Source organism: Negativicoccus succinicivorans (assembly GCF_018372215.1).
Lineage (GTDB): Bacteria > Bacillota > Negativicutes > Veillonellales > Negativicoccaceae > Negativicoccus.
In genome coordinates, this window is record NZ_JAHAJN010000003.1 from 1 (window position 1) to 115,343 (window position 115,343).

At 54.1% G+C, this 115,343-nt stretch carries 99 protein-coding genes, 3 tRNA genes, 1 pseudogene and 2 other annotated features (1 of these 105 running past the window's edge); of the genes and pseudogenes, 14 read left to right on the top strand and 89 right to left on the bottom strand.

Annotated features, from left to right (window positions below):
* The 30 genes from rlmD to infC form a co-directional block, all read right to left on the bottom strand.
* On the bottom strand, positions 1-1,440 hold a 1,440-nt coding region (gene rlmD, locus KIB08_RS02310), incomplete at its 3' end, for a 23S rRNA (uracil(1939)-C(5))-methyltransferase RlmD (RefSeq protein WP_303989077.1).
* Between the two features lie 15 nt (positions 1,441-1,455).
* A complete protein-coding gene (locus tag KIB08_RS02315) occupies positions 1,456-2,418 on the bottom strand; it encodes an ATP-dependent 6-phosphofructokinase (protein ID WP_303989080.1) in 963 nt (320 codons plus the stop codon).
* Positions 2,327-3,022, bottom strand: coding sequence for a shikimate kinase (locus KIB08_RS02320; protein WP_303989082.1), 696 nt, complete (start codon positions 3,020-3,022; stop codon positions 2,327-2,329). The genes KIB08_RS02315 and KIB08_RS02320 overlap by 92 nt, the downstream gene beginning before the upstream one ends.
* Before the next feature lie 191 nt (positions 3,023-3,213).
* Positions 3,214-4,662, bottom strand: a complete 1,449-nt coding sequence (potE, locus tag KIB08_RS02325) for a putrescine-ornithine antiporter (protein WP_303989085.1) — start codon at positions 4,660-4,662, stop codon at positions 3,214-3,216.
* A 97-nt stretch (positions 4,663-4,759) separates the two neighbouring features.
* On the bottom strand, positions 4,760-6,952 hold the full coding sequence (locus KIB08_RS02330) for an ornithine decarboxylase (protein WP_303989088.1): 2,193 nt from the start codon (positions 6,950-6,952) through the stop codon (positions 4,760-4,762).
* 164 nt (positions 6,953-7,116) lie between these two features.
* Positions 7,117-7,245: a hypothetical protein gene (locus KIB08_RS02335; RefSeq protein WP_303989090.1), complete on the bottom strand. Its 129-nt coding sequence runs from the start codon at positions 7,243-7,245 to the stop codon at positions 7,117-7,119.
* A 364-nt stretch (positions 7,246-7,609) separates the two neighbouring features.
* Positions 7,610-9,169 (bottom strand): lysine--tRNA ligase, encoded by a 1,560-nt coding sequence (lysS, locus tag KIB08_RS02340; protein WP_303989093.1) that lies wholly within the window; start codon positions 9,167-9,169, stop codon positions 7,610-7,612.
* A 246-nt stretch (positions 9,170-9,415) separates the two neighbouring features.
* The gene (locus KIB08_RS02345) at positions 9,416-10,336 is read right to left on the bottom strand and encodes a LysR family transcriptional regulator (RefSeq protein WP_303989096.1); all 921 of its coding nucleotides are present in this window, start codon (positions 10,334-10,336) and stop codon (positions 9,416-9,418) included.
* A 122-nt stretch (positions 10,337-10,458) separates the two neighbouring features.
* Positions 10,459-11,796, bottom strand: a complete 1,338-nt coding sequence (gene potE, locus KIB08_RS02350; protein WP_303989099.1) for a putrescine-ornithine antiporter — start codon at positions 11,794-11,796, stop codon at positions 10,459-10,461.
* Between the two features lie 40 nt (positions 11,797-11,836).
* Positions 11,837-14,071, bottom strand: a complete 2,235-nt coding sequence (gene speC, locus KIB08_RS02355) for an ornithine decarboxylase (protein WP_303989102.1) — start codon at positions 14,069-14,071, stop codon at positions 11,837-11,839.
* 313 nt (positions 14,072-14,384) lie between these two features.
* A complete protein-coding gene (gene greA, locus KIB08_RS02360) occupies positions 14,385-14,870 on the bottom strand; it encodes a transcription elongation factor GreA (RefSeq protein WP_303989104.1) in 486 nt (161 codons plus the stop codon).
* Between the two features lie 103 nt (positions 14,871-14,973).
* Positions 14,974-15,963 (bottom strand): tRNA dihydrouridine synthase DusB, encoded by a 990-nt coding sequence (gene dusB / locus KIB08_RS02365; protein WP_303989106.1) that lies wholly within the window; start codon positions 15,961-15,963, stop codon positions 14,974-14,976.
* Complete coding sequence (locus KIB08_RS02370; RefSeq protein WP_303989110.1) at positions 15,947-16,711, bottom strand: type III pantothenate kinase; 765 nt, start codon at positions 16,709-16,711, stop codon at positions 15,947-15,949. The genes dusB and KIB08_RS02370 overlap by 17 nt, the downstream gene beginning before the upstream one ends.
* Positions 16,712-16,722: 11 nt before the next feature.
* Entirely contained in the window at positions 16,723-17,706 is a 984-nt protein-coding gene (locus KIB08_RS02375; protein WP_303989113.1) for a biotin--[acetyl-CoA-carboxylase] ligase, read from the bottom strand.
* 137 nt (positions 17,707-17,843) lie between these two features.
* The gene (ftsH, locus tag KIB08_RS02380) at positions 17,844-19,841 is read right to left on the bottom strand and encodes an ATP-dependent zinc metalloprotease FtsH (RefSeq protein ID WP_303989117.1); all 1,998 of its coding nucleotides are present in this window, start codon (positions 19,839-19,841) and stop codon (positions 17,844-17,846) included.
* A 76-nt stretch (positions 19,842-19,917) separates the two neighbouring features.
* Entirely contained in the window at positions 19,918-20,457 is a 540-nt protein-coding gene (hpt, locus tag KIB08_RS02385; RefSeq protein WP_303989119.1) for a hypoxanthine phosphoribosyltransferase, read from the bottom strand.
* Entirely contained in the window at positions 20,423-21,814 is a 1,392-nt protein-coding gene (gene tilS / locus KIB08_RS02390; protein ID WP_303989121.1) for a tRNA lysidine(34) synthetase TilS, read from the bottom strand. The genes hpt and tilS overlap by 35 nt, the downstream gene beginning before the upstream one ends.
* Positions 21,811-22,704, bottom strand: coding sequence for a Ppx/GppA phosphatase family protein (locus KIB08_RS02395; protein ID WP_303989124.1), 894 nt, complete (start codon positions 22,702-22,704; stop codon positions 21,811-21,813). Before KIB08_RS02395 ends, tilS begins: the two co-directional genes overlap by 4 nt.
* A 52-nt stretch (positions 22,705-22,756) precedes the next feature.
* Complete coding sequence (locus KIB08_RS02400) at positions 22,757-23,224, bottom strand: S1 domain-containing RNA-binding protein (protein ID WP_303989127.1); 468 nt, start codon at positions 23,222-23,224, stop codon at positions 22,757-22,759.
* A gap of 76 nt (positions 23,225-23,300) precedes the next feature.
* The gene (locus tag KIB08_RS02405) at positions 23,301-23,696 is read right to left on the bottom strand and encodes a septum formation initiator family protein (protein WP_368487379.1); all 396 of its coding nucleotides are present in this window, start codon (positions 23,694-23,696) and stop codon (positions 23,301-23,303) included.
* A 53-nt stretch (positions 23,697-23,749) separates the two neighbouring features.
* Positions 23,750-24,121: a 50S ribosomal protein L7/L12 gene (gene rplL / locus KIB08_RS02410; RefSeq protein WP_303989130.1), complete on the bottom strand. Its 372-nt coding sequence runs from the start codon at positions 24,119-24,121 to the stop codon at positions 23,750-23,752.
* 29 nt (positions 24,122-24,150) lie between these two features.
* A complete protein-coding gene (rplJ, locus tag KIB08_RS02415; protein ID WP_303989132.1) occupies positions 24,151-24,681 on the bottom strand; it encodes a 50S ribosomal protein L10 in 531 nt (176 codons plus the stop codon).
* Between the two features lie 180 nt (positions 24,682-24,861).
* The gene (gene rplA / locus KIB08_RS02420) at positions 24,862-25,569 is read right to left on the bottom strand and encodes a 50S ribosomal protein L1 (RefSeq protein ID WP_303989135.1); all 708 of its coding nucleotides are present in this window, start codon (positions 25,567-25,569) and stop codon (positions 24,862-24,864) included.
* A gap of 31 nt (positions 25,570-25,600) precedes the next feature.
* Positions 25,601-26,026 carry a 50S ribosomal protein L11 gene (gene rplK / locus KIB08_RS02425; protein WP_303989138.1) on the bottom strand — a complete coding sequence of 142 codons (426 nt, stop codon included), beginning with the start codon at positions 26,024-26,026 and terminating at the stop codon, positions 25,601-25,603.
* A 71-nt stretch (positions 26,027-26,097) separates the two neighbouring features.
* Positions 26,098-26,649, bottom strand: a complete 552-nt coding sequence (nusG, locus tag KIB08_RS02430) for a transcription termination/antitermination protein NusG (protein ID WP_303989140.1) — start codon at positions 26,647-26,649, stop codon at positions 26,098-26,100.
* A gap of 9 nt (positions 26,650-26,658) precedes the next feature.
* Entirely contained in the window at positions 26,659-26,886 is a 228-nt protein-coding gene (gene secE / locus KIB08_RS02435) for a preprotein translocase subunit SecE (protein WP_075939455.1), read from the bottom strand.
* Between the two features lie 36 nt (positions 26,887-26,922).
* Positions 26,923-27,072 carry a 50S ribosomal protein L33 gene (rpmG, locus tag KIB08_RS02440; RefSeq protein WP_024048583.1) on the bottom strand — a complete coding sequence of 50 codons (150 nt, stop codon included), beginning with the start codon at positions 27,070-27,072 and terminating at the stop codon, positions 26,923-26,925.
* A gap of 240 nt (positions 27,073-27,312) precedes the next feature.
* On the bottom strand, positions 27,313-27,663 hold the full coding sequence (gene rplT / locus KIB08_RS02445; protein WP_303989149.1) for a 50S ribosomal protein L20: 351 nt from the start codon (positions 27,661-27,663) through the stop codon (positions 27,313-27,315).
* A gap of 18 nt (positions 27,664-27,681) precedes the next feature.
* Positions 27,682-27,879 (bottom strand): 50S ribosomal protein L35, encoded by a 198-nt coding sequence (gene rpmI, locus KIB08_RS02450; protein WP_303989152.1) that lies wholly within the window; start codon positions 27,877-27,879, stop codon positions 27,682-27,684.
* An 11-nt stretch (positions 27,880-27,890) separates the two neighbouring features.
* Positions 27,891-28,391, bottom strand: coding sequence for a translation initiation factor IF-3 (gene infC, locus KIB08_RS02455; RefSeq protein ID WP_075939452.1), 501 nt, complete (start codon positions 28,389-28,391; stop codon positions 27,891-27,893).
* Positions 28,392-28,777: 386 nt separating this feature from the next.
* On the opposite strand from infC, the gene KIB08_RS02460 reads away from it, so the two are divergent.
* Entirely contained in the window at positions 28,778-29,974 is a 1,197-nt protein-coding gene (locus tag KIB08_RS02460; protein WP_303989156.1) for a nucleotidyltransferase family protein, read from the top strand.
* Positions 29,971-31,089, top strand: coding sequence for an SLC13 family permease (locus KIB08_RS02465; RefSeq protein WP_303989159.1), 1,119 nt, complete (start codon positions 29,971-29,973; stop codon positions 31,087-31,089). The genes KIB08_RS02460 and KIB08_RS02465 overlap by 4 nt, the downstream gene beginning before the upstream one ends.
* A 44-nt stretch (positions 31,090-31,133) precedes the next feature.
* On the opposite strand, the gene pyrR is transcribed toward KIB08_RS02465, so the two are convergent.
* From pyrR to KIB08_RS02495, 6 genes are all read right to left on the bottom strand, one after another.
* Positions 31,134-31,667 (bottom strand): bifunctional pyr operon transcriptional regulator/uracil phosphoribosyltransferase PyrR, encoded by a 534-nt coding sequence (gene pyrR, locus KIB08_RS02470; RefSeq protein ID WP_303989162.1) that lies wholly within the window; start codon positions 31,665-31,667, stop codon positions 31,134-31,136.
* Positions 31,667-32,575 carry an RluA family pseudouridine synthase gene (locus KIB08_RS02475; protein WP_303989425.1) on the bottom strand — a complete coding sequence of 303 codons (909 nt, stop codon included), beginning with the start codon at positions 32,573-32,575 and terminating at the stop codon, positions 31,667-31,669. Before KIB08_RS02475 ends, pyrR begins: the two co-directional genes overlap by 1 nt.
* Positions 32,575-33,009, bottom strand: coding sequence for a signal peptidase II (gene lspA, locus KIB08_RS02480; RefSeq protein ID WP_303989164.1), 435 nt, complete (start codon positions 33,007-33,009; stop codon positions 32,575-32,577). The genes KIB08_RS02475 and lspA overlap by 1 nt, the downstream gene beginning before the upstream one ends.
* A 124-nt stretch (positions 33,010-33,133) precedes the next feature.
* Positions 33,134-34,111, bottom strand: a complete 978-nt coding sequence (locus tag KIB08_RS02485) for a 3D domain-containing protein (RefSeq protein ID WP_303989167.1) — start codon at positions 34,109-34,111, stop codon at positions 33,134-33,136.
* Between the two features lie 387 nt (positions 34,112-34,498).
* A complete protein-coding gene (ppk1, locus tag KIB08_RS02490) occupies positions 34,499-36,649 on the bottom strand; it encodes a polyphosphate kinase 1 (protein WP_303989170.1) in 2,151 nt (716 codons plus the stop codon).
* Positions 36,646-38,199, bottom strand: a complete 1,554-nt coding sequence (locus KIB08_RS02495; RefSeq protein WP_303989173.1) for a Ppx/GppA phosphatase family protein — start codon at positions 38,197-38,199, stop codon at positions 36,646-36,648. The genes ppk1 and KIB08_RS02495 overlap by 4 nt, the downstream gene beginning before the upstream one ends.
* 176 nt (positions 38,200-38,375) lie before the next feature.
* On the opposite strand from KIB08_RS02495, the gene KIB08_RS02500 reads away from it, so the two are divergent.
* Positions 38,376-39,971, top strand: coding sequence for a Ppx/GppA phosphatase family protein (locus tag KIB08_RS02500; RefSeq protein WP_303989176.1), 1,596 nt, complete (start codon positions 38,376-38,378; stop codon positions 39,969-39,971).
* A 42-nt stretch (positions 39,972-40,013) separates the two neighbouring features.
* On the opposite strand, the gene KIB08_RS02505 is transcribed toward KIB08_RS02500, so the two are convergent.
* The 5 genes from KIB08_RS02505 to KIB08_RS02525 all read right to left on the bottom strand — a co-directional run bounded on the left by KIB08_RS02505 (position 40,014) and on the right by KIB08_RS02525 (position 51,375).
* The gene (locus KIB08_RS02505) at positions 40,014-40,781 is read right to left on the bottom strand and encodes an SDR family oxidoreductase (protein ID WP_303989179.1); all 768 of its coding nucleotides are present in this window, start codon (positions 40,779-40,781) and stop codon (positions 40,014-40,016) included.
* A gap of 504 nt (positions 40,782-41,285) precedes the next feature.
* Positions 41,286-41,516: a hypothetical protein gene (locus tag KIB08_RS02510; protein WP_303989182.1), complete on the bottom strand. Its 231-nt coding sequence runs from the start codon at positions 41,514-41,516 to the stop codon at positions 41,286-41,288.
* Between the two features lie 403 nt (positions 41,517-41,919).
* Positions 41,920-46,011: a DNA-directed RNA polymerase subunit beta' gene (rpoC, locus tag KIB08_RS02515; RefSeq protein ID WP_303989185.1), complete on the bottom strand. Its 4,092-nt coding sequence runs from the start codon at positions 46,009-46,011 to the stop codon at positions 41,920-41,922.
* Positions 46,012-46,028: 17 nt separating this feature from the next.
* Positions 46,029-50,003, bottom strand: a complete 3,975-nt coding sequence (gene rpoB, locus KIB08_RS02520) for a DNA-directed RNA polymerase subunit beta (protein WP_303989188.1) — start codon at positions 50,001-50,003, stop codon at positions 46,029-46,031.
* 367 nt (positions 50,004-50,370) lie between these two features.
* Entirely contained in the window at positions 50,371-51,375 is a 1,005-nt protein-coding gene (locus KIB08_RS02525) for a metal ABC transporter solute-binding protein, Zn/Mn family (RefSeq protein ID WP_303989191.1), read from the bottom strand.
* A gap of 319 nt (positions 51,376-51,694) precedes the next feature.
* Here KIB08_RS02525 and KIB08_RS02530 point away from each other — a divergent pair, with 319 nt between their 5' ends.
* Positions 51,695-52,522: a MetQ/NlpA family ABC transporter substrate-binding protein gene (locus KIB08_RS02530; RefSeq protein ID WP_303989194.1), complete on the top strand. Its 828-nt coding sequence runs from the start codon at positions 51,695-51,697 to the stop codon at positions 52,520-52,522.
* A 36-nt stretch (positions 52,523-52,558) separates the two neighbouring features.
* Here KIB08_RS02530 and KIB08_RS02535 read toward each other — a convergent pair whose 3' ends face one another.
* From KIB08_RS02535 to KIB08_RS02565, 7 genes are all read right to left on the bottom strand, one after another.
* Complete coding sequence (locus tag KIB08_RS02535) at positions 52,559-53,146, bottom strand: GNAT family N-acetyltransferase (protein ID WP_303989196.1); 588 nt, start codon at positions 53,144-53,146, stop codon at positions 52,559-52,561.
* Positions 53,146-53,544: a DUF3310 domain-containing protein gene (locus tag KIB08_RS02540; RefSeq protein ID WP_303989199.1), complete on the bottom strand. Its 399-nt coding sequence runs from the start codon at positions 53,542-53,544 to the stop codon at positions 53,146-53,148. The genes KIB08_RS02535 and KIB08_RS02540 overlap by 1 nt, the downstream gene beginning before the upstream one ends.
* Before the next feature lie 139 nt (positions 53,545-53,683).
* Positions 53,684-54,196 (bottom strand): flavodoxin family protein, encoded by a 513-nt coding sequence (locus tag KIB08_RS02545; protein WP_303989201.1) that lies wholly within the window; start codon positions 54,194-54,196, stop codon positions 53,684-53,686.
* Positions 54,197-54,281: 85 nt separating this feature from the next.
* Positions 54,282-55,709 carry a radical SAM protein gene (locus KIB08_RS02550; protein ID WP_303989204.1) on the bottom strand — a complete coding sequence of 476 codons (1,428 nt, stop codon included), beginning with the start codon at positions 55,707-55,709 and terminating at the stop codon, positions 54,282-54,284.
* On the bottom strand, positions 55,709-56,674 hold the full coding sequence (locus KIB08_RS02555; RefSeq protein WP_303989206.1) for an ABC transporter substrate-binding protein: 966 nt from the start codon (positions 56,672-56,674) through the stop codon (positions 55,709-55,711). Before KIB08_RS02555 ends, KIB08_RS02550 begins: the two co-directional genes overlap by 1 nt.
* A 106-nt stretch (positions 56,675-56,780) precedes the next feature.
* The gene (locus tag KIB08_RS02560; protein WP_303989209.1) at positions 56,781-58,853 is read right to left on the bottom strand and encodes a TonB-dependent receptor plug domain-containing protein; all 2,073 of its coding nucleotides are present in this window, start codon (positions 58,851-58,853) and stop codon (positions 56,781-56,783) included.
* A gap of 729 nt (positions 58,854-59,582) precedes the next feature.
* Positions 59,583-59,658, bottom strand: a tRNA-Thr gene (locus KIB08_RS02565).
* 341 nt (positions 59,659-59,999) lie between these two features.
* Here KIB08_RS02565 and KIB08_RS02570 point away from each other — a divergent pair.
* The 4 genes from KIB08_RS02570 to KIB08_RS02585 all read left to right on the top strand — a co-directional run bounded on the left by KIB08_RS02570 (position 60,000) and on the right by KIB08_RS02585 (position 64,249).
* Entirely contained in the window at positions 60,000-60,962 is a 963-nt protein-coding gene (locus KIB08_RS02570; protein WP_159823123.1) for a TAXI family TRAP transporter solute-binding subunit, read from the top strand.
* Positions 60,963-61,505 (top strand): DUF1850 domain-containing protein, encoded by a 543-nt coding sequence (locus tag KIB08_RS02575; RefSeq protein WP_159823124.1) that lies wholly within the window; start codon positions 60,963-60,965, stop codon positions 61,503-61,505.
* Positions 61,489-63,438 carry a TRAP transporter permease gene (locus KIB08_RS02580; RefSeq protein ID WP_303989217.1) on the top strand — a complete coding sequence of 650 codons (1,950 nt, stop codon included), beginning with the start codon at positions 61,489-61,491 and terminating at the stop codon, positions 63,436-63,438. Before KIB08_RS02575 ends, KIB08_RS02580 begins: the two co-directional genes overlap by 17 nt.
* A gap of 229 nt (positions 63,439-63,667) precedes the next feature.
* Positions 63,668-64,249, top strand: a complete 582-nt coding sequence (locus tag KIB08_RS02585; protein ID WP_303989220.1) for an RNA polymerase sigma factor — start codon at positions 63,668-63,670, stop codon at positions 64,247-64,249.
* A gap of 23 nt (positions 64,250-64,272) precedes the next feature.
* On the opposite strand, the gene KIB08_RS02590 is transcribed toward KIB08_RS02585, so the two are convergent.
* Entirely contained in the window at positions 64,273-65,214 is a 942-nt protein-coding gene (locus KIB08_RS02590; RefSeq protein ID WP_303989223.1) for an SDR family NAD(P)-dependent oxidoreductase, read from the bottom strand.
* Between the two features lie 170 nt (positions 65,215-65,384).
* Here KIB08_RS02590 and KIB08_RS02595 point away from each other — a divergent pair, with 170 nt between their 5' ends.
* A complete protein-coding gene (locus KIB08_RS02595; RefSeq protein WP_303989226.1) occupies positions 65,385-65,960 on the top strand; it encodes a hypothetical protein in 576 nt (191 codons plus the stop codon).
* 31 nt (positions 65,961-65,991) lie between these two features.
* Here the strand turns inward: KIB08_RS02595 and argH are convergent, their stop codons facing one another.
* On the bottom strand, positions 65,992-67,416 hold the full coding sequence (gene argH, locus KIB08_RS02600) for an argininosuccinate lyase (protein ID WP_303989228.1): 1,425 nt from the start codon (positions 67,414-67,416) through the stop codon (positions 65,992-65,994).
* A complete protein-coding gene (locus KIB08_RS02605; RefSeq protein WP_034440872.1) occupies positions 67,413-68,651 on the bottom strand; it encodes an argininosuccinate synthase in 1,239 nt (412 codons plus the stop codon). Before KIB08_RS02605 ends, argH begins: the two co-directional genes overlap by 4 nt.
* Before the next feature lie 153 nt (positions 68,652-68,804).
* Here KIB08_RS02605 and KIB08_RS02610 point away from each other — a divergent pair, with 153 nt between their 5' ends.
* The gene (locus KIB08_RS02610; protein ID WP_303989231.1) at positions 68,805-69,584 is read left to right on the top strand and encodes a transglycosylase domain-containing protein; all 780 of its coding nucleotides are present in this window, start codon (positions 68,805-68,807) and stop codon (positions 69,582-69,584) included.
* Between the two features lie 78 nt (positions 69,585-69,662).
* Here KIB08_RS02610 and KIB08_RS02615 read toward each other — a convergent pair whose 3' ends face one another.
* The 3 genes from KIB08_RS02615 to KIB08_RS02625 are packed head-to-tail and all read right to left on the bottom strand — an operon-like array spanning position 69,663 to position 75,289.
* Entirely contained in the window at positions 69,663-72,674 is a 3,012-nt protein-coding gene (locus KIB08_RS02615) for an AAA family ATPase (protein WP_303989233.1), read from the bottom strand.
* Positions 72,631-73,911: a metallophosphoesterase family protein gene (locus KIB08_RS02620; RefSeq protein WP_303989235.1), complete on the bottom strand. Its 1,281-nt coding sequence runs from the start codon at positions 73,909-73,911 to the stop codon at positions 72,631-72,633. Before KIB08_RS02620 ends, KIB08_RS02615 begins: the two co-directional genes overlap by 44 nt.
* A gap of 1 nt (position 73,912) precedes the next feature.
* Positions 73,913-75,289 (bottom strand): PLP-dependent aminotransferase family protein, encoded by a 1,377-nt coding sequence (locus tag KIB08_RS02625; protein ID WP_303989239.1) that lies wholly within the window; start codon positions 75,287-75,289, stop codon positions 73,913-73,915.
* A gap of 181 nt (positions 75,290-75,470) precedes the next feature.
* Between KIB08_RS02625 and bioB the strand changes: the two genes are divergently transcribed.
* Positions 75,471-76,490 carry a biotin synthase BioB gene (gene bioB, locus KIB08_RS02630; protein ID WP_303989427.1) on the top strand — a complete coding sequence of 340 codons (1,020 nt, stop codon included), beginning with the start codon at positions 75,471-75,473 and terminating at the stop codon, positions 76,488-76,490.
* A gap of 67 nt (positions 76,491-76,557) precedes the next feature.
* On the opposite strand, the gene KIB08_RS02635 is transcribed toward bioB, so the two are convergent.
* The 12 genes from KIB08_RS02635 to KIB08_RS02690 all read right to left on the bottom strand — a co-directional run bounded on the left by KIB08_RS02635 (position 76,558) and on the right by KIB08_RS02690 (position 89,081).
* Positions 76,558-77,661, bottom strand: a complete 1,104-nt coding sequence (locus tag KIB08_RS02635; protein ID WP_303989242.1) for a YkvI family membrane protein — start codon at positions 77,659-77,661, stop codon at positions 76,558-76,560.
* 8 nt (positions 77,662-77,669) lie between these two features.
* Positions 77,670-79,007: an aspartate aminotransferase family protein gene (locus tag KIB08_RS02640; protein ID WP_303989243.1), complete on the bottom strand. Its 1,338-nt coding sequence runs from the start codon at positions 79,005-79,007 to the stop codon at positions 77,670-77,672.
* Positions 79,008-79,083: 76 nt separating this feature from the next.
* Positions 79,084-79,279, bottom strand: a binding site (T-box leader).
* A gap of 38 nt (positions 79,280-79,317) precedes the next feature.
* Positions 79,318-79,514, bottom strand: a binding site (T-box leader).
* A 72-nt stretch (positions 79,515-79,586) separates the two neighbouring features.
* Positions 79,587-81,500 carry an ABC-F family ATP-binding cassette domain-containing protein gene (locus KIB08_RS02645; protein ID WP_303989246.1) on the bottom strand — a complete coding sequence of 638 codons (1,914 nt, stop codon included), beginning with the start codon at positions 81,498-81,500 and terminating at the stop codon, positions 79,587-79,589.
* Positions 81,501-81,528: 28 nt separating this feature from the next.
* Entirely contained in the window at positions 81,529-82,416 is an 888-nt protein-coding gene (locus tag KIB08_RS02650) for a type II secretion system protein GspD (RefSeq protein ID WP_303989249.1), read from the bottom strand.
* Positions 82,413-82,757, bottom strand: coding sequence for a hypothetical protein (locus KIB08_RS02655; protein ID WP_303989253.1), 345 nt, complete (start codon positions 82,755-82,757; stop codon positions 82,413-82,415). Before KIB08_RS02655 ends, KIB08_RS02650 begins: the two co-directional genes overlap by 4 nt.
* Positions 82,754-83,287 (bottom strand): hypothetical protein, encoded by a 534-nt coding sequence (locus tag KIB08_RS02660; RefSeq protein ID WP_303989255.1) that lies wholly within the window; start codon positions 83,285-83,287, stop codon positions 82,754-82,756. The genes KIB08_RS02655 and KIB08_RS02660 overlap by 4 nt, the downstream gene beginning before the upstream one ends.
* Positions 83,287-84,741 (bottom strand): hypothetical protein, encoded by a 1,455-nt coding sequence (locus KIB08_RS02665; protein WP_303989257.1) that lies wholly within the window; start codon positions 84,739-84,741, stop codon positions 83,287-83,289. Before KIB08_RS02665 ends, KIB08_RS02660 begins: the two co-directional genes overlap by 1 nt.
* 8 nt (positions 84,742-84,749) lie before the next feature.
* The gene (locus KIB08_RS02670; protein ID WP_303989260.1) at positions 84,750-86,234 is read right to left on the bottom strand and encodes a hypothetical protein; all 1,485 of its coding nucleotides are present in this window, start codon (positions 86,232-86,234) and stop codon (positions 84,750-84,752) included.
* Between the two features lie 100 nt (positions 86,235-86,334).
* Complete coding sequence (locus tag KIB08_RS02675) at positions 86,335-86,775, bottom strand: hypothetical protein (RefSeq protein WP_303989429.1); 441 nt, start codon at positions 86,773-86,775, stop codon at positions 86,335-86,337.
* A gap of 75 nt (positions 86,776-86,850) precedes the next feature.
* Positions 86,851-88,266: a thioether cross-link-forming SCIFF peptide maturase gene (gene scfB / locus KIB08_RS02680; RefSeq protein WP_303989262.1), complete on the bottom strand. Its 1,416-nt coding sequence runs from the start codon at positions 88,264-88,266 to the stop codon at positions 86,851-86,853.
* Positions 88,267-88,320: 54 nt separating this feature from the next.
* Positions 88,321-88,470, bottom strand: a complete 150-nt coding sequence (gene scfA / locus KIB08_RS02685; RefSeq protein WP_024048344.1) for a six-cysteine ranthipeptide SCIFF — start codon at positions 88,468-88,470, stop codon at positions 88,321-88,323.
* Positions 88,471-88,598: 128 nt separating this feature from the next.
* Complete coding sequence (locus KIB08_RS02690) at positions 88,599-89,081, bottom strand: hypothetical protein (RefSeq protein ID WP_303989266.1); 483 nt, start codon at positions 89,079-89,081, stop codon at positions 88,599-88,601.
* Between the two features lie 147 nt (positions 89,082-89,228).
* Between KIB08_RS02690 and KIB08_RS02695 the strand changes: the two genes are divergently transcribed.
* Together KIB08_RS02695 and KIB08_RS02700 are read left to right on the top strand one after the other, a co-directional pair.
* Positions 89,229-89,305 (top strand) — tRNA-Pro (locus KIB08_RS02695).
* Positions 89,306-89,308: 3 nt separating this feature from the next.
* Positions 89,309-89,382 (top strand) — tRNA-Gly (locus KIB08_RS02700).
* A 329-nt stretch (positions 89,383-89,711) separates the two neighbouring features.
* Here the strand turns inward: KIB08_RS02700 and KIB08_RS02705 are convergent.
* The 8 genes and pseudogenes from KIB08_RS02705 to KIB08_RS02740 all read right to left on the bottom strand — a co-directional run bounded on the left by KIB08_RS02705 (position 89,712) and on the right by KIB08_RS02740 (position 95,883).
* Positions 89,712-90,908, bottom strand: a complete 1,197-nt coding sequence (locus KIB08_RS02705; RefSeq protein ID WP_303989268.1) for an NAD(P)-dependent malic enzyme — start codon at positions 90,906-90,908, stop codon at positions 89,712-89,714.
* 17 nt (positions 90,909-90,925) lie between these two features.
* Positions 90,926-91,711, bottom strand: coding sequence for an adenosylmethionine decarboxylase (gene speD, locus KIB08_RS02710; RefSeq protein ID WP_303989270.1), 786 nt, complete (start codon positions 91,709-91,711; stop codon positions 90,926-90,928).
* Between the two features lie 20 nt (positions 91,712-91,731).
* On the bottom strand, positions 91,732-92,355 hold the full coding sequence (locus tag KIB08_RS02715; protein WP_303989432.1) for an XTP/dITP diphosphatase: 624 nt from the start codon (positions 92,353-92,355) through the stop codon (positions 91,732-91,734).
* 54 nt (positions 92,356-92,409) lie between these two features.
* Positions 92,410-93,063, bottom strand: a pseudogene (rph, locus tag KIB08_RS02720) (ribonuclease PH); the annotation flags it as partial.
* On the bottom strand, positions 93,053-93,997 hold the full coding sequence (murB, locus tag KIB08_RS02725; RefSeq protein WP_303989273.1) for a UDP-N-acetylmuramate dehydrogenase: 945 nt from the start codon (positions 93,995-93,997) through the stop codon (positions 93,053-93,055). The gene murB and the pseudogene rph, both read right to left, overlap by 11 nt.
* Positions 93,994-94,365: a YlbF family regulator gene (locus tag KIB08_RS02730; protein ID WP_303989276.1), complete on the bottom strand. Its 372-nt coding sequence runs from the start codon at positions 94,363-94,365 to the stop codon at positions 93,994-93,996. Before KIB08_RS02730 ends, murB begins: the two co-directional genes overlap by 4 nt.
* Positions 94,352-94,858, bottom strand: a complete 507-nt coding sequence (gene trmL / locus KIB08_RS02735; protein ID WP_303989279.1) for a tRNA (uridine(34)/cytosine(34)/5-carboxymethylaminomethyluridine(34)-2'-O)-methyltransferase TrmL — start codon at positions 94,856-94,858, stop codon at positions 94,352-94,354. Before trmL ends, KIB08_RS02730 begins: the two co-directional genes overlap by 14 nt.
* Positions 94,859-94,932: 74 nt before the next feature.
* A complete protein-coding gene (locus KIB08_RS02740; protein WP_303989282.1) occupies positions 94,933-95,883 on the bottom strand; it encodes a YihY/virulence factor BrkB family protein in 951 nt (316 codons plus the stop codon).
* Positions 95,884-96,060: 177 nt separating this feature from the next.
* On the opposite strand from KIB08_RS02740, the gene KIB08_RS02745 reads away from it, so the two are divergent.
* Complete coding sequence (locus KIB08_RS02745; RefSeq protein WP_303989285.1) at positions 96,061-96,696, top strand: DUF4405 domain-containing protein; 636 nt, start codon at positions 96,061-96,063, stop codon at positions 96,694-96,696.
* A gap of 32 nt (positions 96,697-96,728) precedes the next feature.
* On the opposite strand, the gene typA is transcribed toward KIB08_RS02745, so the two are convergent.
* The 15 genes from typA to KIB08_RS02820 form a co-directional block, all read right to left on the bottom strand.
* The gene (gene typA / locus KIB08_RS02750) at positions 96,729-98,543 is read right to left on the bottom strand and encodes a translational GTPase TypA (protein ID WP_303989288.1); all 1,815 of its coding nucleotides are present in this window, start codon (positions 98,541-98,543) and stop codon (positions 96,729-96,731) included.
* 117 nt (positions 98,544-98,660) lie between these two features.
* Positions 98,661-99,317: a deoxyribose-phosphate aldolase gene (gene deoC, locus KIB08_RS02755; RefSeq protein WP_303989291.1), complete on the bottom strand. Its 657-nt coding sequence runs from the start codon at positions 99,315-99,317 to the stop codon at positions 98,661-98,663.
* The gene (locus KIB08_RS02760) at positions 99,314-100,240 is read right to left on the bottom strand and encodes a lysophospholipid acyltransferase family protein (protein ID WP_303989295.1); all 927 of its coding nucleotides are present in this window, start codon (positions 100,238-100,240) and stop codon (positions 99,314-99,316) included. Before KIB08_RS02760 ends, deoC begins: the two co-directional genes overlap by 4 nt.
* Before the next feature lie 41 nt (positions 100,241-100,281).
* Positions 100,282-101,304: a UDP-3-O-(3-hydroxymyristoyl)glucosamine N-acyltransferase gene (lpxD, locus tag KIB08_RS02765; protein ID WP_303989298.1), complete on the bottom strand. Its 1,023-nt coding sequence runs from the start codon at positions 101,302-101,304 to the stop codon at positions 100,282-100,284.
* Positions 101,304-101,795, bottom strand: a complete 492-nt coding sequence (locus KIB08_RS02770) for an OmpH family outer membrane protein (RefSeq protein ID WP_303989301.1) — start codon at positions 101,793-101,795, stop codon at positions 101,304-101,306. The genes lpxD and KIB08_RS02770 overlap by 1 nt, the downstream gene beginning before the upstream one ends.
* The gene (locus KIB08_RS02775) at positions 101,785-102,744 is read right to left on the bottom strand and encodes a hypothetical protein (protein ID WP_303989304.1); all 960 of its coding nucleotides are present in this window, start codon (positions 102,742-102,744) and stop codon (positions 101,785-101,787) included. The genes KIB08_RS02770 and KIB08_RS02775 overlap by 11 nt, the downstream gene beginning before the upstream one ends.
* Before the next feature lie 3 nt (positions 102,745-102,747).
* Complete coding sequence (locus KIB08_RS02780; protein WP_303989307.1) at positions 102,748-103,269, bottom strand: OmpH family outer membrane protein; 522 nt, start codon at positions 103,267-103,269, stop codon at positions 102,748-102,750.
* 23 nt (positions 103,270-103,292) lie between these two features.
* Positions 103,293-104,561, bottom strand: coding sequence for a hypothetical protein (locus KIB08_RS02785; protein WP_303989310.1), 1,269 nt, complete (start codon positions 104,559-104,561; stop codon positions 103,293-103,295).
* Positions 104,562-104,621: 60 nt separating this feature from the next.
* Positions 104,622-106,838, bottom strand: a complete 2,217-nt coding sequence (locus tag KIB08_RS02790) for a BamA/OMP85 family outer membrane protein (protein WP_303989313.1) — start codon at positions 106,836-106,838, stop codon at positions 104,622-104,624.
* 68 nt (positions 106,839-106,906) lie between these two features.
* A complete protein-coding gene (locus KIB08_RS02795; protein ID WP_303989316.1) occupies positions 106,907-107,428 on the bottom strand; it encodes a hypothetical protein in 522 nt (173 codons plus the stop codon).
* A 146-nt stretch (positions 107,429-107,574) separates the two neighbouring features.
* Positions 107,575-108,207 carry a sigma-70 family RNA polymerase sigma factor gene (locus KIB08_RS02800; protein ID WP_303989319.1) on the bottom strand — a complete coding sequence of 211 codons (633 nt, stop codon included), beginning with the start codon at positions 108,205-108,207 and terminating at the stop codon, positions 107,575-107,577.
* A 9-nt stretch (positions 108,208-108,216) separates the two neighbouring features.
* The gene (locus KIB08_RS02805; protein WP_303989321.1) at positions 108,217-112,479 is read right to left on the bottom strand and encodes a translocation/assembly module TamB domain-containing protein; all 4,263 of its coding nucleotides are present in this window, start codon (positions 112,477-112,479) and stop codon (positions 108,217-108,219) included.
* A gap of 43 nt (positions 112,480-112,522) precedes the next feature.
* On the bottom strand, positions 112,523-114,175 hold the full coding sequence (locus KIB08_RS02810) for a TolC family protein (RefSeq protein ID WP_303989324.1): 1,653 nt from the start codon (positions 114,173-114,175) through the stop codon (positions 112,523-112,525).
* Positions 114,176-114,203: 28 nt separating this feature from the next.
* Complete coding sequence (locus tag KIB08_RS02815) at positions 114,204-115,316, bottom strand: MlaD family protein (RefSeq protein ID WP_303989327.1); 1,113 nt, start codon at positions 115,314-115,316, stop codon at positions 114,204-114,206.
* Positions 115,313-115,343 carry the 3' portion of an ABC transporter ATP-binding protein gene (locus KIB08_RS02820; protein WP_303989330.1) on the bottom strand. It continues 722 nt past the right edge of the window, so the window shows 31 of its 753 coding nt (coding positions 723-753); its start codon lies beyond the right edge, outside the window; it ends in the stop codon at positions 115,313-115,315. Before KIB08_RS02820 ends, KIB08_RS02815 begins: the two co-directional genes overlap by 4 nt.

A 115,343-nucleotide genomic window follows, 5' to 3' on the forward strand; every position in this document is an offset into this window, starting at 1 on the left:
TGCGTCTTTTGAAAAGTCAATTTCAGATAATTCATCTTCCCCTATTTCTATATCTAAATGATGTTCTGTATTTAGTTTGGACAACAGAGCTACCGTCTCGATGTGCGTGGTGTGCGGGAACATGTCGACGGGTTGCACATAGGTGACGGCATAGCCGCGGGCGGCGAGGTACGCCGCGTCACGCGCCAAGGTGGCGGGGTTGCAGGAGACGTAGACGATGCGGCTCGGTTGCCAGTCGGCGACGGTCGCGAGCACTTTTTCATCGCAACCGGCACGCGCCGGATCCATGACGATGACCTCGGGTGTGACGCCCTGCGCGGCGAGTTGGGGTAAAATTTCCGCGGTATCGCCGGCGATGAATGACGCGTTTTCCAAACCGTTTAAGCGGGCGTTGTTGCGGGCGTCTTTGACGGCGGGCGCGAATTTTTCTACGCCGATGACGCGCTTCGCCCGGCGCGCGAGAAAGAGCGAGATGGTGCCGGTGCCGCAGTAGGCGTCGATGACGGTTTCTTGCCCGGTCAGCTGCGCCGCTTGCAAGGCGGTTTCATAGAGTACTCGCGTCTGTACGGGGTTCACTTGAAAGAAGGAGCCCGGCGACAAGGCGAAGCGCAAATCGCCGATGATCGCGGCGAGCACTTCATGCCCCCACAAGTGTTTCATGGTTTTGCCTAAAATGACGTTGGTGCGTTCTTTTTGAATATTTTGGTAAAGCGATACGAGTTCGGGCACTTCTTCGCGCAAGCGTTCGATCCAACGTTCCTTGTCCGGCAATTCGCGCGTGGCGGTGACGAGGATCGCCATTACTTTGCCGCCCTCGCCGGTGCGGCCGACGACATGCCGCAGTACGCCGGTGCCGGTGCGTTCGTCATAGGGTTCGGTCGAAAGTTCCGCGCGGATTTTGCGCACGGCGGCGAGCAGGCGATTGGTCGCGGGGTCCTGCAAGAGGCAAGTGGTCATATCGACAATGTCGTGGCTTTGGCGTTCATAAAAGCCGATCGCGGGGCGACCGTCGCGCAAGCCGACGGGGACTTGAATTTTATTCCGATAATGGAAGGGATCCGCCATGCCGATGACGGGTTCAACGACGACATCGATGTCGCCGATATGGGTCAATAAATGCGCGACACGAGCGCGTTTCCAACGCAGCTGCGCGGCATAGTTCCACGTGACCAGCGGATAGATCCCGACTTCGGGATAGTAGCCTTCCGGCGGCGTGACGCGATCGGGTGACGCGGTGATGATTTCGCGTAAATCGCCGACGGCGTATTTCTTTTTCAGTGTGAGGATAGTCGCCCGCACGGTTTCGCCGGGCAAAGCGCCGGCAACGAATACGGTAAATCCTTCATAACGACCGACGCCCTCGCCGTGACTGCCCAGATCGTGAATGGTGATCGGGTAGTCGCGACCGAGCGCGACGGGAACAGCGTTTATTTTTTTCATATTCTCTCGATTCTTTTACATACTCAATTCATGAACAAGTTGGTACAGTTCCATGTCCAGCTCACGTTTAGTTTGTGATAATTCCGCATAGGGAACGGCCACCATTTTTTGCGCGCGACTGGCGATCATATGCGCGCTATCGTTTCCTTCCAAGGCGGTGACGGCCGCCGCGCCCAAACGGCCGGCCAAGATGCTGTCATGCGCGCTCGGCGCGCCGCCACGCTGGATATATCCGAGCACGGTGACGGACGGTTCAAAGGCGGTGCGCTCGCTGATGGCTTGCGCCACATCCGCGCCTTTGGCCGCGCCTTCGGCGACAATGACGATGCCGTCATGCTTGCCGTTGTAGCGGCAGGTTTGCAAACGCTCCACAAGGGCGTCCATGCTGACGGGAAGTTCCGGCACGAGTACCGCTTCCGCGCCGCACGCGGCCGCCGCAGTCAATGCCAAATGGCCGCGGGAACGTCCCATGACCTCGATGACGGCAATCCGTTCATGCGAAAAAGCGGTGTCGCGAATGGCGTTCACCGCATGCACGATCGTATTGACGGCGGTATCAAAACCGATGGTGTCTTCCGTTCCCGCCATGTCGTTATCAATGGTCGCGGGTATGGTCACGGTCGGCAAGCCCTGCGCCGATAATGACGCGGCGCCCTGTAACGAGCCGTCGCCGCCGATCACGATCAGGCCGTCGACGTTGATGCGTTCCAAAAAATCAAGCGCCTGTTTTTGGCAGATCGGTTCTTTAAATTCGGGACTGCGCGCGGTGCGCAGCATCGTGCCGCCGCGGTGAATGATGCCGCCGACGGAACGACGAAATAACGGCAGGTAATCTTCTTCCAACAGCCCCGCATAGCCGCGCCGAATGCCGACGACGTTCCAATCTCTATAAATCGCCGCCCGCACGACCGCTCGAAGCGCGGCGTTCATGCCGGGCGCGTCGCCGCCACTGGTCAGAACGGCTACTTTTCTTACCATAACTATACCCCTTTCGTCGCGTTTTATGTCGCTCTTTGCCGCGTCGCGTCAGGAAACGAAACGGCGCCCGATGCAGGTAGCGACGGATCGCATACGCCAAGCGCGTCGGTGTCCGATACGTGGTATTCACCGAGCAGTCGGCGCGTTCGTGCCAACCGTACCAGGCGCGATTCAAGTCGGCGACGCAACCGGCCAAATTATCGTAATCAATGGTCGGGCGTTTGCCCTGCTTGCGAGCTACGCGCTCAATGATGCGAAATGTTTTCGCGTACAACAAAACAACTACGCCATATTCGCGCAGACGTTCAAACATGCCCTCTTCCAACACGAAGTTGCCGCCGACCGCGATGATCGCATGATGGTAGCGGCGCACGCGCTCAATGACCTCGGCTTCCGCCTGTCGCAACGCGTCCGCGCCGAGTGTCGCGCCGAGTTCCGCCAGCGACATGCCGCGTTCACGCTCCAAAAAGCGATCCGTGTCGATGAACTGCCAGCCCAACTCCCGCGCCAGCATCCGCCCGACATGGCTTTTCCCCGTGCCCATAGAGCCGATCAAAACGATATTGCGTTTTTTGATGAGACGGTTTTGACGTTCTTCTCGCATGATCTCCCTCTTTGTTTTTATTATAACAAATTCTCAGATAAAACAATGCGGAAGAGATCGGGAGCGAGCTCGGCTTTTCAAACGGTCGGGAATCCATACTGTCGATAATTTTTTTATTTTGCGACGCCGGAAAAACAAAAGTTTTACACAATAAAAAAGAAGCCGCTCGCGCGACTTCTTTTCTTTATTCATTATTTAGTTTCGCTTTTCATCGCCGGATCATATTCATGCGATACATGCGCTTCGCTATCCAATTTGGCTTGGTGCGCCGCGTAGAGTTTCTGCGCGTCCTCATCGACACGGCCCGTGCGTTTATCTTCTTCACGGTTCCAGTAAATGGAATCCATCAGGTCGAAACGTTCCGAAACGAAACCGTAGAGCGTCCAACCGAAGAAGGTAACGAGCGAACCGTAAGTCATCGAGTCGAAGCCCGAAGAATACAGCGCATAGAAGCTGTACAACGAACCAAGGAGCGCGATGAAGGTGGTCGTTCCGCTGTAATGACCCGCCGCTTTCTGAATAACGACCAGAGCCGCCATCGAGAGCAGGTACGGGATGATGTTCGTAACAACCGCCAAGTTAACCAGCGTTTCAAACTGTTCATACAGCGCGTCGCTGATCGTCATTAACGACAGGAGCGACTGAATGACGGTGATCGTGATCATGCCGACGATCGGTGCGCCATAGGAAGTAACTTTGCTGAACAGTTTCGGGAAGTAGCCTTCGTCCGACGAGGTTTTGAATACCTGAGCGATCGTGAACTGCCAACCCAAGAGCGAACCGAAACAAGACATTACCATGAGACCCATGACGATTTTACCTACTGTCGGGGTGAACATCGTCGCGAATGCCAAGCCGAACGGCGCCGAAGACATCGCAAGTTCCGCGTTCGGAACGATACCGGCCATAACGTTGGTGGACAAGATGTAAATGATAGCTGCGCCCAACGTACCGCCTAAGCAAGCGATTGGCACGTTCTTTTCCGGGTTTTCAACGGCTTCGGAGTTGGCGCTTGCCGATTCCATGCCGAGGAAGGCCCACAATGTCATCGCGATCGACTGTGTTAAACCATCAAAGAATTGCACGTTGTGCGGGTTCCAAGCTTCCGTATAGGTCGACGGGTTGAACCAGAACCAACCGAGAACGGAAATGCCGAGTACCGGGATAATAACGCCCCAAACGGTAACCGAAGAAACTCGCCCGGTGTATTTCGCACCGCCGAAGTTCATGACTGTCGCCAACCAAAGTGTTGCGATCGTCCACATGCCAACGGCTACGGAAGACAACTGCACTTCCATAAATTCCTGCGCGTAACCAACGGCCGAAATCGCAATCGCGATGTTGGCAATCAAGAGCGATACACCGTAAGTGTAGTTCGCCATAAAGGAACCGGCTTTGCCGAACGTATATTCAGCGTAGCCGCCCATACCGCCGCCACGGCGGGTGTACATACCACATTTAGCAAACGCATACGCCAAGCACATCGAACCGACCGCTGTCACGACCCAGCTCAAAATGGACATGGTGCCTACTTGCGCAAGCTTGGTCGGTAACATAATAATACCGGACCCCATCATGTTGACAGCTGTCAAAATTGTCAGCTGGACAACGCTCATCTTATTTTGTGAGCCATCTGCCATTATAAAAACACTCTCCTCAATACCCGCCTTCCATTACGGTGTGCCGAGTCCGCCCGGCACACCGTGTCTGAAAGCAGGTGTTACAAATACAATCGAATTACGCTTTCGCGAATTCTTCTTCGTATTCTTTCTTCAATACATAACCGTAAGCACGTTTCTTACCGTCTTCGGTTTCCAGGTATACGCCCTGGATTTCCGGCGCGAAGCCCGGCAACTGGTTGATGCCTTCGTTCAGCGCGAGGAAGTATTTCTGCGCGGTAGCGCTCCAGCGTTCACCCGGAACGACCGTCAGAACTCCCGGCGGGTACGGCAACGCACCTTCAAGGGCGATGCGGCCTTCGATTTCGTCAACCGGTACCAATTCACCATGGTTGCGAACGAATTCGAGGTTCGCTTTATACGGCGTATTGACATATTCCGGGAAGTAGTCTTTCAGGAACAAACGTTTCTGCAGTTCTTTCACGTTACGTTCTTTGTAGAAGTCCTGCATTTCCTGGCAGAGACGACGAATCGTGTAACCTTTGTATTTGTCGATATTGTTGTAGTAGATGGTCGGCAATACATCCTGCATCGGCGCATCTTCTTCGATCAAGCGTTCGAAGCGAGCGATTTGCGCTACGAGGTTCTGCATTTTGGTCTGCGTTTCCGCCGGCGTCAAGAGGAACAGAATCGAGTTCAAGTCGCATTTTTCCGGAATGATGTTGTTTTCACGGAGGTAGTTCGCGAGAATGTTGGCATGAATACCGAAGTCTTCATAGGTGCCGTCTTCCGCGTTAATACCCGGCGTGGTCAACTGCAGTTTCATCGGATCGACGAAGTACTGGCCTTTGCCGTAACCGTCGAAGGAGTGCCAACGTTCCCCCGGAACGAAACGGAAGTAGTCCAGGTTGTTCGCCATGTCTTCGGTGTCGCCGTCTTCCCACGGTTTGCCGTTGACTGTCGGCGGAACGAACGGTTTGATCATTTTGCAGCTGCGTAAAATCGCTTTACGGGTTTCGATACCGAGTTTAACGGCTTCGACCCAAAGACGTTTGCCTGCTTCGCCGTCAGCCATTTTCGCGTTGACGTCCAAGGACGCGAACATCGGATAGAACGGCGAGGTCGAGGCGTGCATCATGAACGCGTTGTTCAAGCGTTTATGCGGGCAGTAACGATCCTGACCTTTGATATGGCTGTCTTTTTTGTGGATCTGCGAGGTCTGCGAGAAGCCGGCCTGTTGTTTGTGGACAGATTGGGTTACGAAGATACCCGGATCATCCGGACCGAGTTCCAAGAGCATCGGACTGCAGTCGCGCATCATCGGAATGAACTGTTCATAACCTACCCAAGCGGAGTCAAAGAGAATGTAGTCGCAGAGGTGACCGATCTTTTCAATGACCTGTTTCGCGTTGTAGATCGTGCCGTCATAGGTACCGAGCTGGATCACCGCCAGACGGAACGGGCGTTTTTCTTTCGCTTTTTTCGGGTCCATTTCGGCAGCGAGTTCGCGGAGTTTCTTTTCATCGAAGCAGCCTTCCAGAATACCGCCGATGAAACCGAACGGGTTACGAGCGGTTTCCAGGTATACCGGAGTCGCGCCGGCCTGAACCAAAGCGCCGTGGTTAATCGATTTGTGGTTGTTGCGGTCATAGAGAACCAAGTCGCCGGGGGCGAGCAAAGCGTTCAATACGACTTTATTGGAGGACGACGTACCGTTCAAAACGAAGTACGTTTTGTCCGCATTGTAGACCTGCGCTGCGTGCTGCTGCGCATCCAAAGCCGGACCTTCATGAATCAAGAGGTCGCCCAACTTAACGTCGGCGTTGCAAAGGTCGGCGCGGAATACGTTTTCGCCAAAGAAATCAAAGAAAGCACGGCCTGCGGGCATTTTACGGTAGAACATACCACCCTGATGGCCCGGGCAGTCAAACTGCGATTTGCCGGCTGCCACATAGTCAGCCAACGAACGGAAGAAAGGCGGTAATACGTCTTCTTCGTACGCCGCTGCAGCCTGTTCAACCTGGCGGCTGTAGTAACCGCGTTTGGTGTCCGTGTTCGCCGCGTCGATGACATGGTCAATTTGGCCCATGTATTGTAAGTCGAGCGCTTTTCCTTCCGTCAATACGGCGATCACCGGAATATTGAATCCCGTTTCTTTCACTTTGTCGAGGTAGTCCATTTCCTGATCCGTAATAACGGCTACCGCAACATCAGTGAAGTCCGTATTGTCGAGACAAACTTTTTCCCGGCCGATCGCCAAGTCAAAGTATTGTTCTGCGAGCGGACTGTAACCCACTTTCAGATGCTTCATTATTAAGACCTCCCAGTCTTCTTACTTAGACAATAAATGTCATAGCCACAAAAAAACGGCATTAGCACAACGATGATGTACATCAGCCTGCCGAACCGGTTTCCCCGCTCGGCGATTTGCATTCACCCGGCAGATCGTCGAGCGATTCTGTCCCGGCTCATTATTCAATTCTGACCACCTAAGGTGCATAAAAAAACATCGTTACGTGCCACACGGGTGTTTGCGGCTTTCACCCGTTGTTCAACATCATTATATTCCTCCGATTCAAAGGCTGTCAATTTCATAATATTCATAGATTTTCACCCAAAACAGATCGGTCAGATTTATTTTGGTTTTAAATGAAATGTTTATTGATAATTTTTAAATTTTGCAAACAACCTCAACAATTATTTTATAATCTTCAAAACACCTCTTATACAAGGTTCGGCGGGTATTTTTCAGCGGATGTATTAAAAATCACAAAAAAACATTTTTAATATATCTATATGTTTTTATAATTTTATTTTTACATTCCCGATCTTTCCATTATGCATTTTATGCATAATAAATCTTATATTTTTATTAATTTATGATTAACTTATATATTTTTACTATACATAATTTGTTTCTGCGCTAAAAAAGAGACCCCGCAGGGTCTCTTTTTTGGTTATATCGCTTTTATTTTTCTTCGTTTTCCGCTGCTTCGTCCGCTTTGTCACCGTGTCCGGCGCGTCCCTCTTCCGGACGCATCAGCGGGAACAGAATGACATCGCGAATGGATGCGGCATCCGTCAGGAACATAATCATGCGATCAATCCCGATACCCAAACCGCCAGTCGGCGGTAAGCCATATTCCAATGCGGTGACGAAGTCTTCGTCCATCTGATGGGCTTCGTCATCGCCCATTTCGAATTCACGCATTTGCTGCTCAAAGCGTCCGCGCTGATCGATCGGGTCATTCAATTCGGAGTAACCGTTGGCGAGTTCGCGACCGAAGATAAAAGCTTCAAAGCGGTCGGTAATCGACGGGTTTTCTTTATTTTGTTTCGCGAGCGGCGAGATTTCCAGCGGGTGACCGAAAATAAAGGTCGGCTGAATCAGTTTTTCTTCCGCCACTTCTTCAAAGCACGCGTTCAGGATCTTGCCGATGCCGTCATGTTCCGTGTATTCCGCACCGAGGCGATCCGCGATCGCGCGCGCTTCTTCAATTGTTTCTACCTGGTCGAAGTCTTCACCCGAGAATTTCTTGACCGCTTCCGGCATGGTCATGCGGTTCCACGGCGGGGTGAGATCGATTTCCGTCCCCTGATAGTTAATTTTCATCGTACCGAGTACCTTCTGCGCGCAGTAGGAAACGATTTGTTCCGTCTGGTAGATGGCGTCTTCAAAGTTGCCGTACGCCTGGTACGTTTCCAGCATCGTGAATTCCGGGTTGTGACGGTTGTCGATACCTTCGTTGCGGAAGTTGCGGTTGATTTCAAAGACGCGTTCGAAACCGCCGACAACCAATCTCTTCAGGTACAATTCCGGCGAGATCCGCATGTACACATCCATGTTATGCGCGTTGTGGTGCGTGATGAACGGACGCGCGGCGGCGCCGCCGTAGATCGTCTGCATCATCGGCGTTTCGACTTCCATGAAACCGTGATCGGTGAGCCATTCGCGAATACAATTGATAATCTGCGAACGCTTTTTGAAAGTGTCACGCACTTGCGGGTTCATGATCAGGTCGACATAACGTTGACGGTAACGGATTTCCGGATCCTTCAAGCCCTGCCATTTGTTCGGCAACGGGCGCAGACCTTTGGAAAGCAAGGTCAGTTTTTCCACGCGCACGGTGATTTCACCCTTGTGCGTTTTGAAGACCTTGCCATTAATTCCGACGATATCACCGATATCCAGCAATTGAAACAGTTGGTATTCGAGCTCGGATACTTCATCCTGGCGTAAGTAGACTTGAATGTCGCCCGTGAAGTCGCGCAGATTCAGGAACGCCGTTTTGCCGTGATCGCGGAGCGCCATGATACGACCGGCAATCGCGACTTCCTGTTCTTCCAGTTCCGCAAATTCGTCAATGATCTGCTGATTATGATGCGTCCAGTCAAATTTCTGACCAAACGGCGTCACTCCTAAATCGTAAATCTTTTGCAGCTTTTCACGGCGGATCTGCATCTGCTCCGATTCGCCTTCGCGCAGTTGTTCTAGTTCGGAACCATGTTCGTGTTGTGCGTTATCCATGTTATTCTCTCCCTTTAAGTCGACATAGCCGTTATGAATTTTCTTTGTATGTGCAGAAAAGTATTTTACCGACGAAACGTCGGTTTGGCATCTGTCGCCTTACGCGGCAGGATCACACGGCGTGCCGGCGCTAATGGCTGCACGCAATGTAAGTATACCGCGCCGAATTGCCCTTCCATACCGGACCCCCCAATGGTTGCCAATTTAATTTATTAACAAGAATTATAGCAAACCGTTTTTCGAGTGTCAACCCTCCGCAGACATCTCGGAACGTGGGAAATCAGGTTGGTAGTCCTTCCTCGCCTTGAGATAATCAAGAAATTGACGCATGACTTTCGGGTTCTCCGACCCTTTTTGCGTATAGACGTAATGCTCCGCTCGCAGGTACTTGCTACGCAACGGAACCGCCGTAACGTAGGGCGCCAGCCACGGCGACACGTCGCCCGCGATGACCGCGATCCGATGGCAACGCAAGGCCACATCGACCACCGTCGCCGTCGATGTGCAGCGTATCCCAACGGGAATTTCGACATGTTCTTCACGACAGCCGCGGAAAAATCCGTCTTCCAATTCCGTCGCCAAGCAAATCGGATCCTTGGTCAACGACGCCATCCGCACGTGTTGTTTATCTTTCAGTAGCGGATGATCCTTTTCCCCGATCGCGTAAATCGGTCTCGTAAAAGCACCTTCCAATGTATACATAAACGCCTGCGACGCGGCGAACGGTGTCATGATGCAATGAATTTCACCGCGTTCCAAGTGCTCGGCGAGCGTAGCGAGATCGTTGACCATGATGCGCCAACGACGATCCGGGTGTTGTTCCACAAAGTCGGTGACATACTCCCCCACGGCCATGGAAAGATCCGGCACCGTGCCGATCGCGACCGTTTCCAATTCATTGAAAGCGACCATTTTCAGGTCGGTCCGCAGTACATCCGTCGCATTCAAAATATGGCGCATCCGCCGATATAAAAGTTCACCGGCGGCCGTCAACTCCAAGTGACGACTGCCCTGTCTCGTTTTAATCAGTTGAACGCCGTAATACGACTCCAGTCTTTTAATTTGCGCTGACAAGGCCGGCTGCGCGATATTCAAACGTCGCGCGGCTTCACTTACGGTATAGGATTCCGCCACAATAACAAAGTTGCGATAAAAATCCAGATTCATCGTAATCCCCCAATGCAAGAACAAGGTGGAGGTATCCTCCACCTGTTCGAATAGCTTGTTATCTCACGATGTAATTGTATCGAAATTGCTGGTTTTAAACAAGACAACCGCTAGATGATGAATTACACTTGAGTTGCCGTCATTTTTTCTTTCGTTTGACCAACTTCGAATCGCTTGGCGACAAAGCCATAAAATGTCCAGCCTAAGAAGGTGACCAGACCGCCGTAAGCCAGAGCGAATTCGCCGCAGGCATACAGGGCGTAGAAGCTGTACGCGGTAGCAATGAGGTTAACCACGTACGTGGTCATCTGTTTTTGTTTCGACACGCCCGCTTTATGCAAAATAACCGGCAAGGCGGCCATCGAAAGCACATACGGAACGAGATTGGTGACGACCGCGAGATCGACGATCGCGCTGAACTGTTCCATCAGACTCGGGGAAATCGTCGTAAACGCGATGACGGTTTCGATAATCGTCATGATGATCATGCCCGCGACCGGCGCATTGGCGCGCGTGACTTTCGAGAAAACATGCGGGAAGTAGCCGACGTCCGCCGACGACTTCAATACCTGCGCGGTCGTGAACTGCCAGCCCAAAAGCGAACCGATGCAGGCGAGCGACATCAGACCCATGACGATCTTGCCGACGATCGGACTGAACATATGCGCAAAGACAAAACCGAACGGTGCGTTGGAAGCAGCCAACTGATCAACCGGCACTATCCCCGCCATCACATTGGTCGAGGCAATGTAGACGATCGCTGCTCCCAGCGTGCCGCCCAACACCGCAATCGGTACGTTCTTTTCCGGATTTTCCACCGCGTCGCTGTTGGCGCATGCGGATTCCAAACCCAAGAACGACCAGAGGGTTAGCGTAATCGACTCGCTGACTCCTTCCATAAAAGGCAGTCCGTGCGGGTTCCATGAGTTGATATAGAGCGTCGGGTCAAACCAGAACCAGCCGATCAGACTGATGCCGACGACCGGAATAATTACGCCCCAAACGGTAACGGAACCGATTTTGCCGGTAATGCCGGCGCCACCGAAATTCAGTACTGCCGTCACCCAAAGCGTCGCGATCGCTGCAATCCCAACGCCCAAGGCAGACAGTTTCATATCCATAAATTCCGTGCCGTAGCCGACCGCGGAAATCGCAATCGCGACGTTGGCGATAATCAATGAAAACGAATACGTATAGTTGCAAATAAAATTGCCGGCCTTGCCGAACGCGTTGTCAGCGTAGCCGCCCATGCCGCCCTGTTCTCTGCTGAACATGCTACATTGGGCAAAACAGTAAGCCAAACACATCGACCCTACCGCCGTCACCAGCCAGGAGAGGATCGACATCGTACCAACGGACGCCAGCTTGGCGGGCAACATGATGATGCCGGAGCCCATCATGTTAACCGCCGTAATAATAGTCAGCTGAACGACGCCCATTTTTTTTGTTTCTTGTGACATAGTGATCGCATCCTTTTAGATATCACCGCCACTCGGGCGATTATTTTTTTGTCTTTTTCGCGGCCGTTTTACTATCCGCGTTTTGAATGACGCTTTCGTCTTTCAAAACATACGCTACCGCGCGTGTTTTACCGTCGATTTCAGCGAAGTGCACGCCCTGAATTTCACCGGCAAATCCCGGTAACAGATTGATCGTATCTTCCAAGGCACGGAAATATTCGATGACGGTATCGCCCCAGCGTTCGCCCGGATCAATCGTGATGATTCCCGGCGGGTACGGCAACGCGCCTTCCAAAGCTACGCGGCCTTTGATCTTATCGAGGGTCACTTTTTCCCAGTTGCCCGCGACGAATTCATAGTTCGCGTCTTTCGCGCTCATCGCGACTTCCGGCAGGTATTCTTTGCGGAACAAACGTTTCTGCAGAATGTTGACGCGGCGCGATTTGTAGAACTCGTGCATTTCCTGGCAGAGTTGTCGAATGGTGTAGCCTTTGTAACGGGCTTCGTTTTGTTTATAAATCTTCGGCAATACCTGCGAAAGCGGCAGATCTTCGTCCAGACAGGTTTCAAACCGCACGAGGAGTGAAATCAGGTTCTGCATCTTCGTATAGGTTTCCGCCGGCGTAAGCAGGAAGAGAATCGAGTTCAAATCGCTCTTTTCCGGTGTCATGCCGTGTTCGCGCAGGTAGTTCGAAAGCAATCCCGCCGGAATACCGAAGTCTTCATATTCCCACGTTTTTTTATTGATGCCCGGCGTATAGAGGAGCAACTTGCACGGATCAATGACGTACTGATTTTCACCGTACGCTTCAAAGCCGTGCCAGCTGTCTTTCGGGTTCATGCGGAAGAAGCGGACGTCATTGGCGATGGTATCGGTGTCGTAATCTTTCCACGCTTTGCCGTCAATTGTTTCCGGAATGAACGGCTTGAAATAGTGACAGTTTTTGATGATTTCTTTGCGGATATCAATGCCGAGTTTAACGGTATCGGCCCACAATTTGCGGCCCGCTTTGCCTTCGTGGATCTTCGCGTTGACGTCCAGCGAGGCGAAAATCGCGTAGAACGGCGAGGTCGACGCGTGCAACATAAATGCGTTGTTGAAGCAGTCGTCGTTGCAGTACCGCGGCTGATCTTTAATGTGACTGTCTTTTTTATGAATTTGGGAGGCCTGCGAGAAGCCGGCGAGCTGTTTATGTACCGACTGCGTGACCAGGACGCCCGGATCATCCGGTCCGAGTTCCAAAAGCAGCGGGCTGCAGTCGCGCAACATCGGAATAAATTGTTCATAACCGACCCAAGCGGAGTCGAAAAGAATGTAGTCGCACAGGTGACCGATGCGGTCGATGACCTGACGCGCGTTATAAATCGTGCCGTCATAGGTGCCGAGCTGGATCAACGCCAAACGGAACGGGCGTTTCGCCTTGGCTTTTTCCGGATCGACTTTGGCGATTTCCGCGCGCAGATAGTCTTCTTCAAAGCAATGTTCATCCACGCCGCCGATAAAGCCGAACGGGTTGCGTCCGGTTTCCAAATAAACCGGTTTCGCGCCGACCTGTACCAACGCGCCGTGGTGCACGGATTTGTGGTTGTTACGGTCGAACAATACGACATCGCCCGGATGCAAGAGCGCGTTGATGACGACTTTATTGGCCGTCGACGTGCCGTTCATGACGAAGTAAGTCGTGTCGGCGTTAAATACTTTCGCCGCGTGTTTTTCCGCTTCCGCCGGCGCCCCTTCGTGAATCAGAAGATCGCCCATGCGTACGTCGGACGAGCTCATATCGGAGCGAAACATATTTTCACCGAACCAGTCGTAAAGGGCACGTCCGGCCGGATGTTTACGGAAGAACTGACCGCCATGGTGCCCCGGCGTCGCCAGCGTCATGTTACCGCTTCCCACATATTCGGTCATTTCACGGAAGAACGGGGGTAAAACTTCTTTTTCATAATCTTTGGCCGCCTGTTCGATCTGACGTCCGAACAGGTCGCGATCAAATTCGTTGACGTCCATAACGTGAACGCCGGCCGCCAGGAGATCCAGCGGAATTTGAGTGTCCCGACGCGTACAGATGACGAACATCGGAATATTCAACGCCGAATCGATGAATTGTTGCAGACAATTCGTTTCATCCTCGGTGACGATCACGACCGCCGCCGAAGTTAAATCCACCTCGAAATTTTCGATGACATCTTCTAAAAAAAGAACTTCACGATCGGAAAGCAAGTCAAAGCATTCGTATGCTGCTTTGCTACAGATGACGTTTAATAGTGCCATAAGACAATCCTCCTGTTCATTTTTTACCATGGCATCGACTGCGCGCTTAATCGATACCTATTGTCCTCACTGTCAGTATAGGCGGGTCGGCGCGTTTTGAATAATACAGCAAATCTATAAGTCAACCCTTCACTTATAAAAAAAGAAGCCCCGAGCGCGAGGCCGCGGGGTTTCTTTATAAGCAAACTTTTTCGCAATTTTCAGTTTTTGTTAACTTTTGTTTGCTTCCAATTATACTTTATCTTTATTATAAAGATAGTATAAATTATATTTTTTCGCTTTTATCTTCTTTGGGCGGCTCTTACGGAAAGCGTTACGCTTTCTTTTTGCCGGCGGTATTCACGACTTTAACGATCTCGTATTCGAGTACCTGCTCCGGCGCCTGCACCGTTACTTTATCTTTGGCTTTCTTACCGATCAGCGCTTTGCCGACGGGGGATTCGTTGGAAATTTTATCTTCAAACGGATCCGCTTCCGCGGAGCCTACGATCGTGTATTCCAGCGTTTCTCCGTTTTGGTCTTTGATCGTGACGACCGAGCCGAGCGATACTTTCTTGCCTTTCGGGTTGGCGATAATCACCGCGTTGCGGATGCGTTCTTCCAGTTCGGCGATCCGACCTTCGACAAACGCCTGCTGATTTTTGGCGTCTTCATATTCCGAGTTTTCACTTAAATCCCCGAGAGCGATGGCTTCCTTCAGTCGTTCCGCCACTTCCAAACGGGTTTTTGATTTTAATTGAGCGAGCTCCTCTTTCATTTCTTCCAAGAAAGCAGCGCTGACTTCCGTTGCCTGCGTCATATCTTCCAAAACTCCTCACTTATATAAATAAATACCATTAAGAAAAACAATATTATTTGAATTATACCACAGTACACCGACTGAGTCCACGCACATTTATGCGCTACAGCGCGGCAAAGGAAAGCGCTTTCGCCAGGAGTTCATCCCAGCGCGCGAGCGTTTCCGCCTGCATCAATTCCCGTCGTAAAGAGGCGGAGTTGCGCAAGCCGCGCAAGTAGCCGATCGCATGCGTGCGCATTTGCCGAACGGCGACCGCTTCTCCTTTTTCTTCGGCGAGCATATGCAAGTGCCGACGACACATGGTCAGGCGTTCCGTTGCCGTCGGCGGCGCGACGACTGCACCGGTCGCCAGATAGGTCGTGACTTCATGAAAAACAAACGGGTTGCCCATGGCGGCGCGACCGATAGCGACGCCGGCCGCATTGGTTTCCGCAAGCAGACGGGCCGCGCTCGGCCCGTCGACCACATCGCCGTTTCCCCAGACGGGAATTTCGACGGCGGCGACGACTTCGGCGATCGCCTGCCAGTCCGCTTGGCCGCTGTAGCCCTGTTCGCGCGTGCGCCCGTGCACGGTGAGTGCGGCGGCGCCGGCGGCGGCCAGCGCGCGCGCCACCGTCACGGCGTTGCGGGAATCATCATCCCAGCCAAGACGAATTTTCGCCGTGACCGGCACGTCCACAGCGTCCGCCATCGCGGCGATGCAGGCGGCCGCTTGCGGCACGGCACGCAGGAGCGCCGAACCGTCGCCGTTTTTGACGACTTTCGCGACGGGACAGCCCATGTTGAGGTCAATGATATCCGCGCCCGCTTGCGCGACGATTTGCGCCGCTTGCGCCAATTCGTCCGGAACGTGTCCGAAGAGCTGCACCGCGACCGGATGCTCATCTTCCGCCAGCGCCAACATGCGCAGTGTTTTTTCATTATGATATAAAAGTCCTTTGGCGCTGATCATTTCCGTACAAACGAAACCGACGCCCTGCGCCGTCGCAAGTCGTCGGTACGTCTGATCGCAAACGCCCGCCATCGGCGCGAGCGCCACGCAGTTGCGCAACGTCACGCCGCCGATAGCGGGGGTGTTATTTGTTGCGTTCATATAAGAGTAAAAGCCCTTCCAAAGTCAACATCGGCGCGACATAGTCGATCGTCTGCGATTCGCCCGCGATCAACGCCGCCCAACCGCCGGTGGCTACGACCGCCGCACCATCGCCCAGTTCCTGCTTCATGCGATTGACGATGCCGTCCACCTGACCGACATAACCGTAGAAAACGCCGGCCTGCATGCTGGCAATCGTATTTTTGCAGATGACACTTTCCGTTTTCTTGAGTTCGATACGCGGCAACTTCGCGGCGCGCTGGAACAGCGCTTCCATCGAAATGCCGACGCCGGGAGCAATCGCGCCGCCCAAGTAATCGCCTTTTTCCGAAATGGCGCAATAGGTCGTCGCCGTACCGAAATCGATGAGCACCAACGGTCCGCCGAAGCGTTCGTACGCCGCGACCGCGTTGACGATACGGTCGGCGCCAACTTCCCGCGGATTTTCATATTTAATATTCATGCCGGTTTTCGTGCCCGGACCGACAAATGTCGCCTGCACGTTAAAATAGCGCTGCGCCATCCGTTCCAATGTCGGATTGACCGGCGGCACAACGGACGATACCATGATCGCTTTCACATCCGTCATTTTGACCTTGTTGTAATGGAATAAGTTACCGATTAATACGCCGTATTCATCGGTCGTCCGAAAACGATCCGTAGAAATCCGCCACGAATCCTTGAGCTCGTGGCCTTCAAATACGCCGAGTACGATATTCGTATTGCCGACGTCCATGACAAGTAGCATAGGTTTCTCCTTTACTGTGCCGCTTCATCTTTGTAGCGAATCGAAACTTCGCCCGCCAGTACGCGTTCAACGCCGTGATCCGTTTCCACCAAGAGGCAGCCGTCGGAATCGATATCGATCGCTTTACCGCTGTAGGTGTAACCCGGTGTGATGACATTGATATCCCGACCGAGCGTCACCGAATATTTGCGCCATTCGTCAAGAATATTAGCGAAGCCGTTCGTTTCCACTTCCGCATACAGGGTTTCAAGCTCCATCAAAATCAAATTAAGCAATTCTTTACGCGGAATACGTACGCCTTCCAGCAAAAACGAAGTCGCTTTATCCCGCAGGTCTTCCGGTAAATCGACACGGGCGACATCGGTATTGATGCCCATCCCCATGACGATGTAATTGATCTCTTCCATCGTCGCGTCCATTTCCGTCAGGATGCCGACGATTTTGCGACGTTTCACCAGCAAATCATTCGGCCATTTGATACCCGCTTCGGTAAGACCCGCCTGATGGAACGCGCGCACCAGCGCGACGGCGGCCAGCAACGTGCACTTCGACGCTTCGAGCGGCGAAAAATGCGGCCGCAAAATCAGCGAGAACCAAATCCCTTTGGCATAGGGGGAAAACCACGCGCGCTGCAGACGACCACGACCGCCGGTCTGCTCTTCGGCGACCACAATCGTTCCTTCCGGCGCGCCGCGCCGCGCTTCTTCCTTGGCGATAGCGTTCGTGGAGGGCGCGGTCTCGCGATAAATAATATGGCGGCCGAACGATTCGGTGGAAAGAACGCTGTTGATTTCAAGTTCCGTCAGAAGGTTGGGCGCATGCAACAGCCGGTACCCTTTGCGCGTGCTCGACTCGAACACGTAACCGCGTTCTTTAAGGACCTTGATATGTTTCCAAATGGCGGTTCGTGAAACTTTCAGATCATCGGAAATTCGTTGCCCCGAAACGTACTCGCCGTGAGCGTTTCGAAAGTAATCCAAAATCTTATTGCGCATGCTTTGCCACTCCTTTTTTACGTGATGAATGTATTCTTATTATAAAAACAGGTTTACAATTTGTCAAGTTATCCTCGCGCTTCCGTTAACATACAAAAAAACGACCGCATCCCGCGATGCAGTCGTTTTTTGTATGTTCAATTCTCGCGATGCCAACGATCTTTCGGCGGCACATCACCGCTCGGTGAAGGCGGGGTTTCCGGTCCCGGCTTCGGAGCGACCGGCGGCGCCGGCGGCGGTTGCCGCCACGGCTGTTCGGCCGTCGGATCCGGAAGCGGCGGCGCTTCGACCGCGGTTCCGTCATCGAAATCTTCCGCCTGCGGTGCTCCCGGCGGCGGCGTAATCGATTTGTATTTGAAAAGGTTGGCGACCTGCTTGGAGTCGATTGTTTCGACTTCTAAAAGCGCCTGCGCCATCGCTTCCAATACGTCTCTGTTTTCGAGCAGCAGCTTTTTGGTTTCCGCGTAGGCTTCTTCCGCGTATTTACGCATTTCCTCGTCAATCGCGGTGGCGATATCTTCACCGTAGTTGCGTTCGGAGCCGAGTTGCTTGCCAAGGAAAATCTGTTCCTGATGTTCCCCGAACGTGATCGGTCCCAAGCGTGGGCTCATGCCCCAACGCATAATCATATTGCGCAAAATCTGAGTGACGCGTTCCAAATCGTTGGACGCGCCGGAGGAGATATCATTGAACGTGATTTCCTCCGCCACGCGGCCGCCCATCAAGACGCGAATTTCAGATAAGAGTTGCGATTTGGTAATGTACGCGCGCTCTTCCTGCGGTAGCGTCATGGTATAGCCGCCTGCTTGCCCGCGCGGCACGATGGTTACTTTGTGAACCTTATCCGCGTCCGGCATCAGCTCGGCGATAATCGCGTGCCCCGATTCGTGGTAGGCCGTGATTTTGCGTTCCCGTTCGCTCACGACGTGGCTACGACGTTCCGGACCGTAGGCGACTTTTTCACTCGCTTCTTCGAGTTCCGCCATGCCGATTGTTTTCTTGTTTTGCCGCGCCGCCAACAGCGCCGCTTCGTTCAAGAGGTTGGCCAGATCCGCGCCGGTAAAGCCCGGCGTTTTCTTGGCGATAATTTTAAGGTCGATATCGCCTTCCAAAGGTTTATTTTTCGCGTGAACTTTCAGAATCGCTTCCCGTCCGCGCAAATCCGGACGGCTGACTACGACCTGACGGTCAAAACGGCCCGGACGCAAAAGCGCCGGATCCAAAATATCCGGTCGGTTCGTCGCCGCGAGCGTAATGATGCCTTCGTTCGCGCCGAAACCGTCCATCTCGACCAAGAGCTGGTTCAGCGTTTGTTCGCGTTCGTCATGACCGCCGCCGAGGCCGGAGCCGCGCTGGCGACCAACCGCGTCGATTTCATCGATGAAGACGATACAGGGCGCGTTCTTCTTCGCTTGAACAAACAAATCACGGACACGTGACGCGCCGACGCCGACAAACATTTCGACGAAGTCCGAACCGCTGATACTGAAAAACGGCACATTCGCTTCGCCGGCTACGGCTTTCGCCAAAAGCGTTTTACCGGTACCGGGCGGGCCGAAGAGCAAAATGCCTTTCGGAATTTTCGCGCCGATCGCGTTATATTTACCCGGGTGTTTCAGAAAATCAACGACTTCCGTCAATTCCTGTTTGGCTTCTTCTTCGCCGGCGACATCGGCAAAAGTGACATGTACTTTGCCTTCTTCATGCATTTTCGCGCGCGACTTGCCGAAGTTCATCACGCGACCGCCGCCGCCCTGCGTTTGGTTCATGATAAAGAACCAGACGCCGATCAAAAGCAAAATCGGCAACAGCGAAGTCAACATGCCCAACCACCAGGACGGTTGTTCCGGCGGCTTGGCCTGAATGGTCACGTTGTTGGCGCGTAAAATCGGCAACAACTGCGCATCATTATCCGGCGCGTAGGTGGTAAATTCCGTGCCGTTTTTAAGCTTACCGCTAATGGAATTATTCGTCAGTGTGACATATTCCACATTTTTCTGCTCGACTTGCGTCAAGAAATTCGAATACGTAAGATCCGATTTCTTTTCCTGCGGCTCCACGAAGTTCGTAAACATCGACACCGCAATAATAATCAGCAGAACGTACAAGCTGACGTTTTTAATAAATCGATTCAAATGACTTCCCCTTTCCCATGGGTCAATTCCCAACAGAATGTCATTTCATTTTATCATGATGAGAATTTTTTTACAATTATGATTCGTAGTACTCCGGTTTGAGAACACCCACGAACGGAAGGTTGCGATAATTTTCCGCGAAATCCAAGCCGTAGCCGACGACGAATTCATTCGGCACGTCAAAACCGATGTACCGTACGTCGACCTGTTTTTCACGGCGCGACGGCTTGTTCAAAAGAGTAACGAATTCGACGGAGTTGGCGCCGCGCACTTGCAAAATCTCATTCAGATAGTACAACGTCGTGCCCGAGTCGATCATATCCTCCACCACCAGCACGTCGCGGCCGTTAATATCCGTGCTCAAGTCTTTACGGATCTGAATATGCCCCTGCGACTGCGTGCTGTTGCTGTAACTCGAAACCACCATAAAATCGATTTGCACGTCCAAATCGATTTGGCGCATCAAATCGGCCATAAATACCGCGGAACCTTTCAAAATGCCGACTAAAAGCAATTTTTTGCCGCGGTAGTCGTTGGTAATCTCCCGTCCCAATACGGCGACACGGTCGCGAATTTCTTCTTCAGTCACCAGTATTTTGGCGATATTCGGATGCATTATTTGTCCTCCTCTGCACATCAATCGCCAGCCGTTCCGGCCGGTCATTGACCGTTGCAACACCTGAAAAATCATGTAATGTAAAATAATCAAAGGCCGCGTATACGTGCCTGTCGTCGGCGAGCAGCACGACGCTGTCACGACAACGGCGCGGCACTTTACTATCAATAAAATAATCGCTCAATTTTTTCGTGCCGAAAGGAAACGGAATCCGATCGCCCGCGCGGCGGTAACGCAATGTCAAAGGACCGGTCAAAACGCGCGCCGGAATGACCCATGGCGCCGTTTCACCTTCCGCAAGCGCGCGGATCCGCACCCGCAAGTCCCCGAGCGCCAGCGGATCGTCCGCCGTCCGCGTCATCGCTGCTGTTTCCGCAACGACCGCCGCTTGCGGCGACAGCAGCGCATCGGTCGCAGTCAACACCGCCGTCAGACCGTATAAGTTCTGTTCGGTGCCGGTTTCTCCCGTCGCGAACCAAGCGACAAGGCGTTCGGTATGCGCGAACGAAAGCGTTGTACCGCTTTCTTCTCGCCACAACTTGCGAACGACGCGCCGTTGCAATGCGTTCGGCAAGTCGTTGAACGCGCCGCGGGAAACAACAATAGTTTCCGCTTCACGCCGCGTGATTTGAGTGAGAACATCGACAATGACATTATCCAAATACTCGTCATCCGCGGCGGCCGTCGTCGCGAGCTGTACCAAATGTTCGCGAATGCGCGGATTATATTGCGCAAGATGTGGCAGCACTTCATGACGCAATGCGTTTCGCAAATAGGTCGTATCCGTATTCGTCTCATCCATACAGGGCGTGTACGGAAAATGCGTCAAATAGGTTTCGATTTCCGCCCGCGTGACGCCGAGAAACGGACGCACGATATGGCCGTTTCTCGCCCGCATGCCGCCAAGCCCCGTCAGGCCCGTGCCGCGCAATACATGATGAAGCACGGTTTCCGCCTGATCATCGGCATGATGCGCCACGGCAAGCAAGGTATATTCCTCTTGCTCGCGCAACTGTTCAAGCGATCGGTAACGCAATGCCCGCGCCGCGGTTTCGACCGATTCGCCGGTCGTTTGCACCGCCCGCGGCACATCGGCGTCCAACCGGTAGAAGGGCAATTTCAAGTCTTGCGCCAAGGCGCGCACGAATTTGACTTCCGCATCCGCCGCCGCGCGTAAATGGTGATGCACATACGCGAGTCCCGCGGTGATGTGAAACTCTTCTTGCGCCGCCGCCAGGTAGAGCGCGAGGGCCAGCGAATCCGGTCCGCCGCTGCAACCGATCAAGATGGCGTCGCCCGGAGCAAACAGCGCCTCCCCCCACACGAAAGCATTGACTTTTGCGACAAAATCCGTCACAAGAGATAAGCCTCCCGATAGATTCCTTCGAGTAAATCCCGATCGCTTACGGTAATTTCCGGCAGCGCAAAATATTCCAGTAAACTTTCCGCGATGACCGCGCCCGCTACGATAATATCCGCCCGCTCGCGCGCCAACCCGGGCAGCTTCGTGCGCTCTTCATACGACATGCCCGTCAGACGCTCACGCAGCGCGTGCAGATCCTCATACGCGAGCACGTAGCCCTGCACTTTTTCGGCGTCATACGGTTCGAGTTCCAACAGCATCGAGACAATACTCGTCATCGTGCCGCCGACGCCGATCCAGCTTTTCACGCCTTGCACTTCGGTTGTTTCTTCTTTCAATACAGCAAAGCAATGTTTTTTCAATTCGGCGATACCGCGCGGCGTCATCATGTCAAAATCGCGTGTACCGCGCACCGCTCCCAGGGGCATGCTCACCGCCGCGCCGAGATCACCGCCGAAACCGACGCCGATTTCCGTGCTGCCGCCGCCGATATCGACGACCGCCGTCACCAGACTGTTTGTCTTGACCGCGCCGAGATAGCCGTAACGCGCTTCGTCGACGCCGCTGATAATACGTACCGGCGCCCCGATGAGCTGAGCCACTTGCCGCGCAAACACTTCGCCGTCGCTCGCCTCACGCAGCGCATTCGTACCGACAACCGTCCATCGTTCGGCGCCCGCTTCGCGCGCTTCGTCAACGAGTTCCCGAATACCTGCCAAGGTGCGATTTTTCGCCGCCTCATTGAGAGGGCTGCCCGCCGCCAAGCCGTCGCCGAGCCGCGTCGCCCGAATATCTTTCCGCAATGTGGTCGTCTGATCTTCCACTGTTTCCGCGACCAGTAAACGTACCGAATTCGTGCCGATATCCAGTACCGCCTGTTTCATAGTTGCCTCCTATAAAAAAAGCACCCTTTGCAGGATGCCCGGTTATTAACCGTTAATCGGACCGTCGCGCGCCGCGTCCGCCGCGTTTGGATTCGGTGTTACGCTTCAAATCACTCAGGCGTTCATCGCTGTCTTTCAGGAACCGGCTGAGTTTATCTTCAAACGAGCTCGGTCCTTGGGAACGACGGTTGCCGCCGCGTCTCGCCGCGGGCGGTCGCCGATCGGCATAGGGCGCATTCCCCGCGTCATTGCGGCGCGGTGCCCGCCCGCTCGTCGTCTGCGGTCGCGGCTGAGCCCGCTTCATCGAAAGAGCGATTTTGCCGTTGGCGTCCATCGAAACGACTTTGACTGTGACTTTCTGATCTACCGTTAAATACTCGTTGATGTCGCTGACGTACTCATGCGCCACCTCTGAAATATGCACCAATCCTACCTTTTTGTCCGGCAGTTCGACAAATGCCCCGAACTTCGCCAAGCCCGTGACAACTCCTTCAACTATGCTTCCGACTGTTACGCTCATGCGTTGATAATATCCTCCTTATATAACAACTGAATAAGTATCTTTATTATACGAAATAATCCGTTTGCATGCAATGTTAGCGGATATAGGGGACTTCGTTGGGTTTTACCAAACCGAGTTGCTCCCGCGCTTCCTTCTCCACCGCCTTCGGATCGTTATATTTCGCTTTTTCCGCCTCCAGCTCACGCTGTTCGGTCTCCAACTGCTGCTGTTGTTGTTCGACGCGAATCATTTCCTGATGCAATTCGCAGTATTTCAAACCCCTTTCGACAAGAAATCCGACAACGAGGAGGATGAGGATACCGAAGACTATATATTTTATATTTTTCCACCATGGTGACGACTTGCGATGCCTCACCGGCGGTTGGTTTGAAAGCGGCGCTTGGGCGGGATGTATCCGCGGCGGTCTCTGCGGGTTATATTTGGTCATTGCGATTCCCTTTCTGTACGCGTTCATTGTACCATACTCCATCGTATTTAGCGCAATAAAAAACGTCCCCGCAGGGACGTTTTTTAGCAGGTCGATTATTTCAGTTCGACTTTTGCGCCGGCTTCTTCGAGCTTCGCTTTCAAAGCTTCCGCATCTTCTTTGGAAACGCCTTCTTTGACGTTGCCCGGAGCACCGTCAACGAGAGCTTTCGCTTCTTTCAGGCCCAAGCCGGTCGCTTCGCGAACGACTTTAATAACTTTCAGTTTGGACGCGCCGACTTCAGCGAGTACAACGTCAAATTCGGATTTTTCTTCCGCTACCGCGCCGGCTGCTGCCGGGCCCGCTGCCGCTACCGCTACCGGAGCCGCTGCCGAAACACCGAATTTTTCTTCCATAGCTTTTACGAGATCGGCGAGTTCGAGAACCGACATCTCTTCAATGGCTTGCATAAGTTCTTCTTTAGTCATTATAATTCCTCCTTAAATGAATCCGCTAATTAAGCGCTTTCTTTTTGTTTGCGAATCGCCTCGAGTACATACACGAGGTTGGTAATGTTGCCCTGCAGGCAACGTACAAAGCCGGTAATCGGCGCCTGCATGCTGCCGACCACTTTGGCCAAGAGCACTTCACGGCTCGGCAAGTCAGCCAGATGCTGCACTTCGTCGACACCGATGACCGCGCCTTCGAGCAGACCCGCTTTTACGGTGATCGCTTCGCTCTTTGTTTCGTCGATAAATTCTTTGAGTGCTTTCGCCGGCGCAACCGCGTCGGATTCCGAGATCGCAATCGCGTTCGGACCGGTCAATTGATCGGCGAATTCTCCCAAGCCCAGGTCGTTGGCCGCAATCGCGGTCAAGGTATTTTTAATAACCTGATAGTGAACGCCGTGTTCCAAGAATTTGCGACGTAATTGGGTGGCGGTCGCTACGTTCAAGCCGACATATTCGACCAAAACGGCGCCTTTCGCGTTTTCCAATTTCCCGCGCATTTCATCAATGACTTGCTTTTTTTGCGGTGTTCCTGCCAATGGTGACACCTCCTTTTGTGAAAGATTTTTTATATTTAGCACGTTAGCTAAGAAAAAACGACCCCGCTTGTGACGAGGTCGCGCACCGAAACTTCGCGGTTTCGGTACTCAGCCTCGGGTGGCGGACAACGTCCATTATATATACAACCACCGGTCTTAAGCTAAGTGTAAATAGTAAGATCAGTCTTCCTTCGGTGCATCCACTTTGGTCGGATCCAAAGTCACACCCGGTCCCATGGTCGAGCTCAAAGTGACGGATTTCATATACTGTCCTTTGATCGACGCCGGACGCGCTTTCGCGATACGATCGAAGATCGCGCGAATGTTGTCACGCAATTGGTCTTCGCTGAAAGACGCTTTGCCGACCGACAGCTGGATGTTGCCCGCTTTATCGGTGCGGTATTCGACTTTACCCGCTTTGACTTCCCGGACCGCTTTGGTAACGTCCATGGTGACAGTGCCGACTTTCGGGTTCGGCATGAGGCCTTTCGGACCCAATACTTTACCCAAACGGCCGACGAAGGCCATCATGTCCGGGGTAGCGACAACAACATCAAAGTCGAGCCAGCCGCCCTGGATTTTGGCAACGAGTTCTTCGCCGCCTACAAAGTCCGCGCCGGCATCTTCCGCTTCCTGCACTTTGGCACCTTTCGCAAACACGAGAACGCGTTTCGTTTTACCGGTACCATGCGGCAATACCATTGCGCCGCGGATCTGCTGATCCGCATATTTCGGATCGACATTCAAATTGAATGCGAGTTCGATTGTTTCATCAAATTTAGCCGTTGCCGTTTGTTTTATCAACGACACCGCTTCGTCCAACCCGTACTGCGTATTGCGGTCGACGAGAGCGGAGGCCTGTTTACTGCGTTTTGTCAGTTTAGCCATGTTTCCTCCTAATAAGGTTCGTAAGAACCGCTTACTCTTCTACCGTAATACCCATGCTGCGGGCTGTGCCTTCGACCATCATCATCGCCGCTTCCACGTCGTTGGCGTTGAGGTCGGGCATTTTCATTTCCGCGATTTCGCGAACTTGCTGTTTCGTTACTTTGCCGACTTTGTTTTTATTCGGCTCACCGGACGCTTTTTCCAAACCGGCTGCTTTTTTCAATAAAACAGCGGCCGGCGGCGTTTTGGTGATGAACGTGAACGAACGGTCTTCGTATACGGTAATTTCTACCGGAATAATCAGACCTTGCTGTTTGGCGGTACGGGCGTTAAATTCCTGTACGAACGCCATAATGTTCACACCTGCCTGACCGAGGGCCGGACCTACCGGCGGTGCCGGAGTAGCCTTACCTGCTTCGACCTGCAGTTTGACGAATTTCGATACTTTCTTTGCCATGTCTTACACCTCCTTATTGCGTAAGATGTGGTGCCAACGAGCCAAAGCTCTCCCACCCGCGCTTGCGCGCGTCATTTAGAGTGTATATCAGGCGCGGCCTCAAATTGGGTCGCATCCAACTCTACCGGGGTAGCGCCGCCGAACATGTTCAGCAGCACGCGGATCCGGCCTTTGTCCGGAAGCACTTCCGTGACGTTCGCCATCTGATCCGTAAAAGCGCCCTGGGTAATGCGAATTTTATCGCCGACCTTGACGGTCAACTTCGCTACCGGCGCCGCTTGCTCTTCCTGACCGTGTAAAACGCGGGCGACTTCTTCGTCGCTCAGCGGAATCGGCTTGGTCGCCGTGCCGACAAAACCCGTGACTCCGGGCGTGTTGCGCACGACATACCAGCTGCGGTCATTGACTTCCATTTCCACCAGCACATAGCCCGGAAAGACTTTGCGCTGGACAATTTTTTTATTGCCGTCCTTGATATCGACTTCTTCCTGCATCGGTACCAGGATCTGACGAATCGTATCCGTCATGCCCAAGGATTGAACTTTTAATTCCAAGTTCGTTTTGACCTTGTTTTCATATCCGGAATAGGTATGAATCACATACCACTTGATGTCGGACGCCATACTGCCTCCTTACATCGCTCCGGCAAGAACACCGGCGAACAATTTATAGAATCCCGTGAAGACGAAATCGACTGCCATGATCAGCAGGCTAATGAAGGCAACCGTGATCAAAACCACAATCGTGTAACGCACCAATTCATTCTTCGTCGGCCATACCACTTTTTTCATTTCCTGTCGTACGCCGCGGAAAAAGGACGTTACGCCTTGCTGCTGTACTTGTGTGTTTTGTCTTGCCATCGTTTCCTCCGCTCCTCGAGAGTTGCTTGCGAAACCTTATTTGGTTTCGCGATGCAACGTTTGTTTTTTACAGAATTTGCAATACTTGTTGAGTTCCAGACGTTCCGTCGTGTGTTTTTTGTTTTTATTCGTCTGGTAGTTGCGTTGCTTGCATTCGGTGCAAGCCAGTGTTACCGCGTCGCGCATTGTGACACCTCACTTACTTCAACTGACTGCGACGGTTCGCGTCGAGTGATAATTATCGGATTTTACCGTCAATACATGCTTATATACTTTACCACATTTCATATACCATGTCAAACGGTGATGCCCCCGTTGCAAGCTGCCACGACGGCCTTTCGCAAGGGGATCAAACCACGCTTTTTCAGCGGGCGCATGAGCGCCGCAACGGAAAAATCGAAAGCCCTCCGAGCGAGGGCTTTTTGCTTACGCGTTTTTGGCAAGCTCGGTCAGCTTGGTGAACGCGGCCGGATCTTGAATGGCCATGTCGGAAAGCATCTTGCGGTTGATCGTGACACCCGCTTTGTTCAAGCCGGCGATCAAAGTGTTGTAATTCATGCCGTTCAGGCGGGCCGCCGCATTAATACGGGCGATCCAGAGACGACGGAATTCGCGTTTTTTCTGGCGACGGTCGCGGCGCGCATACGCCAGCGAGTGCATAACCGATTCGTTCGCTTTTTTGAACTGGCGATTGCGAGCACCACGATAGCCTTTCGCTAATTTTAAAATTTTTTTATGACGACGGCGTGCAGTCACGCCTTTTTTTACTCGTGCCATGAATGATTTCCTCCTGTCTTAGCCGTTCGGCAACATACGTTCCACGCGTTTTTGATCCGCTTTGCTGATCGTTGCGGCTTTACGCAACTGACGCAGGCGTTTCGGCGTCTTCTTCTCTAAGATATGACTTTTGTATGCTTTCGAACGTTTGAATTGGCCGGTACCCGTTTTCTTGAAACGTTTAGCGGCGGAGCGTTTGGTTTTAATTTTCGGCATAATAAGCCTCCTTATTTACTTTTCGGTACTAACATCATCGTCATGTTGCGGCCTTCGAGTTTCGGACCGCGTTCCTGATCGGCCAACTCTTTGAGTTCATCGGCGAACCGGACTAAGAGTTGTTCACCCAATTCCGGGTGACTGAGTTCACGGCCGCGGAACATGATCGTGACTTTGACCTTGCTTTCGTCTTCTAAGAAACGAATCGCGTTTTTCATCTTGACATAGAAGTCGTGGTCCTCGATATTCGGACGCAGCTTGACTTCCTTTAACGTGATGACTTTTTGCTTCTTGCGTGCTTCTTTTTCGCGTTTCTGCTGTTCGTAACGGTACTTGCCGTAATTCATCAGACGGCAAACCGGCGGACGGCCTTGCGGCGCGACCTCGACCAAATCCAAGCCGTGCTCTTCGGCGATCGCCAAGGCCTCGCGCTGCGACATGACTCCCAGCTGTTCGTTATCCTCGCTGACTAGCCGTACTTCGCGGGCACGAATTTGTTCGTTGATACGCAATTCTTTGCTAATGGGGTTTCACCTCCTGAAAATGCATTGGAAACCTAATCAAGCAAAATAAAAAACGGACGGCAAGATGCCATCCGTCCTGTTCCATCTGCGGAAACCCTAGTAACTTCGCGTCGTGTAGGGTGAGAAGCGGATGACTTCTACTTGATCATTACTGACTAATGATACCAAACAAAAAAGATTCTGTCAACCCCCCTTTGGGGAAGAGCGTATCTTTTTCAGTTCGTTCAGTATAGAAAATTCTCCGCAACTTGTCAAGCATTCGCCGCCGTCGTATACTGACCGCAAGGAAACGCGCCGCCCTAAAGGCGCGCGATCGTTTCATCCGTCCGAAAAAAACGCCGGACCGTTGTTATTTTTTACATGAAGGAGTTCGCATGTCATCCGCTACCGAAGTCGTAGGCATTATCGCCGAATACAACCCGCTGCATCAGGGCCATGTCGCCCAAATCAATGCCGTGCGTAAAGCATTCGGCGAGGCGCCGCTCGTGATCGCGCTCACGGGCTCATTCGTACAGCGCGGCGAGCCCGCCGTAGCCGATCCGTGGACACGAGCGCATTGGGCGCTGCGCGCCGGCGCGGACTTGGTGGTGGAACTGCCCGCGGTATTCGCGCTGCGCAGCGCGGAACATTTCGCGGCGGGCGGCGTGCGAATGCTGCACGCTCTCGGCGTGACAACCTTGGTGTGCGGCGCGGAAAATCCCGACCTCACGGCCTTGAAAAAACTGGCCGGCGGTCCGAATCCGACCGCGTTACAGACGGCATTAGCGCGGGGATTAAGTTATCCCGCCGCCATGGAAGCCGCGTTCGCCGCCACCGATCCTGACATCGCGCCGCTTTTACGCACACCGAATAACATTTTAGCCGCCGGCTACCTGCGCGCCATCGAGCGCTATGCGCCGTCGCTCCGTTTACTGCCCTTACTGCGCGAACGCTCGGACAATGCGGCGGGTATCGCGGGGATTTCCGGAAGCGCCGTGCGCGCGCAATTACGCGAGGGTCTTGTGCCACGCGATATGCTGCCCGCGTATACCTATGACGATCTTACGGAAGCCTTGCGAGCGGGCGTACTCCCGCAGCCCGAACGGTATGAACTGCTCTCGCTGCACGCGCTTCGTCTGCTGACGCCCGCGACGCTCGCCAACCTGGGGGAATTTTCCGAAGGTTTGGAAGATCGCTGGTACGCGGCGCGCGGCGCGGCGACGCTTGCGGAGTTTTGGGCCGATGTCAAAACCAAACGCTATCCGCAGACGCGGCTTTCCCGTTTGCTGGTACAGGTACTGCTCGGCATGCGTCGACAGGATTTAAACGATGCCGCAAAAACCGGTCCGGCTTGGATCTATCCGCTCGCTTTTACCGCGCGCGGAGCGGCCTTGTTGCGAAACGTCACGCTACCCGTTCTCGACCGCTACGGCAAAATGCGCAAAACGTTGCCGCCGCAAGTCGTCAACCGGCTCGCGTATGATGAGCGCGCCACCGATTTGGCGGCGCTTTGCTGCGCCAACCCGGAATACCGCGCGGGCGGCGCGCGCTTTTATCGCCGCCCCGTGACGATGAATGAGGAGGCGCAATGAAACAATTATGGACCACTTTTACGCACGACAAAATGCTCATCATCGCATCCGTCATCGCATTTCTGACGATGCTGATCGTGCCGCCCGACAGAACCTACCTCTCGTACTTTAACGGCCGCACGCTGGTATCCATCTGGCTCTTGATAATGATCATCGCCGGTTTGCGCCGCAACCATTTTTTTCGTTGGCTCGCCCGTCGTCTGCTGCAGATCGGCGACAAGGCGCATCACGTGGTGCTCGCGCTGCTGTTTTTCGCTTTCGCCATGGCGACCTTCGTCACGAATGATGTCGCGATCTTCATCACTTTACCGCTCGCAATGCATACCTTGCGCGGCGCGGGATTGATGCAATACGGCGCGTTCGTCGCGGTGCTGGTCGGTCTCGCCGCCAACCGCGGCAGCATGCTGACGCCGATCGGCAATCCGCAAAATATGTTTTTATTTTCCGCGACCCAACTGACCGCACTGGAAATTCTCAAAACAACCGGCCCGTTCGCGCTGATCGCCGCGTTTCTCATGTACCGACGCGTCAGCACGCGTTTGCCGCATACTCCGATCGTCACTCAGGAATTCAAACCGTTGTCGGCGCAATCCAAACGCAACATCGCGCTCTATCTCGGCGCGTTGCTCGTCGCCCTGCTCGCGATCGGCAATGTGTTGCCTCTGTATCCTACGGCGGGCGTGCTCTTTATTTTGACCTATCTCATCTACCCTCACACGCATCGCCACGTGGATTACGGTCTGCTGCTCACGCTGTGCGCGTTTTTTGTCATCGCCGGCAACGCCGTCCGCATGGATTGGCTCGCCGCCTATATTGTGCCGCTGCTGACGCGCTTGCCGTTTACCACCGCGCTCGTCTTGAGTCAATTCATCAGCGATGTGCCGACCGCGATTTTACTCGAACCGTTCGGCGCGCCGCCGCGCTCTCTTTTGCTCGGCGTGAATCTCGGCGCGTGGGGAAGCCCTGTCGCCAGTCTCGCGAGCCTCATCGTTTTCCGCCTCTACAAACGGGAAAAAGAAACGTATCCGCCCGCGTTTTGGCCGAATTTCATCCGTTGCAACGCGCGCTTTTTCTTCCCGGGACTGCTGCTCGCGCTGTTGCTCGGCTATCGTTAAGTCGCTGTTCGCGCCACAAAAAAGAACCGTCCCCGGTTCTTTTTTTATTCCGTTTTTTCGCGCAACCAGACGCGATCATTGCCGTCGATCTCCAACAATTCGACCGCTACGTCCTCGCGCTCGGCGGTCGGCACATTTTTACCGACATAATCCGCTCGAATGGGCAGTTCCCGATGACCGCGATCCACCAACACCGCCAGCTGAATGGCGCGCGGACGTCCCATCGCCATGATGGCGTTCAGCGCACTGCGCACCGTTCGCCCCGTATAAAGCACGTCGTCCACCAGCAGCACGAGTTTGCCGTTCACATCGATCGGCGGCAAGCTGCTTTGCGCCGGCGCGGCTTTTTCATCATCGCGAAAGGCTGTCACGTCCAACGCGTAGACCGCGACCTTCACCCCTTCGATGGCTTCCACTTGACGCGCCAGACGTTCGGCGAGCGGCTCCCCGCGCGTTTCGATACCGATAAACACGGCGTCTTCCAAGCCGCGGTTGCGTTCCAAGCATTCATGTCCGATGCGCCGCACGACGCGCCGTATCGTTTCGGCATCGAGCAGTAAAGTTTTATTTTTCCACATTACGCTTCCTCCCGGGCCTTCGTCAGGCACGCGGCAAAATCGTCCGGCCACGGCGCGGTCACGGTGATCCGTTCGCCGTCCGCCGGTCGGTCAAATGAAAGTTCGGCGGCGTGCAACGCCTGTCCTTCGATCGGAAATCGATCGCGTTTGCGTCCGTAGAGCGGATCCTGCACGATCGGATACCCGATATAGGATAAATGCACGCGAATCTGATGCGTCCTTCCCGTTTCGAGCGCCAAACGCAGCAGCGCGTAATGCGGCATGCGTTCGACTACCGTAAAATGCGTCGTCGCGTCGCGTCCGTCAGGCAGCACCGCCTGACGCAACCGGTCGCGCGCGTCCCGTCCGAGCGCCAATTTGATAATGCCGCGCTCGTTCGAGGGATTGCCGTGCACCAGCGCATAGTAAATCCGTCCCGCCGAGTGCGCGCGGATTTGCGCCTGCAGGCTGTCGCGGCCGCGCGGCGTTTTCGCCGCCACCAACAGTCCGGACGTATCCCGATCCAAACGATGCACGATGCCCGGTCGGATCGGATCGCTCATTTCCGCCAGATGCCCATTGGTGTAAAAGAGCAGCGCGTTGACAAGTGTTCCGTCCGCGTGTCCCGGCGACGGATGCACCACCATGCCACGCGCTTTATTGATCACTACGACATCTTCATCTTCGTAACGCACATCCAGCGGAATATTTTGCGGCTCCGGCAAGGCTTCCAATTTCGGCGTATACTCCGCCGTCACGAACATGCCCTCGCGCAAAACGGTATTCGCTTTGGCCGGCGCGCCTTCCACGGTCACCGCGCCCGATTTGCATAATTTTTGCGCCGCCGAACGCGAGACATCGAGCACCATCGCCAACCATACATCAAGGCGCGTTTTTTCCGCCGCGGCATCCGTTACCCATTCATACATCACGCATTACCTCGCCGCCAAAAGAAGAGGCAAAAGCACGCCACCGCGACGCAAATCGCGATATCCGCCACATTGAAAATCGGCCACACGCGCAAGTCGAAAAAGTCCGTGACGCCGCCCTGATAAAACCGATCCCAGGCATTACCGAGCGCGCCGCCCAGCAGCAGGCCGACCGCGATCGAAAAATATTTCGGTTCACGCGGAATACGTTCTCTGTACCAAAAGAAAAGCGCGAATAAAATCGCCACCACCAAGAGAAAAAACCATTGCTGATGCGCCAAAATGCCGAAGGCCGCGCCGTGGTTTTCTATATATGTCCAATGCCACACGTTCGGAATGACGGGAATGCTTTCTCCGAGCTCCATCGTCGCGCGCACATAATATTTCGTCAATTGGTCGAGCATAATCACAACCAACGCTACCCAAAAAGTCATCCGAGCATAACTCCTTCATTTATATTTCAATAGCTTATTATAGCATATCCGCGTCACGGTCCCTTCCGCGCCCGCCGATCGCCATTTTATTTTTCGTACAAAAAAACGCCCCGCGGGGCGTTTTTTAATCCAATACGTAAACTTCTACATTACGACGTCCGTATCGGTAACATTCGTCGTACGTTTCCATGCATAAGTCAATCCGATTGCCGATAATCGCGCCGCCGGTATCCGCAGCGATCGCTTCGCCGTACCCCGGAACAAACACGCGCGTGCCCATCGGAATCACATTCGGGTCGACCGCTACCACGCCATAACAAGCTTTCATGCCGCTCGCGGTAATCCCGCGACCGTCGCCGTCCATCGGATGATACGCTGTCGCTTCCATGTTGATCACTTTCGTGAATCGGATATCACCGCGGCTGGTATTGACGACATCACGCGTGCCGACTTGCACCACCTGATCCACCGCCGGTTGCAACGGTTGCGACTCCAACGGCACGCGGCCGACTTCACGACCGTCTACCGTAAGCACGCGGTACTTCGTTTTTTGTTTCCCGTTCACACCCGCCTGCGTCACTTTTTCCGCGCCGGCGAACATGCGGTCATTGGGTTCCCGAATAATCTTGAAAGGAACTTCTTCATCGACCGTGATTTCCGAAGTCGTGTACTTACCGACCGGAATTTCCATACCGGCTTTGACCGGAGTATCCGCCGGAATCAGCGTCACATATTCCGCCGGGTCATAGCCCGCTTCCGTGATCGCCTGCGCAGCGGTCTTACCCGCCGACATCGTCGCTTTTACTTCCGCGCCTTCCCGAATGCTGATCGGAACGGCACGACGCACGGTCAATACGGAGCCGTCAACGAGCTTTTCCGTATTCAGATCCACTTTGTCATATTCATTTAACACGATATGCGCATCATACATAATGCCTGCTGTGGATTGCGCTGCTGTGCGAACGGTCTGCTGTCTGCCGTCAACCATAACGGTGAGCGTCCGCGGCTGCATAGAAAAGCCGACCATCGACACGACCATGATGACGAAAACGCAGAACAAAAGGACCGGATGGGTCCCCCATTTTTTCCAATTTGTCCTCATACAGTAACCTCCAACACGGGAATTCTACCATGCGTGGACAGTTCTGTCAAAACTTTTAGGTTTACAATACGGCAAATTAGGGATCAAATGGACTTTTTTCTAATTTTAAAACAAATATTTCCATAAATAGAAATCGACAAAAACAGAGCCCGTGATTCCCTCACCGCAAGGACTCCACAGTTGTCCTTTCGAAAAGGACACCGAGACGGATTGTCAACGAGGGAAACGCACGGGCCATTATTAGAATTTAGTTACAATAACATTTTGTCGGTAATTTTTCCGGATTTTTTGGGAATACGCCATCTGTAAAGACATTTTTTACAATGTTTTTCGCCACTTTACCGCATTTCAGTACGACGCGGCAAACCTTTTTCGCGGCGTTTCCGTTTATTGGAGTTCGTCGGCGTAAAAAGGTTCCAGTCGCTGACGCAACGTGAGATTTTCCGGAACATCCCGCTCTTCGGCAAGTTGCTGGAACTTCTCTTGCGCCGCGATCGGATTCTCCGCGGCGATCGTTTTGACGTAGCTTCCGTCCGGCTGCATCACATGCGCTTTCTGGTTATCGTCCAGCTGAATTTGCAAGAGCTCGCGCAAACGACGGCGATGCGTTTCCGATTCGATCGGCACCATCAGTTCCACACGGTCATTCAGGTTACGCGGCATCCAGTCAGCGGAGCTGATATAGACTTCCGGTCGACCGCCGTTGGCAAACCAAAAGACGCGGCTGTGTTCAAGGAAGCGTCCGACCAAGCTTCGCACGCGAATATTTTCACTGACCCCTTTGATGCCCGGCTTCAATACGCAAATACCGCGCACGATGCAATCGATCTGCACGCCGGCCCGAGAGGCTTCATACAATTTCAAAATGATTTCACGATCCAAAAGCGAATTCATCTTCACGATCATCCGCGCCGGTTCGCCTTTTTTGGCAAACGCGATCTCGCGCTCAATGAGCTCGAGGGAACGCCGGCGTAAATCCATCGGCGCCACGATAAATTTATGCCATTGCGGCGGATCGGAATAGCCGGACAGGAGGTTGAAGAAATTGCCGGCATCGATGCCAAAAAGGTCGCTCGCCGTAAAAATGCCGCAGTCGGTATACAGTTTCGCGGTTTTACCGTTATAGTTGCCCGTTCCGACATGCACGTAACGACGAATCCCGTCCGGTTCGCGACGAATGACGAGCGTGCATTTCGAGTGCGTTTTCACGCCTTTCAAGCCGTAAATAACATGCGCGCCGGCCTGCTCCAGGCGACGCCCCATCAAAATATTATTTTCTTCATCAAAGCGCGCTTTGACTTCCATCAGCACCGTCACCTGCTTGCCGTTTTCGGCGGCCGTCGCCAGAGCATGCACGATTTTGGAGTCCGAACTTACGCGATACAGCGTCTGCTTAATCGCGAGCACGTGCGGATCTTTCGCCGCGTCGCTGACAAACTGCTCCACGGTCGCAAAGGACTCGTACGGCACGTGAATAAAAAGATCATGATTGCGAATTTTAGCGAACAGATCTTCGCCTTTGGTCGTGAGCACCGAGTACGAGCGGCGCGGGCGCACCGGCACGTAGCGCAGGTGGTCGAACCCGGCGATGCCGGCCAGCGAAAAGAACTGCGTGACATCAAGCTTGCCGTTGATATCATAAATATCTTCTTCCGTAAGCGACAACTCATCGCGCAAAAATTCGCGCAACGGCGTCGCTTTACCCGCTTCAAATTCCATCCGTACGGCGGCGCCGCGACGGCGGCGTTTTAACGATTTTTCCACTTCATCGAGAAGGTCTTCCGCGCCTTCCTCGTCGATATCGAGGTCGGCATCGCGCGTGATGCGGAAAACGCGGGCATCCATAATGGTATGTCCCTGGAAAAACGCGTCCGCGCGTTTGCGCAGCACGTCCTCCAGCCAGACGAATTCACGCCCGCTCGCCGTTTGGTATTCGCCCGGAATTTCAATCAGTCGGGGCAAGACGCTCGGCACCGGCAAAATCGCTGTGCGGACATCGTCCGGACTGCCGTTCGGATGCAGCATGACCGCCAAATTCAGACTGCGACTCATCAAAAACGGGAATGGATGACTCGCGTCAACGGCCAGCGGCGTGACCACCGGATAAATCGTGCGGTCAAAATATTCATTCAGCCAGTAGGACTGGTCGGGAGTCAGCTCCTCCGGCGTGTACAGGCGCAATCCCTCTTCATAGAGCCCCGCCAGCACATCATGCAAATACCGATACTGACGCGCCACATGCTGTTTGCACTTGCGCGAAATCGCCGTCAGCTGTTCCGCGGGCGTCATATTGGCGTTGTCGCGCCGATCAATGCCGCCGGCTCGCTGATGCATGAGTCCCGCCACGCGAATCATGAAGAATTCATCCAAATTGGAACCCGTGATCGCGATGAATTTCAATTTTTCGAGCAGTGGATTGTTCGGATCCACCGCCTCTTCCAAAACGCGTTCATTGAAACTTAACCAGCTCAGTTCCCGATTCAAAAAATAACGGTGGTCCAACTCGGGCGTCTCTTGTGTCCGTGCAGAATCAGTCATTGCGGTCTCCTTTCCAGTGTCGCATCCAGCCCGAAAACATCCGTAAATAATTTGGTTTCTTCGGCAAATGTCCATTCTTCCAAAAGGGTGTTCGTATTGGCTTTCGCATCATAATAAATCACCAAACTACCGCGGCGCAAAAAGGCTTCGACGTTATAGAGCTTACGCTGTTCGCCCTTATCCAGCGCGTCCGCCAGCCGCAGTACGGCGACGAGTTTCAAAATCACCATCTTGACCCCTTCGGGCAAGCGCCGGAACGGTTCATCTTCATCGCTCGGACGGCCTTTGTAATTGTAGTACGCAACGACCGCGACCAGTTCTTTTTCCAAATCCGTCAGACCGAATAAGTCCGTGCCCATGATGATGTGGTACGTATGCACGCTGTTTTGGCGCAAGTTCACAAAGCGCCCGATCTGATGCAGGAATACCGCCATTCGCAAGAGGTACGTATCCCGTTCATCCAAGCCGTGCACCGGACGCAGCGCTCGCATCAAAATGACGACATACTCCGCGACCGTTTCCAAATGCATGATGTTGCCGCCGTAGCGCGCCGCCATCGTCTTGGCGAGCTCGAGATGCTGCTCGCGCAAAAAGGTAAGCGCCGGCTCGTCGGTCGTGCGCGCGCCGTAGTAAAGCATCGCGCCGTAAAGAAACGTCGTCGACATCATCAACAAACGTTGCGGCTGCACATGCGTAAAGATCTGCGCGTAAAGGTGCAGCGTCGGCAATAATTTTTCCGCTTCATCGGCGGTGAAACCGTACGCGTGCTCGAGAGTCGTCGCCGTACGAGTCTTTGCGCTCTGAAACACGCGGAAAAAACGTTCCGGCGAAACGATGCGCATCGCTTGCTGCGTAGTAAAGCCCATCATCCGAGCGACCAGTCGCGATTCACGGCCGGACAAAACGACATTATCGATCTCGTATTGCCCCAGCATCGGCCAAATCGGTTCCAAAATGCGCTCGAGAAATTCATTTAACACTTTCGGGAAATCATAACTGTCCCGCTGCGCGCGGCGGAACGATTCCAACACGCGCAACGTGCCGATATGAACGTTCTGCTGGTATTTCAAGGTGTCTTTTTGCCAGATCGTCAGTCCCACCGCGCTGGAGGTAATATCCACATACAGTGTCGTCCCCGCGGCGGCATCGGCATTATGCGTCAATGCATAATGCAACGCGTAATGCTTATAAAAAATTTCCTGCGGCATATCGAGAATTTCGACGGAAAGTCCCGTATGCACGCGGATCAAATCCAAAATCATGCGGCTGTTTTTCGCTTCCCGTAAAACCGCCGTCGCATATACCACGACTTCTTCGACTTCGTAATCCGCCAGAATCCGTCGAAAACCGTTAATCATCCGAACCATTTGCCGGATCGAAGTGAAGGACAACTCGCCTTGCGTGAAAACTTCTTCCCCGAAGCCCGCCGCGCGTCTCGCTTCCTGTACGATCGTGACGTCGTCCGGACCGCCGTAATCGACGATCAAAAGTGACAGCCCTACCGAGCCGATATGAACGACGCCGTACATTCGTTTTTGTTTGCCGATCATGCCCTATTCCTCTCTTTTCTGTGGTACTTTTATTATAGCCCATTTCGCCGGGAAAAGCGGGCACGCCTCCTTGCCTTAACGAAGTTTTTACATAATAAAACGGCGCTGTTTTCTTTTGCATGCGCCTTTAAAATTCGCTACAATAAAAGCAAGAGAACGGGAAGGGACTGAGTATTTTGTTATGGGATGAAGATTACCGCGCCGAGCAGGTCGGCCTGATCGACCTGGGTTCGAACTCCGCGCGCATGGTTGTGATGGCGATCGAGCCGAATGACGCGTACCGGCTTGTCTATCAGGATAAGCAGCTGGTCCGCTTGAGTGAAGGAATGCAGGCCGCGGGCCGTCTCACCGAAGCGGCCATGGCAAGAACCCTTGCCGCGATGCAAAACTTTTCGCATACCGCCGAACTGCTCGGCGTCGAGAAGATGTTGGCCGTTGCCACCGCGGCCATGCGCAGCGCGGATAACGGCATTTTATTTCGCGATGAAATCGAATCCAAAACCGATATTCCGCTCACGATCATCAACGGTCGCGAAGAAGCGCGTCTCGGCTATTTAGGCGTCATCAACACATTGCCATACGAAGATTTCGTGCTCTTTGACCTGGGCGGCGCCAGCACCGAAGTATCCTTGGTGCGCAATCGACGCTTAAAAGAGACGATGAGCCTGCCGCTCGGTTCGCTCACGCTGACGGAAAAATTCGGCACGCAGGACGAAGTCAGCGCCAAAACGCTCAAAGCGATGGGCAGCTATATTAAGAAAATATTGCGCCGTCTGCCCGGCATCGAAAATACGAAACTGCCTCTGATCGGTATTGGCGGCACGGTGCGTAATTTGGCAAAAATCCATCAACGTCTGATCTCCTATCCCATTCCCAAACTTCACCACTATACGATGGCGCCGGACGCCATTTACGACATGACGGAAATGCTCGCGAGCCGCAACTTCAAAGAACGCACGCAGATCTCGGGGCTCGGCCGCGATCGCGCGGACATCATCACCGCCGGCGCGTTTTTGATTCAAACCTTACTGCAATTCACGGGCGCAGAACAACTCATTATCAGCGGCAACGGCTTGCGCGAAGGATTGTTCTTCAACTATTACGCCATGACGCGTCGCCAGGGGCAGCACTTTCCCGAAAGCCTGCTGCGGCAAAGCGTGGAAAACTTCCGCAATACGCTCCCGCTCGGGAACGAAGAGCAAATGCAGTACATCACGAAAATGGCATTGAAACTGTATGACGGCCTGCAACCCCTGCACGCTTTCCCCGCCCGCTATCGGGAATGGCTGGAAACGACCTGCCGTTTACACGATGTCGGCATGATGATCAACTACTACAGCCACGCGCAGCACAGCGCTTACATCATCGCGAACTCGCCGGTGTACGGACTCACGCATCGCGAGCAGGCGACTTGCGCGCTCATCGCCGCGTTTCAAGACGGCATCTCCAATAAATTGCGCCGCTTCGCCCAGTTCGCGAAACTGCTGACCGAAGAGGATCTGACCGTCGTCAAGCAACTTTCCACCCTGCTCGCGATCGTCAAAGCCTTTGACGCGACCTACGATGAAAGCGTCACATCGCTCGCCGTCTCGCAGCCGGACGAAACGCACGCGGTGCTGCATCTTACCGCCCGCTCTGTCAGCGATATTCCGCTGATCAACGCGAACATCGCGCCCCATATTAAAGAATGCAATGAAGAGTATCCCTTTACCCTCAGCGTCGAATGGGATAACGCCGACAAAACGCCGGAGCCATACGATACATCCGCGTAAATCAAAGCAATAAAAAAAGAGACCGTACGGTCTCTTTTTTATTTAGATCGCCGTCCAACCGCCGTCAATGCAAAGCAGCTGGCCGGTAGTGAAGCTCGAAGCATCGGAGGCGAAATAAATCACCGCGCCGTCCAGTTCACCCGGTCGACCGCCGCGTCCCATCGGCGAATACGTCGCGAGAACATCTTGAAACGCTTGCGTTTGAAATGCTTTTTCCGTCATATGCGTGTCAAAATAACCCGGTCCGATCGCATTGACCGTGATACCGTGTTTCGCCCATTCCACCGCCAACGCTTTGGTCAGCATTTTCACGCCGCCTTTGGCCGCGCTGTATGCGGAAAGATAAGCGGGTTTCATCGCTACTTCCGAATGGATTGAGCCGAGGTTGATAATTTTACCGTATTCCTGCTTCAACATCTGTTTGCCCACCGCGCGCGCCACATAGTATACGCCGTCCAGATTCGTGCCGAGCACTTTGCGCCAATCCTCCGTCGACTGCTCCGCCGCCGGCACACTCGCTCCGACGCCTGCGTTATTCACCAAAATATCGATGCGCTGATATTGTGCGACAACCTCTGCCACCGCCTGCTCGATGCTTTCCGGCGACATGACGTCCATCACCACATAGGACGCTTCCGCGCCGAGTTCTTTCAGCGCCCGCACCGTCTCCTGCAGTTTTTCTTTCCGCCGCGCGGCGACCACCACCGTCGCCCCTTGGCGAGCCAGTGCCTTAGCCAATTGAATGCCAAGGCCGGATGAACCGCCCGTAACGAGCGCAATTTTACCGCTTAGGTCAAAATAATTTTTCATCTCGCACCTCCGAGTACTGTGTTCTGTATTTATACTACCATATTTCCCTTATCCACATGGATTCAATCCGTTGCCGGTCGGATTCCGTCTTTACGTCATGGCCAAACGTAGTCAGCGCGGTAGGCATTTCACCGCCCGTTGCATACAGTTTCCGCGCTCGACGGGTACCGTCTTTACGATTCTTTGCACGCTCTCTCCTTTCGCGCAACAAAAAACCGCCTCAGCGTTTCGCTTTAGCGGCTTTTAATACATCAGAGATAAACAATACGCCACCGATGACGTGCAATCGTTTTCCAGTATGTACTCATTTATTTTCCCTTTTTTAGGAGCTTCACGTCTTCTTCATAGCCATCTCTTGTAACTTCGTTTCCCTCGCGCTCGAAGTATGCTTCCACCTCTTCATCGCTCAAGTTCTCCCAATAATATCTAAATTTGTCTACAACTATTGTTCTGTATTCTTCATAACTTACACTCCGGCACCTCCTCGGCTCGCTTTAGCGGCTTTTAATACATTAAGGATAAACAATACGACACCGATGCGGGGCAACCATTTTCCAGTATGCGCTCAGTGATTCTTCCCTCTTTTAATTTCTCCACATCTTCCTCATAACGATCTTTCGTGATTTCGTTTCCCTCTCGCTCGAAGTACGCTTCCACCTCTTCATCGCTCAAGTCCTCCCAATAATATCTGAATCGCTTTACAACTATTGCTCTGTACTCTTCATAGCTAATCACTCCGGCACCTCCTCGTTTCTATATTTCATCGTCAAGTCGTATACTTTAGCGGTCTTTATTTCATTCTATGTTTTGCCAACAACTTCTCCCGTCGCCCGATTGATTCAGCCGTTCGCGCGCTCTTTATATATTAAATTATACCTTTTTTAATGCTTTTTCAAGACGCTCATATCGCAAGCATGATGCTTCGCATTACGCGCTCCCGCCAACCGTCGTTGAAACGGTTTTTCCCTAGTATCATTTAAGTTAAAACCTCTCTATCCGTATGAGTAGAAAGCGAAATAAAAAAACAGATGCGCAACCGTCGGGCATTATTAATTACCTAAACAGTTTCCCAATGATTGCAAAATCTGAGCCACAAAAAAAGAGACGACCTTGTCGTCTCTTTTTATTTTGCTTTGCTTTATGCTTCGGCTGCCGCTTCTGCCGCTTGGTCAGCGCTTTCTTCGGCGTTTTCCGCAGGCGTTTGCGGTTTGTCTTCCGCAAGGCTGATGTTGCGATAGCGGGACATGCCCGTACCGGCCGGAATCAGTTTGCCGATGATGACGTTTTCTTTCAGACCGAGCAACGGATCGATTTTACCTTTGATCGCAGCTTCCGTGAGAACGCGTGTGGTTTCCTGGAAGGATGCGGCGGAAAGGAACGAATCGGTCGCAAGGGCGGCTTTGGTAATACCCAAGAGGATATGTTTGCCGCTGGCTTCCTTCTTTCCTTCGGAACGTAAGCGTTTGTTCTCAAGTTCCAGCAGGTTGGCTTCGACGGTATCGCCCGGCAGCATATCGGTATCGCCGGCGTCATCCAATTTAATTTTATGGAGCATTTGACGCACGATGACTTCGATGTGCTTGTCGTTAATTTCAACACCTTGCGATTTGTATACTTTTTGTACTTCGTAGACGAGGTAACGCTGGGTCGCCTGGACGCCGAGTACATGCAGAATGTCGTGCGGGTTGATCGAGCCTTCGGTCAGGCGGTCGCCTTTGGCGATGGTGTCGCCGTCTTCGACCACGATTTTCAGGCCGTACGGAATGGTTTTGGACCATTCTTCACCGCCGTCGGTAATGTGGATTTTTTGGATTTGTTTATTTTCTTCCAGCGTTTCGATCTGCACGGTTCCGCCGATTTCCGCGATAATCGCGTAGCGTTTCGGTTTACGCGCTTCGAAAAGTTCTTCAACACGCGGCAGACCTTGCGTGATATCTTCGTTCGACGCGACGCCGCCGGTGTGGAACGTACGCATCGTCAACTGCGTACCCGGTTCACCGATAGACTGCGCCGCGATGATGCCGACGGCTTCACCGACTTCGACCATGCGACCGGTTCCGAGGTTGCGGCCGTAGCACTTGCGGCAGACGCCGTGACGGCACTGGCAGGTGAGAACCGAACGAATTTTGACCGTGTCGTAGTGTTTTTCGATTTCGGCTGCGGTTTCCTCATCAATGAGCTCATTTTTCGCGATGATAAGCTCGTTGGTTTCTTTGTTGTAAAGATCTTCCGCGGTGATGCGGCCGGCGAGACGGTCGCGCAACGGTTCAATGACGCCGTCGCCTTCGACGATGGCTTCGACTTCAATACCGTCGATTTCATCCAAATGAACGACGACACGACGGGCGTCGCTGGCGAGGATTTTTTCAATCATCGCTTCGGTGAGTTTCTGTCCTTTTTGATAAAGAACTTCACCGGCAACGGTTTCCACATCTTCGACAAGTTCCTTGCCGAGCATGCGATCCACCATGTGTTTGCGCAATTTGTTGCGCAGGTTGTCTTCGGGCTGCCCCAAAGTGACCACGGTGTTTTCACTGGAGACGTGTTCGTGTTCTTCCGTGTTGGCGTACGAGCCGTGCAAAACGATTTGCGGAACCAGATGCTCGCCGATGACCTGCAAATCTTTGGCGGTAAGTTTCGTACCTTCCGCAACGAGCGCTTCACCCGTTTCCGGATCAACTACCGCGGTTTCAAGAACGCGTCCGAGCAATTTATCCTGCATGGCGGCGATCGCTTCTTTGGCCGTAGCCGCGAGACGACCGCGCTCACGAACGAGATCAACGGAAACAATGTCGCAGTCTTCTTCACGCACGATAACATCCTGCGCGACGTCGACGAGACGACGGGTCAGGTAGCCGGAGTCCGCTGTACGGAGCGCCGTATCGGCCAAACCTTTACGCGCGCCGTGAGACGATGTGAAGTAGTCCAAAACGGTCAAGCCTTCACGGAAGTTCGACTTGATCGGCAAGTCGATGATGCGACCGGACGGGTCGGCCATCAGGCCGCGCATGCCGGCGAGCTGACGGATCTGCTGTTCGTTACCGCGGGCGCCGGATTGCGCCATCATGGTCAAGGGGTTGAATTTATCAAAGCCCTGCATCATTTCGCGCGTAACTTCGCCGGTCGCGTCGTTCCAAATATCAATCGTTTTGCGATAGCGTTCATCGTCGGTGATCAAACCGCGTTTGAAGAGGCTGTTCACTTTTTCGACCTGCTGATCGGCTTTGGCAAGAATCGTTTCTTTCGTCTCCGGCACTTTGATGTCGGCGATGGCAATCGTCATGCCGGCTTTTCTTGCGTAGTGGAAGCCGAGCGTCTTCACGCGGTCGAGCAGATCCGCGGTATGCGCCATGCCGAAATGACGGAAACAATTGTTAATCAGGCGAGCGAGCTCTTTCTTGTCCATGAGCACGCCGAGCATCGTCTGACCGGATTCATTTTCACGGTAGTAACGCAATTCTTCCGGCAGCGCCATGTTGAAAATCAGGCGACCGGCCGTGGTCAAGACACGACCGCGTTCCGGAATACGTACAAAGATATAATGCTGCAAGTCGATGAAGTGCTGGTCATACGCCATGACGACTTCATCGTAGTCGGCAAATGTGGGGATCGAGATCGCGTTTTTCCGTGCCTCTTCGTCCATCAGGCTGTATTCCGTCGCCGGCACGAGCATCCGTAGCGCGCCTTTCTCATCTCTGTATTCTTCCGAACGGTCAATGGTCAGATAGTACGCGCCGAGAACCATATCCTGCGACGGTACCGCGACCGGTTTACCGTCTTTCGTCGACAAAATATTGTTGACGGAAAGCATCAGCGTACGCGCTTCGGCCTGCGCTTCGACCGAAAGCGGCAAGTGGCAGGCCATCTGGTCGCCGTCGAAGTCGGCGTTGTACGCCGCGCAAACGAGCGGGTGCAATTTGATGGCGCGACCTTCCCAAAGAATCGGTTCGAACGCCTGGATACCCAAGCGGTGCAAGGTCGGCGCGCGGTTCAACAGAACCGGATGTTTGTGGATGACGTCTTCGAGGACATCCCACACTTCCGGCGCGATTTTTTCGACTTTTTTCTTGGCGTTTTTAATGTTGTTCGCCAAACCGCGGGCAACGAGTTCTTTCATGACAAACGGTTTGAAGAGTTCAAGCGCCATTTCTTTCGGCAGACCGCATTGGTGCATTTTGAGTTCCGGTCCGACAACGATAACGGAACGGCCGGAGTAGTCAACGCGCTTACCCAACAAGTTCTGACGGAAACGGCCCTGTTTACCTTTCAAGAGATCGGAAAGGGATTTCAGCGCGCGGTTGCCCGGTCCGGTGACCGCGCGGCCGCGACGGCCGTTATCAATGAGCGCGTCGACCGCTTCCTGCAACATGCGTTTTTCGTTGCGCACGATAATTTCCGGCGCATGCAGTTCCAACAAACGTTTCAAACGGTTGTTACGGTTGATGACACGGCGATAGAGATCGTTCAAATCGCTGGTCGCGAACCGACCGCCGTCGAGCTGCACCATCGGGCGCAGTTCCGGCGGAATGACCGGCACGCAGTTCATAATCATCCATTCCGGACGGTTGCCGGATTTACGGAACGCTTCGACGACTTCTAGGCGACGGATCGCGCGCAAACGGCGTTGGCCGCTCGCTTCCTGCATTTCCGCGCGCAGTTCTTTGCGCAATTCTTCCAGGTCGATTTCCGCCAGCAAGGTTTGGATCGCTTCCGCGCCCATCTTGGCGACAAACGAGTTGTAACCGTAGGTTTCGACCGCTTCCCGATATTCCGCTTCGTTCAGCAGTTCTTTTTTCTTAAGTCCCGTGTCTTTCGGATCCAACACGATGTAGGACACGAAGTACAGGACACGTTCCAACGAACGCGGCGAGACGTCAAGGATGAGTCCCATCCGGCTCGGAATTCCTTTGAAGTACCAAATGTGCGACACCGGGGTGGCCAATTCGATATGCCCCATGCGTTCGCGACGTACTTTGGCGCGGGTGACTTCGACCCCGCATTTATCACAGACGACGCCTTTATTGCGGATCCGTTTATACTTTCCGCAATGGCATTCCCAGTCCTTGGTCGGACCGAAAATCCGTTCACAAAAGAGACCGTCTTTTTCCGGCTTCAGCGTCCGATAGTTAATCGTTTCCGGTTTGGTAACCTCACCATGCGACCAGGCACGAATTTTTTCGGGCGAAGCCAGTCCGATTTGCATCGAATCAAATTCGTTCACATCTAACAAATCTACCGCTCCCTTCACTATTCAGCGTCGTTACTATCAGTATCGGTGAAGAACGGTTCCGCGGCGGCGATATTTGCGGTATCGGCCTGCTGCGCCGTTTCTTCCACACTCATTTCATTTTCTTCCGGCGCGTTGTCCGCGTCTTCCGTCTCCGCGGAAACTCGACTTTGCCCGCCGGCATCCGCTTCCATGACTTCACGCAGTTCATTTTCTTCCGCCTGCGGCAAGTCCTCTTCTTCGAGTTCACGGATGACGACTTCTTCGCCGTTTTCATTCAAAATACGAACATCCAAGCCGATCGACTGGAGCTCTTTCAAGAGTACCTTGAACGATTCCGGAACGCCCGGTTCGGGGATATTTTCCCCTTTGACGATTTTTTCGTACGCTTTCACACGGCCGATCACGTCATCGGATTTCACCGTCAAGATTTCTTGCAAGGTGTACGCCGCGCCGTACGCTTCGAGCGCCCAGACTTCCATTTCACCGAAACGCTGGCCGCCGAACTGCGCTTTACCGCCCAACGGTTGTTGGGTGACGAGCGAGTACGGACCGGTCGAACGGGCGTGAATCTTGTCATCGACCAAGTGGTGCAACTTCAACATGTATTTGTAACCAACGGTAACGCGGTTGTCCATCTTTTCACCGGTGCGACCGTCGAACAGTTCGGTCTTGCCGTCTTCCGGCAAGTTGGCGAGTTTCAACGTGCTAAATACGTCGACTTCCGACGCGCCGTCAAAGACCGGTGTCGCGATATGAATACCGGCGACATCCGGTTCGGGCATGCCGTATTTATCGACATCGTAACCGTATTCTTTCAAGCGACGCGGCAGATCCGGATCGTTGTTGCGAATTTCCATACCCAACGCCTGAGCCGCGCGTCCCAAGTGGGTTTCTAAAACCTGACCGATGTTCATACGGCTCGGTACGCCGAGCGGGTTCAACACGATCTGAATCGGCGTGCCGTCCGGCATGAACGGCATATCTTCCTGGCGCATGACGCGGGAGACAACGCCCTTGTTACCATGGCGGCCCGCCATCTTATCGCCTTCGTGAATCTTACGTTTCTGCGCGATGTAGACGCGAACGAGTTTATTGACGCCCGGCTGCAGTTCATCGCCGTTTTCACGGGTGAACACGCGAACATCGACGATCTTTCCGGATTCGCCGTGCGGCACGCGCAAGCTGGTGTCGCGGACTTCGCGTTCTTTGTCGCCGAAAATGGCGCGCAGCAAACGTTCTTCCGGCGTCTGTTCGGTTTCGCCTTTCGGTGTGACTTTACCGACCAGGACATCCCCCGGGCGCACTTCCGCGCCGATCGAAATAATGCCTTCTTCATCCAAATATTTCAACGAATCTTCGCTGACATTCGGGAGCTGGCGGGTAATTTCTTCCGCGCCGAGCTTCGTGTCGCGCGCATCGCATTCGTATTCTTCAATATGGATCGACGTGTAAATGTCTTCCTTGCACAATTCTTCCGAGAGAAGAATCGCGTCTTCGTAGTTGTAGCCTTCCCACGGCATAAACGCGACCAGCACGTTGTAACCGAGCGCGAGTTCGCCGCCGTCGGTCGCCATGCCGTCCGCCAGCGCATCGCCCGCGTCCACCCGATCGCCCTTATAAACGAGCGGGATCTGGTTGATGCAGGTGCTCTGGTTGGAACGCATGAATTTGATCAGATCGTAACGATCCAATTTACCGTCATCGGTTTTGACGATGATTTCTTTTCCGGTGACGCGTTCCACCGTGCCCGCGCGTTTCGCGAGAACGCACACGCCGGAGTCGCGGGCGGCGGTGTATTCCATGCCCGTACCGACGAGCGGCGCCTGCGTACGCAAAAGCGGTACCGCCTGACGTTGCATGTTCGCGCCCATCAAAGCGCGGTTCGCATCGTCGTTTTCAAGGAACGGGATCAAGGCCGTACCGACCGAAACGACCTGTTTCGGCGAGACGTCCATCAAATCCACGCGTTGCGGCGCGACTTCAATAACATCGGACTGCAAACGGCTTGCGACATGCGCATGCTCAAAGTGGTTATTTTCATCGAGCGGCTCGTTCGCCTGCGCCACGACGAGGTTTTCCTCGGCATCGGCGGTGACGTAACGTACTTCGCTCGTGACGGTGACATCATCGCCGTCATGTTTCACCACGCGATACGGCGTTTCAATCAAACCGTATTTATTGACTTTCGCAAAGTTCGCTAAGGACGAAATCAAGCCGATGTTCGGACCTTCCGGCGTTTCAATCGGACACATGCGGCCGTAGTGCGAATGGTGCACGTCGCGAACTTCAAAGCCCGCGCGTTCTCGCGAAAGTCCACCCGGTCCCAATGCGGAAAGACGACGTTTGTGCGTCAGTTCCGCCAGCGGGTTCGTCTGGTCCATGAACTGCGACAATTGGCTCGAACCGAAAAATTCTTTCAGCGCCGCTGTGACCGGACGAATATTGATCAGCATCTGCGGCGTCAGGTTGTCGATATCCTGCGTCGCCATACGTTCTTTGACGACACGTTCCATGCGGGTCAAACCGATGCGGAACTGGTTCTGCAACAGTTCACCGACGCAACGCAAGCGGCGGTTCCCCAAGTGGTCGATATCATCGACATGGCCGATGCCTTCCATTAAATTCAATAAATAGGAAATATTGGCGATCATGTCCGCCGGTTCAACGGTACGCAACGTGTCCGGAAGGTTCACGTTATTGCAAACGATTTTGACTTCCTGACGGTTTTCGCCTTCCCCTTTCAGGACATAGATTTCCTGCAGACCCGGAATGCGTTTCTGCGCGAGCGTTTTTTCTACACGACGCGCCGGCAACACGCCTTCAATAATGGCCTCGATGTCATTAGCGGGCATGCATTTGAACATGCCGCTGTCTTTAATCGCTTTCAGCTCTTTCTTGCCGACTTTCGTGCCTTCTTCCAAAAGCACTTCGCCGGTATTGATATCCACGAGAGTATCCACCAGCGTCTTGCCTTCGAGCTGACGCGCCCAGTCGGAGCCGGCATCGGAAAACATTTCGGAGGCCGCGATCTGTTCCAGTTCCTTGTTGCCGATCACGGTGCCTTCGGGCAAAACGACTTTACCCGTGTGCGGGTGAACCAACGGGCGCGCTAACGTCTGACCGAACAGACGGCCCTGCCAGCCTAATTTCTTACCTAATTTATAACGTCCGATATGCGCCAAATCATAGCGGCGCGGATCGAAGAACAGATTGTTGAACATCGAAGTCGCGCTGTCGATGGACGGCGGTTCGCCCGGACGCAATTTCTTATATATTTCAATTAACGCTTCTTCCTGCGAACGCGTCGGGTCTTTTTTCAACGTCTCCGCGATGCGCGGATCGTCACCGAAAAGATCCATGATTTCATCGTTCGTTTCAAAGCCCAGCGCGCGTACGAGAACCGTCGCCGGCAACTTGCGGTTACGGTCGATGCGAACGTGCACGATATCGTTGGCGTCGCTTTCGAGTTCAATCCAGGCGCCGCGATTCGGAATCACCGTGGAGCTGAACAGCGACTTACCCATCTGATCGATCGTGCCGCTGTAATATACGCCCGGCGAACGCACCAACTGACTGACGATGACGCGTTCCGCGCCGTTGATGACGAACGTACCGGTATCGGTCATCACCGGGAAGTCGCCCATAAATACTTCCGTTTCGGCGAGCTCACCCGTTTCGGCATTTTCCAGACGAACTTTCACGCGCAGCGGCGCCGCGAACGTCGCGTCGCGTTCCTTGCATTCGGCGATATCATATTTCGGTTCACCGAATTTGTAATCATCAAAATAAAGTTTTAATTTGCCGTCTTGATTATTGCCCCGTTCATTGCTTTCAATCGGAGAAATATCTTCAAAAATTTCCCGCAGTCCTTCTTCCTGAAACCACAGGTAGGAATTTCGCTGTAAATCGAGCAAGTGCGGCATTTGCAAGACCTCATTGATCTTGGCGTAGGTGTACCGTTTCCGCGTGCCCATATTTACCGGTTTGAACATGCACTTGTCACCCTTTCTGATATTGGCGTTATCGTGTCGTCTCGGCTATTCACGTGTCGTTTTCGAAAAATGACAATAAAAGCAAGGTTCCTTTTTGAACCTTGCTTTTGCATTTTTTGTACTGCGTCTCTCCTCTATCAGTCTCCACGATCATAATGACACTACTGCAATTAGTAATTTTATCATTGATTACAGAAAATGTCAATCAAAAGACGTAATACTCCATATTCAACTTTCGTAAGTGATTGTACCGCAAATTTCAAAGCCTGGCAAGTTAATTCCATTTTTTGCATGCACATGGTGCGTCCATTCTCTGGCGGCAAGAAAAAAGCCGTCACCGAGGTGACGGCTAAAGGGGAGCATATTATTATTGACCGGCGGTCAAGGTCGCCAAATTTTCACGCTGCAATTTAATGTAGTCGTAGCCCGCTTTTTCCTGCGCGACGGTCAAGCCTTCGATCGGATTCAACACGCGTACGACGGCTCCGGTTTCCGTGGCAATGGCTTCAGCCAAACGCGGATTGACGAGCTCTTCACTGTAAATCGTGCGCACATCATGTTCACGAATGAATTCGACCAGTTGCGCCATGCGGTCCGGCGTCGGTTCGGCATCCGCGTCAACACCCATGATGCCGACTTGCGTTAAGCCGTAGCGCGCGGCCAGGTAGCCGAACGCCTCGTGTGAAACAACGAGATTTTTATTCGCGAGCGACGAGAGCGCCGCATTCATATCCTTGTCGAGCGCCGCCAATTCGTCTTGGTATTTTTTCGCATTGGCGCGGTATGCGTCGGCATGCGCCGGATCGGCTTTCGCCAACGCGTCGGCGACGGCCGCCGCTTCCTTCATGACGTTTTGCGGATCCAACCACACGTGCGGATCCACGCCGCCGTGATGGTGGTGATGATGGTGGCCTTCCGCATGATGATCTTCATCGTGATGATCTTCATCGTGATGATCTTTGTCATGGTGATCGGCATCATGATCATGATCGTGATCATCGTCATCATGGTCCTCTGCCTTCAGCAGATCCAATCCATGACTCAATTCGACGACCATCGCGTCACGCGTAATTTCCTTCTTCAAAATCTGATCGGTCGGTTCCAAACCCGCGCCGTTGTAGAAAAAGACTTTCGCCTGACCGATTTTCTTCAAATCGCTCGCGGTCGGTTCCCAATCGTGCGGCTCCGCTCCCGGCGGCACCAAAAGCGTGACATCGGCGTGATCCCCCGCCACTTTTTTCACCACATCGTACACGGGGTACACGGTCGTTACCACCTGCAGTTTTCCCTGATTTTCCTGCGGGGTCTGACCGCAACCGACAAGCGCCAGCAAGGCCGCGCACAAACTCAATACCCAAACTAACTTCTTCACGTTTCCACATCCTTTCTATTCCCCGATTATAGCGATTTAACAAGCAACGTCAATTTCACGCTGTACCGCAGAACAGTCGTTCAGATATTCCGTTGGCGGCAACGACAAGGCGCATCTCCTTTTCGCTCACTTTTCCTTAATTATATTTTTATATTTCGTTTGTAAAAAAATACGGTTTATAGCGCGTATCTTGATGTTATTTCAGTCCATTTTATTATTTTTCATATACAATTGTCTGCATAATTGTTTTATTTGTTTGACGAAGCATCGGGAAAATGCTATATTGAGGACAATTCAAAAAATTCAAGGAGGTTATGACATGAAAAAATGGTATAGTTTAGCCGGTGTCGGTGTCATGGCATGTGCTCTTGTAATCGCCGGCTGCGGCAGCGACAAACAGTCAGAAAAAGCGGCCGCTCCCGCACCGTCCGTCACGATTAAGGTGGGCGCATCCCCGGTGCCGCACGCGGAAATTCTGGGCAATGTCAAAGAGGCGCTCGCGAAAGAGGGCATCAATCTTCAAGTCGTTGAATTCACCGATTACGTACAGCCGAATCTCGCGCTGAACGATAAAGAACTCGACGCGAACTTCTACCAGCACCAGCCGTACTTGGACAATTTCAACTCCGAACACAATTTGAAATTAGTTTCCGCGGGCGCGGTCCATCTCGAACCGATGGGCGTATACTCGAGTAAGTTGAAAGACTTGAGCGGTTTGCCGGAAGGCGCGAAGGTAGCGATCCCGAACGACCCGACCAACGGCGGACGCGCATTGCTTCTGCTGAAAGCGGCCGGTTTGATCGACCTGCAGAAAAACGCGGGCATCACGGCGACAGTAGCGGACATCATCGCCAATCCGAAAGGCTTGGTCATTTCGGAACTGGAAGCCGCGCAATTACCGCGCGCTATCAATGACGTCGACATTGCCGTTATCAATACGAACTATGCGATTGACGCGGGCATGAACCCGACCTCCGACGCGCTCTATCTCGAATCTAAAGATTCCCCGTACGCCAACATCGTCGTCATTCGTGACGGCGACCAACAACGTCCGGAAATCAAAAAACTGATGAAAGCGCTGCAAAGCGAGTCCACCAAGAAGTTTATCTCGGATAAATACAAAGGTGCCATTATCTCCGCTTTCTAAGCATACAAAAAGACCTGCCGCGGCAGGTCTTTTTTATTATCCGAGTGTTCCCCAGCGCGCCAGAACCGTTCTCACGGCAGCGTCGGAAATAGCGCGCCAGGACACCGGCGCGCCGGGATTTTCTTCATGCGCGGCAAGCGTCTTTTCGTAACAGCCTACATCATACCAAATGCCGGCTTTAAAGCCCGTCTGATGCATGATCCCGTACTGTCTAAATCCGCATGCCGTATGCAAACGAATACTGGCAGGATTGGGCAATGTGATCAGACTGTACGCGTTTCGGATCCCCTGTCGCGCCAGGATCTCCAATAATGCGCCCATCAGTTTAGTGCCGATCCCCCGATGCGTCACGTTTCGGGCGAGGTAAATGGATACCTCCGCATTCCAATCGTACGCGGCCCGATCCATATGGCGATGCGCATACGCATACCCGACTATTTCACCGCCATATTCCGCAACAATGTAAGGATACATGGCGGCGATCTCTTCAATTCGCTCGGCATATGCCGCTTCGCTCGGAAGTTTTATCTCAAATGTAATGGGCGTAGCGATATAGGGGGCGTAAATCGCGCGCAAGGCCGACGTATCTTTTTCATCCACCGGACGCAGCGCCAGCGTCGCCATTATTCTTTCTCCGCCAGCGCCCGCTGCAATGCTTCGCGCACAAGTTCCCACTCCGCTCGGGCGCGCGTTCGATTCCCCGCCTGATCGGCCGCGCTCGCCGCCTGCAAATGAACCACTGCCGCCGCTAAAATCGGTGTCAACCGTTTGTCTTCGGTAAAATCCTGCGGATCAATATCGCGCAGGTGCGGCTCGGCCAGAATCCGGTCAATGTACCAAAGCGCTTTCTGCAGGTCGAGGCGGTACGTTTCGGGTGATTTTTTACCGGCGCGGCTGATATACGCCAGCGCGTCACCGGCATGGTGATCCAACCTCCACGCCTCAATGGCTTCGATCGTTTCATAACGGCCGTCTGTGTAGTAAGACGGACTTTGCACAGGATCATGCGGTTTTCGTTTCATAATTTCACCTCATTACGTTGCAAAGAAAAGTTTTCTTCATTGTACATCATTATTTATTTTATACATCTACATATGCACAAATATAAAAGCCGCTCTCATCATGATGAGAGCGGCTTTTTACGATTCATATTTCTTCTGCTCAGCCGCGCGCCGGCGCAAATTTTTCCATGTACGCGCGCGCTTTCGCGAAATCGGCTTCATTCGGATGACCGGCGCTTTCCTCCACGGAGCGGCGCATCTGTTCCGGCGTGTGGTAGGAATTCGGATTGGCGTGTTTTCGCATCGCTTCGATCAGTTTCGGATCGATCGCGCCGCGAAATGCCAGCGTGTCCAAGACGCGACAGTTGTCCGCCAACAGGTCCGCCGCTTTTTGCAGGGACGTTTGCGCATGATCGGATTTTGGATCGGCGCCGAGCGTTGCAAACAATACGACTTTCACATGTCGCAACGACGCTAAATAATCCCGCGCCTGCGCATTAGGCATTCCTTTATCCACCCAAAAACCGGCGAACACTGCGTCAAATTTCGCCGGATCGACGCCTTCCCGCATTTCCGCGAGACGACTGCCCGTTGGCGCCGCTGCATAAAACGCTTCGGCCATGCGGCGAGTGTTGCCGGTGCGGCTTGAATATACAATCAGATATTTCGGCATGCTGTTTCTCCTTCTCTTGCTGCCGCGAGTCAGTTATCCGCGCAATGATCGCCCGATACAGAACTCGCGACCGTTTCGCCAATGCTCAAAACGACATCGGATTATCCGCGGCCAAATTATTTTTCGCGTCGTTATCGCTTGATTCAAAAGTCGTCGCGTCGTACGCCAAGTAATGAAACGCCCATTGCAAAAAACGCGACATCGCTTTGTACGCATATCGGCCGGCCGCCGTGTAGACGTAGATATCGCCGCGCCGCGTGACCAGTCCGCGAGCTTCCCAGGATTGCAAAATCGGCGTGAGAAAAAGTGACATCGGCAAATTCGTTTCTTCGTCCAAACGTTGCGGTATGATCACACCGCGATCCGCCGCCGATGTCAGGCGCCGCAACGCCGCGTCTTCCGTACCAACGAGACTCCCTGCCATCGGCCGATATCCTTGCGCAACCGCCGCGCGATACATGGGCGGCACAATCGGTTTCATAAAGCGGACGCGTCCCAAGCGACCGCCGCATGCCATGCCAAAAGCCACCATGTCGTGGCCGGCAAAGACCAATGTATTGTACAGGCTGCGCTCACTTTCGCGAGTACGCCAATGTGAACAGGAAATCGGCTCGGCGACCGCTTCCAACTCTTCCGTGGCGGCGCGGAACAACTCCTGCAATTTATCTTGATCCTGCGTCCAGTTATTTCTTTTATATTGCTGCCCTAAAATCGATTTCGGCAAAATTTGCAATTTGTACAAATCCAAGCCGGCAATCCCGCACTCCATCGCATCGCGCACATCTTCACGAATGCTCGCGGCCGTCTGTCCCGGAAGCCCGTAAATCAAATCAATGACAATATCCGCTCGCCCCGCCGCGACGTATTCGCTCAGGCGGCGCTTGGCGCTTTCCCGCGTATCGCGACGGCCGATACGTTGGCGCACGTCGGTCGTGAACGCCTGCACGCCGAAACTGAAACGGTTAATCCCGCTCGTGACGGCGGCGTGATATTTTTCCATATTGAAATCATCCAGGCTCGATTCGAAAGTAATTTCCGCTGTCGGAGCTATGGTAAACGCCTTGCGCAACGCCCCCATGATCGCTTGAATCTGTTCCGGCTGCAATACGCCGGGCGTGCCGCCACCGAAGAAAATCGCCGCCACATTCGCCGTGCGAGCGAATTTTGTTTGTCCAATGTAAGCGATTTCCCGCAAGAGCAGCGCCACATATTCTTCCACCTGTCGCGCCCGGTAATGCCGCTTGGGAAACGCGCAATATGTGCATTGTAGTGTGCAAAAGGGAATATGCAGGTACAATGCGATCGGTCGCGCGGACGCAGGCCGATCCAAATAGTCTTTCAATCTCGCCTGCAAGTCTTCCGAGTTCAGCCGCATCTGACTTGGCAACGCGGGTACGTCCCGCCATACGATGTCCCAAGGCGCGCGCCGCCACTGCGCTCCCGCCGCGACAAAAAGCGGTTCGTTTTGCAACGACTCCCAGCGATCCAGCCATTGCTCTTTCGTCACCGTCATTACGGGCGCTCCTTACCGGAGGTCGCATGACCGCCGACGACATCCGCCATGTACCGAACCGATTGCGGATACGCAACGCCGGGATTGCTCGTGAAAAGTTCCTGCGGCAGCTGATACACGCGACCGTTTCGCACCGCCCGCAACGTCGCCCACGCCGGTTGATCCAAAAGCGCCTTGTCAAAAATACCGTTCAGTTCCCCGTGTCGAGCCATTGTGCGCAACAAAATCACATCGGGATCCGCCGCCGCCAAGGCCTCCAAACTGAACGGCGCCAAACGCGCGGATTCCGTTTGACTGCGGCCGGCAAATACATCCGTGAAACCGAGCCGACGCGCGACGTCGGAAGCGATACTTGTTTCATAATCCAGCGTCACCGCCTGCGATGTGCCGAATAAAATTGCTACCCGCACGGGTTCGCGCGGCGCCTTGGCGATTTCCTGCTGCATTCTCCGCGCCAGTTCCTGTTGCACTGCGGCGGCTCGTTCATTATTCCCGCTCACCGCTCCGCACAAACGAATCGCCTCGCACACATCATCATAATTTGTCAAATTCAGCAAATATACCGGAATATGATTCGCCTCCAGCACCTGCGCCAATTTACCGTGCAGTTTGCCGTATCCGATCACCAGATCCGGATTCGCCGCGACAATTGCCTCCGCATTCGGATGCGCCAAATGGCCGACTTTCGGTTTATCTTTCGCCCGCTCCGTAACGCGATCATTACCGGTTTCCGCCCAGGCGACGTAATCGCCGCCTACCGCCTCCATAATTCCCAGCATTGACGGCGACAACAATACAATCCGCTCCGGCTTTTTAGTCAACGTAACCGTTTGTCCGCGCACGTCCGTTCCTTGGAAAAACACATGCTCTTGCGTTTTTTTTGTTGCCGTATCCTGCCCGCAACCGACGAGCAACGCCGCCGCGAGAACAAACAGCAGCCAGCCTTGCCACCAATGTCTATGCACGCAATCATCCCTTCCATGGTATGTATGCCCATTAAAAATTCTCTTGCAGCGTGTCCCACCCTATGTGAAAAAAGGAGGAGAATATTCTCCTCTTTTTCTTGCACAGTTAAAACTGATATTCCAAACCGAGCGCCCACTCGCGACCATACAAGCCAAGATTTTTATCGTACTTGTCGCCAATGTTTTCGATCTTGCCCCACAAACGCAGATCCGGATTGAATTGACGGGTAACGGTCAGATTCCAAAGTTGATAACTTTTCTTTTCTGTCGCCGCCTGTTTCGGGGCCGGCTCCACTAAGTAGTTGTGTTCATATTGCAACGACAACGCCGCGGACCAACCTGTATCCTGATGGTCATCGTAGCGCAGCTGCCAAGCTTGTGAAAGTTCGGAACGACGCGGTAAATCTTTATTGGCCGTCGTATCTTTCGCATCCAGCCAGGTGGAAACCACTTGCGCGGAAAGGGTATCGTTGAAGCGATAGCCGAGAGTATTTTCGACGCCTTTAATACGGGCTTTTTTCACATTGTTAAAGCGGTAGAGTTTATGTCCGTTTTGATCCGCACCCACATTCAAGCTGTCGATCAGGTCATCCACTTTGTTGTCGAAGTAGGTCAGCGAACCGTAGCCGCGATCCCATTCGCCTTCGACTCCCAAGTCCCAGCCGGTCGATGTTTCCGGCTTGAGATTCGGATTGCCCACGACATGCACCCAGGACGGTCCCATCTTACGATCCAAATCATAGAAGAGCTGCATGAGCGACGGCGCGCGGAAACCTTTGCCGTAATTCGCTTTGATGCGGAAATTATCACGCGCGTTGTACGTCACGCCGAGTTTCGGTGAAACGTGACCGCCGAAGTATTCATTGTGATCGTAACGCAACGCCGGCACGATAAACCATTTGTCGGCGCGAATTTCATCCTGCACATACGCCGCGTACGTGGTCAAGGAGCGCTCCGACACCACTTTATCCGTACCGTTTTGGGAAACATTGTGCTGCTTCTCACCGGCGACACCTAAATTCGTGCCTTTGACGTTAGCCGAAGTATACGTCACGCCGTAAGTAAGTCGCTGATTATCGGTAAGCTGCGTGGAGTTTCTGCCCTCCAGCGTCCATTCGCGATTCGTATTGTCGTTGAAGTCGTATGCATTTTGCTTGCGTACTACAGCATCATACGCTCGTTTTTCCATTTGACTCGGTCCCGGCACCGTTTTAATGACATGAGGGTCGGTTTCGTCTTCCCAGTCAAAACGGCTCATGTACGCGCTGATTTCCCAATCGTTGGCCGCCGTAGTGCGCTGCCAACGCAAACCATACGTTTGCTGTTCCGACTTTGTGTCTTTTCCGCCCGTGATCTGCGCCATGCCGGTTAAAGGTATTCTCCCCATCATAACCCGCAGAGGTCTCAACTCGGTATGCTGCGCGTCACTGGATAATTTCTCATGATAATAATCCGCTGTAAAGGTCAACTTATTCGCATCGGCAAAATAGTAGTCAAGAGCGAGGTTATACGTCTGATCATTGCCGAAATACTCCGACCACTGTTCACCATCGATCGTGTCTCGATCGGTATGACGGAGACGCACCCCTACGGTAGCGGCCAGTTTCCCTTGCCGTCCGGTATCGTAATGAACCCACTGCGTATGGCCCGTGGATGCGTATTCACCGCCGATGGCGCCGCTTGGCGCGGTCGATTTTTTCGTGATGATATTAATCACGCCGCCCATCGCATCCGATCCGTACAGCGCGCTCGACGGTCCGCGGAGTACTTCAATTCGTTCCACTTGTTGCAAATTGATTCGCTCCATAGCACGCGCAGTGCCTAAGCCGGCGCTCGAGGACTCGTTCGCCAGTTTGCGGCCATCGACTAAAATCAACGATTTGTTCGTGTCCATGCCGCGAATCATTACATCATGACCGCCACGATCGATCTTTGTCTGCATGATATTAGTATAGTACGAAAGCGCTTCGCGAATATTCGACGCACCGCTTTGCCGGATCTTCTCGCCATCGATAACCTGCGTCGCCGCCGGCACTTCTTTCGTCGCATTTTGCGTGCGTGTAGCCGTGACAACGATATCTCCGATGTCATATACCGGTGCATCTGCCGCCATGGCAGTCATACATCCCAAACAACACGCTGCCAAAAGCGCAGCCTGTCGACGTGCCAATTTGTTCATTGTTTCCCTCCGTCAATGAATGTAAAAATATTTTTGAATCCTTTTATCATTATATACTGTTTTTCATCAAAGTAAATATGTTTCTATAACTCTAATTTTATTTTTTGTGTATATTTTTTTGTGGCATAGATCATTGTAATTAAGCGTATAAATCAATATATATATCTATTTCATTAAAGTATTTTTTCGCACAAATGTAAACTATATCATTTTTTTGAAATCCTATTTAATATCATCGAATATCATCTGAAAATTTTTGTACTATGAATTTTATCCATACTAAAATATAAAAACTTCCCGCAAAACTCTCGGAAAGTTGTTTTTTATCCGGAACCGGCAATCGGACTTGAACCTACGTGTGCATTACGAATGCGCCGCTCTAAAATGAAATAAAAACTCCCCGCAAAATCTAGGGGAGTGCTCTTTTCATCTGAAGCCGGCAATAGGACTTGAACCTACGTGTGCATTGCGTCGCGCCACTCTAAAATAAAAAGCTCTCCACAATAGAGGAGAGTTTGGTTTAATGTGGAGCCGGCAATACGACTTGATCCTACGTGTGCATTGCGTCGTGTCGTTCTAAAGTGAAATAAAAAAACTCTCCGAAATATCTCGAAGAGTTATGTTTTATCTGGAGCCGGCAATACGACTTGAACCTTCGTGTGCATTGCGTCGTGTCGCTCTAAAGTAAAATAAAAGCTCCCCACAAAAAGCAGGGAGTTTAATGTCATATGGAGCCGGCAATAGGATTTGAACCTACGACCTACGCATTACGAATGCGCCGCTCTACCAACTGAGCTATGCCGGCATCGACTTGATTAGTATAGACGATACCCGCCGCTTTTGTCAATAGATGACAAGTATTTGATCAATGGTATTTTTATTTATTGTTATACCGGTTCCTGCACGCTTTTGCGACGATACATTTTACTGTATACATAATTCATGCGCATTACAGTTGCAACCTGCGTTTGATAATGATACAATGATGGCAATTAAAAAATTGGCAACGAAAACTTAACATTTCGTACCTTGGGGTATCGAGTCGGCAATGGCGTCGGCGTGCTCAGTGAGCCGCTGTACGCAGCTCGGAGCGTAAGCTCCTTTTTTTATTGCCGAACCCCCACAAACCAAGAAAGGATGATTAAAATGAAGTTTTCCAAAATGACGACATTGATGATGGCCGCCGGTCTTTCCGCGGTGGTCGCATTAGCCGGTTGCGGCGGTTCGGGCGGTGCCAAACAGCAATATTTGAATATCGGCACGGGCGGCACGGCAGGTACTTACTACCCGCTGGGCGGTGCGATGGCGGAGTTATTCAATAAAAATATCGCCAATGTCAATGCGTCCGCGCAAAGCACCGGGGCCTCTGTCGCCAACGTCAATATGCTCAAAGACGGCTCGCTGGATTTGGCGCTGATCCAAAACGATATCGCCTACTATGCGGCGAACGGCCTGGAAATGTTTGACGGCAAAAAAGTTGACAACCTGCGCGGCATAGCGACGCTGTATCCGGAAACGGTACAGATCGTAGCGTTGGAAAAATCCGGCATCAAATCGATCAATGATTTGCGCGGCAAACGCGTAGCGGTCGGCGCGGCAGGTTCCGGCACGGAAGCGAACGCGCGGCAAATTTTGAACGCCGCGGGCATTGAATACAGCGATATCCAAGTGCAATACCTCTCGTTCGGTGAAGCGGCCGGCGCGCTCAAAGACGGTAATGTCGATGTCGCATTCGTCACGGCCGGTTTCCCGACAGCCGCCATCCAGGATTTGGCGGTATCGAATCAGATTTCCCTTATTTCACTTGATGCGGCGGTGGCCGACCAGCTCTTGCAAAAATATCCGTACTATACTAAGATTTCCATTCCGGCAGGTACGTATAATGGCGTAGCCGGCGATACGCTGGCCGTCTCGGTACGCGCGATGATCGCGACAACAAGTAAACTCTCCGATGAAATGGGCTACAACGTTACCAAAGCCATTTACACGAATCTCGACAAGATGGCCGCGGCCCACGCGGTCGGCAAGATGATTACCAAAGACGCCGCGCAGGACGGCATGTCGATTCCGATGAACGCCGGGGCGGAAAAATTCTTTAAGGAGAAATAATTGCAACGCTTACTCATCAAGCGACCGTTCTACCTATTGGCATTGTTGAGCTTTGCTTTGGTGGTGACGATCGCTTGGTGGTCGATGCGGCCGGCGATTTTTCTGACGGCGGGCGACGAATGGCATGACTTGGGTCATGCGTACAGCGGACGCTCCGTCGTTATTCATTATCGGCATTCGGTCCAGCAGACCCACGTCTGGGAATATTTGACGGTAAATGATACCGCGGACGGTTTTATTTTGCGGGCAACCAAGTACAAATCCTACGACGTGGGTTTGCCTTTTTTGCCGAGTGAAGGTAATTTTCGAAGCGACGGCGAGTATTTTTATTTGGATGATATTAACCGGGTTCTGCCCCGCCCGCTGACGTTACGGACGGGTTTGGGGACGGAACTTACCGTTACGTTGCAAACGACGTACGCGCTGTATCAACGACATGCGCCGGGCACATTGGTGACATTGTCCGTCACCCCGCGCTGGCGCAGCTACTATGAGCATTTCAACCATTGGTTAGGAGGTGAGAGAAATGGCAGAAGAACGTAAGGTTCGTTCAAAACAAGATGACGCCGTGTCGCAAGAGGCGGTCATGGCGCTGGAAAAAGAAAATCGCGTGGCGCAATATCGCGGTCACATCGCAAAACTCATTTCTTTCATCGCGATCTGTTTTTCTCTGTTTCAATTATATACAGGTATTTTCGGTGTACTTGACGCGCAATTACAACGCGCGGTGCATTTAGGTTTCGGATTGGTGCTGGTGTTTCTCTTATATCCGACGCGCAAGACCTGGCTGAATCGCGCGAGCATTCATCCGCTGGACGCGTTTTTAGCGCTGCTCGCGGCAAGCGGTCCTTTGTACATCATCACGCAGTATCATGATTTAGTATTGCGAGCGGGCAATTTCAATACGCTGGACATGGCGGTCGGCTCAATCGGCGTGCTGCTCGTCATTGAAGCGGCGCGGCGCGTGGTCGGCATCCCGATGGTGTCGGTGGTGCTGTTTTTCATCGCCTACGCCTTTGCCGGCCCGTATATCCCCGGCATTTTGGGGCATCGCGGCGTGAACTGGGACCAGCTGGTCGGCCATTTGTATTTTACGACCGAAGGCATTTTCGGAATTCCTTTGGGCGTTTCGAGCACTTTTATTTTTCTCTTCATTTTATTCGGCGCCTATTTGGAGTCGACCGGTCTCGGTCACTTCTTCATTGATTTGGCAAATGCCGTCGCCGGCTGGGCGCGCGGCGGTCCGGCGAAAGTCGCCGTGCTGTCGAGCGGCTTGATGGGCACGGTATCGGGCTCATCGGTCGCCAACGTCGCCGGGACAGGTTCGTTTACGATCCCGATGATGAAAAAACTCGGCTACCATCGTGATTTTGCCGGCGCGGTCGAGGCGGCCGCTTCCACCGGCGGACAGCTGATGCCGCCGATCATGGGCGCGGCGGCGTTCCTGATGGCGGAGTTTGTCGGCGTACCGTACATGGAAGTCGTCAAAGCGGCGACAATCCCGGCGATTTTATATTTCCTCGGTATTTGGCTCGGCGTTCATTTCGAAGCGCGGCGGGAAAATCTGCAAGGCTTGCCGCGGGAAAGTCTGCCGAAATTCGGTGTGATCTTCCGTGAGCGCGGGCATTTGGCGTTACCGCTGGTCGTCATCATCGGTCTTTTGGTCAGCGGCTACACGCCGATGCGCGCCGCGTTAATCGGTATTTTCCTGACGGTCGCGGCGGCGATGCTCCGCAAAAATACGCGGCTCTCATTCATTGAAGTCGTGCAGGGTCTGATCGACGGCGCGCGCAACATGCTTTCCGTACTCGCGGCGTGCGCGGCGGCAGGCATTATCATCGGCGTGGTCACCAAAACCGGTATCGGTTTGAAGATGGCCTCCGCCTTGATCGATCTCTCGGGCGGCGTTTTCCTCGCCGTGCTTTTCTTCACGATGCTGACTTCGCTCGTCTTGGGCATGGGTGTTCCGACGACGGCGAACTACGTTATTACTTCGACGATTGCCGCGCCGGCATTGGTACAACTCGGCGTGCCGGTGCTCGCGGCGCATATGTTCGTCTTTTACTTCGGCATTGTCGCCGACGTGACGCCTCCGGTCGCGCTGGCCGCGTACGCGGGTTCGGCGATTGCGGGCGGTAACGCGTTGCGTACCGGCGTGCAGGCTTCGAAGCTGGCGATCGCCGCGTTCCTGATTCCGTATATTTTCGTCAACTCACCCGCGATGTTGATGATTGATACGACGATTCCTAAAATTCTCATGGTGCTGCTCACTTCCATCATCGGCATGGTCGCGATCAGCTCCGCGATGATCGGTCACTTCGTCGTCAAAGAGAAAGCATGGGAACGCATTCTCTTCATAATCGGCGGTCTGTGCATGATCGATACGGGGGCAACGACCGACATGGTCGGCATCGTTCTCCTCGCCGTTCTGTTTTTCCTGCAATGGCAACGCGGTCGCAAACAGGCAAACGCCTAAAACAAATACAAAAAGACGCTCGCTCGAGCGTCTTTTTTGTTGCCGGAAAATCAGGCTGTGCATGGTGTCTGAACGATTTTTTCGGCGAGTCGCAACGACTCGCTTGGGAGTGTGTTCCGCTTACACGGCAGCGCTCATTGCCCGCGCCGGCTCGTTTTTTGCGCCGCGGTACGCCCGCGCGTTACAGTAGACATGCGCAAAAAACAAGAGGCCTCGGAAATGAGACAACATGAAAACTTCCTATCTGACCGCGAACGACATCGACCTAGTGACCGCGGCGCAAGCCGGCGACACGCTTGCCGCGACCGTATTGTACCGCCGCTACCTGCCGCTTATCCACGCGACCGCGCGAACCTTTTTCACGCGCGATCGCGACGAGTTGCTCGCCGTCATTCGCTTCGCTTTTTGGAAAGCCGTCGGCCGCTACGATAAAAGTCGCCGCGTGCCGGTGGCGGGATATTTGAAAACGCAGCTGCGTTACGCCGCCTGGAATGCCTGCGCGAAACACACCCGCACGGAGCAACGGGAAAACGGCGGCGACACGGATACTTTGCCGCTTTCCGCGCCGCCGCGCGAACAACCGGACGCGACGTACGCCAGAAACCAACTCTATCGCGCGTTGCATGCCGCGCTCCTCACCTTGCCGCAACGTCAGCGCCACGTGATTTACGGTTTATTCTTTAGGCAACAAACGCGCGGCGAACTCGCGCGGGAGCTTCATTGCACACCGCAAGCGATCAGCGCGCTCAAACGTCGGGCACTTGACGCGTTGCGTCGAAAACTCGCCGCGTACGCGCCGGACAAGCCATAAAAAAACGGCCTTGCGGCCGTTTTTTATTCCTTTTGCAGCGACTGTAAGCCTTCCTGCCACGTCACTTGCGGTCGCCAGCCCCAAAGCGTGCGGGCGCGATCGGCCGCCAAAACGGAGCGGCGAATATCGCCTTCGCGCGGTCCTTCGATCGCGATCGGCGCGTCGGACTCAAACACGTCGCAAATTTTTTCATAGATATCGAGAATATAAATTTCTTCTCCCGAACCGATGTTGACCGGCTCATTCGCCGGCTTTTCCTGCGCCATGACATTCGCCCGCACCACGTCATCGACATGCACGTAATCGCGCGAGCAACCGCGCGGCATATCGGGATACGTAAAGAGGACGGAAGGACGATCCGCGCGCACATTATTCACGAAGATCGGAATCACGCCGCATTCACCGTCGGGAATCTGCCGCGGTCCGTACACATTCGCGTAACGTAAAATCGTGTACTCGTAGCCGTATTTTTCCTGATAATTCGCCAAATACTGCTCGCCCCCGTACTTGTGAATGGCGTACGGAGAAATCAACTGCGGCGGGTCGATTTCCTGCGATTTTTCATCGCCTTCGATGATTTTGGAAAGCGCGCCGCCGGACGATACGTAAATAATATTTTTTACGCCGTATTCCCCCGCCGCCAACAACACGTTCAGCCAGCCGCGGCCGTTGATATCGAGATCACGAAGAGGATCCGTGACGGAATCGGCCACGGATTTTTGCGCCGCGTGATGGTTCACCACATCGGGGCGCACCTCGGCGAATATCTCGCGCAAGGTTTCGCGATCGCGAATATCCGCGTGATAAATCGTGACATTGGGCGCGTCTTTAATGGCCGCGAGGTTTTCCATCGTGCCGGATGAAAAATCATCGACAATCGCCACCCGCCAACCTTTTCGCGTATATGTTTCGGCGATATGCGAACCGATGAAGCCCGCGCCGCCGGTCAATAAAATAGTAGGCATGTTTCCTCCTTTACGTTGCTTTTATTATGGGCAAAAGCGCGGACCATGTCAAACGGAAACCGCTTTTTTCGCCGAAAAAATCCCATAAATATTTTTCGCATTGACGCGTTACGCATAACTTGCTACCATACGAATAGAACATATGTTCGGTTTGTTTGGGAAAGGATTTCGTGATTGATTTGCCAATGTTTGACTCGATGAACGCGCCGCTCTCGGAACGGCCGGAGGCCATCGCCGCGGCGTGTCCTGTTTATACCGACGCCGGTGATTGCGTGCGCGTGTATTATCCCGACGGCGCTACGGAAGAGCTCCCCGTCACGCTGACGACGTGGCTGCGCCGCATGACCAAGCGGCAGGCTACCAGTCCGCGATTATTGCGCGGCGTATTTCAAAAACGCGCGTTGTACCGTCCGCTCGTGCTGCCGCCGACGGTGCTCGTGCCGCTGAAAGTGCGCCGTCCGAAATGTCCGCGTGACGCGACGATCGGTTACATCAATGTGCTTTGCGTGAAGCAGGTGGAAAGTGGTGCTTGCGCCCATGAATCCTCCGTACTGCTGCACGGCGGCGCGCGCTTGACGGTGTATTGGCAGCCCGCGACGGTGCGGCGCCACTTGGAAGAGGCGCTGGCGTTTTTACCGCAACCGGCCGCCCATCCGCTCTACCCCGTCGCCTTGCGTCTCGCCGAAGCGCTGCAGATTTTGTGTCGCCCGCAGGAAAAAGCGGAACCGCCGCATTTTCCGGAATAAAAAAAGACTGTCCGCGGACAGTCTTTTTTGTTTACGCGAGCGGCAATGTCGCTTTCTCGGCGCGTTCCGCCTGGATTTTTTCGTACACGGCGAGCAACTTGGCGGCGCCTTCGAGTTGCCGCGCCACGCGCGCCGGCGCCGTGCCGCCGTGCGTATCGCGCGCGGCGATGCACGCCTCAATCGAAATCGCGTCCAAAATATCCTCATCGAACGCCGGACTCCATGTTTTGAATTCCGAAAGCGTCAGATCCGTCAATACTTTATTGTTTTCAATGCAATAATGCACCGCTTTGCCCACGATCGCGTGCGCTTCGCGGAACGGCACGCCGCGTTTGGCAAGGTAATCCGCCATGTCGGTCGCGTTGGAGAAATCATCATCTAACACGGCGCGCATCCGTTCCCGATTGACTTTCATGGAACGCAGCATATCGGCGTAGACCCGCAGCGCGAAACCGAGGGTCGCGACCGTGTCAAACACGCCTTCTTTGTCTTCCTGTAAGTCTTTATTGTACGCGAGCGGCAAGCCTTTCATTACCGTCGCCAGCGCAATGAAATGACCGTAAACACGGCCGGTTTTGCCACGCACGAGTTCACTCACGTCCGGATTTTTCTTTTGCGGCATGATGGATGAGCCGGTAGTAAACGCGTCGGAAAGTTCGATAAAACGATACTCGGACGACGCCCACAAGATAATTTCTTCCGAAAGGCGCGACAAATGCATCATGGCGATTGAGGCCATGGCGAGATACTCGAGCAAATAATCGCGATCGCTGACCGCATCCATGCTGTTGGCGTAGAGCGCTTTGAAACCGAGCGCGTCGCGGACCATTTCCGGCCGCGTCGGATACGTCGTGCCGGCAAGCGCGCCCGCGCCGAGCGGCATGATATCCGCACTCTGCCAGCAACCTTCAAGTCGACGGAAATCGCGCGCCAGCATATGGAAGTACGCCATGAGATGTTGCGCGAGTAAAATGGGTTGCGCCCTTTGCAAATGCGTGTACCCCGGCAAGATGACGTCTTGGTAATCTGTCGCGACCTCTTTGAGCGTTTTCAGAAGTGCCAACAGCGCCTCACCCGTTTCCACAATCGCGCGCCGCATGTACAAATGCATATCGAGCGCGACCTGATCGTTACGGCTGCGCGCGGTGTGCAGGCGTTTGCCCGCGTCGCCGATTGCCTCCGTCAGCGCGCTTTCGATATTCATGTGAATATCTTCCAGACCGATCGAAAAAGTGAATTCGCCGTTTTCAATCGATGTTAAAATTTTCAGCAGGCCGTCTTTGATTTGCGCCGCGTCGTCTTCACTGATGATCCCGTTCGCGGCAAGCATTTGCGCATGCGCAATCGAGCCTGCGATATCTTCGCGGTACAATTTTTTATCAAATGGAATCGAAGCGGTGAACGCTTCTACCTCCGGTGCCGTTTCTTCCTGAAAACGGCCGCCCCACAATTTCATTTTTGCTCCTTTTGCTGCATCAGCGCGCGGATTTTGAGCGGCAAGCCGAACAGGTTGATGAACCCTTCCGCGTCCGCCTGATTGTACACTTCGTCCGCGCCGAACGTGACGAACTCTTCATTGTAGAGGGAGTACGGTGATTTCGCGCCGTTGCTCATGATATTACCCTTATACAATTTCAAGCCGACTTCGCCCGTCACGGTTTTCTGCGTTTCCGTGACAAATGCCTGCAAGGCTTCGCGCAACGGCGAATACCACATGCCGTCATACACGAGTTCCGCATAGCGCACATTCGCCTGTTCCTTGAAATGGTACGTCGCGCGATCGAGGCAGAGGTATTCCAACTCGCGATGCGCGTAGAACAAAATCGCGCCGCCCGGATTTTCATACACGCCGCGCGACTTCATGCCGACGAGACGATTTTCGACGATATCCGCGATGCCGATACCGTTGGCCGCGCCGATTTTATTTAACTCGGTGATCATTTCGACCGCCGAAAGTTCTTTGCCGTTCAGCGTTTTCGGTACGCCTTCCACAAAGCCCAGCGTGATTTCCGTCACTTCGTCCGGCGCTTTGGTCGGATCGCAAGTCACCATGTACATATCATCATGCGGCGCGTTCGCCGGATTTTCCAAGTCGGCGCCTTCATGCGATAAATGCCAAATGTTCCAGTCCATGCTGTACGGGTACGGCTGTTTCGGTTTCGCCGGATCGTCGCTCGCGTACATGTTGATCGGCACCTGATGTTGTTCCGCGTAAGCGATCGCGTCTTCCCGCGACTTGATATTCCACAAACGCCACGGCGCGATAATGGTGAGATTCGGCGCGAGCGCTTTCACCGTCAGTTCGAACCGCACCTGGTCATTGCCTTTGCCCGTCGCGCCGTGCGCCACCGCGTCGGCGCCTTCCTGTTTGGCGATATCGACCAGCGCTTTGGCGATGATCGGCCGCGCGAAGGAAGTGCCGAGCAGGTATTTGCCTTCGTACACCGCGCCCGCTTGCAGCACCTTCCATACGTACTCTTCCAAAAATTCCTGACGCAGATCCAAAACAAACGCTTTCGACGCACCGCTTTTCAGCGCCTTTTTTTCAATGGCGTCAAAATTTTCCGGCTGGCCGAGATTGGCGCAGACCGCGATCACTTCGCATTGGTAATTTTCTTTCAACCAGGGAATAATTACCGATGTATCCAACCCGCCCGAATAGGCAAGCACTACTTTTTTTACGTCTGACATAGAACTTCCTCCTTTGGTTTGCGGTAAGAGCATTTAAAATATTGTTATAATTATACGTCATCATGAATAATATTTCAACCTTTTTATATTTATCTGCATGCGTATTTTTATTCTATTGTATAATTGTATAATAGCAATAGAAAAGGAGATTCTATGCGCTTTATATTAGTGATTGCACTTATGCTGGGCGGTTGGTGGTGGTGGTCGGCTCCGCCTGACGATCCCGCGGCGCCATTCGGCACGCTCAAAGAGGGCGTGACGTCGACCGCCGACGCGATGCGGGATGCGGATCCGATCTCGTTCGGGCAGCAACTGTACGATCCGCACGCCGCCGTCGAGAGCATGATCGACCGATCGACTTTCGTGCCCGCCGAGGAAATTCCGACGACGTTGAAACAGGCGATCATCGCGACGGAAGATAAACGCTTTTACACTCACGGCGCCATTGATTTAATCGGCGTCGCGCGAGCGCTCGTCGCTAATTATCAGGCGGGTGAGACGCTGCAGGGCGGCAGTACGATTTCACAACAAACCGTGAAAAATTTGTTTCTCTCGCATGATCGCACGTGGATGCGCAAGACGCAGGAGATGTTGCTCGCAAGCCGTCTGGAACGCGTGTACAGTAAAGAAGAAATTTTGGAGTTGTATTTAAATACCATTTACTACGGTGCCGGCGCGTACGGTTTGCAGGCGGCCGCGCTGACCTATTTCCATTGCGACGCTCGCGATCTTACGCCGGCGCAATGCACCGTTTTGGCCGGTTTGCCGCAAGCGCCGAGCGCCTACAATCCGCTGGCGCATTTTGAAAACGCGAAAGCCCGCCAGCGCCAAGTACTCGACGCGATGACCGAACAGGGCATGTTGAGTCCCGCGGAAGCGAAGCTTTTATACGCGGAGGATTTGCATCTTGTCAATGCGACAAGTGAGGAATAAAGAGCCGCGCACGTTTTTACATCGGATAATTACAAAAGGTATACAAAAAAGCGAAGACAATGTCTTCGCTTTTTTATTTTATTCCGCGCTGATCGCGCCGGAACGCAAACGATAGTAATGACCGTGATTGTCCGCGTCCACTTCTTTCGCCAGTTCCGCGGTGCGTTGGTGACAGGTGAACAGTAAGACCTGTCGCGTCCGCGCGAATGCCAGCAGAAAACGTAATGTTTCCCGCTGCCGCGTTTCGTCAAAGCGCACGAAAATATCATCTAAAATAATCGGCATCGGTTCCGTTTTTTCGCCAAACGCGAGCGCCAGCGCCAAGCGCAACGCGAGATATACCTGATCCCCGGTGCCGCTGGACCAGATCGCGGCTTCTTTCGTGCCGTGCGTGCTGTCGACGGTCTGCACGACGCCTTCCGCGGTCAGCGCGAGCGTGTAGCGGCCGCTCGTCATCTGCGAGAGATACTGTCCGGCGCGCGCGATCACATTCGGTTTGCCGTCCGCTTCATAGGCGCGACGCGCTTCATCCAGCAGGTATTCACTCACGACAAGCGCGAGGTAATCGTCCACGGCCGCCTGCAGTTGCGTTTCCACTTGGGCGCGACGTTCCAGCGCTTTGGTGAGGCGATCGTCTTTGATCAGACGCGCCAATTCGCTTTGCAGCGCGCCTTCCCGTTGGCGCAGTTGCGTGAGTTCGGTTTTGTGCTGATTGAGCGAGCGTTCGTACTGATCGCGCCGATCCAGCCACGTTTCATACGCGCCGGTTTCCAGCTGCAGCCAGAGGCGGTTAAATTCCGCTTCACTGCCCGCGTACAGTCGCAGATTTTGCCGTACGCGCTCGTAATCTTTGCGCAGCTGGTCGCATTCTTCATACGCGCTCACTTTGTCGACGAACTCTGCGGCGTCTTTGGCATCCACCAAGGCGAACAAAGCTTTCATTTCATTTTCGCACAATGTCCAGCGCTCATCGAGCAAGGCCTTTTCTTTGGACAATTCTTCATGGCGCCGATTTTTTTCCTGTAAACTTTGCCATTGCAACATCTGCTCCTGATAACGATCCGCCAATTCGATGATCGTTTCCGGCGTGGCCGGCGCGGTTTCATCGATGCGTTGCAAAAGCGCTGTCGTTCGCTCGGTGTAGGAGGTCAATTGCCGATCAATTCGCTCCAACTGCACGCGCAAAATTTCGCCTTCGCCTTTCGCCGTGAAAAGTTCCTGCCATTGCGCCTGACGTAAATCGAGTTCCGCGACTTCGGTCGGCGGTAAATGTTCATCGGCGAGCCACTTCGTCCATGCGCCCTCGGAGATTTCGCGATCGGCGCGCAATTTCGCGCCGCGCGCCGCCCATTTTTCGTGTTCCAAGCGTTGCCGGCGTTCGCTTTCCGCCTGCCAGGAGATCGCCTGCAGCTGCGTTTGGTAGCGATAAAAATCACGGCGGGTCGTTTCGAGCTCCTGCCGGAAATTTTCGAGTTCGCTTTCCGTTTCCGGAACGGCAAGTTCCAAGCGTTGCGCCAATTCCCTCTGCCGCGCCTGCAATTCCGTCAGTCGCGCGTTCAGTTTGGCCAGACGGTATTCATTTTGATGGCTCTTGCGATAGTTCCAATAAAAGCACAGCAGGGAAAGCGCCAACGCGCCGCCGACGATATACAGCGCCTCCATGCCGAGGCCGCCGGTGAAGTAGAGATAAAACGCCGCGAGCGCGCCCAGTACGAGCAAAAAGCCCAGCCAGAAAAACGCGGAATACCGTTTGACCGGCAGTGTTTCCAGCCACTCGATCTCATCGGTTAAGTGCTGCTTTTCACGCGCGAGCAGCAACATTTCCTGCCCTTCCTGCTCCCATTTTTGGAATTCGCCTTCATCGGTCAGGCGCGGTATGTCATCCGTTTTGATTTCCTGCGCGCTTTCGATAACCGGCTCATCATTCTCCCAGTAATGCAGTTCGTTATCGCGCCGCAGCAGCTGCGCCGCGAGCTCCCGCCCTTTCGTCCAGTCAACGGTGCCGAGTTTCGCAGCTTCCGTCCCCGGCCACGCGGCCATAGCTTCCGTGCGCGCCGCGAATTCCTGCTGCCAAGCGGCCAGCGCCTCGTTTTTCGCGATCTGTTCTTGTTGCAACTCGCGCCAGCGTTCGCTTTCCCGATACAGCGCGGCGATTTCATCGCGCTCCGGTTCAAGCGTCACCACATCCTGCCGCGCGGTCGGCGCAATCTCCGCGAGTTTTTCATTCACTGCTTCACGCTGCTCGTTGACATCCGCCATGCGCTGCACCAATTTATTCCAGCGCTCTTTGCCGTCGGCGGGAAAATGCTCGATCGTGCTGCACAAATCCAGGCGCCGTTTCGTTTCGATGCCTTCCCGATAGTATTCCCACGCGCCGATTTGTTTATCCATCGTGCGATCGCGCACATCGAGCGCGGCGATTGCTTCTTCCGCCGCTTTAATTTGCGCGTCGACTTCGTTTTGCTCGCGACGAATCGCAGCGAATTCTTCCTCTTCTCCGGCCAGCGCCGCGACGTCATTTTGCGCTTTTTGCCAATCATTCAACAGTTGATTGATGACGCGTTTGCCCTGCGGCGACGCTACCAGCAGTTCTTCCCGCGCGTTCACCACGTCCTGCTGCATGCGCGCCAGCTGCTCGCCGCCCTGCATGCTCAAAAAGCCGGCGCGGACATCATCTTGCGCGAGAATCGCCGCGCCCTGCAAATCTTCCAGACCGATCGCGAAAACCTGCTCATACGTATTGCGATCCAAACCGTTCCACCATAAATCCGCCGGTTCGCCGATGACGGTTTCCAGACGATCATCCGTGACTTTCGTTTCCCCTTCATCGCGGTGAATGCGATACACGCGACCGTTCGCCAGCTCGACCGCTAAATTCCCTTTGCGGCCGCGTCGTTTGCCGCGACGGTACCCGAACAGCATGTCGCGCACAAATTGCAGCAGCGTCGTTTTGCCGCTTTCATTTTCGCCGCAGATAACGGTCAGTCCGGCGGCCGGCGGCTGCCAGGAAACATTTTGATAAATGCCGTATCGTTGCAATTGTAAATCAGTCAGCTTCATCGCCGTTGTCCCCCAATATTCGTTGCGCACCCGTTATTTCCGCGCGACGGAGCGCCGTTTCCAAGCGTTCGTCGCTGAGTTCGCCGAAGTAACGCGCGTAGCGTTCCCATTCCGGTCGCGCCGCGACGGCCTGCCGCAACGCGTAATGCCGCTCCTCCGGCGACATGGCGCGCAGTCGATCCACCGCGCGCAGATAATCGCCCGTCGCATCCGGAATCTCCCGCCGCGCCTGCCAATCGACCGCCGCCGTCGTCTGATCTAAAAGAGCGCGGCAATACACAAAGATATGTTTCATTTCTTCTTCTTCATTTAAGCGCGCCAAAATGGACTGTCGCGCCGCCGGATCGGAAAACACCTGATGCAGCGCGCCGCGACCGCTCACAACCAAGGTCACGAGTAGCGGTTTGCCCACTTCCTGACGACGCTCCTGCCGTTTTGCCAATACCGCTTGGATGAACATCTCCACGTCCGTCAGATCCGTCACGGAAAACTCCCATGTTTCCGAGCGAATGGCATCGGTCGCGATAAATTCAAGCATCGTCGTGCCGTGACTGCCCACTTCGACAAGGTAGCAGCCGCGGGGGCCGGTTTCCGCCGCCGTCAGACTTTGCGCGTTGCCCGGATAGACGACATACGGATCTTCCGATAATACCTCGCGCGTATGCACATGGCCGAGCGCCCAATAATCGATCCCGCTTTGGCGGATCTCGTCCCAGCTGAGCGGCGCATACGGACCGTCCGACGCCGCTTTCGGTCCCTGCGTGTGCATGACGGCGATCGCGTACGGATCGGTTTCGCCGCGCACATAATCCGACGCCCAGCGACCGTCCGTGTGCATCGTCGCGTAGCTTCGACCGTAAATCATCGCGGCGGTTTCATTTTCCACCACGAGCGGTAATCCTTCCACTTTGTCCGCGCTGAACACATGCGCGGTCGGCGGCAACGGCACCTGCGCCTGCCACGCGCTCACCGGATCGTGGTTGCCGTGCGCGATAAACGTGCTGATGCCCGCATTGGCCGCGCGAAACAGCTCGCGCGAAAATTCCAGCTGCGCCGGTAAACTGTGGTCCGCCGAATTATATACGTCACCGGCGATCACAATCGCGGCGACACGCTTTTCGATCGCCGTATCGACAATGTTGCGAAACGCTTGAAAAGTCGCTTCCCGCAATGTTTTTTCCCAGTACCGTGACGGCGCTTCCCGGATAGCCAACGGCGTTCCTAAATGTAAATCCGCACAGTGAATAAATCGAAATCGTTTCGCCATCTCAGGCCTCCTTCAAAGTATCTTGATACGCCGCATATAATATTCTGCTGACGTCGGGTATATCGTCACGCTCAATTTCACCGAAAGAGAGCAGTAACATGCGTTCGTTGGCAGGTTCATTATGCTGCGGTTTCACCCGGCGTAAATGCAGCCCGCGCCGAGCGGCGGCGCGCACCAAGGCGGCACAAGACGCGGTGGTTTTGACGTACACGGGCAAATAAATGCCCGCGGTCGGCGCGTCGATCCGTATCGCGTCACCGAACGTCTGCTGTAATGCGTTCGTCAGCAGCTCTCCTTTTTCCGCGTACAGTTTGCGTAAGCGGCGAATTTGCCGCGTGAAGTGCCCGCGCTCAATGAAGTCCGCCAGCGCCAGTTGCTCCGCCACCGACGCCGTCTGACGATATAACTCGCGTCGCGCCAGAAAACGTTTCAATAAGTCCGGCGGTAAAATCATGTACGCCAAACGCAACGACGGCGGCAGCACTTTGGAAAGCGCTCCGATATAGACGACGCGCGTGCCGTCACCCATCCCCTGCAACGAGGCCACCGGCGCGCCGTAATACGAAAGTTCGCTGTCAAAATCGTCTTCGATGATCAGTCCATCCGTGCGCTCGCTCCACGACAAAAGTTCGGCGCGGATCTGCGCGGGCATCACATCCGCCGCGCGATACGCCAGCGACGGTAACACGTAAAGAATGCGCTTGCGGGCATTTTGCAACGGCGGCTGCAAAAGTTCCGCGTGTCCGCCGTACAACATGCGTACGGTAAATCCCGCATCGCTCATCGTATCCACGCCCAACGGAAATTCCGTTTCCGCAAACAAAACTTCCCCGTACTCCGTTTGCAAAAGGCTGGCTAAAATCCGCAATAATTGCTGCGTATTCGAACCGATGATGATGTCGCCGGCATACGCCCGCGTATCTCGTGCCTGGGCGCCGTATTGCGCCAACGCTTCGCGCAGTTCCCGCTCCCCTTGAATATCGCCGTAACGCAGCAACCGTTTTTCATCACGAAACACCCGCGCAAGTGAACGCCGCCACGCGGCGAATAAAAAGCCGTCGCGATCCATGCCGCTTTGCGCCAGATCATAGCGATACGTGACTTCGGTTTTGGCGCGCGGCTGCGTCCGCGCAGGATGCTGTCGGATCGTCAGTTGCGGCATCACGGTAAAACGCGCGCGATTTTTCGCCACGATATAGCCTTCGCTTGCGAGCCGACTGTACACGCGTTCAACGGTAAATTTACTGACGCCGAGCTCCGCCGCCTGCGCACGTACCGAACGCAACCGCATGCCGGCCGGCCAAACACCGGTTTCTATTTTTTCGCGCATCGCGCGATACAGCCGCAAATATAACGGCGCTTCTTTGGTAGCTGTCATGTATTCCTCCATTAATAGCTTTATTGTAAAACATGACAGAGAAAGAACGCAAATTATCTGCGCAGATCTTTTTTGTAAACCGATAAAATTTTTACTGTTGACTTATATTGTTAATGTGGTTAAAATATAGAAGTAAACACAAGAAGCAAGGAAATGATTGCAGCATGAACGGGGTGGAATGATGGACGCAAATTGCGCGCAAATTATTGCGCTGGCCGACCGTGTTCTTGACGGCGGTGAAATCACGAAAGAAGAAGGCATTTCCCTGATCAACACGAGTGATGAAAACACGATGCTTTTAATGGCGATGGCGGATAAAATTCGCCAGAAGTACAATGGTCATCGTGTTGATTTTTGCGCGATCATCAACGCGCGCAGCGGTCGTTGCCCGGAGAACTGCGCATTCTGCGCGCAATCTTCTTACTATAATACCGGGGTAAAAGAATATCCCCTCCTTGATGAAGAATCATTGGTCGAAGCGGCGAAAAAAGCCAAAGAGGCCGGCGCGGTGCGTTTTTCCATCGTCACCAGCGGACGCAACCAGGGCAATCCGCGCGAATTTGAAGGCATCGTGCGCGCGCTCAAACGCATCCGTAAGGAAGTGGGCATCGAAATCTGCTGCTCGCTCGGACTCGTCACCAAAGACCAGTTGCAACAACTCAAAGACATCGGGGTCACCCGTTACCATTCCAATATCGAAACGGCTCCGAGCCATTTTCCGGACATTTGCCAAACGCATACCTTCGAAGATAAATTGACGACCTTGAAAGCGGCGCAGGACGTCGGTATTCGCGTCTGCTCGGGCGGGATTCTCGGCTTGGGCGAAACGAACGAACAACGCGTCGAAATGGCGTTCACGCTGAAAGAACTCGACGTCGATTCCATACCGCTCAATATTCTGAATCCGATTAAAGGCACGCCTTTTGAAAATAACAAATCGCTTTCGCCGCTGGAAATTTTGCGGACGTTTGCGGTTTTCCGCTTCATTTTGCCGCGGGCTTTGATCCGCACCGCCGGCGGTCGCGAAGTCAACTTGCGCGATCTGCAGGCGTACGCGCTGAATGCCGGCTTGAACGGCATTATGGTCGGTGGCTACCTCACTACCGGCGGTCGGGATCCCGAAGCGGATCGCGTGATGGTACGCGATCTCGGTCTCGGTTTCACCCGCCCCGTGCTTCGTCCCGTCGCGGAAGAAGCCTAATCTTACTAATTCTCCAAACAACTAAAAAAGCTCTCCCTCGGGAGAGCTTTTTTAGTGTCGTAATTTCTTAATTCGTCTCTACATCACCTTCCGCGTCATTCGACGAGCTTCTGAAGAGCGTGCGGGCAAAAACGACGAGAACCAGCGCGATGCCCACATAGCCGACAAACGGATAAATGAGCGATACCAGCTTACCGAACGGGAACGAACCTCCGAGCATGAATACCGCGCCGAGCGCAACGGTCAGTGCAATTTCCCAACGCTGCGGAACGACCTTCAAGCATTCATTTTTAATCAGCCAATACATCGGCGCGGTGGTCGAGTAGATCCCGAGCATGATGATGACGGAGAAAACGAGCGCGACCAAAGGACTGATCTTCGCGCCGAGATACAGATTAGGCACCTGCAAACCTATCACGGCGTCAAAGTTGGCGAGCATGCCGCACAGCATGCCGACGACCGTCAGCATCAGGAAGAAGCCGCCGCAAAAACCGGCGATACCCGCTTCTTTACGACTCGAGGCCTGGGCGCCGAGTTCGGTGAAAAAGACCATGCCGGCGAGCATGTTGTAGCAAAAGAATAATGTTCCCGCCTGCCACCAGTGCGCGACCGGCTGGGCAGCGAGCGCGGCCGTCGTTGTCGCGACCGGCGCAGTCGTCCAACTGAAATCATGGAAAAATGTGTACATACCGACGGCGACGGTAAAGACGACGATAAACGGTCCGATCGCGCCGATGATATCGACCAGGCGACGCAATCCGGCGAGCACCGTAATCATCGCGACAACGCCCATGCCGAACCAACCGACCGCGGACGGCACGCCGAAATATTCCTCCGCGATGGCGCCCGAACCCGCGATCATGATGACGACGATCGAAAAGATGAAGAGCAGTGTGAAATACTCGATCGCGCGTCCCAAATAATTGCCGCAGTAATGACGGAAAATCAGCGACGGCCGTGCGAGCTGCAATTCATGTCCCTTGCGCATGACGATCACGCCGATGGAGCAGAACAAAACGGCACTGATCAACGCGCCGTACAAACCGTTCATGCCGTACGAAGCGAAAAACTGTAATACTTCCTGCCCCGTGGCAAAGCCCGAGCCGATGAGGTAGGCGATATACGCCCCGCTCAGTTTGACTACGTTACGCCAGTTAACTTGTTCCATCATGTCCCTCCTTACCAGCCTTGCCCGTCGACTTTATAATCGGCGAGCCGGCCCTCCTGCCATTCCGTTAAAGTTTCTTCGATAACATCCAATGCTTTATTGAGTTCTTCATCCGTGATCGTCAGCGGCAGTTGGAAACGCAAAACACTGCCGGCGAAAGCGATCATCACGACGCCTTTTTCGTAGGCGCGGTTGCAAATAACGAGCGCGGCGTGAGGATCTTTCGTTTTCGCTTTTTTATCGGCGACGATATCAACGCCGAGTGAAAGGCCTAAACCGCGAACGTCACCGACGCAGTCGAAACGTTCGCGCCAATCTTCCATCCGCTCGCGCGCGATCTTGCCTTTACGCGTGCTTTCCGCGAGTAAATCATTGTCTTCGATGTATTGCAAAGTCGCAAGCGCCGCCGCACAACATACCGGATTGGCTCCGGTCGTAAATAAATGCGCGGGACGATCCAGACTTTCCATAATCTCTTTGCGTCCGACCAAAGCGGAGAGCGGCAGTCCCGCCGCGAGCGATTTACCGTAAACGACAAGGTCGGGATCCAAATGCCAGTGTTCCAGCGAGCACCATGTGCCGGTGCGTCCGAGCCCCTGCTGCGTGTCGTCAACGCAAAAGAGAATGCCGTGTTCTTTACACAACTTCTGCAAGGCTTCGAAGTAACCGTCCACCGGCTGCAACAAGCCGCCGTCGCCTTGCAATGTTTCGATAACCACCGCCGCCACTTCTTCCGGCGGCACGTAGGTCGCCAACATTTCTTTCAGCGGCGCGAGGTATTCTTCCACCGTATTCGGTTCCGCGCTGCCGTACATGCCGCGGTAGCTGTCCGGAAACGGAATATGGTAGAAGCCCGGCAACAACGGACCGATTTTGCGGCGCATGTTTTGACTGATCGCCGACATGGAAATCGAACCGTACGTCGAGCCGTGGTACGCGTTCACGAAGGAGATAATGTACGGACGACCCGTGTACCCGCGGGCGAACTTGATCAGAGCATCGTTGGCATCGGAACCGGTCAAGCCGAAGATAACGCGTTTTTCAAAATCTCCCGGCGTGATTTCGCACATTTTTTTCGCAAGATGTACCAAAGGCTCGTGGTACATGTAGGCCGGAGTATAATGAATCATTTTCTTGACCTGGGCGATAATGGCATTCACGATCGGCTCCGGTGTGTGCCCCACATTCAAGGCACTGGCGCTTGTCAACAAGTCGAGGTATTCGTTACCGTCGACATCGGTCAGCGTCGAACCGTGCGCATGATCAATGACCAGCGGATAATACGGAATCCGACCGGCCGGCGCAAAATAATGACTTTCTTCTTGAATTAATTCCTGGGAGCGTTTCATGAATATCATCCTTTCTCTATTAAAAACCGTTTTGGCGTTACTTCGAGGATAAAAAATCCCCCGCAGGAAAATATCCTGCAGGGGCGCGGCGGCGCGGTACCACCCTGGTTTATCTCTCGGTCCGTTAACGCCGGCGACGTTCGTCATTACTTTGTTCACGACGAAGGCTCACGGGTGATGTAATCTTTTCCGACTGACTTGCAGACTCGCACCGAACGTCTGCTCTCTGAAAAGTCCTTGCCGAAAAATTTGGTCCCAGTCATTGCTTTTTTGATTGGCGGTACTTAAAAACCCCCGCAGAAAATATCTCTGCAGGGGCGTAGTTACGCGGTACCACCCTGGTTTATCTCTCGATCCGTTAACGCCGGCGACGTTCGTCATTACTCCATTCACGACGAAGGCTCACGGGTGAGGTATTCTTTTCCGACTGACTTGCAAACTCGCACCGAACGTCTGCTCTCTGAAAAGTTCCTTGCCGAAAAATTTGATCCCGGTCATTGCTTTTTGATGTTGGATTGATTCTACCAGCGATTTTTACATCTGTCAACACTTTTTTAAAAAACTTTTTAAAAAAATATGTTACTCAAGCATTTGCGCCCAGTGTTCCCATTTTTCGTACTGCGTGGTCAGCTTTTCCTGCGCGGCCGAAAGCGATTCGGCCAGTTCCGTCAACGCGTTCGCATCGACCGTTTGCACGATCTGCGTCTCAATCATCGTGATCGTCGCTTCCGTGCGGGCGATTTCCTGCTCGAGCGCCGCGATTTTTTTCTCCGCCTGCGGTGCCGCGCGGAAAGAATCCGTCGCGCGCGATGAAGGCGGCGCGGGCGAAACGTCCGCCGACGGCGTAACCGTATTTTCTTTTTTGCGCGGCTCTGCCGTCTCCGGTGTCGGAATGCGACCGGTCTCCAGCAGTTCCTTGCGTTTTTCTTTCCAATAGGAATAGTTGCCCAAATATTCACGGAAAGTGCCGTCTTCAAATGAAAGCGTGCGTTGCACCAGCCGATCCAAAAGGTAACGGTCATGGGACACGACCAGGTACGTGCCGCCGAACTCGAGCAACGCGTCTTCAATCATTTCGCGCGTCGGGATATCCAAATGGTTTGTCGGTTCGTCTAAAATGAGCACATTCGGTTCTTCCAAAAGCAACAGCAGCAACGCCAGCCGCGCCTGCTCCCCGCCGGAGAGCTGACCGACGAGACGATACACGTCATCGCCGCGGAAGAGAAAACCGCCCAAAATATGACGCGCGTCATCTTCGCCGCAGCCGTATTCCTGCATGACCTCTTCAAGCACCGTGCGGCTCGGATGCAAATTGGTGTGTTCCTGCGAATAGTAGCCGAGCGCGACGCGATTGCCGAATGTGACCGTGCCGTGCGCCGGTGTTTTTTCGCCGGTAATCACGGACAAAAGCGTCGACTTGCCGATGCCGTTCGGGCCGATGATGCCGACAGTATCGCCGCGACGCAACAAAAAGGAAATATCCTTAAAAATAGTGCGATCCCCATACGCCGCTGCCAGCTCCTGCACATCCAAGACGCGTTCCGCCGTGCCGGTCGCCGGACGAAACGAAAAGGCGAGCGTCGTTTCTGTCACCGGCTTTTGCAGGCGTTCCAGACGATTTAGTTGGCTTTGCCGTCCGCGCGCCTGCTTCGCCTTGATACCCGCTTTATATTTGCGAATGTAGGCTTCGGTTTGCGTAATTTCTTCCTGCTGCTTTTCATACGCGCGCAAGTCGGCATATAAACGCGCCGCTTTCTTTTTACTGAAAGTGCTGTAATTGCCGCGATACGATGTGACTCGATGCTGCTCGAGATCCAGAATGTTCGTCGTCACCGCGTCCAAAAAGTAGCGGTCATGGGACACCAGCAAAATGCCGCCGCGATAACTGCGCAAGAAATCTTCAAGCCATTCCGTCATCGCGATATCCAAATGGTTCGTCGGTTCATCCAGCAATAAAAAATCCGGCCGCCGCACGAGCGCGCGCGCCAAATTGATCCTGGTTTTTTGACCGCCGGAGAAATCATTCGCCGCGCGATCCCAGTCCGCTTCCGTAAAGCCGAGACCGATCAAGATCCGGCGCGTCATCGTTTCATAGGCGTAGCCGCCGAGCCGTTCAAAGCGGTCTTCCAGTTTCGCGTAGCGTTCGAGCAGCGCCGGATCGGAAGTCCGCCCCATGCGCATAGTCAGATCCTCGAGTTCATGTTCGATTCGCCGCACGTCTTCCCATGCGGTTTCCACCACTTTGCGCAATGTCTGCGCGCCGAAATCAATACTTTGCTGCACGTAACCGATCGTCGCCTGATCGGTCACGCTCACGCTGCCCGAGTCCGCCTCCATTGTCCCCATGACGCAACGCAGCAGCGTCGATTTGCCCGCGCCGTTGCGGCCGACCAAGCCGACGCGCTGTCCTTCCGTGACGGTGAATGTGACATTTTTAAAAATAGTTTCGATGCCGAAGGCTTTCGAGAGCCCGGCGACTTTGATCATAGCCATGTGCCCTCCCCGCCGATTCGGCGTTTCGTTATGGCTGCGGCGGCCGCTCCGGAAGCAAGTCCGCCGTAATCGTTATCATAATTTCCGCATTATTTTTCGTATGCTCGGTCGTGCGGAACAATCGTCCGAGAATCGGAATTTCACTTAAAATCGGCACGCGCCGTTCGCTTGTTTGCTCCTCGCGATCAATCAGACCGCCGATCGTAAGCGCTTCGCCCGGTTGCAGGCGCACGGTCGTTTGCGCTTCGCGCGTCGTGATACGGTAAGCCCGCAGTTCCGGAACAAGGTACGGCGTCGATACTTCCGCCGTCACGTCGGCCGTGATCTCGCCGGCCGCATTGACGCGCGGCGTATATAAAAGGCGTATGCCCGCGTCGCGATATTCCGTCGTCGTCACTTTTTCACCATTGGTGATCTGATCGACCAGCACGGGAATTTTATTGCCGATTAAAATTCGCGCCGTCTTGCCGTTGACCGTCGTGATATTCGGTCGCGCCAAAATTTGCGCGTTGCCGTCGGCGACCAGCGCATTTAATTTCGCGCGAAAGAAAAAGGAGTACGGATGCCCCGCCACGGTTTTGCCGAATTGAATCGAACCGAACCCGTCGGGCGTGACGATTTCTTCCACTTTCTCCCGTGCGCCGCGGCCGCGTTCGTAGCGCGTTTCATAGCGCGCGCTGCCCGTCAGCGGCAACCAGTCCCAATCAATCCCGAGTTCTTTGATATGATCGCGATTGACCGCGACGACTTCCACCGAGACATTGACCTGCCGATACGCGTAGTCGATTTTCTTCAGCAGCTGGTCCACTTCCGCCAGTTCGCGCGGCGTCCCGTAGACGATGACGCTCGCGCTCTCCGGGTTAATTTGCACCTGTTCCGCCGGCACAATCGCCGTGAGCTCTTTTTGCACGTTCACGGGGTCAGCACATAATTCAAGGCGAAGGAGTGCGCTTGTTTGGCCGCTTTTTCGTTCGTTTGCGTGCCGTGTACGAGCCAGGTGCGTCCGTTTTTCACCAGCGTCACGTCCGCCGCCTCGGCCACCAGCTGCAGCGCCTCCTGCGGCGTCACATCATGCAGTGTCAGCGTGACGTTGCCGTGAACATCGTCGGCGATGATAATATTGTCGCCGGTCAATCGCGCCAGCCCCGTCAACACTTCCCGCACGGCAGAATCCCGCGCCTGCACATCCGCCGCTTGAATCGGTCCGGCGAGTAGGCTCAGGCCGAGCAGCAAAGTTCCCCACTTGCTTACGCTCATGATTGCGCCTCCAAAGGCTGTAAATGCAGATCACCCTGCGGTCCCGCCAATGTCAAATCATGCGTTGTCATACCGGTGACCTTGTAACCGGCATAGCTTTCCCCCGGCGCCAATGTCACCGGCACACCGTTGATCGTCAGCAGCGCGAGCGTCGTCGCGCCTTCGGTCATGGTGCCGTTCCAAATAATCGCGGGAGTTGCGGTAACGGCCGCTTGCGAATGAACTTCCTCTTGCGCCGCGTCGAGCGTCGCCGTTTTGCCCTGTTTTATTTCGCCCACGGTCGTCATGGCGCCAAAAGGCTGACGCGCATGCCCACGATGCGAAATCGAAATCGTATTCGCATTCGTCCCCTTGTCGGACACGATTGCGCCGGAAGATGCGGCAGGCGTCACGGCGAGCGGTGTTTCCGACGGCATCGCGCCCAGCATGCAAAGAGCGACGACACATGTCGTCGCGCCTGCCACATAATACCATTTTGAAATACGTCGGGCGCCTCTTTTCAGCGTGGCGCCGATTCCATTCTCAGCCATCAGAAATCTTTCGCCCACACATCCAAACGCCACTCTTTATCTTTGGCGCGATACGTCAGCGTACCCGCCAGCGAATGCATATCGCGATACCAAGTGTAGTCCGCGTGCTTTAAGTCACCGTTGGCGAGATCCCATATGTATTCCGCGCCGAGCGCATTAAGACGATCGATTTTATATTTAAAACCCACAAATGTCGGTTGTTCCAAGTCCAGTCGGTCAAACCGATACGGAGTCACGCCGGAAAGATGATTAATCTGCGCGCCTGTCCACCATTGCGTACGACCGGCATCATAGTCCAAACGCGCGCCGTAGTAGAAATTGCTGCGGTCCATATCCCCGTAGCCGTAAAAATCTTTCCAATACCCCGTCGCCAACGTCATTTTAGCGCGATCCGATAAACGCAAAGGATCGGTCGCCCAAAGCAAGCTGTAGCCGCTATGGCTGCCGCTTATGGCGCCTTCTTTCCAATCGCCCCAATCGAGCTGCGCCTGCGCGTAGATCGGACGAGCGCCGAAATGGTACGGCCGACTCGTGAAGATGAGTTCCGGCCGTTTTTCAATCCAGACAGATTCGTTATTCAAGCGGCTTTCTTCCTTGCTGTAATGGATTTTCCATTCTCCGTACGGCGCGTAATAGCGCAGGCCGATATCGGGTTTGAAACCGATCCTGGTATACCACGCGTAGTTAAAGAACGCCTCGGTACGTTGACCCAAAGGATACTGCAGCTTCGCCTTGAAACCGAAACCGTTGTGCGATTTATACGACGGCCGCGGTAAAAATGACGCCACACTGCTGCTGCGTCCCCGCTCCATGTTCACGCGGTAACGCGGCAAGTGAAAAATCCGTTTATTTTTGATATAAAAATTGACATCTTCCGCCAGCAACGATTCCTGCGGAATGATCGTAATCGTTTCCGCTTCGATGCGGTAATCCGGAGTGTTGGCCACAGCCGACGGCGTTGTCACCATGGCGCCTTGCAGTATGCCGGTGTTCGCACCTTGCGAAAACTCGCCGCGACCGGCTTCGATGTACAAGCGCGAATAGTAGCCTTTGGCATTCGCAAATACCGCCGTATCCTCCGCCGCATTGTACTCCAGATCGCGTACGGCAAGGTCAATCTGACGCGCGCCATCCGTCCAGGCGACGTCATCCGGCAAACGGTATACTTCCGTTTTGTGATTGCCGAGCAATCGTGGCGTTACAAATTGCGCCGTATCGTAACGCGCGACCGTATTGCCGATCGCCGCAACGTCCCCGTCGGTGCCGTTGTATTTCATGGCATCCGCCGTAATGACCCAATCCGTTCCCGTGGACGGATGCATCGGGTACACATGCGCTTCCCCTTCCGCAGCCGGCGCGCCGCTGTGAATCGGCGAAGAAAGCGTCGCCTGCGCCGCCATCGGTGTCACCAATAAAGCCGCAAGCGCTGCCCGCGACCACCACGCACTGTTCATACCGACTTCTACTCCTGACGAATAATCACAACCGGAAGATCGTCTTCATCTTCCTCATCGATCGGTTCAATGGTAACTTCAGCGGCGTCCTGTTTCTTTTCCGCTTTTACTTTCCCTTTCGCGCTTTTGGCGGCGTCTTTCGCCGCGTCTTTCGCTATTTTGGCGGTTTCCGCAGCGGCGTCGGCTTTGGCTTTCGCTTCATGCGCTTCTTTTTCGGAGGTCGAGGCAACTTCTTTCGCCTGCTTTACCGCCGCGTCGCTCGAATTCTCATCCGTCGCGACTTCTTTGGCTACCTTCGCGTTTGAGGCGTGCTTTTCCGCTTGCGCCGCCGCCTCTTCCGCTTCTTTCGCCGCATCTTCCGCCACGCCGGCGGCCGTCGTCGCATTTTCCGCCGACGTCATCGCGGACGTTTCATTCGGCAGAGTAATGGTTTCAAGATCTTCATCAGCGACCTCCCCTGTCGACGCGGAGTCCGCATTGTTCATTTCGCGCCGACGTTCTTTGGCCGCCGCATTCGTTTCGCCCGGCTGCGCGACGTTTTCCGCCGTCACGACGAGGTCGTTTTTACGCGCCTGCGGCGCGCCGTCCACGCTGACGACGCCATGCGTTTTGACGGTATCCTGCACCTGAATGTAGAGCACCGTTCCCGCCGGCATATCGACATCGCTGCCTTTAATAAAATACCCGCCGACCAAACCGATCGGCCCCAAAACCATCGCGCCGGCCGCCGATGCACCCAGCGCCGCCGCTTCATGTTTCAATTTTTCTTTCGCTTCCGGTCCCAATACGGTGGCAATCGGTTCATCATCGATGCCGAATACCTGATTGAACTCGATCTCCAGTTTACCGTTGCGACCGAAACTGCGCGGCGGTTGCACTTTTGTCACGACCCCCGTGCCTTGCGCGCCTTGCGGCAGCACGAGAACCTCATCGACAAATACATCCTGCGCGACCGTGAAACGAATTTCATCGCCCTCCTGATTGGTTTTCGTCGCTACGCCTTCGGAAAGCGTAATCGGGAAAACGGTGTTCGCAGGCATTTCCACTTCGCGCAATTCAAAGTGACGGTTTTTATAAATGCTTTTTTCCAAACTAAGCACGCGCGCGGAAAGGCTGCCGCCTTTTTTCTTACCGTATACTTCGGTTTCCAGCGCGCCGATCCGATCGGCTAACGCCGCGCGACTGATTTCATTGCGCAGCTGCCATTCGAGCGTATTGACGCGAGTCACCAGCGACGGTTCTGTGGTGTCGCTTCGCACCACGTCGTTATAAAGCGTTCCGATCTGCTCGGCAAGACCGTCTTGCGCAAGCTTCGTACCGTACACATCACGACTCGCTTTTTGCACGCGGTCGAGCATAGCCCCCGACTGCGCTTCACCGTACAAAACCGTATCAATCATCGTCGCCTGATCCGCCAATGTCGGCTGGGCGGCGTAAGCGGCCCAGGGGAGTGCCAATAAAAGCGAAAGCAACGGCGCCAATCGTTTCTTCATTCCATTACCTCTTTTCCCTTGACGTGAAAATCACGCCGCAAATACATATCGTTCGGTTTTTCAAAAAGAGCTGTTTCGCCATGCGAAACAGCTCTTTCCGTTAGAAACGCACGTCAATGATAGCCGACACGCCGACACCGCTGACGCGGTTCAGACGCGTAGGATTTTTGCTGTCGACCGGCACCAAACCGCGGATACGGAACAGCTTGTCATTGAAGCTGCCTTCCACCTGCGCGACCGCTTCGACTTCGTCCACCGCCGATTGCGGGCCGATGACCTGCGCCGCGCCGATGTAGCCTTTATCGCCGACACTGATGATCGGCACGACCTTCGTCGCATAGCTGGATTCGACGTCGTTTTCGCGCATCAATTTGTTAATAAAATTATTGAGTTGATCGGAGTAACGATCTACCACATAGCCGATACCGCCGACTTTCAGCACGCCGCCCAAAACACGGCCCAAATTAAATGCCTGGGTGTTGGCGACGGTGCCAAATGTCAATAAGGTACCGACGAGAACAGCGGAAATTACCTGTTTCATTTTCTTTTGCATAGCTCTCACTCCTTTAGTTTGACTCTCTCTTTATTATACTAAACGATGTCACCCGCGACAATCTTACGCGCGCGCCGAAACACTGTCCGCCTGCGCCCGCTCCGCCTCGATATCCGCCATTTTAGCCTGAATCATCATGGCGCACTCGATGCGTTTTTTCTGGATTTCGCAACTGACCTTGTACGGTTCATGAATATCACCCGCAAAGGTTTCATTGTTGGCGTGGCAACCGCCCGAGCAGAAAAATTTCGCCCAGCAACCTTGGCAAGTCGGCTTTCTCAGCACGTGATTTTCACGGAAAGCGCGCGGCGTGTCCATATCGAACAGGCCCGTCTTCACATTGCCGATCACATACCCGTCCCGACCGACGAACTGATGACAGGGATAGATATCTCCGTTCGGCACAACCGCCATGTATTCATGTCCCGCGCCGCAGCCGCGCAAACGCTTTTGCAAACACGGACCGCGATAAAGATCCATATTGAAATGGAAAAATTGGAACGGACGACCTTCGCGTTGACGATCCAAATACGCCTGCGCCAATTTTTCGTACTCCGCGAAAATTTGCGGCAAATGTTCTTCCGTAATCGCGAACGCGTTATCTTCGCTGACAACCGGCTCCATCGAAAGTTCGTTGAAACCCTGGTCCACCATATCGAGCACGTCGGTCGTAAAATCAAGGTTCTTGGCCGTGTACGTGCCGCGCACGTAGTATTCTTCGCCGTTACGATGTTGCACCGCGTACGCCAAGTGGTCGCGGATCGGTTGGTACGTACCCTCGCCGCGCACCCCGGGACGCATCTCGTCATGCACTTCTTCACGACCGTCCAAACTCAACACGAGACTGACATGCTGCTCATTGAAATATTGCACCTTGCGCTCATCCAACAGCATGCCGTTGGTCGTCAGCGTCAACTTGAAAATCTTGTCGTGTTTTTTCTCCTGCGCGCGGATATAATCGATCGTCTGTTGCACCACATGGTAATTCATCAGCGGCTCGCCGCCGAAGAAATCGATCTCGCAATGTTTACGCGGACCGGAATGCGCGATCAGAAAATCAACCGCCCGACGCGCCGTATCAAAACTCATCAGCTCGCGCCATTTACCGTAACCGCCTTGGCCCGCGAAGCAGTAGCGGCAACGCAGATTGCAGTCATGCGCGATATTTAAGCATAATGCTTTGACAATCGGACGTTCTTCAAGCGCGACGGTAAACGCCGGATCCATTGTCGCGAACAAAAGGCCGTCGGCGATCAATTCGTCGACCTCGGCGATCGCTTCTTCAATCTCAGCCGCCGGATAGCGGTCGCCGAGCGCCGCCCGCGCCTCGTCCGGATTCGTTCCATCGTAGGTATCTAAAAGCTCGTACGTCAACTGATCCGGCAGATGCACGCAGCCGCTGTTGACATCGAGCGCGATGTATTCGCCATTTAAATAAAACTTGTGAATCATAGGTTGTACTGCAGAAACTTCCGTCATTGAATTCTCCTTACATGCAAAAGGTCCTTCGTCTGCGCAAAGGACCTCAGCTGTTTACCGTTGTTGTTGTTTGCATACCTGGTTGCCGATGGTGCAACTTGTCTTGCAAGCGGATTGACACGAGGTCTGGCATTCGCCGCAACCGCCGTGTTTCGCGGTCTGTTGCAAAGATACCGGATTGAGTGTACGAATATGTTTCGCCATGTCGTTCCCTCCTTAGTTGTTATCGTTATTATAGCATAACCGTCTGCCTGTCGCATGCATTTTGCGCGCGCGTCAGACAAATTTCAGAAACATTTTACGCATGCAATATAAAATCAACCGTCTTTACGCTACGCGAGCCACCACCACAGCAGCGCCGCCGGCGATACGCCGATCGCCAAAAGCGCCACGCCCAATCCCAGGCAGCCTTTTTGCGCTTTGCGTTCAGTGCGCGCGCTCTGCTGGTAAAACCAGTCGTCCACCGCCTCCGTCAAGGCGGCATGCTGCGCCTCCATGCGCGAAAACACATGCGCGAACTCCTGTCGCCGCGGCTCCGGCAAACTGTCCGCCGTCGCGTACGGCGCCAATTGCTCACGCGCCGCCGTGTAGCGCCGCACAATCTCTTGCCACACATCGGGATCCAATTTCGTTCGGTATTGATAAATGCCTTTTTGCGCGACGAAGTTATATAAATTTTCATTCTGCTGCATCTCAAGCAGTATCGCGCTCAGTCCCGGCACATCCCGAAACCGCTCCACGGCTACTTCCTGCCACCGCAAATATTCGGCCGCGGTCAGTTTTATCGTCGTAATCAGATCACTCGGCGCTTGCATGCTCGTCTCCTTTGGGGTACAATACATTATATCTTTGCTTTCATTATAGCGGATTTCGGGTGCAAACCCAATGATTTGTCAAGAGACTGAAAATGAAATAAAAAAGTACGTGACAAATGATTTTTTCTTTGCTATAATATTTTTCATCGGGGCATAGCGCAGTTTGGTAGCGCACTTGGTTCGGGACCAAGGGGTCGCAGGTTCAAATCCTGCTGCTCCGACCACTTGCGGGTGTAGCTCAATGGTAGAGCTCCAGCCTTCCAAGCTGGCTACGAGGGTTCGATTCCCTTCACCCGCTCCATTTTCAGTGGGTGGCGGTTAAACGGCATAGGCCGTTTTTTTATTGCGCAAAAATAATCAGCGTAACATTTTATATCTTCCACGATAAAAACAACGGATGTAAAATTCGCGCCGTTTTCGCTAATCAGTACCGGCCAAAAATTGCTGAAGCTGTATACGATTTACGCCGGACCGGATCATGTCCCGGGCACAATTCACGAAACGCATGAAGATGCGAAAAACGATCCGAATGAGCATTGGCAACGAAATTTTGGCGCGGCAATACTATTGATCATGAAATAAAAAGCACTCTCCGCAAAAGAGAGTGCTTTTTTATTATTTCTTTGACGTTTAGTCACGGTACTGCGCCGGCAGTTCCTTCCTGCGGGCCACGCCCGTTTCGATCGCTTTTTTCGCGACCGCTTTCGCAACCGCAAGCGGCACGCGTTCATCAAAAACGTCGATGACGACATTATCCTGCCGCAAGTCTTTGTCGTCGATCAAATCGGCCAACGCATACGCCGCCGCCAATTTCATTTCCATGTTGATCCGCCGCGAATGCACGTCGATCGCGCCGCGGAACAGACCCGGGAACACGCTCGAGTTGTTGACCTGGTTCGGCATATCGCTACGGCCCGTGCCGCAAACAGCGACGCCGGCCGCAATGGCATCTTCGTACATGATTTCCGGAACGGGGTTCGCCATCGCAAAGACGATGCTGTCTTTGGCCAAAAGCTTCATATCTTCCGGTTTGAACGCGCCTGCTTTGGAAACGCCGAGCAATACGTCCGCGCCCTTAATCGCGTCTTGGAATGTGCCCTGACGATTTTCCGGATTGATCCGGTCGACAAGATCTTTCTGCACGCGGTTCAATTTGCCGTTGTCATGCAAAATTCCTTTGCTGTTGAGCATTGTCATATCGGTCGCGCCGGCCGCCAAAATCATGTTGGCAATCGCGGTGCCCGCTGCGCCCGCACCGTTGATGACGATTTTGACTTTGGAAATATCTTTTTTCACGAAACGCAGCGCGCCCAGCAGCGCCGCCAAGGCGGCGATTGCCGTGCCGTGCTGATCGTCGTGGAACACCGGAATTTCCATTTCTTCAATCAAACGGTCTTCGATATCGTAGCATTTCGGCGAAGAAATATCTTCGAGATTAATGCCCGCGTAGTTTTTCTCCAACATTTTGACGGTGCGAATAAATTCTTCCGGATCTTTGGTGTTGATAACGACCGGCAACGCGTCGATGTTCGCGAAACGTTTATAAATCGCCGCTTTACCTTCCATGACCGGAATGGCGGCCGCCGCGCCGATATCGCCCAAGCCGAGTACGCGCGTGCCGTCCGAAATAACGGCGATCACGTTGCCGCGCAATGTCAGCGAAAACGACAGATCCTCATCCTCTTTAATATGCAAACACGGTTCGGCGACACCGGGCGTATACGCGACCGCCAGCGCGTGCCGATCGTTGATCGGCATCTTGAGCCCCGTCGTTAAAATGCCCTTGTGCTGTTTGCGCATTGCCATTGATTCTTGTTTCAAATCCACAGTAATCCCTCCTCTGGTTACACACCTTTGATCGCCGGTAAGTTGCGACCGTAATAAATCTCCGTCATCTCCTGGCGTAACTGTCGCCGGATCTTTTGCGCCTCGCCTGCGGAAAGGTCCGCGCGCGTCTGATCGAAGAGGTAGTCGTCAAGACCGAAATCCTTTACCATCATTTTACAATGGAAAATATTTTCCTGGTACATATTGACATCGACAATATTATAACGGTTGCGCAAAGCCGCTTCGATATAGTGGGAAATAGCCTGCATGCGGTGGTCGATGTAAATCTTTTTGCCGTTGACATCCCGCGTGAATCCGCGCACGCGATAATCCATGATCGCGATATCCGGCGCAAAACGTTTCAGCAAAAAGTTGAGCGCTTTAAGCGGTGAAATTTCCCCGCAGGTTGAGATGTCGATATCGGCACGAAACGTGCACACGCCGCGTTGCGGATGGCGTTCCGGATAGGTATGCACGGTGATATGACTTTTATCCAAATGCGCGACCACATCTTCTTTCGCCGCCCCCGGATGCCCTTCGGCGATCAGCATGGTCACGCTGGCGCCTTGCGGATCGTAATCCTGCGCGGCGATGTTTAAAACATGCGCGCCGATGATATCGGATACTTCCCGCAATGTTTCCGTAAGCGTTTCGGCATTGTACATCTCATCGATATACGCGATGTATTGCTGCTGCTGCTCCTCGCTGGTCGCGTAGCAGACATCATACATATTGAAACTGAGCGTCTTAGTCAGATTATTGAAACCGTATAGTTTTAATTTTCGTGTTTTTTTTGTTGTCATGCTTTTCCGCCCCGCGCCCGTTACTCGGACTGCTCCCGCAAACGTTTGCTGAGAATGCGTAATGCTTCGCCGCGATGACTGATGCAATTTTTCTCTGCCAAAGTGAGTTCGGCCATCGTTTTTTCGCGTTCCGGCAGATAGAAATACGGGTCATAACCGAATCCTTCCGTGCCGCGCGGTTCGAGCACGATTTCGCCGCGGCAGATGCCGCGCGCCGTGCGCTTGGTACCGTCCGGATATACCAGTGCCAATTCGCAAACGTATTCGGCGCCGCGATCTTGCCGCGCGACTGACGTCATTTCCGCAACCAGTTTCGCATTGTTGGCGGCGTCATCGCCGTGCGTGCCCGCGTAGCGAGCCGAGTACACGCCCGGCGCGCCGTCGAGCGCGTCAACCGCCAGACCCGAGTCGTCCGCCAACGCGGGGAGTCCGGTTTTTTCCATATAGTAGCGCGCTTTTATGAGCGCGTTTTCCGCAAATGTCGTGCCGGTTTCTTCCGGATCCGGAAGATCCGCCACCTCCGCCACGGGAATGCCCTGGTAACCGACTTCAGCCAGCATGGCCTGCATCTCGCGAATTTTCCCTTCGTTATGCGTCGCCAGCAAAACGCCGCGCCGTCCGACACTACCGACAAGATCTGCCAAATCGCCGAGCGCTTCTTGTTGCGCCGCGATCAATTCGGCAATGCCCTTTTGCGCCAGATCCAAGAGTTCATTTAACTGCGCGCGCGAAAATGTCGCGCCTTCGCCCGTGCCCTGCACCTCGACCAGTTCGCCCGACTGCAAGGCGACCACGTTCATGTCGACATCAGCCGTGCTGTCTTCTTCGTAGCAGAGATCCAAGTGCGGCACGCCCGCCAGTTCGCCGACGGAAACAGCCGCGCAAAAATCCTTCACCGGAAACGGCCCTTCGCCGTTCCACAGGCCGGCAATCGCTTCCACCAACGCGACATACGCACCCGTAATCGATGCCGTGCGCGTACCGCCATCCGCCTGCAGAACATCGCAGTCCAACGCGATGGCGACTTCACCGAGCGCCTCCAAATCAACCGCCTGCCGCAAACCGCGACCGATCAGTCGTTGGATTTCCTGACTGCGGCCGGACAATTTGCCGCGCACCGCTTCACGCTGATTTCTGTCGTTCGTCGCTCGCGGCAACATCTGGTATTCCGCCGTCACCCAGCCTCGTCCTGCGCCGCGCAGCCAGCGCGGCACGCGCGGCAGCACGGACGCCGTGCACAATACTTTCGTATCGCCGCAGGTAATCAGCGCCGAGCCTTCCGCATATTTATTCACGCCCCGTTCGATCGTCACGGGACGCAATTCATTTATTTCGCGACCGTCAATACGCATCGTCGGTCTCACTCCTTTGTTTATCTTCCCCGAAAATCTGCACTTCCGGTTCCAGCGTTACGCCATGCTCCGCGAAAACGCGCCGCTGCACTTCGGCAATCAAACCCAGCACATCGGCCGCGGTCGCGCCGCCTCGATTCACGATAAACCCCGCGTGACGCATGGAAATTTGCGCGCCGCCGACCGTCAAGCCTTTGAGTCCGGTCGTTTCAATCAATGTTCCCGCATAGTAGCCGACGGGCCGCTTAAATGTGGAACCCGAGCTCGGCATATCGAGCGGCTGTTTCGTCGTCCGCCGTTTTGTATAATCCGCCATCTTCGCGCGAATCTCCGCCGCGTTCCCCGGTTGCAGTTCCATCGTCACCTGCGTGATGATATCGCCCGTTTCCTGGAACACGCTGTGACGATACGCGAAGTGCAGCTTATCCCCCGCGTAGACGACCCGTTCGCCCGCGCGCGTGAGCGCCGTCACTTCCGCCACGATCTGTTGCATCTCGCCGCCATACGCGCCCGCATTCATCCACACGGCGCCGCCGATCGTACCGGGAATACCGCAGGCGAATTCCAAACCGGACAGTTCCGCTTTCGCCGCGGCGCGAGAGGCCTGCGCCAAACGCACGCCGCCGGCCACGACAAGTCGGGTGCCGTCGGTGTAGCAGGGTCGCACCAGCCGTGAAAGACCGATCACAACGCCGCGCACACCGCCGTCGCGCACCAACACATTCGCCCCGCCGCCGAGAATCATCAGCGGGCATTTTTCATTGGCGACAACGCGCAATACGCCCGCCAGTTCCGCCTCGGTCTCCGGCTCGATATAGAGATCCGCCGGTCCGCCGATCGCGAACGTCGTATGCCGCGCCATCGGCTCGGCAAAATGCAACGCGCTCTTGGGGACAACGCCGGAAAACAACTCTTCCCAATACTCTTTAGTCACTGCTTGCCCTCCGCCGGCGCAAAGCGGGACAAATCGGGAACGCCTTCGCCGATCGCCTCGCTGACGATTTTTTGAATATCGGCGGCCACCTGCTGCCAACGCATGAACGCGTGCAAGTACTCGCTCGCGAGCGAGTTGTTTTGCACCATCACCTGCAAGCTCTGTAATTTTTCCATGCCGTCCCAGCCGTCTGTTTTCTGCAACATGCGACGGTATTCCGCTTCCATCTGCAAGGCGAGAAATTCTTCCGCCAGATCTTTCGCCGCCGCGTCCTGCGCCAGTTTTTCTTTCGCCGCGATCAGCTGTTTCATTTCCGCGCTTTCGCGAATACTTTTCGCTAAATTATAAGCGTCATCATACATATTCATGGGAATCTCCTTTCACTTCGGGCAAATGTCCCTTTTGCGCCAGCGTGGGAAAATCCAACTGACGCAAGGCTTCGTACGAAACAATCGCCACCGCGTTCGATAAATTCAACGAACGGGCTTCGGCCCGCATCGGAATCCGAATGCATTGCTCCGGATGCGCGGCCAACAATTCTTCCGGCAGTCCTTTGGTTTCCTTACCGAACACCAGGACATCTTCATCGGTAAAGCGGACATCGGTATAGCTTTTTTCCGCTTTCGTCGTATTAAACCAGAAACGTCGGCCCTTGAGATATTCGACCAACGCCTGATAATTTTCGTGAATATGAACTTCCAATAAGTCCCAATAGTCTAAACCGGCCCGCTTCAAATGCTTGTCATCAATCGAAAATCCGAGCGGTTTCACCAGGTGCAAGACAAGATGATTGGCCGCGCACAAGCGACTTATATTGCCGGTATTGCCGGGAATTTCCGGCTCGACTAAAACAATGTGCATACTGCCTCCTACATGGAAATCTTTCAATACCGTTTATTGTAACACAGGGTAACGGGCTCGCGAAACATGTCGTTTCAGACGATCCGAAATTCTTCCGTCTGGTAATCTTTACGGCGCGGCACAGCGAAAAATAAATGCATATCGTCAAACGCCGCGATAAATTCCGCGCCCATAATGAAAATGAGCGAGGTCAGATTGAGCCAGATGAAAAGAATCATTAAGCCGACCAGCGAGCCGTAGGTCGCGCCCATATTGGCGATATTGCTCACATAAAAGCCGTACGCTCCCGTCATGGCGACCCAGATCGTCGTCACGATCGCGGCGCTGGTGAGCGTGTGCGACCAGGGCGTGCGCCCCTCGTGTTCGACGAAGCGCGGCGCGTAACGGTAGAAAACCGCCAGCACCAAAATCATCGCCACAAAAGGAATCAGGTAGGTGCCGATTCTCCAAAAGAAAAGAAATTCTTTCGTCAAACCGAGTACCCCCATAAATGTTTTCACGATCAGGTTGCCGAATACGGTAATGCCGAGCGACGCCAGCATCGTGCCGACAATCAGCAAGGTGAACAGGATCGATTTCGTTTTGACGCGAATATAGGACTGGACATTTTTCCCCGTTTGAAACGCGATATCGGTCGCGCGGATCAAAGTGTCGATGCCTTTGGACGACGACCACAACGCCAATAAAAGACCGATGGACAGTACCGTGGTCGAACGTTGCTCGATAATATCGGTAACCACCGGCGCGAGCGTCGCCGGCACATCCCCCGGCAGGTACTGCATGTAGCGCAATACCGTATCGATTTGCGACGCCGCCACGAACAATATGATGTTAAACAGGAAAATCAAAAACGGCACCAGCGCCAAAATCAGGTAGTAGGTCGCGGCCGCGGCCAGCATCCCCACATCATCATCCATATACCGCTGATATAAACGTTTACCAATATATAAAGCGCGCGAATCGCGCAGACGTTTGAACCATTTCGCTTCGTTAAGACGATGCCGAATGACTACCCAAGGGTCCACGTTCTTTCCCCTTTCCTCAACCGGTACAATTACGTCATCGCAGACGTAAAATAGTTGATTTTATTATAGCATAGTAAGAATCGGCTTTGCGGCATTTTGACGACGGTTGCCGAACGCCTTGCAGCTGGTATAATGAAAGCAAAGCGGCAACGGGGAAATGGTCGCGAGGGAGGAAATATGCAACGACGTATTATGCACATCGGGCTTTTGGTCAGCCTCTTCGCCACCATGGCGTATCCTCTGACGAGACTCAGCGGACACGAGTGGATTGCCTATATTTTCACGCTGATCGTCGGCTATCATGTCTACGAACATCGCCGCGCTTTGGGAAAATTTACCCGGCACGCGACGCCGCGCAGCCGTTTTCTGCGCGCAGCGAACTATGTGCTTTGCGCGGTATTCATCATCTGCTTTATTTCGGGATTTTTATTCTCATCGCTGATTCCGCATCCGGGGCGGGAAGTGTTACGCTACGCCAAGTACGTTCACATCTGTTCGTCGTCTTGGTTTTACGCACTCGTCGCGATGCACGCCGGCTTTTATTGGGACAGTTTGCGTCACACAATGCGGCGTGTTTTGCCTCCGCTTGGCGGGAAATGGCACGCGGTGCTCGGCGCGATCAGTATGTACGGCTTGTATATCGCGGTCGCGCGTAATTTCTTTTTGAAAATGGCGTATCTGTACTTGAAACATCCGAAAGCGGAGCCGAGCGCGATTTTGTTTTTCATTGACTATTTCGCGATCTTTATTCTCTTCGCCTACTTCGGCTGGTGGCTGCTCCGCTTCATCAGCCGCCGACCGGCGCATGCCTGACACGCAAAAAAGACCTCTTGCGAGGTCTTTTTTTATTGCTGTTTCTTTTTCGCCGCTTTGTAACGAGCCTGCTGGCTCAAAATGCGTTTGCGAATGCGGATGGCATGCGGAGTCACTTCGACCGTTTCGTCGTCGTTGATCCATTCCAGCGCTTCTTCCAACGTAAATTGACGCGGCGGAGTCAAACGAATCGCATCATCGGAACCCGACGCGCGCATATTGGATACGTGCTTTTTCTTGCACGGGTTAACGTCCATATCGGTATCGCGAGCGTTTTCACCGACCACTTGACCTTCGTATACGGATTCGTTCGGTCCGAGGAAGAGCGTGCCGCGTTCCTCGATATTGCCCAAACCGTACGCGGTGGTTTCCCCCGGTTCGACGGCGACCAACGCGCCGCGCGTCCGCATCGGAATCTGCCCTTTGAAAGGAGCGTACCCGTGGAAAACGTGGTACATGACGCCGTTGCCTTTCGTGCTGGTCAAAAATTCGTTGCGGAAACCGATCAAACCGCGCGCCGGAATGATAAATTCCATGCGCAGGTAACCCGACAGCTCATTCATGCTGATGAGTTCCGCTTTGCGCGGTCCGAGACTTTCCATGACGGTGCCCATGAATTCCTGCGGCACGTCGACATTCAAGCGTTCCAACGGTTCGCATTTCTGACCGTTGATCATTTTCATGATGACCGTCGGTTTGCCGACCTGCAATTCGTAGCCTTCCCGGCGCATCATTTCGATTAAAATCGACAAGTGCAATTCGCCGCGGCCGGATACTTTGAACGCGTCGGCGGAGTCGGTTTCTTCCACTTTCATCGCGACGTTCGTCTGCACTTCTTTCATAAGGCGAGCACGTAAATGACGGCTGGTGACGTAGTCACCATCCTGTCCCGCGAACGGGCTGTCGTTGACGGAAAACACCATCGACAATGTCGGTTCATCGATATTGATCGAGGGCAATGCTTCCGGGTGTTCCGGATCGGTGATGGTCTCGCCGATGTTGATGTCTTTGAAACCGGTGATCGCGACGATATCGCCCATCTTCGCGTCATTCGTTTCCACGCGCGCCAAACCGTTGTACGTGTACAGACGGCCGATTTTATCCTGGCGCACCTGATCGCCGTTCATGATCGCGACCGGCTGACCGTAACGGACGAAACCGCGCACGATACGACCGATGGCGATTTTGCCGACGTAATCATCGTAATCCAGCGTCGTGACCATGATCTGCAGCGGCGCTTCCATGTCGCCTTCCGGCGCCGGAATGTAATCCAAAAGCGTTTGAAAAAGCGGCTCGACACTGTCGCTGCTGTCGTCCATCGACAACTTGGCAATCCCCGCGCGAGCGGACGCGTAAATGACCGGGAAGTCGAGCTGTTCGTCGCTCGCCTCCAGTTCAATGAAGAGGTCGATGATTTCCCCTTCGACTTCCTCGACGCGTTGATCCGGACGGTCAATCTTGTTGATGACGACGATCGGCTTCAAATTCTGCTCCAAGGCTTTGCGCAGCACGTACTTCGTCTGCGGCATCGGCCCTTCAAAAGCGTCGACCAGTAAAACTACGCCGTCGACCATGTTCAAAATACGTTCGACTTCACCGCCGAAATCGGCGTGGCCGGGTGTGTCGACAATATTGATTTTCGTGCCGTTGTACATGACGGCGGTATTTTTGGACAAAATGGTGATCCCGCGTTCGCGTTCAAGATCATTCGAGTCCATAACGCGTTCGGCAACGCGTTCATTCTCACGGAAAACGTGGCTTTGACGCAGCATCGCGTCGACCAGTGTAGTTTTGCCGTGGTCAACGTGAGCGATGATCGCGACATTACGTATATCTTGCCGTTGCATAAATGTTCCTCCTGATGGTTAATAACTTTAATATTATATCACACATCGGAAAAAACGCGTAATCGTTTCGTCAAATCTTTGTTATTCGTGAAAACAAAAAAAGACCTTGCGGTCTTTTTATTTGCTTTCAGCGTTTTCCGCCCGCGCAATCGCAACGCCCGCGCTGACGCCGAGCCGATTCGCGCCCGCGTCAAGCATCGCGCGCGCCGTCGCAAGATCGCGAATACCGCCGGCGGCTTTGACGCCGAAATGAGGTCCTACGGTATCGCGCATCAGTTTCACGTTCGCTACGGTGGCGCCTGCACCGGCAAAGCCGGTCGACGTTTTCACAAAGTCCGCGCCGACTTCTTGGGCCAGCTTGCAGGCATTCACAATTTCCGTCGGCGTCAGCAACGCCGTTTCCAAAATTACTTTGAGTGTAACATCGCCGATCGCCGCGCGCACCCGGCGAATTTCTTTCGCCACCATATCCCACGCGCCGTCTTTCACCGCGCCGATATTTTGCACCATGTCGATTTCGGTCGCGCCCTGCGCCAGCGCCCAGCTCGCTTCCGCCGCTTTCGCGGGACCGCCGTTCGCGCCGTGCGGAAAACCGACGACCGTCGTCACGCCGACGCCGCTTCCGGCAAGCGCCTGCGCCGCCTGTTGCACACGATACGGCGCGACGCAAACAGTGGCGAAATGATACGCCTTGGCTTCTTCACAAAGTGTTTCGATAGCGCGAGCGCTCGCGTCGGGCGCCAGCAGCGTGTGATCAATACAACTTGCAATCATGCCTTGTCCTCCTTTGCCCGTTGCGCCTGTTCATCGCGCCACAGTTCATGCGGATCTCCATAAATACGTTTCGTCCATTTCCAGCGATTGTGGATCCAAAACCAGTCTGCCGGACGCTCGCTCACGCGCTCTGCCAAAATCGCATTCAAGGTATCGGTCATTTCCCGTACCGCGACCGCTTTTTTTAAATCCTGACGCGTCCAGAGCGCTTTTTGCACGACCACATCAAATCCTTCGTCGCGCGTATAGATATGCACAGGCACGATCGGCACTTTGCGCGCATAGGAAAAAACGGCCGGTCCGGTAACGGAAAGCGCCAGTGTGCGAAACAGTTGCGCCAGCACTCCTTTGCCGCCGCCATCCTGATCGTACAAAAGACAAATCCATTTGCCGTCTTCCAGCAGCCGCAAAATTTCCCGCATGTTTTTCGGATATAGCACTTCTTCACCGAGCATCGCGCGCGATTCGCGAATGAATCGATCGAATCCTTCATTCGACTGTTTGAAACCGACGGCGACAATTTTGCCGGGATACTTGCTCGCCAGCGCGCCGCCCAGCATCTCCCAATTGTCCGTGTGCGAAGCCGCGATAATGCAGCCGCCGCCGCTTTGGTAAAGGGCGTCGAGTTCCTCCGTGCCGGTGAAATGCATCTGCTCTAAAATGCGGCCTTCGGTGTACAGCGGAAAGCGCAGCATATCGAGCGCGACCCGCCCCAAACGGACAGCGGATGTTTTCGCGATCGCCCGCGCCTGTTCCGGCGAATCAGCCAGCTCGGCCCGCAAAATATTTTCCACCGCGATATCTTTGCGTTTTCGCGGCAATATGCGCCAGAAAAATCGTCCCAGGCGGTCTCCCCAGCGACGAGCGGCGCCGGCCGGCAAACCGCATGCCCAACGGCGTCCTAATTGTAGCCAAAAATACATACCTTGCCTCCGCCAAAAAATGCCGTCTGTGACGGCATTTTTTATTTTTCTTCAGTTGTTTCCAACACTTTTTCCAAGCGTTTCACGCGTTTCAGCAGTTCGGGCAAATGATTGAGTGTTCCTTCAATCCGTCCCCACTGACGATGCGGACGGGCCGGAAAGCCCACATATGTGCCCGGCTCTTTGATGCTGCCGACAACGCCCGTCTTCCCGCCGCAGGTAACATGATCGGCAATCGTAAGATGCCCCGAAACGCCGGTCTGTCCCGCCAGAATGCAATGGTTACCGATTTCTGTCGAACCCGCCACGCCCACTTGGGCAATGATGAAACAGTCTTCTCCGATGCGGACATTGTGACCGAGATGCACAAGGTTGTCGATCTTCGTGCCGCGACCGATCGAAGTTTCACCGAATGTCGCGTTATCGATCGTCGTGCCGGCGCCAATTTCAACATCATCACCGATGACCACGCGACCGATCTGACGAATCCGCGTATGCTTACCGCCTTCGGTAGCAAACCCGAAGCCTTCACCGCCGATCACGGCGTTGGCGCGAATGATAACGCGATCGCCGACTTCGGTCCGATCATGCACCACCGCGCCGGAATGAATTTCCGTATCGCGACCGACGGTCACATCGCGTCCCAACACGACATGCGGATGTAAAATAGCGCCCGCTTTGACAACGGTACCCGCGCCGATCACCACATACGGTAAAATCGTCGCCTGCGGATCAATCTCCGCCGTTGCATCGACAACGGCCGTCGGATGGATACCGACCGGCGGCACGTACAAAGGTTTCAATACATCGACCAGTTCCGCAAACGCCCACTTCGGATTTTCCGTGACGATCACGGTCGTTGCCACCGTTTCTTCCGGCGCGCTTGTCATCAGTACCGCGCCCGCTTTCACCAGCGACAATTGCGCGGCGTATTCGTCGAGTAAAAAAGCAATATCGTTCGGGCCGGCCGTTTCCACGCCGGCAACGCCCGTGATTTCCTTATTACCGTCACCGTATACTGTACCGTTAACCCGTGCGGCCAGATCCGCTACTGTGTATACCATTACTTTTGCCCGCTTTTCTCTGCGGCGGCCGGTTGCGCCTCTTGATTCTGTTTTTTATTCGTATTGTCGTTGGCTTTGAGTTTCGCCAGCAATTCTTCCGTTACGTCCACACCTTGGTAATGAACGGCATTCTTATGCATAATAATGCCGAGCTTTTTCTCCTTGGCGATCAGCTGGGATTGACTTGTGATCAGCGCCTGGAATTGCTGCTGTTTGGCCATCTGAAATACTTGTAATTCACGTTTGGCCGCCTGCTCGGTCACGGCGAATTCTTCCGGCGAGGAAGTCGCCTGCGCCTGCTGCAGACGCGTTGCGATTTCCGCCTGCTTGGCCATGATTTCCTGGGTGATCTGCTGGGCCTGGCCGCTTTCCCGCGCGATGCGTTCAAAATCGACAACGCCGACTTTCTCATCATTGCCGCAGCCGCTCATCAGCATGACGCCGACCAGCATGCCGATCAGCGCGAAGGACCGCCACCATTTATTTACCACTGTTACTTACCTCCTTAGGATTCGTCCCCAATTTCTGCAGGATATCATTCGTGACGTCCTGCGCAGAAATATTGGCGCGATACTCGGCAAAAATCACTTCGAGATTTTTGGCCTCCGCTACCGCCTGCGCCTCGTGACGAATATCTTGGGTGATTGCCTCTTTAACTTGTGTCATTTCATTTTGTTTGGTCGCGAGTTTTTCGCGCCATTCGTGATTCCAACCGGCGCCGTCGGGCATCAGTTGCGCCGCCATCTCATCGTGGAGCTGTTGTTGCGTGGTCTCCCGTTTGGCGCTCAGTTCCGCCGTCACTTCGTCGCTGTATCGGGCCAGATCCGCCTGCGCTTTTGCTTTCAAGGCGGCAAGCTCTTTTTGCCCTTCTTCCGGCAGCGCTGCCGGCGTATCCGTCAAAGCGGCGCGCGCGGCGAGCAATTCCTGCAACCGCGCTTCCATGGCTTCGCGTTCGTCCGCGGGTAAATGGAGCGCTCTAAGTTTCAGCTGCAGATTGACGATTTCCAAATCCGCCTGTTGTAATGCTTCATCCACCGGTTGCGGCGCGCGCGCCATCCATTCACGATACAACGCTTCCAGCTTTTGGTTCCATGCGGTTTCACGCGCCGTCATTTTGGCCCGGTATTCCGTGTTGAGTCCCTTTTCGATGGCCCCGGAGGAAAGCTGCTCACGCAATGCCTCCTGCGCCTGCGCGGAACGGCGAATCAGTTGTTCGCGTTCGGCGTCATACGTGGCCACCAGGTTTTTGTACTCCTGTTCCAGACGAAAATAATCACTGTAGCGCGGGTGGGCGTGCACTAATTTTTCCATATCCGCCACACCGTACTGCGGCGCTTGCGGTGCCTGCTCCGTACGGGAACAGCCGCCGATGCCGCAGCCGCTCAGCAAAAGACACGCGGCCAGAAGTACACTCAGGGCTCCATGCGTTGACCTTTGCATAGATTACTTCTTGGTTTCTGCCGACTGCTCTTTACCCGCTTCTTTCGTCAGAGCATTATTGAGCGCCGTCTGCACTTCGCTAGTGATATCGACGCCGCCGTAAAGCACAGCCGCTTTGTCGACAACCAGCGATAAGCCTTTTTTATTCGCTACTTCTTTAACGGCATTATCAATTTTACCTTGAATGTTTTTGTGGATTTCAGCCTGTTTGGCGTTGAACTGTTTTTGCATTTCCTGGAAATATTGCTGCTTTTCCGCGTCCGACATATTCGCCGATTTCGCGTCAAACTCGCTTTGTAATTGCTGCGCCGCCGCCGCCATTTGCTGCTGGTATTCCACGCCTAAACTGGATGTATCTTTAATAATGTTGGCCTGATCGACCACGCCGATGGACGAGGTCGGTGCCGCCTGAGCAACATTCCCCATGCCCATCATGGCATACGCCGCGATACCGAGAACGAACACCGCCGCGACGACGAACGAAACCACTTTCACATTGTACTTATTACGCATTGCTCGCATCATAATCAATCGACTCCTTTAATTCCTCAGATATGTCCGATGACACGGACCCAATAATCGTCTTCATCGCGGATCAGCTCCACACCGAGATAATCCTGAAGACGATAGCCGACGGCAACGCTGTCCGCCGACGGCGACAAGTCATGGTCCCACCGGAGATACCAGCGCGGACTGAATTCCTGTCGCAAAAATGCCGTTTGCTGCGGTTCCGTCCATTCGTAACGGTAACCCAAGTAGGTTCCCGCACCAAAACGATGCATGTAACCGGTGGAAACGTCCCAACTCACATCATGCGGGAAAAAATCCACATCGACGAAGAAAGTATCGTGATCCGTCGCCCGTTTTCCGAGCGTGCCGCGGACCCGCGTGTTTTTTTCTTCCCGTCCCAAATCCAGAGCGACATTGGCGTCAATCAACCACGTATCCGTGGCCGCATGTAACGTATAGGTAAGTTCTTCGCCAATCGTAAGCACGCCTGTCAAATCTAAATCGTAACGACTGACAAAGGGATCTTCTTTGGCCGTCTCCAGCAAACGCGCTGCGATCTCTTCACGGTGACGTTCCAAAAAGGCCTGCGGCGCGCCGATGTATTCCGGCAAGACCTTCCGAACACGTTCCGCCGCGCCGTTGATGAAGATGCGCGGCACCGTTTCGGAAGCGGTGCGCACCTGATAGGTACGAACCGTCGGTCCTTGCGGTAAAAGGTAGATTTTAGCGCTCGTTGTCGCCGCCGGTATAATTTCAAGCTTGGCGTTAAATTCCGGCAAACGACGGGCAAATTCGTCTTTTACGAGCGTGTCTGAAATGCCCCCCACCCAATCCAACGCGCCGAGCGGTAAGCCGATCAAAAGCGCGTTGATTCTTTCATCGATCGCCGCCAGATCGCTTGCCATCAACGCATGCACCGTCGGCGATAAATTACCGTAGTCAACCGCCGTGTGCACCTCTTGCACGTGCTCACCGTAGGGTGTCAGAACGAGAACCAGTCGGGTCGCCGCGTCGGCGTGCACCTCGACATCGGTCACCACGTACCCTGAAATGACACGACCCGCGACATCCGCCAACACTTTGCCGTATTCGCCGGCATGCGCCGCCACCGTTTCCGATGGCTGACCGATCAAAACGCGTTCACCGATCACTTTGACACTGGCTTCAATACGATCGGCCACCGAAGGCGCTAATCGTCCCGTACCGGTTTGCACGCTGACATCCACCGTCTGAATCGGCGCCGCCTGAAGAGTCAGCGGCAGCGCGACCAAAGCCGCACTCAAGAGACCGGTAAGCCGCTTACTCATAGATTCCCTCATTTCTTATAAACAGTGAACAGGCGACAAGAATTTGTCGCCTGTCGCGGTTTAGAATTGGCCGCCGAAGCTGAAGTGGAATTTATTCTTGTCACCATGCGCATAGTCGAGTCGAATCGGTCCGATCGGAGTCTGTACCCGCAAGCCGACACCGGTCGACCAATGCACCTTATTGCTGTCATGGTACCAGGGAATACGCGACTCATCGATGCCCCACGCGTTACCGACATCGGTAAAGACGACGCCGTCCACTTTCTTGATGATCGGGAAGCGGTATTCCAAGGTAGCCGCATACATGTTGCTGCCTTTGAACTGGTCATCTTCAAAGCCGCGCAAGTTGTACGCGCCGCCCAAGCTGAAGAGTTCTGAATAACCGATTTCGCCGTTGGCGTAACCGCCCATGACGCGCAGCGCCAAGACGTGGTTATTTTTCAGTTTCTTATAAAAACGTCCTTCGGCGTTGACTTTATAGAAGTCGAAATCGCCGCCCAAGCCGTGGCCCGCCCATTGGCCGGTTACCGAGTAACGGTAGCCGCGGGTCGGGTTGAAGTAATTGTCGCGGTTATCAAACACATGAGTAACGGACAGGCTGTTCGTTCTACCGAAGTTTTTGCCGATGTAGTCCATGTCTTTGAAATTGTAGTAACCCTGCGGAGTGACAGTGGCCACCGCCGTGCGCAAGGCATCGCGCCATTTGTTGAGCGCTTCGATATCCGCGTTCTCGTCACCGGTCAGTTTCGGTGCTTCCGGAAGCGTTACACTGCCAAGCAGGGATGCCGCCGCGCCCGGTTCCAAAAGCGTCGGCTGCGGCGCATTCAACGCAAAGTTAACGACCGGAATCGGTTTGCCGTTGGCATCCAGCTTCAACTTGCCGTCTTCCGTGCGCTCCATGCCGACCAGCGGAATGACCGCGTTTTCGCCGTAGTTGAAACCGCCTTTATATTCATCATATTTATCGTCGCGGCTTTCCCATGTGATCGAAGTCGTGCGATATTCGCCATGCGCGCGTCCCAGGGTCAGGTTGTAACCTTTGCGACGCTTGTCATAAGTGGCGACAGTGCTGCCGTCTTCGTTGTAATCATCATATTCCACCACGCGGTTGTAGAACGAGAAACCGAGCGACGTACCTTTATCGTCAAGCCACGGACGCGTGTACGAAATCTGGTAGTTCTTATCGCTGCCCTTGCCGCCGAATTCCCAGTGGACATTGATCTTGTCGCCCGTGCCGCGGAAGTTGTTTTCACCGAATTCCACGATCCCGACAAAGCCGTCCGACTTTGAGTAGCCGGCGCCCAAGGTAACAACGCCCGTTTTTTGTTCGAGCACGTCGATTTCCACAACGACCTGATGATCGACTTTGCCCGGCAGCAAACGCACGTTGACGTCTTCAAAGTAACCCAGGTTGTAAAGACGTTCCAAGCTGCGTTGCGCCAGATATTTATTGAAAGGATCCCCTTCTTTGAAGCGCAGTTCGCGAGTGATGACATAATCTTTAGTCTTTTTATTGCCTTTGATGACAATATCTTCGACAATGCCTTCATCGACTTTGACCGTCAGCGTCCCGTCCGGCGCGACCTGCACGTCGGAAACAGAGGCCAAAATGTAACCCTGCTTCACGTAGAGATCTTCAATCGCGCGAACTTTTTCGCCCACTTCCACCGTATTCAAAACGCTGCCTTGCGGAATGGCCAACATCTGCGCAAGGTACTCGGCATCAAACGCCGACACGCCTTCCACGCGAACCTGATTGACCACCGGGTTCGTCGCGACCTGATACGTCAACTGCACGCCTTCCGGCACGGCGGTGAAAACCGGCGCGATTTGCGCAAAGATGCCGCTGTCGCCGATGGCTTTGATGTCGGCCGCGATCGCTTCCGACGATACTTTGTCGCCGACTTTGGTCGTCAAACGCGGCAGTATCTGCCGTGCGACTCCGTCAGGAACGCCCGCCAACGCTACTTTTGTAACCGTTTTGCCGACCTGCGCATCGATCGCCGCCTGATCCGCCTTGGCTACATACAGCGCCTGCACGTTGCTCGTCTGGGTCGTCTGGCCGACGGTCAGCGCCGGATTGTCGATTAATCCCTGCGTCGCAAGCGAGTCTTTTGCGCCCGGTGTCACCGTCGTTGAGATAGCCGCTTCATTATACGGCATATGCTGTTCGGAAACCGTTGTCGGCGCATCCGCCGCGAACCCCTGAGTAACCCCCAGCGTTGCCAGCGTGACTGCAGCGACAAGCCATTGCCGCGCCTGTTTGCTATGTTTCATATAGTCATATCCTCCTAATTGCAAATGGTGTTCATTCATTCGAATGATAGGTTTAGTTTACTTGATAATTACGGTGTACGCAATACCTTCGCCGCATCACTGACCACCGACTGCATTTCGTCCGGAGCAAGTGTCACTGTCGACTTTGCCGGTGCTGTTTTGACCGGTGGCGGCACCGCATGCGCTACCGGCTCACGCGTCTCCGGTACCGCTGCGCTCACCGCCGACGCTTGCTGCGATGCTTGCGATACGGTCGGTTGCGGCCATGTCGCCGAGGGTTCCAAAGGAACCGTTTTCACCACCGTTGCGGGAGCCGTAACCGGCGCGGGAGCGTCATCATCCTTTTGCCACCACCAGCCGAAACCGCTCACCATAACGAGCGCTGTCACCAACGCGAGAGCGCGTTGCCAATGTTGCCACTGTCGGGACATGCCGCGGTCTTCCCGAAGTTTTTGCATTTCGGCTTGGGCTAAAAGCAAGTTCAATTCACCTTTCAGAGGCGTTTCGTCATGAAATGAATGCTCCGCCTGTTCCAACCAGCGACGCGCCGTTTCAACGCGACAGACAAGCTCATCTCGGGAAAGACTCATGCGTGTGCTCCTTTCTTGTAAAATCTCCTAATCAATTTAAAGTCGGCTTTTGGGATTTTCTTTGCAACCGCATTCAGCATTCTTTTTCTGCATAATACTCGTGTTTTTGAGCGAATTCTCGCAAATTATAACCAATGTATCTTCGTTTACTCGCGTCGCTCATGCATCAAGCGCGACAACATGCCGCGCAAACGGCGTATACCGGTTTTTTGCAATTTATAAATGTAAGTTTTAGAAACTTGTAATTCGAGCGCCAGCTCTTTCGGCTCACGATTTTGTATGTAAATGCCGTCCACCACCTGCTGTTCTTTCGGCGGCAAACGATGCACGGCGTTACGCACCGCTTCCCACAAAAACGTCCGATCGGCCGCCTCAAACGCATCCGTCGCCTCCGTCACGAGACTGTTGAATTGCGCGCGACTTTCGGCCCAGGCGCTGTCTTCCACCGGGATATCGGTTCCGTTTTTATAAATGTAATCGAGCATGCGCCCGCGAATGCGGTGCCGCGCAAAGAGTGAAAACGCGACCGAACGCGCCGGTTCATACCGTTCCGCCGCTTCCATCAAGCCGACGGTACCCTCCTGCAAAAGATCCAGCAAGGTCGCTTCCTGCAGCTGCCAACGCATCGCTTCTTTGACGACCAGGGGCTGGTAATGCTCGATCAGCGTCTGGCGGGCGCCGCGATCCTGTTTTTCTTTATAGGCGCGCCACAAAGAAGCTTCCGTTTCGGGATCCAATAATTCAATTTTGGCAAGTTCCTGAAAATATTCTTTTAACATGGCGCTCCTTTAGAATCGATACTGCCAATTACCGCCGATATAGTAGTTGTCTTCATTATTCACCCACGCTTCCGCTTGGAAACTCCGGTTAATGTCGTAACGGAAACCGGCGCTTTGCTGTTCATTGTTGACGCCGGTTGTCAGCACCAGCATGAAATCGTCGAACAGATATTTGCCGATTTGCAAGTTGTAAAAGCCTTGGTTGGCGACTGTGGATGTTTCAAAGGGGTCGACCGAACCGGTCGTGACCTGGATCATGTCGAGGCCCAACACATCCTGCAGGCGATTTTCAAGCGTGCCGAAAACCAATGTCTGCGCCGCTGACGCCAAGGCTGCGTTGGCGTCAGCCCGGCCGAGATCGTTGATATCGCCCCGCGTGTGCAAGGTAAGCATCATGACGATTTCTTCCTGGCTTAACGCCGGTTCCGAAGTAAGTTTCAGATCGATCTCCGTCGGTAAGCCGTCCGCCTGCATATGAATACGGTAACGATTAAATTTTGTCGTCGCGAGAACGTGCAGATTCGGCAGGAAGCTCTGCGTGCGATTGAAATCGGCCACGCCTTCCTCGACCTTGAATTTATTGCTCAGGTACCGCAAGTACCCGTTTTTCACGACTACTTTGCCGTCAACATCCGGAGCCGCGGTCGTGCCGCCGACGTGCAAATCGCCGGCCAATGTCAAATCATAGAGATAGCTGTTGTAAAGACGTGTCTTTTCGCCGATGCTGACGTTCACATCAAATCCCATCAACAGCGGCGAGCCGTTATCCGTAAATGTCAGCGGAACATCGAAGCGGGATTTTTCCACCAGAACCTCGCCGGTAAGATACGGCATGCCCGCCTGTTGCGTAAGTTGTAAATGCGCCGTCAAAGGACCGGAGTAGTACGAGCTCTGCGGATTGATCGCGTCAGCGTCAAGCGTTCCTTCATAGCGCGTATCGGTAAAGTCGGTCCAGCAAACTTCGCCTGCAGTGGCAAGATCGCCTCCGCCGATGGTCGTTTGTCCGCGCCAGGTAGCGGATTTACCGTTAAATCGCAATTCCGCGTGAATATGTTCCAGCGGACTTTTCATCGTTTCTATCGTCGCCGCACCGTCCGCGACAAAAATGCGTCCGTTGATGTGCGGATCCGCAAGCGTGCCGGTGACCGTTATGCCGCCTTTGGTTTCGCCTGTGGCGGAAAGAACCGCAGGCGATAACGCGCGCAGCAGTTCCAAATCCGCTTTATCCAAGCGGATTTCCAAGTTCATTGATTCATTCGATTGCGTCGCCCGTCCCGCTTTCGTCAACGCGGCGACCGGAACTTGACCGTACATGCTTAATTGATACGGTTCTCGTTGCAGCAAGGTCTGGTTGACTTCGATGATTTGATCGCGCATATTCAACAAGCCGATGAAACGATCAAAGGTAACGCCTGCGAATGCGCCGTTTGAAAGCTCGAACGACATATCCATCACCGGTGTTTTCGTCGGTCCGGTAAAGACCGCGCTCACATTCAAATTCCCCGTGAGATCAAGCGGTTGTCCCGCCAGCGCCGTGACATAGGTGACATCGACATCTTTCGCCGCCAGCTGCATATCGATTTCACCGTCGAGATCGGCCGTGCCGGCGGCGGCGAGCACGCCCGCACCGATCGGCATATGCAATTTGCGAACGGTCGCCACGCGATTGGCGTAATCCGCGTCGATTTCCGTCGTGCCGAAAGGTTTGCCGTCAATGCTGCCGTTTTCCAGTTTGCCGTTGATGCGCAAACTCGGGTTGGCGGCCGTGCCGTTGAGTTCGACATGCCCCGTCACCTGACCGGCCAAGTTCTCGTAGGGGATATTCGCCAGACGCAAAAGACGCGAAACATCCGCTCCCTCCACGTCGCCGGCCCCGCGGAACACACCGCCGTCCAAGCGATACGTTCCGTTCAAACGATAGACGCCGTCGCGCTGCGTCAGCGTCGTATCGGTCAAAGCCGCTACGCCTTCGGCGTAAGCTAAATGACCGCGCAAACCGTCGATCGGTTCGCCGTTGGCATATAAATTATGACCCCAAAAATCGGCTTCCAAGCGCGGATCGGCCGGCGTGCCGCGCAGTGTTCCCTCGGCAGATACAGTGCCCGCCAGTCGGTACGTATTTTTTTCGCGCAATACGCGATCAATATCGATTTCACTTGCCTTCAGCTGAACATTCAACGCGTTCGGCGCGATCGTTCCTGACGCGTACAAAGTACCGTTGTACATCGAGGCCAGCGCCTCATCCAAATATAAAATATCGCCGTTGTAACGATAACGGGCGACTACGTCTTGGTAGAGTTCGCCCATCACCGAACCGTCCCAAAGATGCAGTTCACCGCTCGCTTCCGGCTGATCGAGCGTACCGCGAACGGTCAGCGAATTGGTGGCCCAACCGGTGGCGTCCAACGGCAAGTCGGCGGCCCGCAGTAACGATTCCAGGCGAATGTTGTCGCTTTGGACTGTAAGATCCAGAGTTTTCGCTCCGGTCAGCTGCGCGCTGCCGGAAACGACATGGCCGCCTTCGGCATCCTGCCAGACAAGACGATCTGTGGTAAACGTATCGTCGACATACGCCACATCGCCGTGAATCGACGTATATGCGAGACCGTGAACGGCGCCGTCACGCGCGCTCACCGTGCCGACGAATTGCGGCGCCGCGACGCTGCCGGTAAGTTGTCCTGTGAGATCCGCCGCGCCCGACATAGTGACACCGGCCAAACCGGAAAGATACGAAAGCGGTAATTGATGCGCGGCTACTTGAATGCCCTGCGGCGTATCCATGCTGCCGAACGCCGTAAATGTGCCGTCACCCATAGTGCCGTTCAAGTAATGTAACGCAAGCGCGCCCGCTTCATAGCGCAACGACGCGCGCAGCGAATCGGTCATGATACCCGCGCCGCTGACGCCAGTTCCGGAGCCGGTAAACGTCGCCAACGCCATTTCCCCGTTATGAAATTCGACCGCGCCGCGGCCGTTTACCGTACCGGCGTACGCGCCGTCCGTTTCCGGAAGCTGCGCCAAATCAATATTGTCCGCCGCGTATTCACCGGCTCCGGTATTTGTTACAACATTATAATAACCGCTGCCGCGGACTCGTCCCTCACCGATTCCCGCCACTATTTCCGGCAGGTTCACGACGTCCCCGCGATAGACAAACTTGGTAAAAACATTTTCAAGTGGCGTCGCGCCGTAGCTGCCCTGTTGCAGCATCGCGACGCCTTCCGCCGTCGGCGCCGCCACCGTGCCGCCCACATGCATGTTGGCCGCGACCGGTCCGTAGAGAGGCACATCGGCAAGCGCCGCCACTTCCGCGCCCGTCGTCGCCAAATGCAGATCCAGCGCCGGATCGTTATTAAGTAATATCATACCGTTAGCCGTCAGCGGTTGTCCGTTCACTTGCGCCTGCGCATCGGCAAAGGACAGGCGATGCGTCGCCAGACGCACAACGGCCTTGGCGTCGGTGACGTTATACCGGTCGTATTGCAACGCGCCGTCGCGCAATTCCGTAGTGCCGTCATAACGCAAACCGGTAGAATCGGCGCTGACGTTCAAATCCGTGTTATGAATCTCACCCGCCCGCAACGCGATGTCCAGCGCCGCGTCGCGCAGCACGTAATTCGCGAGCGTGATCGGCAAACGTTTCGCCGTCACGTGCGCGTTAAAATCATCTGCCGAAGTATAGTTGCCGGTCAGCGTGACAGGTTCGTTATTATATAAAAATTTCGCTCTGCCGGTGACGGTCGGATAATCATTTAAATCCATCCCGCACGTAACATCGGTCAGATGGATGGTGGGATCCTGTAAAAATTCCAAATGCGCCAAACCGCGATTGACCATGATTTTGGCACGCAAAGAGAACTCCGTCTGCGTTTCCTGCGGACGGATCAAATGGGAAACATTCCAGGAACGGTCCGGTTCTTCCCGCAACCAAACCTCCGGTTGTTCGAGCGTAATGCCGTCGAGGACGCCCAAAGCGGCGCGCTTGCCCATCGCGTATTCGAGCGCCCGCCACAGATTCCAGCTGACTTCGATATCCGGAATACGCGCTACCGTGAGCCCCTTGGCATCGGTTACCGTCGCATTTTTCACATGCGCGTTCCAAGCCCAATCTATATCCAGTTTATCGTAACGGACTGTGCCGTTGACGGTCGTCGCCAAGGCCTCGTCCACAAGTGCCGGCGCCTGCTCGAGCACGGTCGGTTTCACATAGAACTCGAACGCGCCCGCACCGATGGCGAGTACCGTGGCTCCCGTCAAAAGCCAACGTCGCACGGACATGCCCCCTCGCTAGTGTCCATGTATTGTTTGACAAAAATTATTGTTCCGCCTGTCGTTTGTGCGTCGCCAGGATGGCTTCATCATTGCTCAGCGTAATCGGTTCGATCGGCGCGATTACCTTGCCGCTTTCATCGTAACGCACGACAGCCGGTACGCCCATCGCCTGTTCCAAGCGGGCGAGACCCGTGTTGTAATCGTACAACGCGGTGATGTAATTCGTGCGCGCCTGATCCAACGCGAGCTGCGCATCCAGGACATCCAAGTTGATGCCGACGCCGGCGCGGTAACGAATGCGTGCGATCTTGTACGCTTCCTGCGCCTGCTCTACCGCCTGCGCGGTGGATTGAATCCGTTCTTCCGCGCTGCCGATATTCAAGTAGGCCTGAGTCACATCCAGTTCGATTTGACCGCGCGCCTGCAAGTAGGTTTCTTCCGCCGCGGCGAGGTCCGCTTTAGCACCTTTTACTTTTCCCGTAGTGGCGCCGCCGTCATAGAGCGGCCAACTCACACCGCCGGCGACTTTCCAGTCTTCATTTTCAAAGCCCGGAAAATCTTTGTCCTGCCAGCTCATATTCGCCGTCAGCGCGACGGTCGGTTTATTGCCGGCCTTCGCCACATTTAATTTTTCTTCACTGGCTTTGACATTCAGTGCCGCCTGCTGTAATTCCCAACGATGCGCCAACGCATAGTCGATGGCCTGCGCGCGTTGGATCGTAATCGCGCGATGCGGCAGCTCATTGGTATCCGGTACGACTGTCGTAACCGTCGGCAGGCGCAACAGATTGCTCATGTTGGCGCGCGCGAGTTGCACGGCGTTTTGCGCTTTTATTTGTTTTTCTCGCGCATCCGCTAAAGCGACTTCGGACGAAAGCACGTCGATCCGCGCCACCACGCCCGCATTATAAATCTGCGTCACGTTTTTGACGTGTTCCGTCAGATTTTTCACGGCGGTGTCGGCGATGTCGGCAAAATGTTGCGCTTCCATCAACTGGTAGTAGCCTTGCGTGACTTTATATTTCAAATCCGCTTCTTCTTTATAGATGCCCCACTCCGCCGCGTCACGACCGTAACGAGCCGCCGCTACCGCGCTTTCGACACGACCGCCCGTCCAAATCGGCCAAGTGACCGAAAGCGTATTTTGAAAACCGTGATCCTGCGCAAAAGTCATCGGTACCGTTTGCGTTGTGAGAGCTTTATACAAGTCGGTTTTTTTCAGATCTTCAAGCGTCAAATTCGCTCCCGGGTTCACCAGCTGCAACGCGTTCAACGCGGCCTGCGCGGTCGCGTCGACTTTAGCGGCATGCTCCGGTCCGAGCGGATGCGGCACGGCGACCGTCTGGCTTTTTTCTTTAAACTTCGACGCGCCGAACTGGAAGTCAAAACTCGGATTCTTTTTCGCCGCTATTTCACTGACGGCCGCATTGGCCGCCTGCCATTTCGCTTCCGCGATATGCACGGCATAATGATTGACCACGGCGATCTGTACCGCTTCCGATAAAGACAGTTCCAGCGTCTGCGGCGCCAGCTCTTCGTTCGGATCGACAAGCGTCGGGACGCTTTCCCGTTGCAGCGCGTCCGCCGTGTTGACGATCTTCTTCGTCGCTGAAAGCGGATTATCAGTCGCGAATACCGATCCTTGTCCGACTAAAGCGACAGCCGCGAGTACCGCGGCAATTTTTACATAGTTCATGTTGATCTCCTCTTAACTCTCTACACTTTTAAAAAGTATGGTTGACACCGAAATAGTAACCGCCGTTAGGCGCGCTTTCCGGGAAAATCGACTGGGCGACTGCCGACCAGTCCTCCGCTACCGGCCAACGCGCGCGCAACCGGTATTCGGAATCCTCTAAATTATACGCATCAACCGTGAGCAGGCCTTTGCCGATCTCATAATCAGCCCCCGCTCCGATCTCGCCGCGAATTAAACCGGCCCGTACCGACCAGCGGCCGTTATGTTTACCGTATTGCAAGCTGGCCAGCGTACCTTTACCGATATCTTCCGCGCCGATCAGGCCGAACGCATTTTCGTTACCGATGCGCCAATTGGCGTTCAGTGTGGTTTTATGCTTATCCGTATTATATAACATCTCGACTTCGCCGGGCATGGCGAGTGACGACCGTTTGAGTCCGCCGATGCGACTGGAAATCCGTCGCGCGTTTTCGCTCGTCACGCGAAAGTTTTCTGCGGTCGCCCGCAAATCGGCGGTTAATTTACCGTCGGCATCCAACCGCGCGAGCAACAAATTCACATCGTCCGTCATCTGTTGCAGCGAGGATGTCAGTACGATCATCCGCGCCGACATGTCGTTGGCGTTGGCCACCGTGGCGCGCAGCTGTTCCTGCATGACGGGATCCCCGATCACTTTGTTAACGCTGTCCATTGCTTCCTGCGTCTTGGCCAGCAGGCGATTGGTTTCCCGCATGATCGCATCAATGCCGCCGGGCATGCCGCCCGTGATCGTGTCCCCCGGTTGCAGCGCGCCGTTTTTCAAATCGCCGGGCGTAATACGAATAAATTTTTCGCCCATCACGCCATCCGCTTCGACCGCGAAATAAGAATCTCTCGGAATCGAAATGCCTTCGTAAATGCGCAGCCGCACTTTCGCGCCATGCGGCAGTGACGACACCTCTTCGACTTTCCCGACTTCCACGCCGGAATAGCGCACCTGATTACCTTGCGCCAAACCGTTCACTTCCGGAAAAATGCCGTAGATGTCGTAGCCCTTTTTACCGAAAAACACAAAGTTCGAAAGTTGTGCCAAGACGATCGCCGTCGCGATCAGACCCGCTAAGGTAAACGCTCCGACCTTGGCCTCCGTTGACCACTTCATGGGCGCCGCTCCTCCTCATCCAATTCG

Bases quoted from the DNA above. Each gene is read 5' to 3' on its own strand.
- lspA (WP_303989164.1), bottom strand. From the start codon at position 33,009: ATGACTTTTTGGGTAGCGTTGGTTGTGATTATGCTCGACCAATTGACG.
- KIB08_RS02315 (WP_303989080.1), bottom strand. From the start codon at position 2,418: ATGGTAAGAAAAGTAGCCGTTCTGACCAGTGGCGGCGACGCGCCCGGC.
- rpmG (WP_024048583.1), bottom strand. From the start codon at position 27,072: ATGCGCGACGCGGTAACACTGGCTTGCACCGAATGCAAGCAACGCAAC.
- trmL (WP_303989279.1), bottom strand. From the start codon at position 94,858: ATGCACATTGTTTTAGTCGAGCCGGAAATTCCCGGCAATACCGGCAAT.
- KIB08_RS02675 (WP_303989429.1), bottom strand. From the start codon at position 86,775: ATGAAACAGGTAATTTCCGCTGTTCTCGTCGGTACCTTATTGACATTT.
- dusB (WP_303989106.1), bottom strand. From the start codon at position 15,963: ATGAACGCAACAAATAACACCCCCGCTATCGGCGGCGTGACGTTGCGC.
- bioB (WP_303989427.1), top strand. From the start codon at position 75,471: ATGGACGCAAATTGCGCGCAAATTATTGCGCTGGCCGACCGTGTTCTT.
- KIB08_RS02395 (WP_303989124.1), bottom strand. From the start codon at position 22,704: ATGAAACAGGCGGTACTGGATATCGGCACGAATTCGGTACGTTTACTG.
- speD (WP_303989270.1), bottom strand. From the start codon at position 91,711: ATGACAACAAAAAAAACACGAAAATTAAAACTATACGGTTTCAATAAT.
- KIB08_RS02800 (WP_303989319.1), bottom strand. From the start codon at position 108,207: ATGTTAAAAGAATATTTTCAGGAACTTGCCAAAATTGAATTATTGGAT.
- rplK (WP_303989138.1), bottom strand. From the start codon at position 26,026: ATGGCAAAGAAAGTATCGAAATTCGTCAAACTGCAGGTCGAAGCAGGT.
- KIB08_RS02540 (WP_303989199.1), bottom strand. From the start codon at position 53,544: ATGAAACGAAAACCGCATGATCCTGTGCAAAGTCCGTCTTACTACACA.
- KIB08_RS02535 (WP_303989196.1), bottom strand. From the start codon at position 53,146: ATGGCGACGCTGGCGCTGCGTCCGGTGGATGAAAAAGATACGTCGGCC.
- KIB08_RS02485 (WP_303989167.1), bottom strand. From the start codon at position 34,111: ATGAGGACAAATTGGAAAAAATGGGGGACCCATCCGGTCCTTTTGTTC.
- KIB08_RS02625 (WP_303989239.1), bottom strand. From the start codon at position 75,289: ATGACAGCTACCAAAGAAGCGCCGTTATATTTGCGGCTGTATCGCGCG.
- KIB08_RS02815 (WP_303989327.1), bottom strand. From the start codon at position 115,316: ATGAAGTGGTCAACGGAGGCCAAGGTCGGAGCGTTTACCTTAGCGGGT.
- rplA (WP_303989135.1), bottom strand. From the start codon at position 25,569: ATGGCTAAACTGACAAAACGCAGTAAACAGGCCTCCGCTCTCGTCGAC.
- lpxD (WP_303989298.1), bottom strand. From the start codon at position 101,304: ATGGTATACACAGTAGCGGATCTGGCCGCACGGGTTAACGGTACAGTA.
- KIB08_RS02730 (WP_303989276.1), bottom strand. From the start codon at position 94,365: ATGAATATGTATGATGACGCTTATAATTTAGCGAAAAGTATTCGCGAA.
- greA (WP_303989104.1), bottom strand. From the start codon at position 14,870: ATGACGCAGGCAACGGAAGTCAGCGCTGCTTTCTTGGAAGAAATGAAA.
- rpoB (WP_303989188.1), bottom strand. From the start codon at position 50,003: ATGTTCAAACCGGTAAATATGGGCACGCGGAAACGGTACACCTACGCC.
- nusG (WP_303989140.1), bottom strand. From the start codon at position 26,649: ATGGCGTCCGACATCAAGTGGTATGTGATTCATACCTATTCCGGATAT.
- typA (WP_303989288.1), bottom strand. From the start codon at position 98,543: ATGCAACGGCAAGATATACGTAATGTCGCGATCATCGCTCACGTTGAC.
- lysS (WP_303989093.1), bottom strand. From the start codon at position 9,169: ATGGATAACGCACAACACGAACATGGTTCCGAACTAGAACAACTGCGC.
- potE (WP_303989085.1), bottom strand. From the start codon at position 4,662: ATGGCAGATGGCTCACAAAATAAGATGAGCGTTGTCCAGCTGACAATT.
- KIB08_RS02620 (WP_303989235.1), bottom strand. From the start codon at position 73,911: ATGGCGAAACGATTTCGATTTATTCACTGTGCGGATTTACATTTAGGA.
- KIB08_RS02475 (WP_303989425.1), bottom strand. From the start codon at position 32,575: ATGTATGAATGGGTAACGGATGCCGCGGCGGAAAAAACGCGCCTTGAT.
- KIB08_RS02545 (WP_303989201.1), bottom strand. From the start codon at position 54,196: ATGCCGAAATATCTGATTGTATATTCAAGCCGCACCGGCAACACTCGC.
- KIB08_RS02370 (WP_303989110.1), bottom strand. From the start codon at position 16,711: ATGCTACTTGTCATGGACGTCGGCAATACGAATATCGTACTCGGCGTA.
- scfA (WP_024048344.1), bottom strand. From the start codon at position 88,470: ATGGCGAAACATATTCGTACACTCAATCCGGTATCTTTGCAACAGACC.
- KIB08_RS02640 (WP_303989243.1), bottom strand. From the start codon at position 79,007: ATGAAACGCTCCCAGGAATTAATTCAAGAAGAAAGTCATTATTTTGCG.
- KIB08_RS02405 (WP_368487379.1), bottom strand. From the start codon at position 23,696: ATGGAGTATGGTACAATGAACGCGTACAGAAAGGGAATCGCAATGACC.
- rplT (WP_303989149.1), bottom strand. From the start codon at position 27,663: ATGGCACGAGTAAAAAAAGGCGTGACTGCACGCCGTCGTCATAAAAAA.
- KIB08_RS02530 (WP_303989194.1), top strand. From the start codon at position 51,695: ATGAAAAAATGGTATAGTTTAGCCGGTGTCGGTGTCATGGCATGTGCT.
- argH (WP_303989228.1), bottom strand. From the start codon at position 67,416: ATGAAATTGTGGGGCGGCCGTTTTCAGGAAGAAACGGCACCGGAGGTA.
- ppk1 (WP_303989170.1), bottom strand. From the start codon at position 36,649: ATGACTGATTCTGCACGGACACAAGAGACGCCCGAGTTGGACCACCGT.
- KIB08_RS02585 (WP_303989220.1), top strand. From the start codon at position 63,668: ATGAAAACTTCCTATCTGACCGCGAACGACATCGACCTAGTGACCGCG.
- KIB08_RS02655 (WP_303989253.1), bottom strand. From the start codon at position 82,757: ATGAGCGTAAGCAAGTGGGGAACTTTGCTGCTCGGCCTGAGCCTACTC.
- hpt (WP_303989119.1), bottom strand. From the start codon at position 20,457: ATGCATCCGAATATCGCCAAAATACTGGTGACTGAAGAAGAAATTCGC.
- KIB08_RS02330 (WP_303989088.1), bottom strand. From the start codon at position 6,952: ATGAAGCATCTGAAAGTGGGTTACAGTCCGCTCGCAGAACAATACTTT.
- KIB08_RS02785 (WP_303989310.1), bottom strand. From the start codon at position 104,561: ATGAGTAAGCGGCTTACCGGTCTCTTGAGTGCGGCTTTGGTCGCGCTG.
- secE (WP_075939455.1), bottom strand. From the start codon at position 26,886: ATGGCAAGACAAAACACACAAGTACAGCAGCAAGGCGTAACGTCCTTT.
- KIB08_RS02345 (WP_303989096.1), bottom strand. From the start codon at position 10,336: ATGAATCTGGATTTTTATCGCAACTTTGTTATTGTGGCGGAATCCTAT.
- KIB08_RS02400 (WP_303989127.1), bottom strand. From the start codon at position 23,224: ATGAGCGTAACAGTCGGAAGCATAGTTGAAGGAGTTGTCACGGGCTTG.
- KIB08_RS02745 (WP_303989285.1), top strand. From the start codon at position 96,061: ATGCAACGACGTATTATGCACATCGGGCTTTTGGTCAGCCTCTTCGCC.
- KIB08_RS02375 (WP_303989113.1), bottom strand. From the start codon at position 17,706: ATGCGCAATAAGATTTTGGATTACTTTCGAAACGCTCACGGCGAGTAC.
- KIB08_RS02495 (WP_303989173.1), bottom strand. From the start codon at position 38,199: ATGATCGGCAAACAAAAACGAATGTACGGCGTCGTTCATATCGGCTCG.
- KIB08_RS02460 (WP_303989156.1), top strand. From the start codon at position 28,778: ATGTCATCCGCTACCGAAGTCGTAGGCATTATCGCCGAATACAACCCG.
- KIB08_RS02590 (WP_303989223.1), bottom strand. From the start codon at position 65,214: ATGCCTACTATTTTATTGACCGGCGGCGCGGGCTTCATCGGTTCGCAT.
- KIB08_RS02780 (WP_303989307.1), bottom strand. From the start codon at position 103,269: ATGATGCGAGCAATGCGTAATAAGTACAATGTGAAAGTGGTTTCGTTC.
- KIB08_RS02580 (WP_303989217.1), top strand. From the start codon at position 61,489: ATGGCAGAAGAACGTAAGGTTCGTTCAAAACAAGATGACGCCGTGTCG.
- KIB08_RS02465 (WP_303989159.1), top strand. From the start codon at position 29,971: ATGAAACAATTATGGACCACTTTTACGCACGACAAAATGCTCATCATC.
- deoC (WP_303989291.1), bottom strand. From the start codon at position 99,317: ATGATTGCAAGTTGTATTGATCACACGCTGCTGGCGCCCGACGCGAGC.
- KIB08_RS02605 (WP_034440872.1), bottom strand. From the start codon at position 68,651: ATGTCAGACGTAAAAAAAGTAGTGCTTGCCTATTCGGGCGGGTTGGAT.
- KIB08_RS02570 (WP_159823123.1), top strand. From the start codon at position 60,000: ATGAAGTTTTCCAAAATGACGACATTGATGATGGCCGCCGGTCTTTCC.
- KIB08_RS02335 (WP_303989090.1), bottom strand. From the start codon at position 7,245: ATGAATATTATGAAATTGACAGCCTTTGAATCGGAGGAATATAATGAT.
- KIB08_RS02550 (WP_303989204.1), bottom strand. From the start codon at position 55,709: ATGACGGTGACGAAAGAGCAATGGCTGGATCGCTGGGAGTCGTTGCAA.
- rpmI (WP_303989152.1), bottom strand. From the start codon at position 27,879: ATGCCGAAAATTAAAACCAAACGCTCCGCCGCTAAACGTTTCAAGAAA.
- KIB08_RS02320 (WP_303989082.1), bottom strand. From the start codon at position 3,022: ATGCGAGAAGAACGTCAAAACCGTCTCATCAAAAAACGCAATATCGTT.
- KIB08_RS02760 (WP_303989295.1), bottom strand. From the start codon at position 100,240: ATGTATTTTTGGCTACAATTAGGACGCCGTTGGGCATGCGGTTTGCCG.
- KIB08_RS02810 (WP_303989324.1), bottom strand. From the start codon at position 114,175: ATGAACTATGTAAAAATTGCCGCGGTACTCGCGGCTGTCGCTTTAGTC.
- KIB08_RS02645 (WP_303989246.1), bottom strand. From the start codon at position 81,500: ATGGCTATGATCAAAGTCGCCGGGCTCTCGAAAGCCTTCGGCATCGAA.
- KIB08_RS02795 (WP_303989316.1), bottom strand. From the start codon at position 107,428: ATGAGTCTTTCCCGAGATGAGCTTGTCTGTCGCGTTGAAACGGCGCGT.
- KIB08_RS02670 (WP_303989260.1), bottom strand. From the start codon at position 86,234: ATGAAGAAACGATTGGCGCCGTTGCTTTCGCTTTTATTGGCACTCCCC.
- KIB08_RS02635 (WP_303989242.1), bottom strand. From the start codon at position 77,661: ATGATGGAACAAGTTAACTGGCGTAACGTAGTCAAACTGAGCGGGGCG.
- potE (WP_303989099.1), bottom strand. From the start codon at position 11,796: ATGTCACAAGAAACAAAAAAAATGGGCGTCGTTCAGCTGACTATTATT.
- KIB08_RS02660 (WP_303989255.1), bottom strand. From the start codon at position 83,287: ATGGCTGAGAATGGAATCGGCGCCACGCTGAAAAGAGGCGCCCGACGT.
- rplL (WP_303989130.1), bottom strand. From the start codon at position 24,121: ATGACTAAAGAAGAACTTATGCAAGCCATTGAAGAGATGTCGGTTCTC.
- KIB08_RS02505 (WP_303989179.1), bottom strand. From the start codon at position 40,781: ATGAAAAATTATTTTGACCTAAGCGGTAAAATTGCGCTCGTTACGGGC.
- KIB08_RS02665 (WP_303989257.1), bottom strand. From the start codon at position 84,741: ATGAACAGTGCGTGGTGGTCGCGGGCAGCGCTTGCGGCTTTATTGGTG.
- pyrR (WP_303989162.1), bottom strand. From the start codon at position 31,667: ATGTGGAAAAATAAAACTTTACTGCTCGATGCCGAAACGATACGGCGC.
- KIB08_RS02560 (WP_303989209.1), bottom strand. From the start codon at position 58,853: ATGAACAAATTGGCACGTCGACAGGCTGCGCTTTTGGCAGCGTGTTGT.
- KIB08_RS02690 (WP_303989266.1), bottom strand. From the start codon at position 89,081: ATGCAAGCGCCGAGTGATCTGATTACGACGATAAAACTGACCGCGGCC.
- KIB08_RS02610 (WP_303989231.1), top strand. From the start codon at position 68,805: ATGCGCTTTATATTAGTGATTGCACTTATGCTGGGCGGTTGGTGGTGG.
- scfB (WP_303989262.1), bottom strand. From the start codon at position 88,266: ATGACGGAAGTTTCTGCAGTACAACCTATGATTCACAAGTTTTATTTA.
- speC (WP_303989102.1), bottom strand. From the start codon at position 14,071: ATGGCACTATTAAACGTCATCTGTAGCAAAGCAGCATACGAATGCTTT.
- KIB08_RS02775 (WP_303989304.1), bottom strand. From the start codon at position 102,744: ATGCAAAGGTCAACGCATGGAGCCCTGAGTGTACTTCTGGCCGCGTGT.
- KIB08_RS02790 (WP_303989313.1), bottom strand. From the start codon at position 106,838: ATGAAACATAGCAAACAGGCGCGGCAATGGCTTGTCGCTGCAGTCACG.